The following is a 114,103-nucleotide window of genomic DNA, read 5'->3' as shown; positions in this document are numbered from 1 at the left end:
ATAACCGTAAGCGGCGGTGTAGTAGTCGGCGAAAGATCGCTGGCCACCGGCCTGCTGATAATTGTGCGTGTAGGCGCGGACATTTTCCATCGAGAAGATGCCCTGCTTGGCCTTATCCAGCGAACGCGGATTGATGTCGGTGGCGTAAATAATCGTGCGATCGAGCAGGCCTTCTTCGCGCAGCAGAATCGCCATCGAGTAGACCTCCTCACCCGTGCTGCAACCGGCAATCCAGATTTTGATCGACGGATAAGTCTTGAGCAGCGGCACCACTTCCTTACGGATCGCCAGGAAGTGCGAAGGGTCGCGGAACATCTCGCTGACCGGGATCGTCAGCAGCTGCAGTAACTGCATGAACGCCGTCGGGTCATGAAGGACCTTTTCCTGCAGCGCAGAAATGGTCGCGCACTCGAACTGAATCAACGCGTGACTGACCCGCCGCTTGATCGAGGCACCAGAGTAGTCGCGAAAATCGTAGCTGTATTTGAGGTAAATCGCCTCAATCAACAGCCGCAATTCGATTTCGCTGTTTCGCCCCTCGGAATTGATGCGTTCCACTAAATGCGTTCCATCTTTGGTAACCACACGCGAATCAGCGAGAACAAGCGATCAAGGTCGATAGGCTTGGCCAGGTAATCATTGGAGCCGGCCTGCAGGCAGCGCTCCTGATCGTCTTTCATGGCCTTCGCAGTGACGGCGATGATTGGCAGCTTGCGCCAGCGCGGGTCTTGACGGATCAAGGTCGTTGCCTCGAAACCGTCCATCTCCGGCATCATCACGTCCATCAACACCAGATCGATGTCCTCGACTTCATTCAGCCTTTCAATCGCCTCACGGCCGTTTCGACCAATGACCACAATTGCCCCTTTTTGCTCCAGCGCGCTGGTCAGGGCGAAGATGTTACGCACATCGTCGTCCACCAACAGCACTTTGCGTCCTTCGAACACCTTGTCGCGGCTGCGTGCGGTCTTGAGCATCCGCTGGCGTTCATGGGACAACCGCGATTCTACTTTGTGCAGAAAGAGTGTGACCTCGTCCAGCAAGCGCTCCGGGGAGCGTGCGCCCTTGATGATGATCGAGCGCGAATACTTGCGCAGCTCCGCCTCTTCGTCGCGGGTCAGGTTGCGCCCGGTGTAGACAATGACCGGCGGGAACGAGCAGATGTCCTCGGTCGACATGCGCTTGAGCAGGTCGTTGCCGAGCATGTCCGGCAGCTTGAGGTCGATGATCATGCAGTCGAAAATCGTCGTGCGCAGTTGATCGAGCGCTTCCTGGGCGAAACCAACGGCGGTGATTTCGATGTCATCATCGCCGATCAGACGCGCGATGCTGTCGCGTTGCAAGTCGTCATCTTCCACCAGCAGCACGCGCTTGACCTTCTGGGTCAGCTTGGCTTCGAGGCGCGCAAAGACGTCCTTGAGCTCTTCGCGGGTGGTCGGCTTGACCGCGTAACCGATGGCGCCCATGTGCATCGCCGCTTCAACGCGATCTTCCACCGAGATCACATGTACGGGAATGTGCCGGGTTTCAGCGTGTTCTTTCAGGCGTTGCAACACCGTCAGGCCGGAATGGTCCGGCAGGCGCATGTCCAGCAGGATGGCGTCCGGGATGAACTCCCTGGCCAGGTCATAACCCTCGTCGGCCCCATGCGCCACCAGGCACTGGTAACCCAATTCGTGCGCCAGATCGTAAAGGATGCGCGCAAAGTTCGGCTCGTCTTCCACCACCAGAATGCAGCGAGTGGTAAACGGTGCCTGGCTGCGGTCGTCGTCAAAACGCGGGATATCGACCTCGGCGATCAGCGGCACCAGCGCCGCAGGTTGCGGTTTCTGCGGCGGCGCTACCGGTGCAGTCTTCACCGGCTCGACCGGCTCTTCACCCGGTTCAACATAATGTTGCGGCAGGACCAGGGTGAACACGCTGCCCTGCCCCGGTTCGCTGTTGACACTGATCGAGCCGCCGAGCAACGCCGCCAGATCACGGGAAATCGACAGACCCAGCCCGGTGCCGCCGTAGCGGCGATTGGTGGTGCCGTCCGCCTGGCGGAACGCTTCGAAGATGCTTTCCTGCTGATCGTCGGCGATGCCGATACCGGAATCGCGTACAACAAACGCAATGCCGTTGTCGGGTTGGCTGGCCACGCTGAGGCTGACCGTGCCTTTTTCGGTGAATTTCACCGCGTTCGACAGCAGGTTCTTGACGACTTGCTCCAGGCGCTGGCGATCGGTGTAAATCATCATTGGCGCGCCGGGTTGCAACTCGACCTGGAAATCCAGCTGCTTGTCCGCCGCCAGTGGTTCGAACATGCCGCGCAAACCGTCGACCAAACGGGCGACGCTGGTGTTCTCCGGACGGACATCCAGCTTGCCGGCCTCGACCTTGGAGATGTCGAGGATGTCGTTGATCAGGTTCAACAGGTCGTTGCCCGCCGAATAGATCGACTCGGCAAACTTGACCTGCTCGGCGCTCAGGTTGTCCTGCGGGTTCTCGGCCAGCAGTTTTGCCAGAATCAACGAACTGTTCAGCGGCGTGCGCAGTTCGTGGGACATGTTGGCGAGGAATTCTGACTTGTACTTGCTGGAGCGTTGCAACTCGTCGGCGCGCTCTTCAAGTTGCATCTGCACCTGATTGAGTTCGGTATTTTTTACGTCCATGGCGTCGCGCTGATCGGCAAGGATTTGCGCTTGTTCGGCCAGTTGTTCGTTGGTCTGTTCCAGCTCGACCTGCTGGGTTTCCAGATGCGCCTGGGATTCCTTGAGGATGCGCGACTGCTCTTCCAGCTCTTCGTTGGCAGTCTTGAGTTCTTCCTGCTGTACCTGCAACTCTTCGTTGAGCTGCTGGGTTTCGGCGAGCACTTCCTGCAGGCGCTGGCGATAACGGGCGGCCTCAATAGAGGTACCAATGTTGCCGGCAATCAGTTCCAGCAATTCGACGTCACGTTCGTCCAGCGGACGCAGGAAGCCCAGCTCGATAACGCCATTGACCCGCTTGTCATCGCTGGTCGGCACTACCAGTACGCTGTGCGGGAAGCCGTTGCCGAGGCCTGAACTGACTTTGAAATAATCATTGGGTACGTTATCGAGGCGAATCAGACGGTTATTTTCCGCCACTTGCCCGACAATCCCCTCGCCGCTGAAGATCTGTTGATCGCGTTCTTCCTGCTCCCGCGAAAACCCGTAACTGGCGACGCGCTTGAGGCCGCCGTGCTCTTCACGCACATAGAGCGCCGCCACCGCGGTGTCGAGGTATTGCGCGCAGAACTGCAGAATGTTGCGACCCAGCAGGTTGAGCGACAGTTGCCCCAACACTTGCTCGGCCAGTTCGGTCTGGCCATTGCGCAACCAGGCCTGTTGCTCCAGCCTGCGAGCGCTGGCCTGTTGCGCAGCCAGATTGGTGCTGTAGCTTTGCGAAAGATTGAGCAAATCACGGCGACCGATATAAGCGAGCAAGGCGCTGATGCCGACGATAAACAACACGTAGAGGCCGATGCTCCAGAGCGTGGTACGGCGCACTTCAGCGTTACGCGCGGTACGCAACTGCTGCTCCATGTCGATCACGTCTTCAAACTGCTTACGGATTTCGTCGGTCAGTCGCTTGCCACGCCCTGCCTTGACGGCCCCGCGGTAGTCACCGTTGGTTCGCTGCAGATCGATCAGACTTTGCGCATAGGTGGCCCATTCGGTTTGCAGGGCCTGCAGCCTTTTCAGTCGATCGGTTTGCACCGGGTTGTCCGCAGTCAGTTCGAGCAAGGTATTGAGTGCGACGGTGACCCTTGGCCGAGCGGTTTCATAGGGTTCAAGGAATTTCTCGTCGCCACTGAGCAGAAAGCCGCGCATGCCGGTTTCCAGATCGACGGTCAGCTTGATCGCTTCGTTGGAATTATTGATCACCCGGTCGGTGTGCTCGACCCATTGAATTACCGACAGCAAGTAAGTGATCAGCGAGACAAAGAAAACCGCGCTCAGTACGCCCACGCCCAGTGGCAGGCTGACGTTGCGGCTTAAAAGTTTGCGGAACCGTTGCTCATCAACCGAAGACGCCATGGTCATAACGAAGCCTTGTCGAACTGTTGAAAACCCGGGAGTTTGCCCCAGAACGGCTACATTGATCCAATCTTCTGACGTGTTTTTACTCAAATTCCTACATTCAGCTGCTCTCGGGCACCGTAGGGGTTATCCTTATCGACTCTGGTGCAGCTATTCTTTTTGCAGCGAGTTTGGGAACTTGTCGGGTCACCTCAGTTACTCATGCATGGCCGCGGCACATTAGATTGATCGGCCAACGCACTTTCCATTTTTGAGAGCCTCACTATGTCCACCGAAAAATCCATCATCCTGGTCGTTGAAGACGACAACATCGTGCGCATGCTGATTGTCGATGTGCTCGAGGAGCTGGAATTCCAGGTGCTGGAGGCGGACGGCAGCGAAAAGGCCCTGGAGTTTCTCAACGATGAAGATCAGTACATCGACCTGATGATGACGGACGTCGGCCTGCCCGGCATGGATGGCAAAGAGCTGGCCAAGCAGGCGCGAATGCTTCGCCCCGAACTGCCTATCCTGTTCGCCAGCGGTTACGCGGAAAGCATCGATGTACCGGACGGCATGCAAGTCATCGGCAAACCGTTCTCCATTGATCAACTGCGTGACAAGGTCAAAGGCATGCTCGCCTGACAGCGATTGATGCGGGCTGAGGATCTGCCAGCGGCTGTGGTTTAATTGCGCCCCGCTGTCATCCCGGCCCCGCTTCAAGGAAATGCCCCTCATGAATCAACCCCGCGCAACCAAAGTCCTGATGATTGGTTCCGTCTGGCCTGAACCCCGATCTTCCGCAGCTGGCGGGTATGTCATGCAGTTGCTCGGGACGTTCCTGCGACAAGGCTGGGACGTCACCTTCAGCAGCCCGGCGGGCGCTGGCGAGCATCAGGAAGATCTGACGGCGCTGGGCATTCGTGAAGTACCGATTCAACTGAACAACAGCAGCTTTGACGCCTTTATCAGCGAACTGGCGCCGGACATCGTCGTGTTCGAGCAATTCATGATGGAAGAGCAGTTCGGCTGGCGCGTCGAACAACACTGCCCCGACGCGATACGTGTGTTGGCCACCCAGGACCTGCAAAGCCTGCGGCATGCCCGGCATCAGCGCCTCAAAGACCGTCTGAAAGCCAGCGACGACGGCAACGACTTTAGCGAGTTGTTCGCACCGGCGTTGCCTGAAGAGTTTGCCCTCATGGCCAACACCGATCTGGCCAAGCGCGAGATCGCTGCGATTTATCGCTGTGATTTGAACTTGATGATCTCTGAAGTCGAAATAGAGCTGCTGGTCGAGCAGTTCAACGTGCCGCGCGAGATGCTGCAGTGGTGTCCGTTGATGGTTGATATCCCGACTTCAACGCCGACGCCCTTTGAAGACCGTACGCACTTTCTCAGTATTGGCAACTTCCGCCATGCGCCCAACTGGGACGCCGTACTCTGGATGAAGACCACCCTGTGGCCGATGATTCGTGAACAGTTGCCGACCGCGCAATTGCACATCTATGGCGCTTACACGCCGCCCAAAGCCACGGCATTGCATAACGCGGCGCAGGGGTTCCATGTGATGAACTGGGCAGAGGATGCGTTGCAAGTGATGTCGGCCGCGCGGGTGTGTCTGGCGCCACTGCGTTTTGGCGCCGGCATCAAAGGCAAGATCGTCGAGGCGATGCTCTGTGGCACGCCAAGTATCACCACGCCGATGGGTGCCGAAGGCATGCATGGCGAGGCGCCGTGGCCGGGAGCTGTCGCCAGCACCGCCCGGCAGCTGGCCGATCACGCAGTGCGGCTGTACAGCGACGAGCAGCAGTGGCAGAACGCGCAGTGCCTGGGATTTGCGCTGTTGGGCGAACGTTACCGGCAATCGGTTCATGGTCCGGCGCTGATCGACAGACTGATGCACTGCCAGCAACAGCTTGATCAACTTCGCACAAACAATTTTACCGGGAGCATGTTGCGTCATCATCAGCACAAGAGCACTCAATACATGGCGCAATGGATCGAAGCAAAGAATCGCCCTTAGTAAACAGTCCGCGGTAACCTGAAGGAACCAATCGAGTTGTTGGCAGATACTTCCTGTATCAAGCCGACACTTGGCCACCTTGCCGAGGCTGATTATAAAGTCAGCCGTCGCGCCCGATAACCTTATGGCTCGATACTGATTTAATCACCTCTCTCCAGGACGGAGAGACGTCAGCCACAAAGGAATGCTCATGACTCGCACCCAATCAGATCACCTGAATAAAAAAACCTGGATGAGCAACGTCCTCGACATCGACACGCTCAGACTGACCGATATTGTCTGGCCAAGCGCTCATAACGCCGGCATGGATAAAAAAGCACCCAATTACGAAGTGATCGTCGGCAACTGGACGACCTGTCAAAACGATTCATTTGCCTGGCAACTTGCCAATGGCGCACGAGTGTTCGACATACGCCTCGGTTTTCGCGAAGCCGCCGATCAGTCGATCTTCTATTTTCATCACAATGGTTTTCAGTCGCACCGCGTGCTGGACGACTTGATCGAGGCGCTGGTGGCGTTTCTCGACGCCAACACCAACGAGTTCGTCGTTCTGGATCTTCATCAACTGGGTGATGGCGATAAACCGTTCAACCATCAAAAGCTTGGCGAGATCCTCCTGAACCGGCTCGGGACGCGTTTGATCTCCTGGTTCGACTCGACCAAGACGGTCGGGCAACTCAAGCAGGACAGCTCACGCCGCAGGGTCGTCATCTCTGCGGTTTCCAGGCCCGGCCTGGATGGCGAATACATCTGGCGGAATATTCCACACAAATGGTCTGGCAGCGGCATTACCGATACCGATCAATTGCAGCGACTTATCGTCAAGACACTCGCTGAAACACCGAGTACTCCACTCCTGTGGTCGCTGTCGGCAACCACCTACACCCGGCTCGGCGGGCCTCAACATATTAAAAACCATATCAACGACTGGTTCAGCACTACCGGCGACTGGATCACGCGTTGCAGCATCATCAATACCGACTTTTTCGAAGAGTCCAACCTTGTTCGATATTGCTGGAGCGCCACGAGCATGAAAGCCGTCTACGGTGACAGGCTGCATGCCCGGCCCTGACTCGAGCTGGCTGAGCACTGGCATAAAGCGTCGGGAAAAGGGCATGATCGGGGTGCGATAACAATAAAAGCAGCCCGACATGAACCGAACGGCCAGAGTGACCGACCCCTCCTACGAATTGATGGACGACCACAACGGGTTGTCCATCATCTATCGCCAGCATGGATTCCCGTGCCCGCTGGTGCGCTGGCACTTTCACAAGGAGTACGAGTTGCACTTGATCGTCGCCAGCTCCGGCAAGGTGTTCATTGGTGATTACATCGGCAACTTCTACCCGGATACCTTGTTCCTCACCGGCCCCAACCTGCCGCACAACTGGATCAGCCAGGTAGCCGAGGATGAAGTGGTACCCAAGCGAGACATGCTGGTGAATTTCACCGATGAGTTGTTTGAAGGCGGTCATCAGGTATTTGCCGAATTGAGATCGCTTGCACCTCTGCTGGAGCGCGCCCAATACGGTATTGAATTTCGCTGCAAACATACGATTCGCCAGGCCACCGATTTGATGCAGCGGATCGCCGACTCCAGCGGCGTGACCCGGCTCGGGCACTTCTTTATTTTGCTGGAGCTGCTGGCTGCATCCGACGATTACCAACTGTTGTCGGGCGCGACAACCCCGCAACTGGCAGACGAACACAATATCGATCGCACCAACCGGGCGGTGGATTACATCTTTGCCCACTATGCCCGCGAGCTGCCTCTGGAAGAGGTCGCCGGGCATCTGGGCATGAAGCCGACTTACTTCAGCCGTGTGTTCAAGCAGGCGACCGGCCGCTGCTTTATAGAATTTGTGAATCGGTTGCGAATCAGCAAGTCCTGCGAGTTGTTGGCGGACGGCGACAAGCCGGTGACCGATGTGTGTTTTGAATCGGGCTTCAACAATATTTCCAACTTCAACCGGCGATTCCAGCAGCTCAAAGGCATGACGCCATCGCATTACCGGCGATTGGCCGTGCAGCGGCTGACTGAGCAGAATCAGCACTGAACACCCTTTGTAGCAGCTGCCGAAGGCTGCGTCCGCCTGCGCAGCAGGCGCTTGATCCCACCCGCTATTGACTGCCGGCGAGTGCTTCGCCTCGGACCTTCGGCCGCGGCCCGAGCCTTCGGCTGCTGCGACAGGAGGCATATTAAATCCTGGCCAGATCAGCCCAGTGCATAAAAGTATTGGTTGAAGTGCGATGGATGATTTGTTTCATCCGCTAATCAAGGCTGTAATCAGTGCACATTCTTCCAGCCCTCGGAAGACACAAAAACAATAACTGTCCTTCTGTAACCCACCGGTGCAGAAAAGGAGTGCTCGATGCAACCTTGTGTAAAAACTTTGCTCGCCCTCACCTGCATGACCCTCAGCAGCGTCAGCCTTGGCGCCCAGACTCTGACCATCGCCACCGTCAACAACAGCGACATGATCCGCATGCAAAAACTCTCGAAAACTTTCGAGACCGAGCACCCGGACATCAAGCTCAATTGGGTGGTACTTGAGGAAAACGTGCTGCGTCAGCGCCTGACCACAGACATCGCGACCCAGGGCGGCCAGTTCGACGTGCTGACCATCGGCATGTACGAAGCTGCACTGTGGGGCGCCAAGGGCTGGCTGGAACCGATGAAGGATTTGCCGGCGACCTACGCGCTCGATGACGTCTTCCCTTCGGTTCGCGAAGGCCTGTCAGTCAAGGGTTCGCTGTACGCGCTGCCGTTCTACGCTGAAAGCTCGATCACCTACTACCGCACGGATTTGTTCAAAGAGGCCGGGCTGACCATGCCAGAGCGCCCGACCTGGACGCAAATCAGCGAATTCGCCAGCAAACTGACCAACAAAGACAAAGAGCAGTACGGCATTTGCCTGCGCGGCAAGGCCGGCTGGGGCGAGAACATGGCGCTGATCACCACGGTTGCCAATGCCTATGGTGCGCGCTGGTTCGATGAGCAGTGGAAACCTGAATTCACCGGTCCTGAGTGGAAAAACGCGCTGAATTTCTACGTCGACACCATGAAGAAATCCGGCCCGCCGGGTGCTTCCAGTAACGGCTTCAACGAAAACCTGGCGCTGTTCAACAGCGGCAAGTGCGCGATCTGGGTGGATGCCAGCGTTGCCGGTTCTTTCGTGACCGACAAGACCCAAAGCAAAGTCAGCGAGCATGTCGGCTTTACCTTCGCGCCGCATGAAACCACTGACAAAGGCTCGGCCTGGCTCTATTCCTGGGCACTGGCGATACCCACCAGTTCCAAAGCCAAGGACGCGGCGAAAACCTTCAGCGCCTGGGCGACCTCGAAAGAATACGGCGCACTGGTCGAGGAAAAAGACGGCATTGCGAACGTGCCGCCGGGCACCCGTGCCTCGACCTACAGCGAGGCTTATATGAATGCCGCGCCGTTCGCCAAAGTCACGCTGGAGTCGTTGAAGGCCGCCGACCCAAGCAAGCCTAGCGCCAAACCGGTGCCTTACATCGGCATTCAGTTGGTGACCATTCCGGAGTTTCAGGCTGTCGGCACGCAGGTCGGCAAGTTGTTCTCGGCGGCGTTGATCGGCCAGACCACGGTCGACCAGGCCCTGACTGCAGCACAGCAAACAACCGAGCGCGAGATGAAGCGCGCGGGTTATCCGAAGTAACCTGGGACGCCCCATGCGGGGGTGACGTGTGTGGCGAGGCAGCTTGTGTGGCGAGGGAGCTTGCTCCCGCTCGGCTGCGAAGCAGTCGTCGCTTTCAGGGCCGCTTCGCGACCCAGCGGGAGCAAGCTCCCTCGCCACACAAGCTCGCTCCCACACAAGCCCGCCTCCACATTTGATTTTTTGTTGATCCGTCCTAATCGGTTAATCGCCATGAATACCTCAACTGCCAAAGCTCACATGGACATCCCCCAACCGGTGCGTAAAAGCCGGTTGGCCAATCCCGGCTGGTTTCTGGTCAGCCCCTCGGTGGCGTTGTTGCTGCTGTGGATGATCGTGCCGCTGGGCATGACCGTTTACTTCTCGCTGATCCGCTACAACCTGCTCTACCCCGGTGAAAACGAGTTTGTCGGGCTGGAGAACTTCACCTATTTCCTGACCGATTCGGGCTTCATGCCCGGCGCCACCAACACGCTGCTGCTGGTCGGCAGTGTGCTGTTGATCAGCGTCGTGCTTGGTGTGCTGATCAGTGCGTTGCTCGAAGCCAGTGAATTTCTCGGTCGCGGCATCGTGCGTGTCATGCTGATCTCGCCGTTTTTCATCATGCCCACCGTTGGCGCCTTGATCTGGAAGAACCTGATTTTCCATCCGGTCTCAGGGATTCTTGCCTACGTCTGGAAACTGTTCGGCGCGCAACCGGTGGACTGGCTGGCGCATTACCCGCTGCTGTCGATCATCATCATTGTGTCCTGGCAATGGTTGCCGTTCGCGATCCTGATCCTGATGACCGCCATGCAGTCGCTGGATCAGGAACAGAAAGAAGCCGCGCGCCTCGACGGCGCCGGGCCCGTCGCAATCTTCTGGCACCTGACCCTGCCGCACCTGGCGCGGCCGATCGCAGTGGTGGTGATGATTGAAACCATCTTCCTGCTCTCGGTGTTCGCGGAAATCTTCACCACCACCAACGGTGGCCCGGGATACGCCTCGACCAACCTCGCCTACCTGATCTACAACCAGGCCTTGGTGCAGTTCGATGTCGGCATGGCCTCTGCCGGGGGCCTGATCGCGGTGGTAATTGCCAACATCGCGGCCATCGTGCTGGTGCGAATGATCGGCAAAAACCTGACCGACAAAGCCTGAGGCCTGCCATGACTCTTCAACAATCCCGTCGTTTGCAAAGCCTGTTGCTGGGCACCCTCGCCTGGGCGATTGCGATCCTGATTTTCTTTCCGATTTTCTGGATGCTGCTGACCAGTTTCAAGACCGAGATCGACGCCTTCGCCACGCCGCCGCAGTTCGTCTTCACGCCGACGCTGGAAAACTACCTGCACATCAACGAGCGCAGCGATTACTTCAGTTTTGCCTGGAACTCGGTGGTGATTTCCTTCAGCGCTACCGCCCTGTGCCTACTGATCGCGGTGCCAGCGGCCTACTCGATGGCGTTCTACGAAACCCAGCGCACCAAGGGCACGCTGCTGTGGATGCTCTCGACCAAAATGCTGCCGCCGGTGGGCGTGCTGATGCCGATCTACCTGCTGGCCAAGAGTTTTGGTCTGCTCGATACGCGTATAGCGCTGATCGTGATCTACACGCTGATCAACCTGCCGATCGTGGTCTGGATGATTTACACCTACTTCAAGGACATCCCCAAGGACATCCTCGAAGCGGCGCGGCTGGACGGTGCGACGCTGTGGCAGGAAATGGTCCGCGTGTTGCTACCGATCGCCAAGGGCGGCCTGGCCTCCACGGTGTTGCTGTCGTTGATTCTGTGCTGGAACGAGGCGTTCTGGTCGCTGAACCTGACCTCGTCTAAAGCGGCGCCACTGACCGCGTTGATCGCCTCGTATTCAAGTCCTGAAGGATTGTTCTGGGCCAAGTTGTCGGCGGTGTCGACGCTGGCGTGCGCACCGATTCTGATTTTCGGCTGGATCAGCCAGAAACAGCTGGTGCGCGGGTTGTCGTTTGGTGCGGTGAAATGAATTCCCCCGTACTCCTGACTCAATGCGAATCCCTGTGGGAGCGAGCCTGCTCGCGATAGCGGTGGGTCAGTCGACATCAATAATGAATGTCAGGCCGTCATCGCGAGCAGGCTCGCTCCCACAGGTTCAACCGAATAACAGCATGCGGAGGCCCACAATCATGGCCAACCTGAAAATCAAGAATCTGCAAAAAGGCTTCGAAGGCTTTTCCATCATCAAAGGCATCGACCTGGAAGTGAACGACAAGGAATTCGTGGTCTTCGTCGGTCCTTCTGGCTGCGGCAAATCCACCCTGCTGCGCCTGATCGCCGGGCTTGAAGAAGTCAGCGGCGGCACCATTGAGCTCGATGGCCGCGACATCACCGAAGTCAGCCCGGCCAAGCGCGATCTGGCGATGGTGTTCCAGACCTACGCCCTGTACCCGCACATGAGCGTGCGCAAAAACATGTCGTTCGCGCTCGATCTGGCTGGCGTGCCCAAAGCCGAGGTTGAGAAAAAAGTCAGCGAAGCCGCGCGCATCCTCGAACTCGGACCGATGCTGGAACGCAAGCCGAAACAGCTGTCCGGCGGCCAGCGTCAGCGCGTGGCAATTGGTCGGGCCATCGTGCGTAATCCGAAAATCTTTCTGTTCGATGAACCGCTGTCCAACCTCGACGCAGCGTTGCGCGTGCAAATGCGCCTGGAGCTGTTGCGCCTGCACAAAGACCTGCAGGCGACCATGATTTACGTGACCCACGATCAGGTCGAAGCCATGACCATGGCCGACAAAGTAGTGGTCTTGAACGGCGGCAAAATCGAGCAGGTCGGCTCGCCGCTCGACCTCTATCACCAACCGGCCAACCTGTTCGTCGCGGGTTTCCTCGGCACGCCGAAGATGGGCTTCCTTAAAGGCACACTCACCCGCGTCGACAGCCAGCACTGCGAAGTCCTGTTGGACGCCGGCACACGCATCACCCTGCCGTTGAGCGGTGCCTCGCTCAGTGTCGGCGGCGCCGTGACATTGGGTATCCGGCCGGAACATCTGCAACTGGCGCAAGCCGGCGACTGCACGCTGCAAGTCACTGCTGACGTCAGCGAACGCCTGGGCAGCGACACCTTCTGCCACGTCATCACCTCTGCCGGTGAAGCGTTGACGATGCGCGTTCGCGGCGACCTCCCCAGCCGTTACGGGGAAACCCTGAGCCTGCACCTGGACGCCGAACACTGTCATTTATTCGATGCCGACGGCGTGGCACTGACCCGTCCGCTGCGCGTTGCTGCCTGATTTCAGAGAGCCTGTGATGAAACTCAATAAACTGAACCTGCACCACCTCGCGCCTGAAGTGATGCTGCCCGCCTACGCCCTCGGCGATACCCGCCAAGGCATCGCGCACATCGGCGTCGGCGGTTTCCACCGCGCCCATCAGGCTTATTACACCGACGCCTTGATGAACACCGGCGAAGGCCTCGACTGGGCAATCTGCGGGATTGGCCTGCGCGCCGAAGACCGCCGAGCCCGCGACGATTTGCGCGAGCAGGATTACCTGTTCACCCTGTTCGAGCTGGGCGACAGCGACCACACCGAAGTCCGCGTCATCGGCGCCATTCGCGACATGCTCCTGGCCGAGGACGGTGCGCAGGCGCTGATCGACAAACTCGCCAGTCCCGAGATCCGCATTGTCTCGCTGACCATCACCGAAGGCGGTTATTGCATCGACGACAGCAACGGCGAATTCATGGCGCACTTGCCGCAGATCCAGCACGATCTGGCCCACCCGGACCAACCGAAAACAGTGTTCGGTTTCCTTTGCGCGGCCTTGGCCAAACGCCGCGCCGCCGGCACGCCAGCGTTTACGCTGATGTCCTGCGATAATCTGCCGCACAACGGCGCCGTTACGCGCAAGGCACTGCTGGCCTTCGCAGCCCTGCGCGATCCGGCATTACGCGACTGGATCGACAACCATGTCAGTTTTCCGAATGCGATGGTCGACCGCATCACGCCGATGACCAGCACCCAACATCGCCTGCAGCTGGCCGACAAACACGCGGTCGACGATGCCTGGCCGGTGGTCTGCGAGCCGTTTGTGCAGTGGGTGCTGGAAGACAAGTTCGTCAACGGGCGTCCAGCCTGGGAAAAGGTCGGCGTGCAGTTCACCGACGATGTCACGCCGTACGAAGAAATGAAGATCAAACTGCTCAACGGCAGCCATCTGGCGTTGACGTACCTGGGGTTTTTGAAGGGCTATCGATTCGTCCACGAGACCATGAACGACCCATTGTTTGTGCGCTACATGCGCGCGTACATGGACCTGGACGTGACGCCGCAATTGTCGCCTGTGCCGGGAATCGACCTAACGGAATACAAGAACACCCTGGTGGCGCGTTTCTCCAATCAGGCGATTGCCGATCAGCTGGAGCGCGTGTGCTCGGACGGCTCATCGAAGTTTCCCAAATTTACCGTACCGACGATCAACCGGCTGATTGCCGATGGCCGTGAGACCCGGCGCGCCGCGTTGGTGGTGGCGGCGTGGGCGCTTTATTTGAAGGGCGTGGATGAGAATGGCGTTACCTACACCGTCCCGGATCCACGCGCAGCATTTTGCCAGGCGATGGTGGCCGATGATGCGTTGATTACCCAACGATTGCTGGGGGTTGAGGAGATTTTCGGCACGGCCATTCCACAATCAGCAGAATTCGTCGCGGCTTTTGAGTGGTGCTGTGACAGCTTGCGTGAGGTTGGGGTGACACGGACGCTGGAGCGGGTGCTGGCTTAGCGTTATCGCGAGCAGGCTCGCTTCCACATGGGATCGAAGTCGTACCCGAAGTCCGTGTCCACCGAAAATCCAATGTGGGAGTGAGCCTGCTCGTGATTGGCTTCACCCGGATTGACCTGACACTCCAAGGATCCACCATGGCAAAGCAACAACTATTCCTCGGCATCGACTGCGGCACTCAAGGCACCAAAGCCATGGTCCTGGATGCCCGCAGCGGGCAGGTTCTGGGCCAGGGTGCCGCCGCGCACACGTTGATCATCGGCGCCAACGGCTGCCGCGAGCAGGACACTTCGCAATGGCTTGAGGCGTTCACATTGGCGACTCGCGATGCATTGCTGACAGCGAGCGTCGACGGCCAGCAGATTCTCGGCATTGGCGTCTCGGGCCAACAACACGGCCTGGTGTTGCTCGATGACCAAGGGCAGCCCCTACGCCCGGCCAAACTGTGGTGCGACACCGAATCCACTGCGGAAAACGATCGGTTGCTCACGTACCTCGGCGGCGAACAGGGCTCGCTGGACCGTCTCGGCGTAGTGATCGCGCCGGGCTACACCGTCTCCAAACTGCTGTGGACCAAAGAGAACCATCCCGATCTTTTCCCCCGCATCGCCCGCATTCTGCTGCCACACGACTACCTGAATTTCTGGCTCACCGGCCGCGCCTGCAGCGAATACGGCGATGCCTCCGGCACCGGTTACTTCAACGTGCGCAACCGCCAGTGGGATCTTGAACTGTTGCGTCACATCGATCCCGGCGGACGTCTGCAGGCCGCGCTGCCGGAGCTGATCGACGCGCAGCAAGCGGTTGGCACGATCCTGCCTGACATCGCCGCGCATCTGGGGATCAACCCGCGGGCGCGGGTGTCCAGCGGCGGCGGCGACAACATGATGGGCGCGATCGGCACCGGCAATATCCGCCCCGGCGCAATCACCATGAGCCTGGGTTCCTCGGGCACGGTGTACGCCTACGCCGACCAGCCGACCGTCAGCCCCGACGCCTCGGTAGCGACGTTCTGTTCATCCAGCGGCGGCTGGCTGCCGCTGATCTGCACGATGAACCTGACCAACGCCACCGGCGTGATTCGCGAACTGTTCGACCTCGATATCGACACGTTCAACGATCGAGTCGCGCAAGCACCCATCGGTGCCGAGGGCGTGTGCATGCTGCCGTTTTTCAACGGTGAACGCGTCCCCGCCCTACCCCACGCCACGGGCAGCCTGCACGGTTTGACCATGACCAACCTGACCCAGGCCAACTTGTGTCGCGCCGTGGTCGAAGGCACGACCTTCGGTTTGCGCTACGGGCTGGACCTGTTGCGGCACAATGGATTACAAAGCCGCAGCATCTGCCTGATCGGCGGCGGCTCGAAAAGCGCTGCCTGGCGACAAATCGTCGCTGACATAATGAATACCCCGGTCATCTGCACCGAGCAAAGTGAAGCCGCCGCCCTCGGCGCGGCGATTCAGGCCGCGTGGTGCGTGTCCCGGGAAGATGGCCGGGAAGAAAATCTCGCGCAGTTGTGCGAGCGCTGCGTAAAACTCGATCCGGCCAGCGAAACCCGGCCGATCCCGGACAATGTCGCGGCCTGCCAGCAGGCCTATGAACGCTATCAACAGCATGTCGCAACCCTTTAAAGAGCGAGCAATTATGTATCTGGTGTGTGGCGAAACGCTGTTCGATTTTTTCAGTGAAGACGACGCCAGCGGGCGGGCTTCAAACGTCACTTTCAAGGCGATTGCCGGTGGCTCGCCGTTCAACGTGGCGGTCGGTTTGCGCCGCCTGGGCGTGGACGCGGCGCTGTTTGCCGGGCTGTCTACGGACTACCTGGGCCGGCGCTTGCAGCAAGTGTTGCAGGAAGAAGGCGTGCGTCCGGATTACCTCATCGACTTCGCAGCGCCCACTACTCTGGCGATGGTTGCAGTCGGCGCCAATGGCTCGCCGCACTACAGTTTCCGTGGCGAAGGCTGCGCGGATCGGCAGTTGAAACCTGAACATCTGCCGTCACTAGGACCGGAAGTGCGAGGCCTGCATATCGGCTCGTTTTCGCTGGTGGTGCAACCGATCGCCGACACCTTGCTGGCCCTGGTGCAACGCGAAAGCGGCAAGCGCCTGATCAGCCTCGACCCGAATGTGCGGCTCAATCCCGAACCGAACATCGAGGTTTGGCGTTCGCGCGTGGCCACATTGGTGGCCCTCGCAGACTTGATCAAAGTCAGCGATGAGGATTTGAGCCTGTTGTATCCCGAGCAGGATCCTCAGCGGGTTATCGAAGGCTGGCTGCAGCAGCGCTGTCAGTTGGTGTTTCTGACCCGCGGTGGCGAAGGCGCGACGGTGTTCAGCCGTCAGCACGGTTCATGGTCGGTGCCGGCGTGCGCCGTGAAGATGGCTGACACCGTGGGCGCCGGCGATACGTTTCAGGCAGCGCTGATTACCTGGCTGACCGAGCATGAGCTGGATTCGATTGAGGGCGTGGGTCAGTTGAGCCGCGAGCAAATCGACGCGATGCTGCAGTTTGCCGTGCAGGCGGCGGCGCTGACCTGCAGCAAGACTGGCCCGGATTTACCGTATCGGCAGCAGCTGGATCTTCGCTGAGGCGGAGGGCTTCTTCGCTCCAACTCTGGATTTCGGCGAACAGGTTCAGCGTTCGAGTCGATCCACTGTGGGAGCGAGCCTGCTCGCGATGGCTTAGTGCCGGGCACTGCATTTTCTTCGGCAAGGACGCTGACTCGATGACGGTGTTGATTGCAGTTCCCATGAAGCAAAACCTCCCTATCCATTGGCCAAAACACGCCCCATCAGGGATTTCCCTATGCCGCACGGGCGTTTCACCTACGTCATTTGCGCCTTGAACCAGTCGCTTTAATCCTGCACCATCCGTCCCAGCTTATCCAAAGGACGGAATTCAAGGCATGCTGGACGCGAACGCAACCCATATTTCCCTTACGCTGGAAGGCGTTTCCGTTGACCTTCAAGTGCTCAGTTTCGTCGGTCGCGAAGCCCTCAATCAGCCGTTCTGTTTTGACATCGAACTGGTCAGCGCTCGCCCCGATCTGAAACTCGAAGAGTTACTGCACAAGCGCGGCTGCCTGACCTTCGGCGCCACCGGCAAAGGCCTGATCCACGGCCTGGTCTATCGCATCGAGCAAGGCGACTCCGGCAAAAGCCTGACCCGCTACAGCATCAGTCTGGTCCCGCAACTCGCCTACCTGCGGCACAACCATGATCAGCAGATCTTCCAGCATTTGACCGTACCGAAGATCATCGCCCAGGTGCTGGAGGCGCGCGGCATTCTGGCCGACGCCTACAGCTTCCAGCTCGGCGCGATCTACCCGGAACGCGTGTACTGCGTGCAGTACGATGAGTCCGACCTGCATTTCATCCAGCGTCTGTGCGAAGAAGAAGGCATTCATTTCCACTTCCAGCACAGCGCTGGCGGCCACACTCTGGTATTCGGCGACGACCAGACCGTATTCCGCAAACTCGCCGCCGTGGCCTACCAGCAAGACTCCGGCATGGCCGCCGAAAAACCGGTGATCAAACGTTTCAACCTGCGCCTGGAAACCCGCACCTCCCGCGTCAGCCGTCGCGACTACGACTTCGAAAAGCCGCGCATCCTGCCCGAAGGCGCCGCAAAAAGCACGTTCGCCCCGGACCTAGAGGACTACGACTACCCCGGCCGCTTCACCGACCGCGCCCGTGGCAAACAACTGGCCACTCGCGCCCTCGAACGCCATCGCAGCGACTACAAACTGGCGGAAGGCAAAAGCGACGACCCGACGCTGGTCAGCGGCCACTTCATGGCCCTGAGCGAACACCCGCGCAGCGAATGGAACGACCTCTGGCTCCTGCTGGAAGTGGTCCATGAAGGCAAGCAACCGCAAGTGCTCGGCGCGAATGTCACCAGCGACGTGACCCAGAACAAAGACGATTTCCATCAGGGCTACCGCAACCGCTTTCTCGCGACCCCGTGGGACGCGCACTACCGCCCTGCCCTCGAACACCCGAAGCCGCAAGTGCTTGGCAGCCAGACCGCCATCGTCACCGGCCCGCCGGGTGAAGAAATCCACTGCGACGAATACGGCCGCGTCAAAGTGCAGTTCCACTGGGACCGCGATGGCCAAAGCAACGACGCCACCAGTTGCTGGCTGCGCGTCGCCACCGGCTGGGCCGGCAGCGCCTACGGCGGCATCGCCATCCCGCGCGTCGGCATGGAAGTGCTCGTCACCTTCCTCGAAGGCGACCCCGACCAACCACTGATTACCGGCTGCCTGCACCACAAGGAAAACGTCGTCCCCTACGACCTGCCGGCCAACAAAACCCGCAGCACCTTCAAAACCCTCAGCTCACCGGGCGGCCAGGGCTACAACGAATTCCGCATCGAAGACAAGAAAGGCGCCGAGCAGATCTACCTGCACGCCCAGCGCGACTGGGATGAAAACATCGAGCACGACCAGAAAATCCGCATCGGTAACGAGCGGCACGACACGGTCGAGGCCAATGTTTACAGTGAATTCAAAGTCGAAGAACACCGCATCACTCACCTCGATCGCAAAACGGAAGCGCGGGCGGATGATCATCTGACCGTGGCGGTGACCCAGCATGTGAAGGTTGGCACGGCGCAGTTCGTCGAGGCTGGGCAGGAGCTTCATTACAACGCTGGCGAAAAGGTCGTGATCGAGGCAGGCATGGAGCTCACGGCCAAGGCTGGCGGGAGTTTTGTGAAGGTGGATGCGGGGGGTGTGACGATTAGTGGTGCTGAGGTGAAGGTCAACTCCGGCGGTGGACCGGGCTCGGGTACACCCGCCGCGCCATTGTTACCAGGCCCCATGAAGGCAGCAGACGCCGACGTGGCCGGCAAAGCGCCGCTCCCGAGCCGCCTCAACGAGTCAGGCATCACGCCGCTGTGCGGCAAACAAAGCAACGGCGCCTGCAGCCGTAAGGATTGCACATGCATGTAAGCGCATTGAACGCCCTGCTCGCCGAGCCTCGTTACGAATTCGATTCGCTACCCAGAGAACAATCGAGCCAGGCCCTGTGTTTCATCATCGACCGCACTCGCCAACCCGAAGCCATGAGCCGCCTCTACCGCATCGGCGAACCGATGAACGCCCAAGGCTTGTTCATCAGCACCGATTTCGCCGAACTCGCCGCCGATGGCCCGCTGTGGCTGGTGGCACCGTTTGGCAGTCAATTGGCAGCCGAAGCTGCGCGGTTGTGTGAGGAGAACTATTCCGGAATTGCGCTGGTAGCAGAAGACGCGACCGCAGCACTGGCGCACGCGCGCTGGTTACTGCGCGCGAACGACGGGTCTGGCGGGCAGAGTCTGTTGAGTTTTCACAAACCGAGTTTGTGGGCTGCGTTGGTGTATACGGCGGGAGAGGCTTCGCAGCAACTTTTTGGTCCTTGGCGGGGTGTTTTCTCGCCTGGGCCGGTTCACTTTGGTGGAGAGCGTGGTGGGTGGTTGTCCTGGACGTCCGGGCCGGAATCGAAGTGGCGCGGGGATGGACCGACTTTCAATCTTCCTGAAAAAGCAGCAACGGTCCAGAAGCGTCTGGGATGGTTGTATTGGATCGATGAGCAATATGCAGCGTTCGGTAAGCCTGCTGACGATCAAATCAATCTGATGGCGGAGAATCTGGACGTCTTATTGAAAAATAACATTTATGAAGGTGACCACTTGCTGACGCTGGCCACCGTCGTCAATGGGCCGCTACTGGAAACAAGGCCGGAGGCAATGGCCATTCTGCAATCCACGGAAGAGTCGTTCATCAAGGTTGAACAGCTGATGCAAACCGCATCAGCCGATCCCCGATGAACCCGACGCACCAACAGAACGGAAGCACCATGGAAAATACCAACGACTCAGTCAAAGCCGCACCAACTGCAACAGCCGTCTCCCCAACTGCGCCCAATGCGGAAAGCGCTGCGGCAGTCGGCCCCGCGCCCATTGATCTCGGACCAAAGAAAGACTTCACGGAATCATGTGCGCCCGCGTTCAAGGATCAACCGAAGCCCTGCTCTAACACTTACGGCACGGCAATTTACGCGACGGAAGAAGAGGAATTCTGGTTATTGCCGGAGCGCGCTGCGTCGTCAATGAAAGAAGCGATGCACAAGCTGGAAAGCCAGATTGCACCGAGCAAATCCCGCGAAGCTCGCCTCAAGGGCCTCGACGACAGCGGGCTGCTCAACTACTTCCTGGAGCCGAAACTGAGCAACTTCCTCGAAGGCGAACAGCGTCAGCGCATGCAGGCGATTGAAGCTCAGGAACCGAATATCGAGATGGACCCGGGTATGGTCCTGCGCAGTCGCAAGGAAGTGAAACGCGCAAAGGAAACAGACGCGCCTAAAGCCGAAGCGCCGCACACCGACACTGCGCACTCACGACTGGATCAACTTCAAGCGGATATTGATACCCAGAACCGCATCAGGGATGACTACAGCGAGCTTCACAAGTTACGTAGTGAATGGCTGGAGTTAAAGAAAATCGCCATCGCAGCCGCTGTCGCCAGAGGGCACACCTACGAGAACGGCTCAGTGTTCGCGCCTGAAGCTATCGAAGCGCGTTCGCGGGTCCAGAATTACCTGGAAAAGCGTAATGCCTTGATCAGCGGCGACGGTATAAAGCCGCAGGCACAGGAAGATGTCGCGAAGCTGCTTGAAACCGACAAGAAAAAACGCGATGAACTGCAGAAATGCCTTTATACCTGCGAAGGCGATACCTACGCCTACTTGGCATGGAAGCACGGTGAGGCCAAGTCGTTCGCATATCATGAATACACCGACGCGATCATTAAAGTATCGGAGTACGGCATAGCCCTGCCCGAGTATGCGTTGATCAGTGGCGGTGACATTACAACGGGTATCGAGCAGTTCAAGTTGTACCTCGATACTGAAAAGAAGCAGTCGGAAATAAACGATCGACTGCGTGAAAAGTACAAGAACTGGATCGACGCAACTGGCCAGAATGCACAGGCCCCTGCCGGGCTGGTTCAGGCTGAACGCGCCGAGTGGGACCGTTTGCAACTGGTGAAGCAGGGACTACGAGAAAAAGCTCAACAAAACGTTGCCGCTGACGACATTCGTCGTCATCTGTTATGGGAGCCTGAGCAGTTCCAACCCCAACCAGTAAATCGCCTGGTCAAGGAAGGATTTCCGCTTCGGGAAGTCAGCACACTGGCGGCCAGCGGCACACCGTTGAAATGGTTCAGTTTGCTCAACCTCAAAGGTGCGCCGACACTGCTTGAAGAAGACCTGAAAAAGGCAGGTAAAAGCGCCAGCAAAGTTCTTGAAGGCATCCCTAAAAATGGGGACGGGGGTGCCGTCAAGAACAGTGCGCAAAAGGTCTTCGCCCAATGGTTGCAAAGCCAGGGCGCGTTCAAAATTGGTGACCAGGCCGGCGATTGGTTTGACGCCAATGGCTGGTTCAACGTCGACAAGTTCTACAGTCATCTGCAATCCAACGGCTATAAAGTGACTCAGCTGGAGGACGCCGGCGCACGCAGCGAATGGGGCGAGCACCTTAAGCAAGTTGTCTTCAAAAAGAGTGTTCGCGGTGAAGTGAGGCTTTTTGATAACAGCCCACAAGCGCAATTTGTCCGCTGCCTCGCGCCGCCGCAGAAGAAAGTGCATGGCGAGGTAAAACTCGAAGGTCCTGACTTCACGGCCGCAGAAGGTTTCCAGGCGTCCGCCAGTGCATCCCTGAGTTTCGACCTTGCGCGCGGCGAAGTGGAAATAATGAAAGTCGACATGCCAAAGCGTGAGGACGCCAAGGATGTGACCATCGATTATTACCTCGAAGGCAATCCTCAACTGCAAACACTGAACCTCGGCCGCTTGTCCTTCCACTTCGGAGCGCGAGCTTGGGGCTACGCGGGTGCATCGCTGATGCTGGCCGGCAGCATCGAACTGTCCCCTCTAAACGGCAATACCAAATACGGTGCGACACTGAGTCCGGTTAAACCCGCCCAGCGCGACGACGCCGAAGCCAAAGCTGAAAGGAAAGCCCACGAAGAGACCATTGCAGCCAAAGCCGCCAATAATGACACCAGCCCTACCCCGGAACTCGAACATAAGTCCAAGGCATTGACCGTTGTCGACACCAAGTCCAGCAGCAAAGTCTTGTCCGGCCGGGCCGCGAATGTACAAATCGAAAACGGCATGAAGGCCAACTTCAATTTGTTCGCTGGCGTCCAGGCTGGCATCGAACTGACCGGCGCCGTGAACTGGGCCCCGCCCAAAGCACTGGCGGCTTTAAGAGCAGGACCTTCCACAGGCATCAACAACAGCAAGGAAGCCACAAGCGCCAGCCAATGGCTGACGCTCGCCAACCTCACCGGTGGCCTCGGCGTAGCCTTCGGCGGAGGGTTGAAAGCTGATGCCGGTGTTTCGCTGGACAAAGGAAAATTCATCCTCAACCTCAAAGCTTCCGTGGTTCTGGGTCCTGGTGCGTCAGGCAGCTTCAAGTTTGAAGTGGGTTATGAAGCCGTTGTGGAGCTGATCAATATCTATCGACGGGAGTTGTACAAGGCCAAGGGAGCGTCGATTAGTTGGATCACACCGGAAGCGGCGGAACAGGCTTCGAGTTTGAATGCGCTGGGCGCGGTTGGGCTGGATGTCTCGATGATGTACATGATGGGCGTGGACGCGATCATGAGTCTTTATGAGGCGATGACTTCCAGCGGAAAAGGCGGACCCATTGCCCACACGATAATGACTTATCACAACCAAGAAGAACTGCAAGATTGGTTTACTGAAGCCACCCCCGCAGCACTAGGCCCGATATTAACAACACTAATCTCCGAGCCAGTGGCCTTTTCCGTCGTTAATATGTCGCGAGACAGAGCAGTGACCGCCGATGAAACGCAAAACTATCAGGAAGATGAGGCTCATCTGCTACAACAACTCGCAATTAGCAGCATAATAAACTGGATGAGTACCAACGCCACTTCATCTAATACCCTCGCAGAGGCACAACAGCAATTCGAAAATGCTTGTAAATGTATGAATAAGTTCGGCGAAATCGGCGAAAATCCAGGACAGAGCTACTGTGAAAATCGACACAGAATTGACAACTTTATGTCAGATCCCGTACTTAGATTTACTCGCAAAGACGGTGTTCAAGCTCGAGCATCTTACACGCGCGATAGTAAACGTTTAGGGCAGCGACTCGATTCATCTTGCGTGATTCACCTTCATCAAAATAGCTACGTACCGCGCAGTACAGTAAAATATATCGGCCCATAATTTCGGAAAAGACCAGAATGCCTGTCATCAAAAACTACTTTTTTGCGCTGCTAAGCCTTTTAACGTTACTTCAACCGGCTCACGCGTCCACACCAATTGAAGACAAAGAAAAAGGCATAATTCTTTACAACCAGTATAAAACCAACTTAGCACTACCTTTTTTAAAAAACGCTGCAAATTCCGGAGATGCTGAAGCTCAATATTTTTTGGGCCAAGCATTGCGAAACATTCATCAATACATAACAACTGAAGCTCAGAACGCCTATGAAGCATCTGCGCTTCAAGGCAACATATATTCAATGATCAGACTCGCCGGTTTGAAAGAAGACAATTGCATTCACTTGGGAAGTTGCCCGACAAACATAAAAAGTCCAGCCGAATGGAGAAAAGCGGCTCTAAATGCCGCAAAAGCAGGCGCAGCCAGTGGCAATGCGGAAACAATGTATTTACTGTTCCGGCTTACGGGCGACGATACATGGTTAAAAAAATCAGCCGAGAATGGATACGCGTTTGCTCAATACTTTTTAGGAACCGGATATCGTGATGGAAACGGTTTTTTTGCTCTTCCCTCCAGTAGAGCAGATAAGGTGGAAAGTCTAATGAAAGCTTCTGCGGAAGGCGGCTACCCCCCTGGAATGATGGCGTACGTGGAAGTTCTTGCCACCAAAAACGATTTTGAAGCAGCAAGATATTGGTATGTGAAGGCTGCCGAAGCAGGCTACGCACATGCTGTGTTCGGATACGGTTCTTCTCTATCCGAAAATCAGTCAGAGCTAGGATTTCCTTATGAGCCAGTTAAAGCATATGCGTTAATTTCCACGCTATTAGAACTTGATGGTGGCGGCGGGCTGATAAGATTCTCCAAGGAAATTTTGGCTGAATTAGCCCCTACCCTAACTACTAATCAGCTAGAACAAGCAGCTAAATTATCTAAAGAATGGAAAAACTCCCACCCTCCTCTTTCTTTCTTTCCCGATAAATTATGAAACTGTTACCTAAAAGCGAAGCCATCTTCGGTTTTATACTATTATGCATTTCGTCCTACTCGTCGGCGGAACTTTCACCAGACCAACGCATTGCCAAAGTGACTGGGATCACGCTCTACAATCAGTTTAAAGCAATTTCGGCAACACCATTTTTGAGGATTGCTGCAGACGCAGGTGATCCCGAAGCGCAATACTACTTAGGAGAGTCAATTCGTAAAAACAAGCGGTACATAACTTCTGAAGCCTACAGTGCCTATGAAGCTGCCGCACTCCAGGGTGATATTTACGCCATGATAAGATTGGCACAAGAAAAAAGTGATCTATGCGTAGCAATGAACAACTGCCCGAAAGGTCGAAAAAAGGCAGGCGAATGGGGGAGGATGGCGTTAGACGCAGCGACAGTCAAGGCTTCTGAGGGTGACGCAGAAGCGATGTATTTGCGATATGTAGTCACCGGCGATAAAAAATGGCTTGATAAGGCTGCTGAAAGCGGATTTGCATATGCTCAATATTTTTCAGGAGTAATGTATCGTCAGAGCCGAGGTTTTTTCATTACACCTTCAAAGCGGGCCGAAACTATCGAGAAGCTGATGAAAAGTTCTGCCGAAGGCGGTTATCCTCAAGGCATGCTGGAATACGGCGCGATATTGGCGGAAAAAAAAGATCTTCAGGGATATAGATTTTGGAATGAGAAAGCAGCAGCAACTGGATATGTTACGGCAGTCTTTTCCCATGGATGGAATTTAGGTAAAGAGCCTTCAGAGTTTGGATACACGTATGATTCAGTCAAATCTTACGCATTACTCAATGTATTACTTGAATTAGACGGTGGAGGAGGAATGCCCGATTATGTCAACTACATATTGCCAGGAATTTCGGCCAAAATGACCCAGCAACAGATAGAAGAAGCGAAGAACCTTTCAAAGCAATGGAAAGAAACGCATCCCCCGCTCTCGTTCTTTCCCGAAAAATTATGAGTAATCTACATTGCTTGTCGATGTAAATTTCTCGGTGTGTGATCAGACCAAACCTCACACCATATAAAATGGCACTGGACTTACCCCGTGCCGACGGAAAATATTCATGTTCCGAGATAAGATAAAGTTTATTGGTTGTTAACCAAGAGCACTAACCGTGAATAATGCAAACCAGAGACTGGTCTTCGCCCTTTTCGCCATTTTTTTAAGCTCCAATGTTTATGCGATTTCATCACAGCAGGTAGGTGAAGAAAAACAAAAAGGGATTGTCTTTTACAATCAATTCAAAATTTCTTCTGCGATAACTCATTTGAGTTTGGCTGCAGGAGCAGGAGACTCAGATGCTCAGTATTATTTGGGCGAATCTCTGCGAAGGAAAAAAAGATTTATCACGCTGGAAGCTCAAAAAGCTTATGAAGCATCAGCAATGCAAGGTAATGTTTACGCGATGATCAGACTTTCGCAAAGGGACAATGATCTCTGTAACACCATGAAAAACTGTCCAACAAGTCTGAAAGAACCACGCGAATGGCGTAAATTGGCTACGACTTCCACTGAAAAAAGGGCCGAGAATGGGGACGCAGATGCCATGTATTTGATGTTCTATATGACTGGCGAGAGTAAATGGCTCGAGTTATCTGCGGAGCACGGATACCCCTTCTCTCAATACTATTTGGCGACCGAATACCTTAGTGGAAAAGGATTGTTTATACTCCCATCCAAAAGAGCTGAAGCCGTCGAGCGCTACATGAAAGCTTCGGCTGAAGGAGGCTATCCATTAGGTATGATGGCTTACGCAGAGATACTCGCAAATAAAAAGGACTACGACGGTCTCAGGTCGTGGAATATCAAAGCTGCGGAAGCAGGATATGCAAGTGCAGTGTTTGGCTATGGTTCGTACTTATCCGAGAAGCCTTCACAATATGGATTTGAATATGACCCAATCAAATCATACGCCCTGATCTTCACATTACTCGAACTCGATGGCGGGGGCGGAATGAAAGACTACGCAAATGACATACTTCCTGGAATTGCAGCAAAATTGACTTCCGAACAAATTGAACAAGCAAAGCAGATGTCGAAAGAATGGAAAGCTAATCACCCTCCTCTTTCATATTTTCCAGACAAATTATGAAAAATCTTCGCAAAAAAGCGACGCAACTCGGAATAATGCTCCTGCCAGTTTCTCCGCACACCCCGGCTCAATTATCAGCGGAGCAAGAAGCTGCTAAATTGAACGGAATAGCTCTTTACAATCAACACAAAGCCATCAGTGCAATGCCCTTTCTCAGAACTGCAGCTGAGGGTGGAGACGCTGAGGCGAGGTACTATCTGGCCGAAGCCATTCGAAAAAACAAGCGATACATAGACGCGGCGGCCAAGGAAGCCTATGAGGCTTCCGCCGAGCAAGGAAATATCTACGCCATGATTCGACTGGGTGAGATGGACTCTGATCTGTGTGTGGCGATGAACAACTGCTCCAAAAGCCGAAGGACGCCTCAAGAGTGGATAGCAACCGCAAAATCGACGGCATTGGCACAGGCCTCCGAACACAATGCAGAATCGATATATTTGCTTTACGAATTGACTGGCGAGAAAACATGGCTTGAGCAATCAGCTGAAAACGGATTTGCACTGTCGCAATATCTTCTAGCGACTGAGTACCGTGAAGGTAATGGTTTTTTCATCACCCCCTCACGCAGGGCGGATGCTGTCGAACGCTGGATGAAAGCTTCTGCAGAAGGAGGGTATCCGAGAGCGATGACCAGTCTTACAGCAGTTTTGTTTGAGAAAAATGACTTGGAAGGCGCGAGAAATTGGAGCGAGCGGGCCGCATCGACAGGATATGTCGAGGCTGTGTTTAACTACGCCTATTACTTATCGGGCGAAAATACTGATTTCGGTTTTCCCGTGAACCTCGTGCGATCCCATGCGCTGCTCTCGCTATTCTCTGAGCTCGATGGTGGAGGCGGCGCGAAGGAAGACGCAGACTATCTCATAGCCAAATTTAGAAGCTCGATGAGTCCGGCGCAGTTGGATGAGGCAGGCAAGATGGCGTCGCAGTGGAAAGAAAATCACCCGGCGCTTTCTTATTTTCCGTTTAAATTGAGTCGTTAAGCGAGCGCTCGTCGATACTGATTACCGAATACTAGAAACGGTGGAGTCATGATTAGATTATCCAGGTAAGCTATGAAAATATTGCCTCAGAGCGCTGTAATTTTTGGATTGATTTGCTTAATAGTTTCGCCATCTACTTTGGCCGGGCTTACCCCAGATCAAGAAATTGCTAAGACAACTGGAATCGCTCTCTTTAACCAGTACAAAGCGATTTCCGCGGTTCCTCACCTCAAGATCGCTGCCCACGCGGGTGACCATGAAGCGCAATACTACCTTGGGGAGGCGATTCGGAATAACAAGAGATACATGACTACGGAAGCACAGACCGCGTATGAGGCTTCTGCCGCAATTGGTGACGTATATTCGATGATCAGGCTTGGTCAAGCATCCGACGACCTGTGCGTCAAGATGAATAACTGTCCCAAAGCACAGAGAACTCCGAAACAATGGATGGACCTGGCCAATAAAACCGCAAATCAAGGAGTCGAGCGAGGGAATGCAGAATCCATGTATTTGATGTACAAGATAACTGGCGATGATGAATGGATCGAAAAATCAGCGGAGAATGGATTCGCGCTTGCTCAGTTCCGCTTAGCTACAAAGTATCAGGAAGGTGGTGGGGTTTTCCTGCTTCGTGGCCAGCGCGCTGACGCTATCGAGCGCTGGATGAAAGCCTCTGCAGAAAATGGGTATCCACCTGGCATGATGGGACTTGCCGCAATATACATTGAAAATAAAGATCTCAAGAATTTCAGACTATGGAACGAAAAGGCTGCCAATACTGGCTATGTCGAAGCAGTCTTCGGCTATGGATCTTATTTGGGAGATGACCAATCCGCGTTTGGATTTGTACAAAATCTAGTTAAATCCTATGCATTGCTTTCACTACTGTATGAGCTTGATGGCGGAGGCAACGTGCGAAGGGACGTTGATGACGTACTACCCGAAATTGCCAAGAAGATGGCACCAGCACAAATAGATGAAGCGAAGTCATTGTCCATGCATTGGAAACAAACTCACCCCCCACTGTCCTTCTTTCCCGACAAGCTATAACTGCAAATTTGCGTTTCAACCGACTCAATCACCCGCACCACAAACAACATCCCGTCCGTTAACCACAGCTTAACCTCCCGGCCCAAAAATCCCTTGGACCGCACGCCACAGAGCTGTCTGACGCCCAGTGCGGCACACCCGACTCACCGTCGAGGTGACTCATTGTCCGCAATGGAGAACGTTCATGAACATGCGCGCTTTGCTCATCCCCGCCGCGCTCGCCTGCGCCTTGGCCGTAGGTGCGGCAAACGCTGCAGAAGACGTCTCGCCCAGCGCAGCGTCGTATCGATACGGAATGCCGTTGCAGGTGGCCAGGGTCATTTCCCTGACCGAGACGTCCACGGTGGAATGTGAAGTGGTGTCGGCCAATATGAAATACATCGATTCCGCCGGCCGACCTGCGGAGATCACTTATCGCAAACTGTCCGAAGCATGCCGGCTGCAAAACTGACTGAGATGCAGCGTCAGCGTGCAGTTACAGCGCGCGCCTGCTCGGGTGCAGAAGCTGAGCGTTCGTCTGACGCAGCAAGTCGGTGCGCAGCCCAGCAATGAGTTCGCTGATCGCGCGGCTGCTGGTCAGCGTGCTGGCATCGATACCGGTGACCAAGAGGTCGACCTGTTCAGTTCGCATGTCTGCAAACACTTTGACCGTCATCTGCTGGTCGGGTGACAACGTGCATTGGCAGCGTTTCGGTAAAAAACCGGTTTCAACAATGTTGCGAATTTCCAAGGCAGACAGAAACATGGCAGTACTCTCCTAAATGTGAGATAGCCAATTAATGATCAATGCTGGCTCTGTATAAATCCGGTCAGCTTCAACAGACATCTACAGCATAAAACATGCCTCAATTCCTGCGCTGCAGCTCATCGGCGAATCAAGGACTTAGCGAAATCACCCATCGAGTGCCTCATGCAATTTGCAAGATAGGCTTCGATTCTCATGCATTTTGCAAACCCGTCACTCTCGTTTGCATTGGCAGCAAACGGCAGTGAGAATGCAGTCTGTCAGTTCAGTATCCGCTGACCTCACTTACATGCAAGGAGGCAACATGGGTTCACTGACCTGTGTCACTACCGTTGGGCTGATCGCTACGGCGCTGTCCTCATTCGCTGACGCCGCGCCGCTTGAAAAATTTGCTCCATTCCCCAAGCCTGAGGATGGCTTCACCCGCCAGGTCATTCATCTCGCTCCACAAACCCGGGAAGACAGTTTTCAGGTCGAGATCCTTGCCGGCAAAACGCTTACCGTAGATTGCAACCGACAGCGCCTGGGCGGCATGCTTGAGGAAAAGAATCTCGAGGGTTGGGGTTATCCGTTCTACCGGTTGGAAACGGTTATCGGGCCGATGAGCACTCAAATGGCCTGTCCCGATGGCGAACGTAAGCAAGACTTCGTGCCGGTAGTGGGTGACGGCTTTATGTTGCGCTACAACAGCAAGTTGCCGATTGTTGTTTATGCACCCAAGGACGTCGAGGTTCGTTACCGAATTTGGTCGGCTTCGGAAACAGTCGAGAAAGCCGTTCAGGAATAATCTAAGGGTGCGCTCGATTTGATTACCTGCCATGTCAAATATGTGATCGACCCCTATCAACTGCCGGAATTCGAGGCCTACGCAAAAGCGTGGCTGCGTATTGTGGAGCGTCTCGGCGGCACGCATCACGGATACTTCTTGCCCTCCGAAGGAGCGAGCAATATTGCTTACTGCCTGTTCAGTTTTCCTTCTCTGGCGGACTATGAAAGTTACCGGCACATCACGATGACTGACACGGAAAGTACCGCGTTGGTGGCGTTGTTAGTCGAGAAGAAGTTTATCGTCAGTTATGAACGCACTTTTCTACGGCCGTTGATAGCCTGACATGGAACTGCAAATCCATTTAAACCAAGGAAGGTCATCATGAAATCTGTCGCCCTGCCCCTGCTCGCTTTGATCGCATTCTCTGGTTATACCCTTTCGGTAATGCTTCAGGCGGAGCAGTCGCTGATTGATTTTGGCATTAGCTTGATGTCGCGGCCTGATACTGCGCAGGTGGTGATCGATCTGTATTTGCTGGCGACTCTGGCGGGGATCTGGATGTACAGGGATGCGCGCAAGCGTGGGCACTCGGGTTGGTCTGTGTTGCCTTATCTGTTGATCACGGCTGTTTTTGTGTCAGTTGGGCCGTTGCTGTATCTGGTGGTTCGGGGCTGGCGGGAGCGGGAGTTGCGCGGGTGATTTAACTTGGATTGACGGCTGCTGGGCAGCCGGACGCAGGCTGCGCCAGCTGCTACAGAGGATCGCGTGTTGGTGCTATTTCAGGCCGACTTTGAGTAGCTCGCCGTCGTCATCATCGGTCAGCACGTACAAATAACCATCCGGCCCCAGGCGCACGTCGCGGATGCGTTTGTTGAGTTCCCCCATCAAGCGTTCCTCGTGCACTACGCGGTCGCCATCGAACTGCAAACGGATCAGCTCCTGGGTGACCAGCGCTCCGATGAATACGTTGTGCTGCCATGGCTTGAAGCGGTCGGCGTCGTAGAATGCCATGCCGCTCAGGCCGGGAGATTTTTCCCAAACGTGATGCGGGGCGACGGTGCCCTCGGCCGTTTTGCCACTGGCTTCGGGTATCGGCTGGCCGGAATAGTTGATGCCGTGGGTTGCCGTCGGCCAGCCATAGTTCTTGCCGCGTTCGATGATGTTGATTTCGTCACCGCCACGAGGGCCATGCTCGTTTTCCCAGAGCACTCCGGTCCATGGATTAAGCGCGGCGCCTTGCGGATTGCGCTGGCCGTATGACCAGATTTCCGGGCGTATGCCGTTCTGACCGACGAAAGGATTGTCGTCGGGCACCTTGCCGTCCGGGTAAATGCGCACCACTTTGCCTTGCAGCTTGTCGAGGTCCTGCGCCGTCGGCCGGTCGTTGTTTTCACCCAGGACGATAAACAGATAGCTATCGCGGTCAAACACCAGCCGTGACCCGAAATGATTGCCGACCGAGAGCTTGGGCTCCTGGCGGAAGATCACTTTGAAGTTCTTCAGCGTCTTCAAGTCTTCAGACAATTGCCCGCGACCGACCGCTGTGCCGGCCTTGTCGCCAGCACCGCCACCTTCGGCATAAGACAGATACACCGTGCGGTCCTGCTTGAAGTCCGGTGAAAGAACCACGTCGAGCAAACCGCCCTGCCCCTTGGCCCAGACTTTCGGCACGCCTTCCAGTGGCGCAGAGAGCTTGCCATCTGCGCTGACCACGCGCAGGTTGCCGGGACGCTCAGTAATCAGCATGCCCTGTTGATCGGGCAAAAACGCCAAGGCCCACGGGTGATCGAGGCCCTTGGCAATTTGGGTAACTTCGAGCGTCCCCTGTTCGCTTTTCAATTCCTGGGTCGACGCCGCAAGAACCGGCGCTGCAGTGGTGATCAGTGCGCTGGCGCAGAATGTGGCCAGAAGGGTTTTACGCAACATGCACGATTCCTTTTGTCGTCAAAATGGCTAACAAAGCTTTATGCCCTGGGATCAACGGTTGCCGGTGGGTGCATCTCGGTGCGGTGGATTGGAAATGAATTTCGGCGGGCTGACGGGCGCCGAGCGGTCTTGCGGGTAGCGATTTCCGATGCCGCCATTGTCGAGCGTTGGCGGTCGCGGCACGGGCACGGTGTTCGGCCCGCGAATCACCGGCGCGCTCGGTTGAGTGCCTTGCATGCTGTTGGGATTGGCCCGACGAATCGGGCTGTTGTACGGATTGCCGGCATTGCCCGTCGGGCTTTGCGCCAATAACAGGGGCGACGTGGCGACCTCAGCCTGCGCGGAATGACTCAGCACGCCACTCAACGTCAACACGCCAAGGCCAAGCATTATTCGATTCATGGCAACCTCTCTGTAGGCTCACATCAACAGCATGCCTTTCGATAGCACGCTACGCCGAGGGTTCGGATTTGTTAACCCAAACCTGTCCAGCAAGATGTAACACCCTTTGACCGTACCGCTGATCCGCCCGTATAGCTTGGGGTAAAGCCGCTGAAACTTTTTCCCGCGAGCGCCGGTCACCTGATCATCACTTGCGAGTAGACGACGATGCCACGTGCAATCTGGAAAGGCGCAATCAGTTTCGGACTGGTCCATATCCCTGTGGCGCTGGTTTCAGCGACGTCATCTCAGGGGGTGGATTTTGACTGGCTCGATGGCCGCAGCATGGACCCGGTGGGCTATAAAAGGGTGAACAAGGTCACGGGCAAGGAAATCGACAAGGAGAACATCGTCAAGGGCGTCCAGTATGAGAAAGGTCGCTACGTGGTGCTCAGTGAAGATGAGATCAAATCGGCGCACCCGCTATCCACCCAAACCATCGACATTTTCTCGTTCGTCGACAGCGAACAGATCCCGTTACAAAACATCGAAAAACCTTATTATCTGGCCCCGGACAAGCGCGGTGGCAAGGTGTACGCCCTGCTGCGTGAAACCCTGAAACAAACCAATAAGGTCGCCCTCGCCAATGTAGTGATACATACAAAGCAGCATTTGGCGGCATTGATGCCGCTGGAAGACTCGATGGTGTTGGTAATGCTGCGCTGGCCGGAGGAAGTGCGAAGCCTCGACACGCTGGAACTGGGCAGCGACGTCAAGGACGTGAAACTGGCCAAGGGTGAGCTGGAGATGGCCAAGCGGCTAGTGGATGACATGGCCGGCGACTGGAGCCCTGAAGATTACCGGGACAGCTTCGGAGACAAGATCATGGCGTTGGTGGAGAAAAAGGCCAACGAAGGCAAAATCGAGGATGTGGAGACCGTGTCGGGCCAGGAGGAGCGCAAGACGGCGGATGTTATCGATTTGACCGAGCTGCTTAAACGCAGCCTTGGGGGCAAGGCACCGGCCAAACCGGCGGCGAAGGGTAAAGCGGCGGCGAAGACGACTGAGAAAGCGGCTCCGGCGAAGAAGGCTTCGAAGCGCTCCAGTGGTTGATGAGTTGTTGGATGGCCGCGGGTTTTGAGGTGAATCTCGGGGCCTCTTCGCGAGCAGGCTCGCTCCCACATTGGCTCTGTATGCGCCGCGAGTTCTTTGTTGGAGCGGGTTTGCGCTGTGCGGCATTCCGAATACGGCGTCACTAACGCAGTAGGCCAATTAGATCCAGACAAAAATCGCCAACAACCCGGCAAAGATCGCCCACTTCTCCAGGTAATACAGTTTGCGATTACGCTTCTTCAGCGCTTTGCCACGCAGACGGATCTTGTAGATTTTCGCGAACAGGCGATTCAGTCCGCCAGTCTTGTCGCCGACATCGTTCGGTGCGCCGGCTGCCGACATCACATTCCGGCTGAACCAACGATTGAACGCCGCCGCCCAGCGGTATTTCATCGGCCGCTCAATGTCGCAAAACAGGATGATCCGGTTTTGCTGGGTGGCGTTTTCCGCGTAATGAATGAAGGTCTCGTCGAAGATCACCGCTTCACCGTCACGCCAGTGATAATTTTCACCGTCAACGTTGATGTAGCAACCCGCGTCGTTGGGCGTGTCCAGGCCTAAGTGATAGCGATAGGAGCCCGCGTACGGATCGCGGTGGCGCACCAGTTTCGAGCCCGGCGGCAATTCGGCAAACATTGCGGCCTTGATCGAACCGATGCTCTGGACCAGTTCGGTGGTGCGCGGGCACAGCTTCATCGCCGAAGGATGGCTGTCGCCGTACCACTTCAGATAAAAACGCTTCCAGCCGGTTTTGAAGAAGGAGTTGAAGCCGACGTCATCGTATTGATTCGAGCGCTTGATCTCGCCCGCCTGCAGCAGGTTCTGCCCTTCTGCGCGGATCTCTTCCCAGTGGATTTGCAATGGGCTGAGGTCCGGAAAATCGGCCGGGTCGAGGTAAGGCCGGTTGGGAATTTTCGAGCACAGATACAGGAAGCAATTGATCGGCGCGAGGAACGTCGAGTGATCACTCAGCTGTCGGCCCAGCTTGTGGCGCACGCGACCGCGCAGATGGACGTAAGCGATCGAAACAACATAAATAGCAGCGATGATCAGTTTCAAGGAAATCGTCACACGTCAGAAGTGAACAAACTGCGCCTCTTCCGGCCATTCGCCCGAGGCTTGAGCAGCGTCTGAATCGATCCAGCGTTCCTGAAGCGCGTCCTTGAGCTATGCCGACCACCGGCATCAGGGGAAAGATGGCATTTTAGTCACAATCTGTAACCTATGGTTAACCTTCAAATGTGAAAATCTGTCCACTCATGCCGCCAATGCTCACGTGCGGCCTTAACGCCCTATCGTTTAAAGAGCCAGACCAGTACAATCGCCGCCAAACATTATGCGCCTCCCTTGGTTGATGACGGTTTGAAACGTCTTCAGCGCACTTTGACTCGGGCCAAGCGCACCTCATGCTGCTGTCCACTTATTGCCAGATGGACCTTCCGCTTCTGACCGGGATGCATTTCCCGTGGTCCGGAAAGCGGACACGGGTACTGAATCGGTACTGCCGCAACCCGATACTCTGAATGCTTCACAGGAAAAACCTTTGATCTCTACAGCTAACATCACGATGCAATTCGGCGCCAAGCCGCTCTTCGAAAACGTTTCGGTAAAATTCGGCGCGGGCAACCGCTACGGTTTGATCGGCGCGAACGGTTGCGGCAAGTCGACGTTCATGAAAATCCTCGGTGGCGACCTCGAGCCGTCCGGCGGCCAGGTCATGCTCGAGCCGAACGTGCGTCTGGGTAAATTGCGTCAGGACCAGTTCGCTTACGAAGAATTCACCGTGATCGACACCGTGATCATGGGTCACGAAGAGCTGTGGAAGGTCAAAGCCGAGCGCGACCGTATCTACTCGCTGCCGGAAATGACCGAAGAAGACGGCATGGCCGTCGCGGAACTGGAAACCGAGTTCGCCGAGATGGACGGCTACACCGCCGAGTCCCGTGCCGGTGAATTGTTGCTGGGCCTGGGTATCGGCATCGAGCAGCACTTCGGCCCGATGAGCGAAGTGTCGCCGGGCTGGAAACTGCGCGTATTGCTCGCGCAGGCTCTGTTCTCCGATCCGGAAGTGCTGTTGCTCGATGAACCGACCAACCACCTGGACATCAACACCATTCGCTGGCTGGAAAACATCCTGACCCAGCGCTCCAGCCTGATGATCATCATCTCTCACGACCGTCACTTCCTGAACAGCGTGTGCACCCACATGGCTGACCTGGATTACGGCGAGCTGCGCCTGTTCCCGGGCAACTACGACGAGTACATGACCGTGGCGACCCAGTCCCGCGAGCAGCTGCTGTCGGACAACGCCAAAAAGAAAGCGCAGATTTCCGAACTGCAATCGTTCGTCAGCCGCTTCTCGGCCAACGCCTCGAAAGCCAAACAGGCCACTTCCCGTGCCAAGGCGATCGACAAGATCCAGCTGGCCGAGGTCAAGCCTTCGAGCCGCGTGAGCCCGTTCATCCGTTTCGAACAAACCAAGAAGCTGCACCGCCAGGCGGTCATCGTTGATCGTATGGCCAAAGGTTTCGACGGCAAGACGTTGTTCAAGGATTTCAGCTTCCAGGTTGAAGCGGGCGAGCGTGTGGCGATCATCGGCCCGAACGGTATCGGCAAAACCACCCTGCTGCGCACCCTGGTCAACGAACTGACCCCGGATGCCGGCACCGTCAAGTGGACCGACGCCGCGGAACTGGGTTATTACGCTCAGGACCACGCCCACGATTTCGAAGACGACTGCAACCTGTTCGACTGGATGGGCCAGTGGACTCAGGGCGGCGAACAAATCGTTCGCGGCACCTTGGGCCGCATGCTGTTCTCCAACGACGAGATCCTCAAGTCGGTCAAGGTCATCTCCGGTGGTGAACAGGGTCGCATGCTGTTCGGCAAACTGATCCTGCAGAAGCCGAACGTGCTGATCATGGACGAACCGACCAACCACTTGGACATGGAATCCATCGAGGCGCTGAACCTGGCGCTGGAGAACTACCCGGGCACGCTGATCTTCGTCAGCCATGACCGTGAGTTCGTATCGTCGTTGGCGACCCGCATCATCGAGTTGAGCCCTAGCGGCGTGATCGACTTCAGCGGTACGTATGACGATTACCTGCGTAGCCAGGGTGTGGTGTTCTAAGATCAGCTTTTCGTTTCAAGCTGAAAGCTGCAAGTCAAAGCCCTGTCCTGGTGACAGGGCTTTTTGCGTTTGATGGCCAAGGAATGCGTTGGTGCAGGAACCTTCGCGAGCAAGCCCGCTCCCACATTTGGAATGCGCTCCCGTGTGGGAGCGGGCTTGCTCGCGAAGAGGCCCTCAATAACCCCGTAGAATTCGAAGCCCGGCGCCAGGCAGCAACCAATATAGTTAGCCTGCTTTCCTTTATCTCCCTCCCACGCCATGATGCTGTTCTCCCACCGCCGCCCGCGAAAGAGCCCTCATGTCCGTGCAGCAACTGCCTACGCCGAGTTCCATGGCGATCACTCTGCAGATCGTCTCCATCGTCTTCTATACCTTTATTGCTTTCATCTGCATCGGACTGCCGATTGCGGTGTTGCCGGGGTATGTCCACGAACAACTCGGATTCAGCGCAGTTGTTGCCGGATTGACGATTGGCTCGCAGTACCTGGCGACTCTGCTCAGTCGACCGATGGCCGGGCGGATGTCGGACAGCCTCGGCACCAAGCGTGCGATTGTTTACGGCTTGTCGGGGATTGTACTGAGTGGCGTGTTGACGCTGTTGTCGGTGATGCTGCAAAGCCTTCCGCTGCTGAGCCTGCTGATTCTGATCGCCGGCCGTTTGTTGCTGGGAATTGCGCAGGGTTTGATCGGGGTCGGCACTATCAGTTGGTGCATGGGCCAGGTCGGGGTCGAACACACGGCGCGCTCCATTTCATGGAACGGCATTGCCGCCTATGGCGCGATTGCAATCGGAGCGCCGCTGGGCGTGGTGATGGTCGGGGAATTGGGCTTCATGAGCCTGGGCATCGCTCTGTCGCTACTGGCCCTGTTCGCACTACTACTGATCCGTAACAAACCCTCGGTGCCGGTGGTTCGCGGCGAGCGGCTGCCCTTCTGGGCGGTGTTCGGCCGCATCGCGCCGTTTGGCGCCGGCTTGAGCCTGGCGTCGATCGGCTACGGCACCCTGACCACTTTCATCACGTTGTATTACTTGAGTCGTGGCTGGACGGGGGCCGCGTATTGCCTGACGGTGTTCGGCATCTGTTTCATTCTGGCGCGGCTGCTGTTCATCTCGAGCATCAGCCGTTTCGGCGGCTTCACCACAGCGATAGCCTGCATGAGCATCGAAACCGTCGGCCTGGTGCTGCTGTGGCTGGCGCCCTCAACCGGGTTCGCTCTGATAGGTGCGGGCCTCGCCGGTTTTGGCTTGTCGCTGGTGTACCCGGCGCTTGGGGTCGAGGCGATCAAGCAAGTCCCTACCTCCAGCCGTGGCGCGGGGCTGAGCGCCTATGCGGTGTTCTTCGATCTGGCACTGGCGATTGCCGGTCCGCTGATGGGCGCCGTAGCGTTGAATATGGGCTATTCGTGGATTTTCTTCAGCGCGGCGTTATTGTCGGTGACAGGGTTGGGCTTGACCTTGGTACTGAAACGCCGCGCGATGGCCTGATCGACACGCAATCTGTAGGAGCCGGCTTGCTGGCGATAGCGCCTTCGAGCACGCCATCGCCAGCAAGCCGGCTTCTACAGGGCTCAGGCAGGCCGAGATATCGCGATCTATTGATCAGCAGTTTGCAGACCGGCTCGGTTGGGTTTGCCGAGCGCATGAGCAAAAAACCGCCCAGCCTCGGTAATCATCGTCCGGTGAATGTCCTTTCGATCAACGCCATCCGCATCGGTGCATAGCGCCGGCATCGCGGCAATCTGCTCTTCATTGCACGGCGCCATGAACACAAAGTGCCCTGCCCCCGCGAGCAATTTGAAATCCGGGGCGATCGGCAGTTTGCGCGCCAGCGCTGCGGCGTTCTTGTCGAAGGCCACCAACTTGTCGCCGTCGCCGCTATACAACAGCACCGGCACGTGCACATCGGCCAGGGTATGCCGGCCGAACTTGAGGCTCAGCGGCGCCATCAACAGTAGAGCGCGAACGCGCGGATCCGCCACCGGTTGCAGGTCATCGCGATCGGCAATCAGCTCACCCTGAGTGTTACAGGCATCCTGATCGTCTGGACGCTCCCTGCAATACTGGCGCAGACGCTCCAGATCAGGCGTCGCGCCCGACAGAATCAACGCCGTCTCGCCGCCCGCCGAATAACCAATGACACCGACCTGATCGGCATTGACAAATGGTGCGAGCATGCGGTCACCCAGCGTTGCGGTGATCGCTTCAGATATCTGGATGGGCCGACCGTAAAGATTGCTCAAAGTACCGAGGCGGCTGTGGTCTTGGGAGTTATCGCCCGGATGAATCACTGCTACCACGACAAATCCCTTGCGCGCGAGTGAGGTAGCCAGGTCGTGCAGTGCCAGCGGCGTTCCAGTGTTGCCATGGGACAACATCAGCAGCGGGAAACGGCCGATGGCGACCCGCACGTCTTCGCCCGCCTCCACTTCGTAACCCTCAAGCCTGCTGACGTGTTCGCGGGCGCTGGAAGGATAGAACGCGATGGCACGCATCGGTTGCAAATCCAGCGGATCGAGCACACTCATCTCATGGAAACCGACGCTCCAGTGATGCCCAGCTGGCGCGGCGCGCACAGAATTAACGCTGCCGAGCAGGCACATCAGCAGAACCGCACAAATACGCAGCATCGATGCAACACCCCGTTACCTGACCGAAGACCTTGGTTCCGGACTGCATACCCCGCGCCAGCACCAGTAATGGCCAGAAACAAAAAACTCCGCATCTGCCACTTGCGTGACCAGAGTACAGAGTTTTTTGGGTGTGGCTTGGGTGTGCAGTACCAAGCTCAGGCCTTACGCAGCGGCGAACAGTTGCTCGCTGATTTGCGCCTGCGCGTCACTCATCGCTTTGGTGCGGACTTCGTCACCGTAGGCCAGGCCATGAGCACGGACGAACTCAATGTCGGTGATGCCCAAGAAGCCGAACATCACTTTCAGGTATTCCTCGTGTGCCACGCCGGTGGCCTGACCGACATGCAAGCCGCCGGAGGTCGAAACGATCACAACTTTCTTGTTGCCACACAGGCCTTCAGGGCCGGCTTCGGTGTAGCGGAAGGTTTGACCGGCCACCGCGATGCGGTCGATCCACGCTTTGAGCTGGGTCGGAATAGTGAAGTTGTACATCGGCGCGGCAATCACAACAGCGTCGGCGGCAAGGAATTCGGCCAGGGTCGAAGCGCTGAGATCCGCTTCGTGTTGCTGGGCAGCATCGCGCAATTCTGCGGTGGTGCCGGCGGCAACCAGAGTATTTGCGGAGAAATGGCTGATAGCATCGGCAGCGAGATCACGGTAAGTCACGGCAACGTTGGACTCAGCAGCCTGCCAGGCATTGACCACTTCGCGGCTCAAAAGACGGGAGGCCGAGTTGTCGCCAAGAATGCTCGAATCGATGTGCAATAGTTTCATGTGGGATCTCCGAGTGAGGACCGCCACTGGGCGATCTGATGCAACCATCCTACAGACGAAACCAATCGCTGATTAGGCGGCAATAATGCGTTAGTTTGTCCCACTGATAGAACAATCGAGCCTCCCAATGCAAGATCTCAATGACCTGTATTACTTCGCCAAAGTGGTCGAAGCCGGTGGATTCGCGGCGGCCGGCCGCCTGATCGGCATTCCGAAATCACGGTTATCGCGACGCATTGCCGAGCTGGAAGAACGTCTGGGCGCACGCCTGCTGCAACGCACCACTCGACAACTCAAACTGACCGCCGTGGGCGAGCGCTATTTGCGGCACTGCCAGGCGATGCTGCTGGAAGCCGAGATGGCTGACGAAACGGTGGCCAGCATGTCCAGTGAACCGCGCGGACGGTTGCGGGTGTCCTGCCCGGTGGGCCTGGCGCACGAGATATTGCCGGAGATTATCGCGGGATTCCTCGAGAAATATCCGCTGGTTCAGCTGGAAGTGATGCTGCTGAATCGCCGCGTCGACCTGGTCACCGAAGGCGTCGACGTCGCCTTGCGCGTGCGCGAGTTGGGTGATGAAGACCCTTTGCTGGTCACTCGCCGCTTGCGTCAGGCGCAAATGCTGCTGGTCGCCAGCCCGGCGTTTTTGCACGGCCAAGTGATCAATCAGCCCGATGACCTGAAGAAACTGCCGGTGCTCGGCGCCCTGGAAGCGGATCGCATGGTGCACATCCGCATGCTCGATCAGGACGATAAACGAGTGGACCTGAGCCTCGAAGCCCGGCTGGGCATTGATGACTTCATCGTGCGCAAAGCCTGCACGCTTGCCGGCCAAGGCTTTACGATGCTGCCGATGATGTACTGCGAACAAGAATTGAAGGACGGCACGCTGGTGCAATTACTCCCTCAGTGGTCGCTGCCAGGCGGCTGGCTGCAAGCGGTCTACCCTCATCGGCGCGGAGTGATGCCGGCCGTGCGGGCCTGGATCGACCATATGGTGGAATCATTCGACGCCTGCGGGGAGCGTTTGCTATGAAGGCGGGACTTATGAGCGAAGACGACGTTGCAGCTTTCTGCCTGTCACTGCCCGGTGCGCGGGAGGATTACAAATGGGGCGGCGTGCGGGTATTTTCAATTGCCGGGAACAAGATGTTTGCCTTGCAGAACCTGCGCGGTGATTCGCTCGCGTTCAAAGTCGACAAGGATGTGTTTCTGGGCCATTGCGACCGCCCGGGCATTCACCCGGCGCCTTATCTGGCGAGGGCGCAGTGGATTATCATGCAGACGCCCTACCCGCTGGGCGCCGCAGAACTGAAAGACTTGCTTCAACGTTCACATCAGTTGGTGGTGAGCAGATTACCGAAGCGCACCCAGGTCGGCCTGCTGCTCTAGAACAGTGCCAGCAGATTAGCGCCGAGAAACAGCTGATCTATCCAGAACACCTGATGCAGCAGCACGATGGCCCAGAACAGTATTTGGAACGAGACCTTGCGGGTTTTGTGCCGAAACACTTGCTGGGCCAGCAACGCGCCCGGCCAGCCACCGGCAAACTCGACAGCGTGCAGAACGTTTTCCGGCGTACGCCAGCGATCAGTGCGCGCCTTGCGTTTGTCGCCCCAATACAGGAAGAACGCCAGCAGGCTGACGATGCCGTAAGCCGCGAGGGGCACCAGCGAAATCCCGCGCAGCCACATCGTCACTGAACCCGACAACGGCAGCGCGCACACGATCGCGAACACCAGCAGCTTCAGCCGTGGGTTCTGGATACCACCCTTGGCAGGATTGCGCGCGCTGGCGTTATTCATGGCTGGACGGCGGTCCAGTCGACCCAACCGAACTGCCACGTCGCCAGAATCACCAGCCCAAACGCGATCCGGTACCAGGCGAACGCGGCATAGCTGTGGCTGGCGATGAACTTGAGCAAGCCGCGCACGGCGATCATCGCGAAGATGAACGCGGTGACAAAACCGATGGCGAACACCGGAAAATCTGCCGGCACGAACAGGTCGCGGTATTTGTAGCCCGAATAAACCGCCGCAGCGACCATGGTCGGCATCGCCAGAAAGAACGAGAACTCGGTGGCGGTTTTGCGCGACAAGCCGAACAGCAAACCGCCGATGATCGTCGAGCCGGAGCGCGAGGTGCCGGGAATCATCGCCAGGCACTGAGCGAAGCCGACTTTCAGCGCGTCCTGCCAGGTAATCTCATCGACTGTTTCAGCGTGCACCTCATGCTGACGCTGCTCGGCCCACAACATCACGATCCCGCCAACCACCAACGCCGCTGCAACGGTAATCGGGTTGAACAGGTATTCATGAATGAGATCGGAGAACAGCACGCCCAGAACCACGGCGGGCATGAAGGCGATCAACAGGTTGGCGGTGAAGCGTCGGGCCCCGGGCTGAGTAGGCAGGCCGGTGACCACATCGAGTATCTTGCGGCGGAACTCCCAGACCACCGCCAGAATGGCGCCCAGCTGGATAATGATGTTGAACGCAATGGCGCGTTCTCCGCCGAAGTCGAGCAAGTCCGCGACAATAATCTGGTGCCCGGTACTGGAAATCGGCAAAAACTCCGTCAGCCCTTCTACAACCCCAAGTATCAATGCCTGCACGGCGGTCCAAAGGTCCATCAATCCCCCAGGAGGCGATGCGCTGCGGCATGCCCCGATAATAATTTTAAAACGTTCACTGCGGTCAACGTGTCTGCCCCGCGCGCTGCAGCCAGGCGAAGCCGAAAAGCATCGGCTGAAGTTCGTTCTGGATTCAGGTTTTCCCGCGCGGGGCCGAAATCCTATCAGACAAGCCTGATTAACGCTGCCACGTTATAAGACTTGCGTCGGACACGTCCGGAGAGCAAAGCGTGCAGGGATGCTGGCGATCATTTATGACCAGAACAAGAAACAGGAGTGACAGCGGTATGAACAGCTTGCGAACCATGTCGATCAGCCGCCGTTTGTGGCTCATTCTGATTGTGGCGGTAGTGATGCTTTTGACCTTGGGCGTGCTGATGCTCAAGCAGATTCATGAGGATCTTTATGACGCCAAGGTGGAAAAAACCCAACACGTGGTGCAGACGGCCAGCGGCATTCTGACGTATTTCCATGGCCTGGAAACCGCCGGCACCCTGACCCGCGACGCTGCGCAAAAGCAGGCGCTGACCGCCGTACGCGGCCTGCGCTACGACCAAACCGATTACTTCTGGATCAACGATCTCACGCCGGTCATGGTCATGCACCCGGCCAACCCGAAACTCGATGGGCAGAACCTCGCGGCGATCCGCGATCCCGACGGCTTTGCGCTGTTCAATGAAATGGTCGCGGTGGCCAAGAGCAAAGGCGCCGGCATTGTCGATTACCGCTGGCCAAAACCGGGTGCCGACGCACCGGTGGAAAAAACCTCCTACGTGAAACTGTTCGAACCCTGGGGCTGGATCATTGGTTCGGGCGTGTATATCGATGACATGCAAGCCGAATTCGCCTCCCAAGTGTGGAAGGCTACATTCGTTGGGCTGGTGATTGCCACGATCATGGCGCTGCTGGTGATTCTGATTGCCCGCAGCATCGTTCGCCCTCTTCAGGAAACCGTGAGCGCGATGGCCAACATTGCCAGTGGGGAAAGCGACCTGACTCGCACCCTCGACACCCATGGCCACGATGAAGTGACGCAACTGGCGCAGCATTTCAATGCGTTCACCGCCAAGCTGCGCCTGGTGATCGGCGAGCTGCAAATCTCCGCCAGCGCACTCGGCCAGTCCTCCAGTGATCTGGGTAACGATGCGGCCCAGGCGCAAGAGCGCAGCCAACAGCAATCGCAGCAAATGGAGCTGGTGGCCACGGCGATCAACGAGGTGACCTACGGCGTGCAGGACGTGGCAAAAAACGCCGAGCACGCGGCGAGTGAAATGCGCGATGCCGAGTCGCAGGCGCAGCAGGGTCAGGTCAACATTGACGGGAGCCTGCAGCAGATCGACAAATTGTCTTCGACGATCAATCAGGCCGTGGAAGTGATTCGCACCCTGGCAGCCGAAAGCACGCAGATCGGCAGCGTTCTGGAAGTGATTCGCTCCATCGCTGAACAGACCAACCTGCTGGCGCTCAACGCCGCGATCGAGGCGGCCCGAGCCGGCGAGCAGGGACGCGGATTTGCCGTTGTAGCCGATGAAGTCCGGTTGCTGGCGCAGCGCACGCAGAAGTCGACGGCCGAGATTCAGTCGATGATCGAGCGTCTGCAAAATCATTCGGAAGCGGCGGTGAAGGTGATCGGAGACAGCAGCCGCGCCTCGCAACTGACCATCGAACAGGCTGGCCTTGCCGGTGCGAGCCTGAATGCGATCGGCCAGGCACTGCGCAATCTTAACGGGTTGAACGCGTCGATTGCCAGCGCGACCTTGCAACAGGCTCAAGTGGTTGAGGACATCAACCAGAACGTCACCCAAGCGGCCGGTTTGTCCCACAGCACCGCAATGGCGGCGGAGCAATCGAGCGTGGCCAGCGTGCGGCTCAAGGAACTGAGCGAACAACTGAACGGGTTGCTCAGGCAGTTCCGCGTTTAACCGCGCGGCATGATCTTGTAGCAACTGCCGAGGCTGCGTCCGGCTGCGCAGGCTCGGCAGCTGCTACGAGGCTGGTGTCGGTCCTGGAGGTTCTCCTTTGCCTGCGCCTGCCGTTACAATCGCCACCCTTCGCGACTTCCCCAAGGAAACTCCATGTCCGGGCTTGAACTGTTTGCCGCCGCCCTCGGTGTCATTGCCGTCTGGCTGACCGTCAAACAGAACCCGTGGTGCTGGCCTGTCGGGCTGGTCATGGTGCTGCTCTACAGCTGGATTTTTTTTGAAGTAAAGCTCTATTCGGACATGCTGCTGCAAGTGATTTACGCGGGTTTGCAGCTCTATGGCTGGTGGCAGTGGACGCGGGCGGGCGACGCGCATCAAGGCCGGCAGGTCAGTCGTCTTGGCAGGCAAGCCGTGGTGTTCAGCCTGACCATCGGAGCCATCGGCAGCCTGTTGCTCGGCGCCGCGATGGCCCATTGGACGGACGCTGCGCAGCCGTGGCTGGATGCAGCGCTGACCGGTTTCAGCCTGGTCGCACAATTATGGATGGCGCAAAAGCGCGTGCAGTGCTGGCCGCTGTGGATTGTCGTCGATGTGATTTTCGTCGGCCTGTTTGTCTATAAAGGGCTGTACCTGACTGCTGCGCTCTACGGGCTGTTCACTCTGCTGGCGGTGCAAGGCTGGCGCGAGTGGCGTGCCGATCCGGTCTTGCGCACATGAAAGTCCTGGTGCTGACCGGCCCCGAATCCAGCGGTAAAAGCTGGCTGGCGGCAGAATTGCAGGCGCAGTTCGGCGGCCTGCTGGTCGATGAATACGTGCGTTGGTTCATCGAGCAAAATCCCCGCGAGACGACGCTGGCCGACATACCCGCCATCGCTCGCGGCCAGCTTGCATGGGAGGACGCGGCCCGCACGCAGCAACCGCCGCTGCTGATTCTCGATACCCACCTGCTGAGCAATGTCCTCTGGAGCCAGACCCTTTTTGGTGACTGTCCGGCATGGATCGAACAGGCCCTGCTCTCGCGCCAATACGACCTGCACTTGCTGTTGTCTCCCGAACAGGTTGAATGGACCGACGATGGCCAGCGATGCCAACCCGAACTCAGCGCACGCCGGGCATTTTTCGAGCAGACACTGGCCTGGCTGGAGGAGCATCGACAACCGCTGCAAATCTTGCGGGGCGACTGGGTCGAACGTCGGCGCCAGGCATTCGAAGCAGTCAAACACCTGCTGGGCCCGTAACCGCAGCGGGCCTTTTCGTTTCAACCGCCCTAGCGGATCTGATGCTTGTGCAGCAAACGGTAGAAAGTAGGCCGCGACACACCCAGCACGCGGGCGGCGACGCTGAGGTTGTCGCTGTGACGATTCAACACATCGCACAACGCCTGGCGTTCGGCGCGAGTCTTGTAATCCTCAAGGGTGCCCATCGGCGCGGAGACGGCATGTTGACTGATCAAACCAAGGTCGCGAGCTTCGATCTGTCGTCCTTCAGCCAATACCAGACCACGTCGTACGCGGTTAGCCAGCTCGCGAACGTTGCCCGGCCAGTCGTGTTTGCCCATGGCAATCAGCGCGTCTTCGCTGAAACTACGCGGCCGCCGCCCGGTTTCATGGCTGTAGAAATGCGAAAAGTGGTTGGCCAGCATCGACAGGTCGCCATGCCTCTCACGCAGCGGGGCAGTCACCACCTGCAGAACGTTGAGGCGGTAATACAGGTCTTCGCGAAAGCGCTTCTTCTCGATGGCCGCTTCGAGGTCAACGTGAGTCGCCGCCAGAACCCGCACATCCACCGCAATTGGCTGACTGCCGCCGACCCGCTCAATGTGTTTGTCCTGCAGGAAGCGCAGCAGATTCGCTTGAAGTTCGAGGGGCAGATCACCGATTTCATCGAGAAACAAAGTGCCGCCGTTGGCCGCTTCGATGCGCCCGACCTTGCGCTGATGCGCTCCGGTGAACGCGCCCTGTTCGTGGCCAAACAATTCGGACTGGATCAAGTGTTCGGGGATGGCACTGCAATTGATCGCGACAAAGGGTTTGCTGTGCCGTTGCGATTGCCGGTGCAGGGTGCGCGCGACCAGCTCCTTGCCGGTGCCGTTTTCGCCACGGATCAATACCGGCGACTCGGTCGGTGCGAGTTTGTTGAGCAATTTGCGCAGTTCACGAATCGGTTTGCTGTCGCCCAGCAGCTCGTGCTCAGGCTGATTGATATGAACCGTGCCCTGCCCGCGCAGCCGTGCCATGCCATACGCACGGCCCAGAGTCACCTGTACCCTCGACACGTCGAACGGCAGTGTGTGGAAATCGAAAAACCATTCACAGACAAAATCGCCGACGTTCTGCCGCCGCAGGACGTCCTGATTGAGCACGGCAATCCACTCCGTGCCACTGCGACTGATCAGCTCCTTGACCGCTTCCGGTTGGTCCAGATGAAAAGGTTGCAAGCGCAGAAGTCCGACATCGCAAGTCCGATCAACAGCATCTTCGAGCGTGCAGCTGTCGACGTCCCACCCTATTGATCGCAAGCCCGGAAGCAGACGATGACAATCATCACAGGGATCCACTACCAATAATCGTCTTGGAGCAGGCGCTTCGATCATGACTGTTCCTTGGCGTCAAATATAAGAAATAACATTAAAAACAGTCGTTTGGCGGACCTGGCTGTAACATTAGCAAGAATTTGACGGCGCCTTGTACCGATTGACTATAGCGTTTGTATAAAATCAGTTATAAGCACAATGCACTGTTAGCTACCTAACAAAGTTGCATCTTTCATTGTGCTTTCGCCAGTCAACCAACCATTGACCGAATGAAAGAAAGTTGAAATTTCTTTTGCTCAAGTGTGACCCGGACCCAGAGTTCGGACATCAGTACAAGTAACCAGCCGCACGGTACGCCCAACCGACGGCACATCACTTGATTGGGCATAGAGAGAGACAATCCCATGACCGCCCCGCTCCGTATCAACGAAGCTCTTTTGATTGCCGACCGCGCATTCCAACCTTTCCAATGCGTGGCCTGGGCCCCACAGGACGGTAACGGCGAGCTCAGCTTGACTGTCATCGATCGCACAAGCACCCGCATCGGTCGCAAACAGATTCCCAGCAGCGCCTACACCGACCCGGCGCAACTTGAACACGTGCTGGAACAGGCGCGTGAAGAATTGAGCCGTGAAGGCTACACGTTGCAATCGTGGTCGATGCCGCACTGATATCGGCGCGGATTACTGCAAAGGTAATCCGCGCTTTTTTTGAATGGAGTTTTGCCCGGCGCGATGTTTGGGAACGTACGGATGGAACTGCGGTTACTTGTCTGGCTTTGAACTGGGTCGTAAAGCCATTGTTCTGGCACACAACGACCCTCCATCTGTTGTTTTTGTCAGTTGTGTACCAACGTGTTCAGCGGTTGAATACCTCTCCTATATAAGTCGCCTTCCAATCCCTGGACCAGGACGACTCGCAAGGAGAAGCGTGCATGTCCGGCCAGAACGATCCCGCACTCACTCCAGAGCTATCTGACGCTGGAACACTCGACAAGACTTTCGCTGCCGCCGGCAAAACCCATGTGTACTTCCCCGGTAGCGTTTCCAGCATGGCCAACGGCGTTGCCATTGATGGCAGTGGCCGATTGTTGGTGGCGGCGAAGGTCGGCACTCCGGGCGGCAGCCGTTTTGGTCTGGCGCGATTACTCCAGGACGGATCGGCCGATTTGACGTTCGCTCATCAGGGCAGCGTGGTCGGGCAGTTTCAACACGGCTTTGAGGCCATGGCCGGGCAAGTTCGTGTCCTGCCCAGCGGCCATATCCTGGTGGCCGGCCTGCATTACGAAAATGCCCATCGCACACTGCCTGCGCTCGCACTGTTTGATCAAAACGGCAAACCGGTGCAAGCGTTTGGCGACAACGGCAGCTGTGTCGTGCGTCTACCGGGCAACCTTTCCCTGGGGGTACGCGATACATGGTTGCCACCTGGCATCCCCGGTGCCGAGGCGTGCGCCATTGGCGTGCAGGACGACGGTCGAATCGTGCTGGTGGCCAATCATCATTTCGAGCTGGCGGACCAGGCGGCGATGCTGATTCGGCTGAATAGTGACGGGTCGCTGGACAAGTCCTTCAATGGCCGTGGCTTTGTGATGGTCCGGCATTTGCTGATGAACTCCAGGCTCGGCAGCTTGCTGGTACAGGCCGATGGAAGAATTCTGGTCGGCGGATCGATGAATTTCCCTGAAGAAGGCTTGCTGGCACGCTATCTCCCCGACGGTCGGCTGGACGAGTGTTTCGCGGTTGACGGGTTTATGAGTTTGACCGCAAGGGGGCGCAGTGTTCAGGTCAGCCAGCTTGTCCAACTGACCGACGCAGACGTGCTGTGTTTTGGCAGCAGCCGCGACCCGATGCATTGCATGGCGTTGAAAATTCACAGCAACGGTCGTCCGGACCAGCATTGCAACGGCGGCCTGGCGCAATTGCTGGAAATCGGCCAGTACGGTTGCCAATGGACCGCCGCGCAAGCGCAGGCGGATGGCAGTGTGGTGTGCGCTGGCGCTACGATTGGCGGTGTCGAAGCTGATTTTATTCTGGCCCGTTATCGGCCGGACGGTCAGCTGGATGAGTGCTTTGGCAACGGCGCTGGCTGGGTACGCACGCGTCTGGGGCGCAGCCTGGATACCGCCACATCGGTGGAGGTACAGCAAGATGGCAATATCGTTGTCGGCGGCTATTCACTGGACGGCAACTACCGGGCGGTCGTCGCACGCTACTTGGGATAACCCTGAATTACTTGGCGGCCATCAGCCGATTGACTTCACTGCGCACCATGTTCGCGAACTCCGGGGGCGACATGCCATCGAGCTCCGAACGGACCCACTCGGCCCACTTACCCTTGCGCTTGGCGCGCTCACCAAACAAACGTGCGGCCTCGCCTTTGGCTTTGCCCAGATTGCTTTGCCACAAATCGAACAGGCGGGATTTTTCATCTTCGAGCGCCGCACGCTCGGCATGGGGTTTGTCGGCCAGATTGAAGCTCATGGGATTTTCCTGCTGCGTAAATAGGCGACATCTTACACCGTAGGGCGAAAAGTCCGGCGCTGGATTTTTTTCCATGGTCAGACGAATGCGTTCAACCTGTGCAACTTTTCAGGCGCTGGGGGACTCCATTGTTCACTGATCATTCAACTGCAAGGAGTAACCTCAATGGCTCGGAAAACTGCCGGACAAACCGCCGAAGAACAGATCAAGGATCAGGCTTTCAGCGAGCTTCATTCGCTGATCGAAGAGTCAGAAAAGCTGCTGAGGAGCAGCGCTTCGCTGGTCGGCGAAGAAGCGGAAACACTGCGCGGCCAGATCGCCCAGAAGTTGCAGCAGGCACGGGACTCGGTCGGCAACGTGCGCGACCGTACGCTGCCAGCGGTTCAGGCGACAGAAACCTACATCGGTGGCCATCCTTGGCAAACCGTAGCGATCTCCGCCGGTTTTGGTCTGGTCGTTGGTCTGCTACTGGGTCGTCGTTAAGCGCCAATGACTGAGTAACGCCCGGCGGGGATCAATCACCCGCCGGTCTGCAACCCGCTACCTACGTTCAAAGCCCCGCCAATCCCCGCAAATGCTCCAGCGTTTCATTGTCCAGTCTGATGCCCTCCTCCGCGGATCTCGCCCGCTGAGAATGACGCCGATCACCCGGCAAGCGCTTCAATCCCACCCCATGCATCTGCCGCACCAGCTCCTGGCTGCGCTCTGCGAAGCTTTGCCCCGCTGCCTTGCTCGGATCAATGACGATCAACAGCTGCCCGGTCCATGGAGTCTTGGCGCCCGGATGATTTGACCAGTCAAATTCGAACGAGAAATTGCCGCCTGTCAGCGCCGCTGCCAACAGCTCCACCATCATCGACAGCGCTGAGCCCTTGTGCCCGCCGAACGGCAACAATGCGCCGCCCTCAAGAATCGCTTTCGGGTCCTGAGTCGGCTGGCCCAGGCTGTTGACGCCCATGCCTTCAGGCAAACGCTCACCCTTGCGCGCGGCAATCTGCACGTCGCCGTGGGCAATCGCGCTGGTCGCCAGGTCGAACACAATCGGCTCGCCATCGGCACGCGGGGCGGCGAAGGCAATCGGATTGGTGCCAAATAACGGCCGGTCAGCCCCATGCGGCACCACGCAGGTCATGCTGTTGACCACGCTCAGCGCCACCAGCCCTTCATAGGCAAACGGCTCGACATCTGGCCACAGCGCGGCGAAGTGATGGGAGTTACGAATCGCCAGGACCGCGATTCCGGCACTGCGCGCTTTTTCTACCAATAACGAACGAGCAGCTGCGAGGGCCGGCTGGGCGAAACCATTGCCGGCATCAACGCGGACAAACCCCGATGCCACATCTTCGACCACCGGCACGGCCTGACCATCTACCCAGCCGCTCTTCAGGGTCGACACATAGCCGGGGATGCGAAACACGCCGTGACTGTGGGCGCCATCCCGTTCAGCACCGGCGCAGTTGAGCGCGAGGGTGCGGGCGACATCGGCAGAGGTGCCGTGGCGCAGAAAAATCTGCTCGAGCAATACAACGAGCGCGTCGAATTCAAGCGTATGCACGGGTGCACTGACGGCTACTTCGGGCGTTGCGGTCATCTGAAGCTCCAGTTTTGTTATTGAATACGGGCGACAGGCTCAGGCGAAGGATGCAGGGCATTCCACAACCAGGACCGATTAAGCGCTGTTTCACCAGCGTGCTGTCAAGTCTCGGCAGCGCAGTGGCGCCCAGCAATATGTACCGCACTCGTACATTGGCCTGCCCCTAACCTGCTTCCTCGATTCAACGCCTTGCGATCAGCGTCGGTCGCAACCTCCGAGGAAACACCCATGACAATATCCCCACTGCCGTATTTTTTTGACGAGGCAACCACCGCCTCCAGGTCCAAACAACCACGCGATCGTGAAAAGGCCCTCAACTTCAGTATCGAAGACCTCAAGTGGCTGCAGAACGTGTATCTGGCCACGCAGGCAGCGCGCGTAGCCCATAAAGAGCCAATGCTTGCGAACCGGCTCCTGTTAACGGGCACCGGCATCGCAAGTACACCACTGGCAGGCGCGTTTGCGTTGAGCCGGTCCAACGGCAAAGAAGTGATGCTCTACACGCCCTGGAAGGGCTTGATCAAATTCGCAGACATGGACGATCTGAAAAGCAAACTGAAGGAGTGGCTGGCGCTGGACGACGGCAAGCGCGAGTTGTTGCGCTTTCTGTCCATCGAGCAGCGCAGCGTCTGGGCGGATACCGCGGTCGCGGACATTTCTACCGAAGAGATTGACGGTGCGGTGTTCGAGGACCAGGAAGCACTCCTTGAACTGAATCAGCAACACAACCTGCAGTTGATGAGCACCGAGCTGCTCAAAACACCGACCCTGCAATCGATGCTCGACGAATCCCTGAAGAATGCGCTGCGTAAACCGTTCCCCGCGCTAGACCAGCGCCTGACCCGCTTAACCACTTACCTCAAGACCATTTCTGCATTTGATGGCAGTGACTACCTTCACACGCATTCTTCGCTCTCGCTGAGCGATGCACTGATGTATTTCTACTTGCACAATCAGTGGCCTGCGGGCAGTTCCAGAGTTTTCAGCAACCCGCGCCACAGCGTGAGCACTGACGCCGACAATCAGGCGTGGGAATCCGCCGTCAAAGAGATTGCGCAAAGTTTCACACCGCATCTGCAAAGCCTGATCGAGACATTCTGGAATTCACCGATGGGTACCGGGAAATCCCGTCTGGCATTTTTTGGCGACGCAATCCGAGACACCTATTACACAAAAATCCTGTTGCAGCGCCAGTCGGGCGTTCTCAAGGCTGACGAGTATGTGCGACTACGAACTGTCGGCGAGGCTGCCGATGCGGATGCGCTCCTCAGCATCGAAAAAGTGCGAGTGACGGCGCCCCTCAAACATTACGCAGAGCTTGCCTCAACGTTGACGATCGGCAGAGAAAATACACTCGGTTTTCTCTACACCCAGTCCAGGGGACTCGAAGCGACCGACGACCTGGCCGCTGCCGAATCTGTCGTATTGGACATGTTGAAAAGCGAAGGTCATGAGGACACGCTGCTCAACTTCATGTCGCTGGAAGAGCGCGGCACCTTTCTCGCGTTGCCGGCGAACGAGCGCGAGATCAAAGGTGTGCCCGTCAACGGCGCAGTGTTTGAACAACTGATGAGCGACATCCTCGGCAAGCAGCAGGACAACCTGTCCTACGCACTCAACCGGTTCCGGGAAAGTGAAGGCGCGCTCGACCCTGGCGCCCTGTGTGACAGTGCGCTGGACGTTCGCGGCCTGATAGATGACCGGCTCCTGACCACCGAAACTGGCGGGCGCTGGAGCATCCGCGTCGACCAGCGCTGGAGCTCGCGTCCAGCCACCGTGCGTGCCGAGTCGGCCAAAGAGCAGCTGACCGTGCTGACCACTTTCGAGCAGGCGCTGGAAAAACGTCTGGAAGAACGTCCCGCCATCGCGCCGACCACCAAGACGCTGGCCGAGGCCGAGCTTTTGATCAATTCATCGCTACCGGGCCTGCAGGCGGACGTCACGCACGTGATGACGGCGGCTTTGCGCAGTGAACTCAAATTGCGCGCCATCGACCGCTCACTGGACGCCTCGGAACAGGCAATTATTAAAACGCTGCTGGACAGCCCCGTCCGTTCGCAGCGCGCGGCATTAAACGGCTTTTTCCCCGACGTGTATGCGCTGACGCTCAAACCAGAGCCCGCCGCCGACTCACTCCAGCTTGCGAGCTGTTTTGTCGTCACCGAACGGGGCGGCCTGGACGCCAGACATTCAGGCAAAGCGATACTGTGGACTCCGGCGCAGGGTTTTGAAACTTTTCCGAGCGTGCAACCTTTGCTGGACGAGCTGAATCGTCGCCTCAAGGACGAAGACCTTCGCACCTTCCTGCTGGAGAACCTCGGACGCAGCGAGCGACTGCCCGCCAAGGCGTACGTCTTGGCACCGCTGCAGCGGATCGATGAGCATTTTGTTGAATACCTGCAAAAGCCCAACGTCCAGCTGGACAAGGCCAGCGTCACCGCTGCGTTGGCCACCAAACTGTCCGCGAAGACAAAAACCAACCTGCTGAACCTGGTCGCACTTCGCGAACCACAAACGGGGCTGCACCGCGCCAGCAGTGTTGCCGATTACCTGGCAACGCCGGAGAAACTCCCGGCATGGCTGGCCAGAGCATCCATAGAAGATCAGGTACTGCACGCGGAACTGGCCCAGCAATACCTCGATAACGTCAGCAGTGACCAGGATTTCCTCAGCGGGATGGACACGCTGGCACGCACGACGCATCGGGAACTGCGCAAACAACTCAAGGCTGACACTTTCGATCTTGACCCGGACAAGGTGCAAATCAATCCGCGCCTGATGTCTGCCGCCAGCGAGCAAACCCTAACGCAGTTCGCCCTCACTCATTTGCACGATCTGGAACAGGCGCGGTTCACCGTCAAGTCGCTGGACGCCAGCACAATTCCGCCCGGGCTGACCGAGAGTTACATCAAAACCCTGATTAAAAAGCTGAAACCCGGTGAACATCTGCAGAAAGCGTTAACCGCCGCGTTCGCCGACACAGACACCGGCGCCACCGATCGCAAAAAGCGCTTTGCCGCGCAGTTACCCTGGCAGCTCATGCTGCACGCCCACGCGGAAAAGCTGCAGGAGCGGCTGAGTCTGGCCGGTTTTGACCTCATCTGCCAGATCATGGACATGCCCGACGCCACGGCACGCAAGGCTGTGGAAGGCACGAACGCAATCATCCGCCCGCTGGAACTCAGCGGCATCAAAAGCGGGGCCACGATCAAGGTGCCAGGCATGTGGCTGATTGGCCCCGAACAATCGGCCTCGGGACGCCAGATCCTCATCGCGCCGCACAGCCCGACGCACAGCGTGAAAGAATACGAAGACGAAAATCAGCTACTGACCGAGCTAAAAAACAAAGGGCCATTGCAGGATTGGACGCTAAACAGTTTGCCCCCCGCCGACCGCACGTCGTGCAAGGCGCACTGGGCTGAGCAGGCGAAAAAACCGTCTGCGACCCTTGCCTCCACGCCGATCAAAGGCGGACTGTTCAAACAATTACTCGACGATAACGTTGCCTTGCTCGGTCGCCTGCTCGGCTGCCAAGGCGATACCGACTCCCGGGAAGAGTGGGCAGCGATCAAACAGGTCTTTAGTGAAGACATCAACGTCGCCAGCACCTTTGTCATGGGCAAACTCGCCTTCCCCATCACGGTCTGGCGCAGCTTTCGCAATATCAAACAGTCCGCTGAAGATTTGCAGACGCACAAGTGGGGCGCTGCCTTCAAGGAGTTCATCGGTGCCATCGCACAGTTAGTGATGTTGCGCAGATCGGTGGAAGGCCCGGCGGACAGTGTCTCGACTGCCGACGTAGCGACGCCCGAGGCAGCCACGCTTGCGCCTTGGCGAGACGTTGACCTGACCGCTCCCGATCGCACGCACTTGCAGAAACTGGCAAGGACTGACATTGACCTGAGCGCTCTGGCGCACGACGTCGCTCAGGGCCTGTACACCGACAACACTACGAAGACGACTTACGCACCTATTGCCGGAAAAGTCTTCCCCGTGCAAAAAAACGGCAAGCAGTGGCGCATAAACGGAGGCAAAGTCCGCGGCCCCAAGGTGCTTCAAAACCTGAAAAAAAACTGGATGTTCAGCAGGTCGGCTTCGCCCGCCCGCTACAGCCTTCTGAAACGCCTGGATACTGCGGCCGCTGTCTACGGGGACATGAACGTTGAAGCTCGGGGGATGGAGAGTATTCGTCTGCTGTACCCGATCAAGGCACGCCAGATTAATCAAGCGCTGGACCAGGCCACGAGCTATGCCTGGAACAGCATGCGCAACCTGCAATTGCTCAGGGCCACGGACGGCAAGATCACCCCGGCGCATCAATTGATCATGGATTTCCTTGATGTGAAAGTCGTTCACAGCACCTATGTGGACAAGCTCGAGAAAACCATCGGAGACATCTTTGCCGCTCTGCTGGAGCCCACACTCAGAAAGGCGAAATCGAAGCGTTTCGTGGTCGGCCGACTGTTGGAAGATGGCGAGTACACGTTCGCCTTTACGGTGCCGACCGATGACAACAACAAAATTTACCTGGCCGAAAGATTCTTCAGGCCCCAATACGATTACTACCGCCGCTACTTGACCGACACTTCTTTCGCGATCAAATCACATGCCCGGGCCGTGACGCTGATCCATGAGCTCTCGCACCTGGTCGGTGAAACCGAAGATATTTGTTACCTCGAAGCTTCCAGGCCATTTCCCGATCTGATCGAAGAATCCACAGCGATGGGCAAAGAACTCAAGACGGCGCTGGCCGACACACAGAAAACTGCACTGTCGCGCCATACGCCCTACACGCAATTATTCATGTACCAGCATCCGGACACAGGCGATTGGGAAGACTTGGGCGATACCTACCCTGAACAAACCTTTCTGGCGAAGAACATCATCCTCAAGTTGACCGGCGCAGAAAACCTGGCCGGAGCACGGGAGAAGTTCAAGAAAGATCCGCTGATCAGGCTGTCGGTGCAGCTTGCCAATGCTGACAGCGTCGCCTGGCTGATCTCTCATCTGGGTCGCGAATTGCACGTCAGCACGCCATGACCGGAAAATAACCTGGTGTTTGATGGGCAATTGCCATGACGGTTGTTCTCCAAGCATTCGTCTCAGGGTTAGAATGCGGGAAATCAGGATGAGTCAATGACCGACACTTCTCTCTCGCAAGCCCAACATGACGCCATCACCGATGCCGCAGCGCACTGGTGCATGCGTCTGCACGCCGGCGACTGCACTGCGCAGGAACGGCAGGCATTCGAGCACTGGTTCAATGCCGATCCGCTGCATGCGATCGAGTACGAGGCCATGCTCGAAATCTGGAATGTTGCGGGGGATTTACCAGGACTGGCCCAGGTTGCGCCCGCCGCTCGCAGCAAACCGGCCACACCCTGGCGCACTTTGGGCATCGCCGCCGCCATCTGCGCGGTGGCATTGCCATTGGCGGCCTTTACCGGGTGGAACTTCGGGCTGTTGCCCAATTCCTGGGAGCGTTTCGAAGCGACCAATGCGGTGCGTCAGGTCACCCTGAGCGATGGCAGTCAGGTCGAGCTGAATCTTGGCACGCAAATGACGTTCAGCAATTACAAGGATCAGCGCCGGCTGACCCTGGAGAAAGGCGAAGCGTTCTTCAGGGTCAGCCACGACGCCACACACCCGTTCATCGTCAAGGCTGCGGATGGCCGGATTCGAGTGACTGGCACCCAATTCAATGTCTGGATGTATGAAGATCAGGTGCGCGTAAACCTGATTGAAGGTTCGGTACTGGTCAGCAGCAACGATGACCTGCCGGGCGATGGTCTGCGTCTGAGCCCGTCAATGCAGGCGCGCTATAAACGAGGCGACTACACGCCTCGCATCAGCCAGACAAACGTCGGCGACAACTCCCTTGCCTGGCGTCACGGCAAACTGGTGCTCGACAATCTGGCGCTGTCCGAAGCCTTGCCGTTGATCAATCGTTATCTGGGCAAACCGGTGATGCTCGCCGACAGCGGTACCGGTGCGATTCGTCTCGGCGGCATCTACAACATCAAGGAGCTGGACAGCCTGTTGGGCTCCCTGCCCAAGGTCCTGCCGGTGTACGTGACTCGAAACAAGCACGGCAATCCGGTGCTTAATTCCATTCCGCAGCAACCGCCAAAAAGCTGAAGGCCGCGACCCTTACGGGTGCGGCCTTCTTTTTTGCCTCAAACTTTTACTGTCTGGCCACCTTCCCGGCCTTTTCGTCCTGCTCGCGAATCGTCAACACCTGGTACTGAGGGTCTGCGGTGATCTGCTGTTCGGTGAACGGCAACACGCTCAACTGTTTTTTCGAGAAGGCCAGCGTTTGATCACTGGCGTGTTTCGAGACCGGGTCGCTGGACAACGACATCGCCAGCAGCCCGCGCGCCTGCGGACCTTTGTCATCGAAGGTCACTACCTGCAGGTAGCTAGTGCCACTGACAACTTCGCGCTTGCCGTCAGACCTCGGCACGCTCTGGATGGCGTTATACACCCCCAGCGTGCCCGGCCCGCCGTGTATCGGTGTCTGCTGGTTGCCACTGCTGACCACCTGTATATCGCCCCATTGCGTCGCCGCATCGACTCCCGCTCTGTTGAGCATTTCCACAGAGCCCAGCATTGCATCGCGGATTGCCTTGGCCACCTCTGATCGGTCTATTGCCAGGCCACGCGGTGTGTGCTGCGGATCTTTCGGATCGAACGCGACTTGCCACACATCAGGTAATTCCTCTAATGCGTGCATGACATTCTGGAAATGCAGCAGACCCAGACCGCTGTCCAGATTCGCACCGCGGTCCCATGATTTGAGGCTGGCACACACCGGCGCCAGGGTTGGCGCATCAGCGTCGAGACGCGCGCACAAGGTGAGCAAGTCGGGCATCACCAGCGCCGCCTGATAGACCTGATCGTCCATCACCATGCTTTCCAGATCCTTCGTTGAGACCTTGCCGGCCTTGTTCAACGTCGCCAGACGGTCAAGCGCAAACCTCGAACGCAACCCCAGTGGCTGACCCTCCTGGCTGATCAAAGGCGAAAAACCCGTCAGCGGTTGCGACGGGTTGGCCATCCACGCCGAATCGTTGGAATGCTGAACAAAATCCCGACGGTTCAGTTGCGGCAATTTATCGGCCCCGTAGATACCGGTTTGGGCTGCTGCGGGGTCGTTGTCCCAAGCGCAGCCGCTGTTGGAACCGTCGAGCACGATCATGCTCAGCCCCGCGCGCGGATCACTGCAGCTGGCCAGTTTGTCGGCACTGACGTTGGGCACCACCGACAGGTTCATGTACAGCGTCTGACCTCGATCGTCGGTAGCGAGTGTGTTGACCCACGGGATGCCCTGAATCTTGTGAACCGAGGCTTGCAACTCGGCAAGGCTGGCGGCGCGGTTCATGGCGTACCACTGCTGCAGCACACGGTCGTTGTCCAGATTGGCGTCGCGCAGGCTGTACGCAAACTGCTTGTCCCAGTCGAGTTTCCCGGGCCACTGCACCACCGGACCGAACGGCGAACTGTAGATCACTCGGGAAACCGCTTTGACCTGGCCATCCGCCTGGTTCACCTTGATCGTCACGGTCTGCTGCGTCATGGGCGTGGACTTGCCATCGAGCATGAAACGGGTCGGATCCTTGGGATCGAGTTGCAGACGGTACAAGGTGAAATGCTTGGACGAATCGACGGTGTGGGTCCAGGCCAGGTGTTGGTTGAAACCGATATTGATCATCGGCAAACCGGGCAACGCAGCGCCCATCACATCCAGCTTGCCCGGAATGGTCAGGTGCATTTGATAGAACCGCATGCCGCCGACCCACGGAAAATGCGGATTAGCCAGCAGCATGCCGCGACCGTTGAACGAGCGCTCACTGCCCACCGCGACCGCGTTGCTGCCACGCTCCAGGGCAAAGCGTTGCAGACGCGAATCGGCGACCTGAAACGCCGCCGCATCACGAAGCGACGCAGTGGCCGCGTTGGGTGGCGTGGCACCGGCGAGCGCTTCGGCGAACTGCCCGACTCCGCCTTCGACCAGCAGACGACGGGTCAGCTTGACCATGTCGAGCGCGGTGATATCGCGGACCCATTCGCCCTGGCATTGTTGCGGCAAACCTTGAGCCCGGCGTTCTGACAATGCTCGGTTGTAACCGGCTGCGTAGCCGCCAATCAGGTCGCGAACCTCGGCCGTCTGCGCTTTCCAGAAAGCATCGACCGCTTCAGGCGTGTTCAGCCAGGTGAAAAACAGGTCACTGACTTGATTGGGGCGCTCCTCGACCGTCAGCTGATCAGGCCCGAAATACCGCGAGCGTTCACCATTGACCGTGGTGATTTCGTTGGCCAGCAAACACAGATTGTCCTGCGCGTAGGCATAGCCAATCCCGTAACCGAGGCCACGTTCGTTCTCGGCGCGTATATGCGGCACACCGAACGTAGTGCGCCGGATGTCCACCGTCACTTGCTCCGGCTGGCTGCGTGCACTGGCCGCAAGACTCAAGCCCAGCATGACACCTGCAAGGCTCAGCCTCGTTAATTGCCTGGAAATAATCACGCTCGCTCCTGATCGAAAATCTAAGGTCACACCCTGCGCGTCGACACGCAATGAGCCTTATTCAGAAACGATTGTGGCAATAAAAATTTACCGCGCAGAAGCGCATTTTTGCGGGGCTTTGAGGCGTTGCGACGCGATGGAGACAAATTTTCTACATGCGGGTCTTCATGATTTGGCTTTCTCGTACGTCTTATTGAGTAAGAGCACCCATCACATTTTCCGGTTCAGGCTCTGAGAAGGAGTTTTTGCATGTACAACTCGCAACTGCCAACGGACGGTAGCAAGGCGCCAGTGGGAACATCCATGGGCTCAAACCTGTTCAATCACACCACCGAGCGTCGCGGCAACGAGCGGATTCGCGTGCTGCTCAAGAGCTTCGGCCTGCGTACCAGCCTAATCCGCCTCAAGGTCATCGACGCCCTGCTCACTGCGGCCGACGGCGAACGCAGCCTGGGCGTGCGCGGTGTGCACAGTCACCTGCTGGACCTCGACATTCCGCTGTCGTTTCTCAGTGTGCGCGAGGTTTTGAAACGCTTGTGCAGCGAAGGGGTGATCACGTTGAACGCGGATAAAAGCTACAGCCTGCACCCGCAAGCTGCCGCTGTGCTGCACGGCGAATAATCGCGCGTGAAGGCGTCGTTCAGGGTTTGACCTTGCGGCGCATCACGCCATTGATCACCACCACGATCACCGCCACGCCAATGGCAATGTACTGAAACAGCTTCTCGCTGATCACGCCGGTGTTCTGCAGATACGACAAGCCAAACATGATTCCCAGTACCACCAGGGAAATCAGAATCGAGTACTTCAAACGTTGCGACTGGGTCATTGCCATTTCCTGAAGCTGGGGTTGCGGTGTGTAGTCAGTTGCCGGCCGGGCCTCGCCGGATTCGACCGACGGGCCTGCGGATCGGCGCTCATGTTAGCGCCGATGAAGCGATTTGGCTTCCCTGCCGCGTTATCGCCGCTCAATTCCTGACTTCACACCGGATCAACACCCCGGCTTCACGCTCTGGCCGAAAGGTTCTGGTCGGTAGGGACCGAGGTGCCGTTGCCCTTGCCGTAGTTGGCCAGGTTCTGCAGTACGTAGATAGCCTTCTTGTATTCAGGGATCAAGTAGTTGGCATACTTGTTACCTTTCAAGTTATTGTTCTGAATGGTGTCCAGTTGCGTGGCAAAGTATTCAAGCGCATTAAACGGCGCTTCAGAATCTTGCGGCACGCCGAAGCGGTCGAACTTGTCACCGGCATTACTCAATGTCACAGCTGTTACATCGCCAATCAGACCTTGCGCTTTAAGGAAGGCAGTCAGGTTGCCAAGTGACCTGGCCGAAACGTTTTCCGGGTTAAAGCCTTTTATTTGCTTGTGAATCTTCAGCTTGTCCATCTTCGCGATATCGAGCGCGTTGGGGTCGTTGCCGACCAGGGCCAGCATTTGCTTGACTTTGAAGCTGTGGGAAACGGGCTTGGCGCTGCTGCCGGTAGCTTTCACGAGCAATCCGGCTTTGGAGGTCCAGGCGCCGGTATATCCAATCGTCATGGCCTAATTCCTTGTAAGGCAATCATTGAATTGTATGAAACAAGAAGACAGGCGCAGAAGTATCGGGACAAGTATTAACCCATGCCATTAAAATTTCAGGCGCTTACAGTTTTCGTACATTTGCTGCATGCTTTTGAAGTAAATGGACTACAGACTTTTCTTCTAATTGATTTCATTCAACGCATAGCTTTGGACGTTTTGGATAGTTAAGCAATCGACGAAAGCATCAGCATCTGCTTCACCGCCCGTCACTGACCGCTCAACTTGCACGCTTGTACCTCAAGCTGGGCGCTGCCGGGCCGATAGCCAAGTGACTTGCACGATCCCGTCAAACAAGACTGCTGCACCAAAAGGACCCGACTTCATGCCCGCATTCCGAACCATTCAGGCTCGCTACACGCTGTTTCTGGTCCTTTTCATGCTGTTACTGTCCGTGTTGACCGTAGTGGGCATCAGCCAACTGGTCGCGCCCAAGCTGCGCCAGACCGAAGAGCAAGTAGCGCTTAACCGAATCGCCGAGGTCGCCGAGCAGATTCAAGGCGAACTGAACAAAGTTCAGGCCCAGCAACGCAGCATTACCCAAACCATCCCATTGCTCGACAGCGCCGCTATCGACACGGTGCTGCCAGGCTTGGTTGATCAGTACGGCGAGTTGAAAGTTTTCGGCGGCGGCATTTGGCCGTTGCCGGGGCAGCGTGAAGCCGGGCGCAACAAGTTCAGCACCTTCTGGCACCGCGATGGCTCCGGCAAGCTGGCGGTGAATACGTTCTGGAACAGCGACGCCGCTCCCAATTACTACGACCAGACCTGGTACAAGGGCGGCATGCAAACCCCGCGCGGCCAATGTGCCTGGGCAGCGGCATACAAAGATGACGCGAGTGCCGAACCGCGCACCAACTGCGCCATGGCAATTACAAAGAACGGTAGCGCCTGGGGCGTATCGACAATCGACGTGACCCTCGGTTTTTTCAACGAACTGGTGGCGCGCAAGGAAAAAGACCTCGGCGCAGAAATGCTGATCGTCGAAGCCGACGGCAAGATAATCAGCAACAGCTCGCGCATCAGCGGGCCGATCGTGTTGAAGAACATCAATGAACTGGCCGGAACCTCACCGTTCGCCAATCAGGTGAAAGCGGGCTTGCAAGGCAGGGATCAGGCCCAGCGGGCCGAGTTCGATAACAACGGCGAAGCCAGCACCTTCTTCATGCGCCCCATCGAGGGCTCGCCGTGGTTCCTTGCCACTGCCCTGCCGACGCGTTTGATCACTGCTCAGCGTGACGATGTCCTCAACACTCTGAGCATGTTGCAAATCCCGATGGTGATTCTGCTGCTGCTGTTGCAGGTTTACGCCATCCGTAAGCTGATCCAGCGCATGAAAGCCCTCAAGGCCAACATCGACGCCCTGTCCGCTGGCGACGCTGACTTGACCAAACGCATTACCATTCGTGCTGAAGATGAACTCGGCGCCATCGGTCACTCGATCAATGCATTCATCGCCTACTTGCAGAGCATGATCGGTGAAGTCACCCAGGCCACCGGGGCCATGGCATCCGGCCTGGACAACCTGCAGCGCTCATCCGCCCACACCAGTCAGATTCTGATCCGCCACGCCTCAGAAACTGATCAGACCGTTACTGCGATTACGGAGATGAGTTCGACCGCCGAAAGTGTTGCGCAGAATGCTGCCGAAACCGCAGCGTTCACACAGCGCGCCAACGAAAACGCCGATCGCTCGCGGGTGGTGGTTGGTGAAGCGTCCAGCAGCGTAGTGGCGTTGATCGATGAAGTGGCGAGCGCGACGCGCAAAGTCGAAAGCATGCAGCAGGACGCTCAGCGCATCACCGAAATTCTCGGTGTAATTGGCGCAATCGCTGGCCAGACCAACCTGCTGGCGCTCAACGCGGCCATCGAAGCGGCGCGAGCCGGTGAACAAGGTCGTGGTTTTGCAGTGGTCGCCGATGAAGTCCGTGCACTGGCCGCCCGCACCCAGGCGAGCACCTCGGAAATCAATGAAATGCTGGCGCGCCTGACCCAAGGTGTCAGCTCATCGGTCAACGCCATGGAAAACACTCAGGTCAGTTGCCAATCCGCCGCCGACGCGACTTCGAGGGTAAACACCGGACTGGACGAAATGGCGGGTTCCGTCAGCCATATCAACAGCCTCAGCACACAGATCGCGACCGCCGCCGAACAGCAAAGCGCGGTGACCGAAGAGATCAACCGCAGCATGGTGCAGATCCGCCACATGGTGGATGAACTGGTGAAAAGCGGTGAGGCGAGTGAACTCAATACCCGGCAATTGCTGGAAGCCAACAGCCGCGTGAGTGCGATCATGGGCCGCTTTAAAGTTAGTTGAGTGAACCTGCAACCCTGTAGCAGCCTTCGGCAGCTGCTACAGGGATTGGGATCCTCACACTCTGAAACACTCTCTTGGCTCATGGTTGGCTAAAATGTTCAGAATGCATTTTTGCCCGCACACCGAGACGAGATCCCCCATGCGAAATCACCTGCGTCTGGCCGCCCTGAGCGCCCTGTTTGTTTCCTCCCTCGCCCAGGCGGCCGACCTCATCCCGATTGAAGTCCACCGCGACGCCAACTGCGGCTGCTGCAAAAAATGGATCAGTCACCTGGAAGCCAACGGCTTCAAGGTCGCCGATCACGTCGAAAGCAACATGAGCGAATTCAAGAAACAGCACGGCGTGCCTCCCCGTCTGGGCTCCTGTCACACCGGTTTGATCAACGGTAAATTTGTCGAAGGACACGTGCCGGCCGAGCAGGTCCTGGCGCTGGGCAAACGCGACGATCTGCTGGGCGTTGCCGCGCCCGGCATGCCGATGGGCTCGCCGGGCATGGAAATGGATGGCATGAGCGACGCCTACCAGGTGATCGGTCTGAAAAAAGACGGCACTGATGTGGTCGTGGCGGACTACCCTGCCCATTGATCTTCGGTGCCTACATCGGGCTGTTCTTCGCGGCATTCGGCGCAGCGACGCTGTTGCCTCTGCAGTCCGAAGCGTTGCTGGTGGGACTGTTGCTCAGCGACCAATACTGGCTGTGGTTGCTGTTGACGGTAGCGACGCTGGGCAATGTCCTCGGCTCGCTGGTCAACTGGTGGCTCGGCCGGCGTGTCGAGCGTTTCCGCGAGCGGCGCTGGTTTCCGGTCAGCCCCGCCAACCTCGACAGGGCCCGCGTTCAGTATCAGCGCTACGGTCACTGGTCGTTGCTGCTCAGCTGGCTGCCCATCATCGGCGATCCGCTGACCCTGATCGCTGGCGTGATGCGCGAGCCGCTTGGCCGCTTCCTGCTGATCGTTACCGTTGCCAAAGGCGCCCGCTACGGCGTGCTGACGCTCATCACGATGGGCTGGTTGGGATGAACGATCTGCCCGCTCGATTGCCTGTGTTTAATGTCGCCCTAATCATGCCGATCCACGATCGGCGGATTTCCTACGGAGTTTCTCTATGTCCTTGACACTTTCCCGTTGGTTACCCGGTCTGCTCCTGACCGCCGCCCTGCCCGCCCTGGCAGCTGAAGGTCCGGAATACGGACCGGAGCTGCAAGGTTTCGAGTATCCGTACACGGTCAAGCATTTCGCCTTCGAATCGCAAGGCCAATCCCTGCAGATGGGCTACATGGACGTCGCCGCCAACGGCAAGGCGAACGGGCGCAGCGTCGTGTTGATGCACGGCAAGAATTTTTGCGGTGCCACCTGGGACACCTCGATCAAGGCCCTGAGCGACGCCGGTTACCGCGTCATCGCGCCGGACCAGATCGGTTTCTGCACCTCGAGCAAACCGGCGCATTATCAGTACAGTTTCCAGCAACTGGCGACCAACACCCAGCAACTGCTCAAAGCCCTCGGCATCCAGAAAGCCAGCCTGCTCGGACACTCCACCGGCGGCATGCTCGCCACCCGCTATGCGCTGCAATTTCCCGATCAGGTCGAACAACTGGCCATGGTCAACCCCATTGGCCTGGAAGACTGGAAAGCCCTCGGCGTACCGTATCGCACCGTGGATCAATGGTATGAACGCGAACTGAAAGTCACCGCCCAAGGCATTCGCGACTATGAGCGCAACACCTATTACGACGGCCGCTGGAAACCCGAATTCGATCGCTGGGTGGACATGCTCGCCGGTTTGAGCAAGGGCCCCGGCAAGACGCAGGTCGCCTGGAACTCGGCGCTGATCTACGACATGATCTTCACTCAACCGGTGTACTACGAGTTCAAGGACCTGAAAGTCCCGACGCTGTTGCTGATCGGCACGTCCGACACCACCGCCATCGGCAAGGACATCGCGCCGCCGGAAGTGAAGGCGAAAATCGGCCATTACGAAGTGCTCGGCAAGCAAGTGGCCAAGCTGATTCCGCAATCGACGCTGATCGAATTCCCCGGCATGGGCCACGCGCCGCAGATGGAAGAACCGGCGAAATTCCACGCCGCTTTGCTCGACTGGCTGAACAAAACCAATCCGGTAAATTGAGTTGATGAGGCCAGGCCCATGACGGTGCAGATTGCTGTGATTGATGATTGGCAGAATGTAGCGCGGGACGTCGTAGACTGGTCGGCGTTAAGCGACGTCGGCGAGGTGCATTTCCTCCACGAATACCCTGCCGACAACGCCACCCTCGTCGGGCGTTTGCGCGAGTTTGAAGTGATCTGCGTGATGCGCGAGCGCACGCGGTTCGATGAAGACCTGCTGCGTCAATTGCCAAAGCTGAAATTGCTGGTCACCGGCGGTATGCGTAACGCGGCGCTGGACCTGAAGGCCGCTGCTGCACTGGGTATTCAGGTCAGCGGCACCGACAGCTACAAACATGCCGCGCCGGAGCTGACCTGGGCGCTGATCATGGCCGCCACACGCAACCTCGTTGCCGAAGCCAACGCCCTGCGCGCGGGTGAGTGGCAACAAGGCCTGGGCGGCGACCTGCATGGCAAGACACTGGCGATTCTCGGTCTGGGCAGCATCGGCCAGCGCGTGGCGCAGTTCGGTCAGGTGTTCGGCATGCGCGTGATCGCCTGGAGCGAGAACCTAACCGCAGAGCGGGCTGCCGCCGCCGGCGTGACTTATGTCAGCAAGCAGGAGCTGTTTGAACAGGCCGACGTACTGTCGGTGCATCTGGTGCTCAGCGAGCGCAGCCGGGGGTTGGTCGATGCGCAGGCGTTGGCCTGGATGAAACCTGCAGCGCTGCTGGTCAACACCGCGCGCGGGCCGATTGTCGATGAAGCAGCGTTGATCAAGGCGTTGCAGAAGAAGCAACTGGCCGGCGCGGCGCTCGACGTGTTCGAGCAGGAGCCCTTGCCGGCTCAACACCCTTTCAGAACGCTGGAGAATGTGCTGGCCACGCCGCATGTCGGCTATGTCAGCCGGCAGAATTATCAGCAGTTTTATTCGCCGATGATTGAGGATATCCAGGCTTGGGCGGCCGGGGCGCCGGTTCGGCTGTTGGGCTGATAAGGGCTCAACGAATGGCCGCCGCCTCCGATTCGACCGGACTGTTCACATCCGTTCGACCTTCCTGACCATGGCGATGTCCCAACAGTGATCACCCCGGATTGTGCATCAGCGCAGTCGGGGCATGATTCGACTGTAATGCAACACTGCGTGGAGCATCCGTCATGAACATTCGTTTCGCTATATTCGGCACGCCACTTCTGCTGGCCGTCGCACTTTCAAGCTCTATGGCGCTCGCTACCAGCGACAAACAGAAAGAAGAGCCGGAAAAAGCCAATTGCCCGAAAGGCCAGGTCTGGGACAGTAAATCCCAGCGCTGCCTGATGCAAAACAGCAGTCTGGTCTCGCACCTGTCTCGCACGATATAGGCCCGCCACTGCCGTTGTAGCAGCTGCCGAGCAGCGCGAGGCTGCGTCTGAAATTTGTGACTGGCCCGGTTTATGGGGGAGCTCAACTTTTGGAACTGCCGCGCGGCCGACGCAGCCTCGCGGTGCTCGGCAGCTGCTACGGGGATTTGCGTCGGGCGGAGGTCGGTATTCAGAAACGTCAGGCGGGGGTGGGAAGCCACAGACGGAAGCGTGCGCCCCCCAAGGGAGACGGTTCGACGGTCAGTGTTCCGTTTTGCGCTTCGAGGGCGCGGCGGCTGATGGCGAGGCCCAGGCCGAATCCGCCCGTGGCGCGATCACGGCTGCGATCCAGCCGATAAAACGGCTCGAAGATGCGCTCACGCTCATCCTCCGGTATGCCGATCCCGTCGTCATCGACCCAGATCTCGCACCCCTTCCCGCTGACTTGCACGCTGATCTGGATGCGAGTTTCGCAATAGCGCATCGCGTTGCGCAGCAGGTTCTGGATCGCCCGCGCCGTCAGACGTGGGTCGAGGCTGAAGCGCGCAAGCTGACCGTTCAACAACACATCGATCACGATGTCCGGCGAACTCAGCTCCTCGTCAACGCTGCCAAGAATGCTGTCGACAAATTCGTCCAGCGAAACCTCGACCTGTTCAGGCACCCACGCCGGATTTTGCAAACGGCTGTACGACAGCAATTCGAGCACCAGCTCGTCGAGTTCGCGGATATGCGCCACCAGCCCCTGCAGACGTTCGCGACTTGTGGCCGGCAAATCGTCCGACAGTGCCAGAGCCAAGCCGAAATCCAGACGGGTCAGCGGTGTGCGCAGTTCGTGGGAAACCGCATTCAGCAGGTCGCGCTGCTGGTTGAGCAGGTGTTCGATGTCGCTGGCCATGGTGTCGAACACATGCGCCAGACTGCCAATGTTGGAATGCGCAGAGATCTGCGTTCGCTCGCTTAAGTGACCTTTGCCGAAGCGCTCTGCAGTGCCTTTGAGCTTTTCCAGATCACGCCAGTGCGGGCGCAACCACAGCAACAGACAGGCGAGCAACGTGGCGCCGATCAGCACATTGATGCTCCAGTACAACAGGTCCACATCCATCGGGTCCGGTGGAACCACCATTTGCACCACGGTCTGCTCGTTCAACGGCGTGACCGCCAGCGTCCGCCAGCCCCAGTCTCCGATTCGCACCACATTTTCGCCGCGGCGCAAACGCTGCTGTTCCACCGGGGTGAATTGCTCGTCGTCAGTACCTGCCAGAACGATGTGCAGGGGCTGAAATTCTTTGTCCATTTGCGCTGCCAGCGCCGGCCACTGCGCCTGCGGCACCGCGTGGAACTGCTTGACGATGAGCGTTTGCAGCCCTCGCGAATAGTCGAGGTTGTAGGTAACAAAACGCTCATGGAAGAGTTTGATCACCACCTCGGGCACCAGGTAAATCGCGGCGCTATAGGAAACGATCGTCACCAGGTACAGGCGAAACAGCAGTCTGAACATGGGCTCAGCATTCCCATTCAGAGCGGCTGAACAAATACCCTTTGCCCCACACCGTTTTGATCTTGCGCGCTTCACCGGCGTGGTCGTCGAACTTGCGTCGCAGCTTGGAAATCGCCACGTCCACCGAGCGGTCGGTGCCGTTGAATTCAATGCCGCGCAGGCGTTGCAGAATCTGGTCGCGGCTGAGCACCTCACCCGCGTGCCGGGCCAACACCACCAGCAAGTTGTATTCGCCACTGGACAGTTCGACCGGTTGCTGGCGCCAGGTCACGGTGCGCTCGGACAGGTCGATGCACAGGTTGCCCATCAGAATGCGGTCGTTGGCGCTCTGCGGTTCGCTGAGGCTGCTGCGACGCAGCAAAGTGCGCACCCTGGCCAGCAAAACCCGCGGTTCGCACGGTTTGCTGACGTAGTCATCGGCGCCCATTTCCAGCCCCAGCACCTGATCGTGGCTGTCGTCGCGGGCGGTGAGCATCAGGATTGGCAGCGCTGCCGAATCGGCGCGCAGCAAGCGGCACACTTGCAGACCGTCCAGCCCCGGCAGCATCAGGTCGAGGATCACCAGGTCCGGAGGATTGGCCCGCGCTCGCTCGCGCACCTGATCGCCACGGCTGATCACGCTGACGCTATAGCCGTTGCGCTCCAGATAACTGGCAATCAGCTCGGAGAGCGCGGAGTCGTCTTCGACCAGGAGGATGTTGGGCATGGGGTGTTTCCAGAAGGTGCGGTGGCGTTTGTGCCGCCGCTTTCGCGGGCAAGCCCGCTCCCACATGGATTGGCGATGTTCCGGCAATAGTTGACACACCGGAGATCAAATGTGGGAGCGGGCTTGCTCGCGAAAGCGGCCGCACAGGCGCAAAAATTTCACGACCTGAAGGATATACGCCCTCCTGCCTTCCTGCGTAAAACCCTTACACAATTTCACACAGCAACTACAAAGCTTCACCGCTACTCTCGTCGCCTCCCCGTAGGATGCCGGGGATCATTATTGGGGTAATTCATGTCGAAGAATCTGCTCGCCAGGCTCAGCCTGATTGCATTGGCGTTGACGCTGGGCGCGTGTGACAAGGCAACGACCGCCGAGGAAGCGGCGCCGTTGGTCAGCGTGCGCATCGAAACCTTGTCGGCCCGCCCGCTGTCGATCAGCAGTGAATTGAGCGGGCGCATTGCCGCGCCGCGTATTGCCGAAGTGCGGGCGCGGGTGGCGGGCGTGGTATTGCAGCGTGTCTTCCGTGAAGGCAGCGACGTGAAAAAAGGCGAAGTATTGTTCCGCATCGACCCGGCGCCGTTCAAAGCGGACCTCGACAGCGCCGAAGCGGACCTGCGCAAAGCCGAGGCCAATGCCTTTCAGGCGCGCTTGCAAGAGCAGCGGTACGCACAACTGGTCGAAGGCAACGCCATCAGCGGTCAGGATTACGACAACGCCCGTGCCGCCGTTCGGCAAACGGCCGCTGAAGTCGCCGCCAACAAGGCCGCCGTCGACCGGGCGAAACTCAACCTCGGCTATGCCACCGTCACCGCGCCGATTGCCGGACGCATCGGGCGTGCACTGGTGACCGAAGGGGCGCTGGTCGGGCAAAACGAAACCACGCCACTGGCGCTGATTCAGCAGCTCGACCCGATTCACGCCGACCTCACTCAATCCACCCGTGAACTCAACGACCTGCGCCGCGCGTTCCGTTCCGGCCAGTTGAAGGAAGTCGGTCGGGGTGAAGCCAAGGCCACGCTGATACAGGACGATGGCAGTCTCTATCCGCTGCCGGGCAAGCTGCTGTTTACCGACATCACGGTCGATCCCGGCACTGGCCAGATCATCCTGCGTAGCGAATTTCCCAACCCTGACCTTGACCTGCTGCCGGGCAGTTTCGTGCGTGTGCGGCTGGAGCAAGCGGTCGATCAGCACGGCATCAGCGTGCCGCAACGAGCCATCCAGCGGGACAGCGCCGGCATCGCGCAAGTGCTGCTGCTGGATGCAGATCAACGCGTCGGCCTGCAGCCCGTTGAACTGGGCGCCGTGCAGAACGATCGCTGGATCGTCACCGGTGGGCTGAAGCCCGGCGACCGCATCGTCACCGAAGGCCTGCAACACGCCAAGCCCGGCGAGAAAGTGCAGATCGACGACACCCCTCTTCCACTTGCCCAGGCTTCTGGTCAGTAAGCAGGACGCTTTTTATGCCGCAGTTCTTTATCGACCGCCCGGTGTTCGCCTGGGTGGTTGCCCTGTTCATCCTGCTGGCCGGCGCGCTGGCCATTCCGCAGTTGCCGGTGGCGCAGTACCCCGACGTTGCGCCGCCGCAGATCGAAATCTATGCCGTGTATCCCGGTGCATCGGCGCAGACCGTGGATGAGAGCGTGGTCAGCCTGATCGAGGAAGAGCTCAACGGCGCCGATCATCTGCTGTATTTCGAATCCCAGAGCAGCCTTGGCAGCGCGACGATCAAGGCGACGTTTCAGCCGGGCACCAACCCGGAAATGGCCCAGGTCGATGTGCAGAACCGCTTGAAAGTGGTTGAGTCACGGCTGCCGCAAGCAGTGAACCAGCAAGGTTTGCAGGTGGAAAAAGTCTCCGCCGGTTTTCTGTTGCTGATCACGCTGACCTCCAGTGACGGCAAACTCGACGACGTCGCGCTCAGTGATTATCTGGCGCGCAACGTGATGAACGAGATCAAGCGTCTGGACGGCGTCGGCAAGGCGCAGTTGTACGGCGCCGAGCGGGCCATGCGCATCTGGATCGATCCGCAGAAGCTGCTCGGTTTCAACCTGACCCCGGCCGACGTGAATGCCGCCATCGTCGCCCAGAACGCGCAGGTTTCGGCGGGCAGCATCGGCGATCTACCGACGCGCAGTACTCAGGAAATCACCGCGACCATCCTGGTCAAAGGGCAGCTATCGACCCCGGAAGAATTTGCCGACATCGTGCTTAAGGCCTACCCCGACGGCTCCACCGTGCGCATTGGCGACGTGGCGCGGGTCGAAATCGGCAGTCAGGATTATCAGTTCGGCACACGTCTGAACGGTAAGCCTTCAACCGCCGTCGGCGTGCAACTGTCACCGGGCGCCAATGCCCTGAGCACAGCTACGCTTGTGCGGGCAAAGATGGATGATCTGGCGCGCTATTTCCCGGCCAACGTCGAATACAAGATCCCTTACGACACCTCACCCTTCGTCAAAGTCTCGATCACCAAGGTGGTTTACACCCTGCTCGAGGCCATGGTGCTGGTATTCGCGGTGATGTTTCTGTTTTTGCAAAACATCCGCTACACGCTGATTCCAACGCTGGTCGTGCCAGTCGCTTTGATGGGCACCTTCGCTACCATGCTGGCTCTGGGCTTCTCGGTGAATGTGCTGACCATGTTCGGCATGGTGCTGGCGATCGGCATTCTGGTGGACGACGCCATTGTGGTGGTGGAAAACGTCGAACGGATCATGGTCACCGAAGGCCTCTCGCCCAAGGAAGCGACGCGCAAGGCCATGAAGCAGATCACCGGGGCGATCATCGGCATCACTTTGGTGCTGGTCGCAGTGTTTATCCCGATGGCATTCATGCAGGGCTCGGTCGGCGTGATCTACCGCCAGTTCTCGTTGTCGATGGCAACGTCGATTCTGTTCTCGGCGTTCCTTGCCCTCACCCTGACCCCGGCGCTGTGCGCAACCTTGCTCAAGCCGATTGCCAAGGGTGAGCATCACGCCAAGGGCGGTTTTTTCGGCTGGTTCAACCGGCGTTTCGAGCAACTGACCGAGCGTTACTCGGGATGGGTAGCCTATGCGCTTAAACGCAGCGGTCGCTATCTGCTGATCTATGGCGTGTTGTTGATTGCGCTAGGCTGGTGCTTCAGTCGCCTGCCGTCTTCGTTTCTGCCGGTGGAGGATCAGGGTTACACGATCACCGACATTCAACTGCCGCCGGGTGCGAGCCAGAACCGCACGGTGCAGGTGGTCAAGCAGATCGAGGCGCACAACGCGACCGAACCCGGTGTCGGTGACAGCACGGTCATCCTTGGTTTCAGCTTCTCCGGCAGCGGGCAGAACGCGGCATTGGCCTTTACTACATTGAAAGACTGGTCAGATCGCGACAGCGACGACTCGGCCAGCTCGATCGCAGACCGCGCCAATATCGCCTTCAGTCAGATCAAGGATGCCGCGGCGTTCTCGGTCCTGCCGCCACCGGTGGACGGCCTCGGGACCTCCAGCGGTTTCGAGTTTCGCCTGCAAGACCGTGGCGGCCTTGGACATGCGACATTGATGAAGGCCCGAAGCGAATTGCTCGAAGCCGCCGAGAACAGCCCTATCCTGATGAACGTGCGCGAGAGCGCCTTGGCCGAAGCGCCGCAAGTGCAGCTGGAAGTCGACCGCAAACAGGCGAATGCTCTGGGTGTGTCGTTCGCCGACATCGGTAATGTGCTGTCCACAGCGGTCGGGTCTGCTTACATCAACGACTTTCCCAATCAGGGACGGATGCAACGGGTGGTGGTACAGGCTGAAGGCGATCAACGCAGTCAGGTTGCTGACCTGTTGAAGATCAACGTGCGCAACGATGCCGGAAAGATGGTGCCGCTGTCCGCTTTCGTTGAGGCGAAATGGACTCAGGGGCCGGCGCAACTGACCCGTTACAACGGCTACCCGGCGATCAGCATTTCCGGCGAGCCGAAACCGGGTTACAGCACCGGTGAAGCCATGGCGGAAATCGAGCGACTGGTCGCACTGGGGCCGGCAGGTCTGGGTCAGGAATGGACCGGGCTGTCTTTGCAGGAGCGCTTGTCCGGCAGTCAGGCACCGATCCTGCTCGGCTTGTCGTTGCTGATCGTGTTTTTGTGCCTGGCGGCGCTGTACGAGAGTTGGTCGATCCCGACCTCGGTGTTGCTGGTGGTGCCGCTGGGTGTGCTCGGTGCGGTGTTGGCCGTGAGTTTGCGCGGCATGCCCAACGACGTGTTCTTCAAGGTCGGGCTGATCACCATCATCGGGTTGTCGGCGAAGAACGCGATCCTGATCATCGAGTTCGCCAAGAGCCTGTACGACGAAGGGCACGACCTGATCGACGCCACGTTACAAGCGGCGCGCTTACGTCTGCGGCCAATTGTCATGACGTCTCTGGCGTTCATTCTGGGCGTCGTGCCGCTGGCGATTGCAACGGGCGCGAGTTCGGCAAGTCAGCAAGCCATCGGCACCGGGGTGATCGGCGGGATGATCACGGCGACCTTGGCCGTGGTGTTTGTGCCGGTGTTTTTTGTGGTGGTGATGAAACTGGTGCGTAAGCGCCACACACAGCCCTGACCCATCGGTATGGGATAAATCCCCTCCGTAGGAGCTGACGAGTGAAACGAGGCTGCGATCTTTTGATCTTGCTTCTGCGACCCCAAGTTCAAAAGATCGCAGCCTCGTTTCACTCGACAGCTCCTACACAGCTCATACACAGCCGCTACGCAAAGCCCAGTGGCGTGCGCTATGGTGCACAGACCCGCCGCCATAGTGAGTCCCCATGCCCCACCTCGCCCGCACCCACCCTCGCCTGTCCGCTGCCGCCACACTCGGTGTCGCGGTGGGGATTCTTACCCCAACCGATTCAATCATCAGCAAAATCCTCTTCGGCTGGAATGCCGGCGTATGGACCTACCTGCTGTTGATGTTCTGGCTCAGCGCACGAGCCAAGGCGCCGGACGTTAAACGGATCGCCGAGGTCGAGGATGAAAACGCCGGGCTGGTGCTGTTCGTGGTGTGCTTCGCGGCGATCGCCAGCCTGGCGACCATCACCTTCGAACTGGCGGGCAGCAAAGACCTGGAAAGCACCAGCAAACTGCTGCATTACGGATTTACCGCCTTCACCGTGATCGGCTCGTGGCTTCTGATCGGGGTGATCTTCAGCGTGCATTACGCCCGTCTTTTTTACACGTGGGGTGGCAAAGACCCAGCGTTGCGTTTCGCCGAGGGCCTGCAAACGCCCAACTATTGGGACTTTCTGTATTTTTCGTTCACCATCAGCGCAGCCGTGCAAACCTCCGATGTCGGGGTGGCTACCCGGGATCTGCGCAAGATTGTGCTGGCGCAATCGCTGATCGGATTTCTCTTCAACACCGCGATTCTCGGGTTCTCGATCAATATCGCTGCCGGGCTGTTCAACTGACGCCTGCACAAATGTTCTAGGCAGGCGCTGGCTACCAGCGTTAACTGTCCCGGATCTCCGTCCCACAGGTGCACCATGACGACTCATAACTGGATCGAACTCGCCCAGGACGCCGACACCGGCATTGAGACGTTGCGCGCGCATTTCGAAGGTCACGCTTACGACCCGCACTGGCATGACAGTTTTCTGGTGGGTGTCACCGAGCAAGGGGTTCAGCAATTCAATTGTCGTCGGGCCAAACACCAGAGCACACCGGGCGAAGTGTTCCTGCTTGAGCCAGGCGAGATCCACGATGGGGAAGCGCCGACGGAAGATGGCTTCACTTACCGAATGTTGTACTTCGATCCACAGTGGTTGCAGCGCGAACTGAGCGCTGTATTCGACAGCGCACCCGACAACACTCAACTGAGTTTTGCCCACACACTGACCAGCGACGTGCGTCTGGCCCATGCCACCCACCAGGCGTTTCAGACACTGCACCGCGGCGAACTGAAAATTGTGCGCCAGACCGCCCTGGATGGCTTGCTCGAGCGCCTGACTGCCCACGTACATTGGCGCGCTCGATACGGCGAAGACCCGCGTCTGCCACGCGTGGCGCAACAGGCCCGCGCGTTTTTGCATGCGCACTTCCAGGAAGACATCGGGCTGGATCATCTGAGCGTTGCGACCGGCGTCGACCGCTATCGGCTGACTCGGGCGTTCAAGGCTGCTTTTGGCATCGCGCCCCACGCTTATCTGGTGCAATTGCGCCTGGCCAAGGCACGTCGCCAGTTGGCTCGTGGTGAACAGCCAGCAGCAGTGGCGATGGCTCTGGGTTTTGCCGATCAGAGCCATCTGGGCCGCTGGTTCGTGCGGGCCTACGGCTTGACGCCGGCGCTGTATCGCAGGCGCTGCTCAAATCTTCCAGACGCGTGACAGCGGGACAGCGAAGATAAGCGATCTTCTCTGGAGTTGCCCACCATGTCATCCAGCTTACCGACGTTACTGCCCTTCGCGCTGTTCGCCTTCGTAGCCTCGATCACGCCCGGCCCGACCAACGTTCTGGTGTTGAGCAATAGCGCTCGCTACGGCTTGACTGCCACCCTGCCAATTATTTTTGGTGCCTGTGCCAGTGCAGCGATACTGGTGCTGCTGGTGGGTGCCGGCGCCGGTTCGACACTGACATCCTCGCCGATGCTGCAGACGACAATGCAGTGGATTGGCGTGCTGTGGCTGAGTTACCTGGCATGGCAGATTTTCACTGCGCCAGCTGAAGCGCTCGCCCCCGGTGACACGCAGGCACGGCTGGGATTGGTGGGGGCCGCCAGCCTGCAACTGATCAACCCGAAAACCTGGATGATGGCGCTGGCCGTGGTCAGTGTATTTGCAAGTAGCGGTGAGCAGCGTTTCAACCATGTGTTGATTTTGTCAGTGGCGTTTTTTCTGATCTCCCTGCCGTGCCTGGGTGGATGGGCGCTGCTGGGCGCCGGGTCGGCGCGGTGGCTGCGTTCGCCCAAGGCGATGCGACGCTTCAACCGGTGCATGGCGCTGTTGCTGCTGATTTCGGCGTGGTCGACCGTGGGAATATGAGAGCCATCCGTCGGCTTGAGGCGTTTGCAATTTCACCTGAGGGTTGACGCAAGGTACGTTTCTGGTGTCTTCTGAAACCGGTTTCAGTGCAACGCACCAAACCTTATAAATCCAATAAGAAGGTTTCAGCCTGTGAACGATTTCTCCGCCGCCCAGCGCAGCCGCGTGACCATGCTTGACGTGGCCGAACACGCCAAGGTCTCCAAGGCCAGCGTGTCGAGATTCATCGGCGATGATAGAGCCCTGTTGTCCGACGCGATTGCCTTGCGCATCGAGCAGTCGATTGCCGAACTCGGCTACCGCCCCAACCAGATGGCTCGTGGTCTGAAACGTGGCAGAACCCGCCTGATCGGCATGCTGGTCGCTGACATCCGCAATCCCTATTCGATCGCCGTGATGCACGGGGTGGAAACCGCCTGCCGTCAGCACGGTTACAGCCTGGTGGTGTGCAACACCGACCGTGATGACGAACAGGAGCGCCAGCACCTCGCCCTGCTGCGCTCATACAATATCGAAGGGCTGATCGTGAACACCCTCGGGCACCATCGCGATGAATTGCAGGAACTGCAACGGGAGATGCCCTTGGTGCTGGTGGACCGCAAGGTCGAGCAGTTCGACAGTGACATGGTCGGGCTGGACAACCCGGCGGCCATCGCCATCGCACTCGACCACCTCGAAGAACGTGGCTATCGCGATGTGATGCTGGTGACTGAGCCCTTCGACGGCACGAGTTCACGCATCGAGCGGGTCAGCAGTTTTAATCAGCAAATCGCGCAGCGTTCTACCCTGCGCGGCGCCATCGTCGAGACCGGCAGCGAACTGACCGCGAACCTCAATACGTTTCTAAAATCTCCCGGCCCTGGTCAGAAAGCACTGTTCTGCGCGAACGGTATCGCGGCGCTGGCCAGCACTCATGCCCTGCGCGAGCTGGGGTGCAAGCTGTTTGACGATGTCGGGCTGATCGCTCTGGATGACCTGGATTGGTACCCGTTGGTGGGCAGTGGCATCACCGCACTGGCGCAGCCGACAGCCGAGATCGGCGCGCGTGCGTTTGAGTGTTTGCTTAAGCGCTTGCGCGGGGATGACGGGCCGGTGCGGACTCTGGATTTTGCGGCGCGGTTGGTTGTCAGGGGTTCGACCCTTGGGAATCTCCGGTGAATGTGATGGCCCGCGAAACACACGAATCTATTTTTTTGAACAAAAATGAAACCGGTTTCAGAGGTCGATAACAAATGAAAAAACCACCTGTCTCCATCAGCCTGTCGAGCTACGGCGCCGACCTTGTCCGCCAACGCGGCCAAGGCTCGTTCATCGAAACGCTGGCGAGCGCCGGCGCCACCCGCATCGAATGGCGCGAAGAATTGCTGACGGTCGAAGATCCCGCTCAGCTCGCGAAAGCCACCGAGGGCCAGAATCTGCAAAGCGTGTTTTCGTCGCCGCTGGAGCTGTGGCTGGCCGGTCAAACCAGACCCAATCCCGAACTGATCAACGCACTGCAACGCGCCGAGGCTTTCGGGTCCAGATGGCTTAAGGTCTCGCTCGGGTACTTCACGGATAACAGCGACCTTCAAACCTTGAGCCAGGTACTCAGCAAAAGCCCGGTGCAACTGCTGGTGGAAAACGACCAGACCTTGCACGGCGGTCGCATCGAACCGTTCCAGCGCTTTTTCGCCGAAGTCGAGCAGCACGGTTTGCCGATCAAAATGACCTTCGACATCGGCAACTGGCACTGGCAGGACCAACCGGCCGCCAGCGCCGCGCGCCTGTTGGGTCGTCACGTCGGCTACGTGCACTGTAAAGCCGTTCAGCGCCGCGCCGACGGCAAACTGGTCGCCACACCGCCCGCTGTGAGCGATCTGCATGAGTGGGAACAACTGCTGCGCCACATGCCTCAGGGCGTGATGCGTGCAGCTGAGTATCCGCTGCAGGGCGACGACCTTGTACAACTCACGACTGAGCATGTCGCCACCCTCGCCCGCCTTGGCCAAACCCGACTGGAGAGTGCTGATGCCTGAGATCGATATCCTCTCGTTCGGCGAAACCATGGCGATGTTCGTTGCTGACTACAACGGCGACCTGGCCCACGTCGACCACTTCCACAAGCGCATTGCCGGAGCGGACAGCAACGTCGCGATCGGCCTCTCGCGGTTGGGTTTCAACGTGACGTGGTTGAGTCGGGTCGGTGATGATTCTCTCGGCCGTTTTGTGATCGATACGCTGCAAAAGGAAGGCGTGGATTGCAGCTATGTCGCCATCGACCCGACACACCCGACTGGTTTCCAGATGAAATCCCGCGCCGACGATGGCAGCGATCCGCTGGTTGAATATTTCCGCCGCGGGTCGGCGGCGAGCCATTTGTCAGCGCAGTCGATCATGCCCGAGCTGCTCAAGGCTCGGCATTTGCACGCCACCGGCATTCCACCGGCGCTGTCTGCGACGGCTCGGGAAATGTCTTTTGAATTGATGACGCGCATGCGTGAGGCCGGGCGCAGCGTGTCTTTCGACCCCAACCTGCGCCCGAACCTGTGGGCCAGTACGCAGCAAATGATCACCGAGATAAACCGGCTTGCGGCCCTCGCCCACTGGGTGTTGCCAGGGTTGAGCGAAGGACAACTGCTCACCGGTTTGGACGACCCCGCTGACATCGCCGCGTTTTATCTGGACAAGGGCGCTGAGGCCGTGGCGATCAAGCTCGGCCCGCACGGTGCTTATTACCGGACTCATCTGCACGCTGGTTTTGTGGCCGCCGTAGCGGTGGAAAAGGTAGTGGACACTGTAGGTGCCGGTGATGGTTTTGCGGTAGGGATGATCAGCGCACTGCTGGAAAACCTCAGCTTTGCCGACGCCGTGGAGCGTGCCAACTGGATTGGCAGCCGCGCGGTGCAGAGTCGTGGGGACATGGAGGGGTTGCCGAGCCGGTCGCAGATGTCCGTCGAATTCGAGGCCGCCATCGCGAGCAGGCTCGCTCCCACAGGAGATTTGCGGTGTTCACACAGCCCATGTCCTACAGCGGATCTGCAGAGCTTAGACAATCCCTGTGGGAGCGAGCCTGCTCGCGATGAGGCCAGCACGAGCACTGCAAAAGCTTGAACCCGACGCGTACCTGCTGCGACAAAAACAACAAGCTCAGGAGCACCCTCATGAAAACTGCAACACTCGCCGCCCGCCGCTGGTGGTACATCATGCCCATCGTGTTCATCACCTACAGCCTGGCGTATCTGGATCGCGCCAACTACGGGTTCGCCGCCGCCTCCGGCATGGCCGACGACCTGATGATCACACCCGGGATGTCTTCTTTGCTCGGCGCGCTGTTCTTCCTTGGCTACTTTTTCTTCCAGGTGCCGGGCGCGATCTATGCGCAAAGGCACAGCGTGAAGAAGCTGATTTTCGTCAGCCTGATTCTCTGGGGCGGCCTCGCGACATTGACCGGGGTGGTCTCCAGCGCCTACTGGCTGATCGTCATCCGCTTCATGCTCGGCGTGGTCGAAGCCGCGGTCATGCCGGCGATGCTGGTCTACCTCTGCCACTGGTTCACCCGTGCCGAACGCTCGCGGGCCAACACCTTCCTGATCCTCGGCAACCCGGTGACCATGCTCTGGATGTCAGTGGTGTCTGGCTATCTGGTGCAGCATTACAGCTGGCGCTGGATGTTCATCATCGAAGGTTTGCCGGCGGTATTCTGGGCGTTCATCTGGTGGCGCCTCGCGGATGATCGACCGTCCCAAGCGAAGTGGCTGAGCGATGAGGAAAAGCATGACCTGGAAAGCGCCCTCGCCGCCGAACAGGTTGGTATGAAAGCGGTAAAGAACTACGCCGAAGCGTTTCGCTCGCCGAAGGTGATTATTCTGGCGCTGCAGTTTTTCTGCTGGAGCATCGGTGTTTATGGTTTTGTGCTGTGGTTGCCATCGATCCTCAAGGCTGGCGCGCAGATGGACATGGTTGAAGCGGGTTGGCTCTCGGCATTGCCTTACCTGGCCGCAGTGATCGCCATGCTGCTGGTCTCTTGGGGCTCGGACAAACTGCAGAAACGTAAACGCTTTGTCTGGCCGCCATTGCTGATTGCTTCTATAGCTTTTTACGGTTCCTACGCCCTCGGTGCCGAACATTTCTGGTGGTCGTACACCTTGCTGGTGATTGCCGGTGCTTGCATGTACGCGCCTTACGGGCCGTTCTTCGCGATTGTGCCGGAGATTCTTCCAGCCAACGTTGCGGGGGGCGCGATGGCGCTAATCAACAGCATGGGCGCACTCGGTTCGTTTGGCGGTTCGTATCTGGTCGGCTATTTGAACAGCTCCACCGGTTCGCCCGGAGCATCCTATCTGTTAATGAGCGGCGCGCTGATGCTGTCCGTGGTGCTGACGATTTTCCTCAAGCCCGGCGCCAGTGACCGGGTCGTTGCCAAACCGGTTGGGCAACAGCCGATGGCAACTCATTCCTGAATTGAAGTTGAGATGACGACGATGAAAAAGCACGTTGTGTTGTACAAAAAACTCTCGCCGCCGCTGATGGCTCGATTGCAGCAGCAGGCCGAGGTCACGCTGATCGAGAGCCTCGACGCCGCCGGCCTGGCGCAACTACACGACGCCCTGCCCCGTGCTCACGGGTTACTCGGGGCCAGCCTCAAACTCGACGCCGCGCTGCTGGATCTGGCGCCGCATCTGCAAGCGATTGCCAGCGTTTCGGTAGGCGTCGACAACTACGACATCGACTACCTGACCGAGCGCCGGATCCTGCTCAGCAACACGCCGGACGTACTCACTGAAACCACCGCCGACACCGGTTTTGCGCTGATCCTGACGACAGCCCGGCGGGTGGTGGAACTGGCCAACATAGTTCGCGTCGGCGAATGGACGCGTAATGTCGGCCCGGCGCACTTCGGCACCGACGTGCACGGCAAAACCCTCGGCATCATCGGCATGGGGCGTATCGGTGAGGCTTTGGCTCAGCGTGGGCATTTCGGGTTTGGCATGCCGATCATCTATCACAGCCACTCGCCAAAACCGGCGGTGGAACAGCGGTTCGATGCGCAATACCGCAGCTTGGCGGCGTTGTTGCAAGAAGCGGATTTTGTCTGCCTGACATTACCGCTGACCGCTGAAACCGAACGGCTGATCGGCGCAGAACAATTTGCGCAGATGCGCCCGGAGACGATTTTCATCAATATCTCTCGAGGCAAAGTGGTGGACGAAGCGGCGATGGTCGATGCGTTGCGTGCGGGGCAAATTCGCGCGGCGGGGCTGGATGTGTTCGAGCGTGAACCGCTTGGCTCTGACTCGCCATTGCTGCAAATGCACAACGTGGTAGCGACACCACATATCGGCTCGGCGACCCATGAGACTCGGGAGGCGATGGCAGCGTGTGCGGTGGACAATCTGCTGGCGGCGCTGGCGGGTGAACGGCCACAGAATCTGGTGAATACAGACGCGTGGCAAGGCTAAGGAATTCAGCGCCTGTCAGCCAGTCTTCGCGGGCAGGCCGCGCTCCCACAGGGTCTTGGCGTTGAACACATATATTGTGAACACCGCAAAACCCTCTGTAGGATCAAGCTTGCTCGCGATGAAGCCAACACACACACCATAAAATCTTCAGGCGCGCCGCCCTTCGATAAGATCCCCTGCGCACAACGCAATCCGCCGGCAGGCGTCGGCCAGTTTCAATTGGCTCACCACCAAACCAATACGGATATGCCCCGCCGCGCTCGGGCCGAAGGCTTCGCCCGCCAGCACCGAGACGCCATATCCGTCCAGCAAACGTTCGGCGAATCGCTGCGCACAGAGCCCGGTCTGGCGAATATCAACCATCACGAACATCCCGCCATCAGGCCGAATCGGTCGAATGCCCGGGCAGCGGCTCAGGCTCGCGCACACCAGGTCACGCCTCTGACGATACTCATCGCGCATCAGCGCCACTTCCGGCAGATCACTTTCCAGCGCCGCCTGTGCCGCTTTTTGGACAAATTCCGGGATGCCGAACAACATGCACAGCGACAGGTGCTCCAGATGGTCGATCAACGTTTTCGGCCCCAGCACCCAGCCCACCCGCCAACCGCTCATGGCGTGGGATTTGGACAGGCTGTTGATGGTCGCCGTGCGCTCGGCCATGCCGGGCAAACTGGCCGGACTGATGTGGTGGCCCTCGTACAAAAGCTCGCTGTAAACCTCGTCACTGATCAGCCACAAGTCGTGATGAATGCACAGCGCTGCCAACTGCTGCCAGATCATCAAGGACAAACTCGCACCAGAAGGATTATTCGGACTGTTGAGCACGATGACGCGAGTTTTGGCAGTGATCTGCGCCGCGACGTCTGCCGGATCGATGCGAAAGCCATTCTCCGGACGCACCGCCACGGGCACCACTTTCGCCCCGATGGCGCCGAACACGCCTTCATACGTCACGTACATCGGCTCGGCGACGATGACTTCATCACCTGGATTCAACAGGCATTGCGCGACCGAATAGACGCCGCACTGAGCGCCGGGTACGACGATCACCTGATCGGCCTCCAGCACCTGGCCGCAGTGCCGTCGATAGCGGTTGACGATGCTGTCGCGCAATCCGCGAATCCCGCGCACGTCAGGATAATGCGTGTCACCCGCCAGCAGGCTGTCGACGCAGGCCTGGACGATGGGTCGGGGGGTGTCGAAATCCGGATCACCCACCGACAGCAACAGCACGTCGACGCCCTGCTCGCGCAATTCCAGCGCTCGATAATGAATCTGCCAGGCCGCCGCTCCGTCACCGGCGATTCGTTGGGTCAAGGCTGAATAGCGCATGTGCTTCTCCTGTCGCGCGGGATCCAGTCTCAACCCTATCTCAAATCACGAATCGCGCCACCATCGCGTTCAAATCAACAGCCAGGCGCGACAGTTCATGCGTGGCTGCGCTGGTCTGGTTGGCGCCAGCGGCGGACTGCGTGGCCAGGTCGCGGATATTCACCAGATTGCGGTCGACTTCACGGGATACTTGCGCCTGTTCTTCCGAAGCGCTGGCGATCACCAGGTTGCGCTCATTGATCAGCTGGATCGATTGAGTGATCTGATCCAGGGCCACGCCAGCGGCACGGGCCATCTCCAAAGTACTCTGAGTGCGATGATTGCTTTGCTGCATCGAGGAGACCGCTTCACCGGTACCGTTCTGGATGCCGGCGACCATCTTCTCGATTTCCTGAGTCGATTGTGCTGTCCGATGGGCCAACGCCCGCACCTCGTCCGCCACCACGGCAAAACCACGACCGGCTTCCCCGGCACGCGCCGCTTCGATGGCAGCGTTGAGGGCCAACAGGTTGGTCTGCTCGGCGATGGCGCGGATCACGTCCAGCACTTTGCCGATATCGCGCCCCTGAGCAGCCAGGCCTTCGATCATCAGGGAGGTGTTCTGCACGTCATGGGTCATGGTCTGAATAGCGTCGACGGTTTCCACCACTCGATCACGTCCATCACGTGCCACCTGGGTCGAATGGTTCGAGGCTTGCGAAGTCGAAACCGCATTGCGCGCGACCTCTTCCACGGCCGCCGTCATCTCGTTGACGGCGGTCGCGGCCTGTTCGATCTCGTTATTCTGTTGTTGCAGCCCGCGGGATGCTTCTTCGGTCACCGCGCTGAGTTCCTCGGCTGCGGCCCCCAACTGAGTGGCGGAACCGGCGATTTGTTCGATGGTCTTGCGCAAGTTGTCCTGCATGGCGGACAAGGCGCCAAGCAAACGCGCCGGTTCATCCTTGCCGTCGACCTCGATGACTTTACTCAGATTGCCGCTCGCGATGGTTTGCGCGGCTGTCAGCGCGCGATTCAATGGCGTGACGATGCTTCGAGTCAGCAACCAGGCCAACAATACGGTCATCAATGCGGCAACAACAGACACGACAATGATGCCGGTAATGGCGTTGCGGTATTCTTCGCCCGCCTGCGCCAGGGCGCCCTTCGCGTAAAGCGTATTGAGTGCCACCAGTTTGTTGAGCTGCTCGCCCATCTGGTCGGTGCCGTCCTTGATCCGCGTATTGATCAGGCTGCGCATTTCATCGAGATTGCCCTGCCGCGACAACTCTATCATTTGCGTTTGCGCTTGCATGTAGCTGTCGAGGGTCGCGGTGAATGTCTTGTACAGCGCGATCTCTTCCGGCTGAGCCGGCAGCGCCGCGTAACTGGCCTGCGCACTGCGGAGCTTGTCGACGAGAACGGCAATTCGTGCCTTAGCTTCCTGCAACGCGGCCGGATCCCGGTTGACCAGCACCCGGAACGAAAGAATGCGCATACGCAGGACGTTTTCGGTCATGTTGCCGAGGAATCCGACGCTGGGCAGCTGTGTCGTGCCCATGTCCATGGAAGCCTTGTGGATGATCGTCAGACGGCTCGCAGCGAACATGCCCAGGACGACCACCAGCAAAGCAATAAAGGCGAAACCCAGAAATGCTCGGGGCGCGATGTTCAGATTACGCAGGGACATAGGACGATACTCGGATGATGAAACGGCGAGCGTCCTTGCCGAGGTGACTGAATGGCCGGGTTTGCGGCACCCGGTTCAGTTTGGCGGCACTGATGTAAGAAGGTGGGTGCGCCTGTTAGCTGTATCGGCTGGCGTTAAGAATTCCCGCGTGCATCAGCGAAAATATATTTGACTCTGTAGCAGCTGCGGCCTGATCTGTAGCAGCTGCCGAGCCTGCGAGGCTGCGTCCGCTGCTACGCTCTCCCCCATCGTTGCGGGCGTATCGCTCCCATCCACTCAAATTTGATCAGGTGTTGCGCGTGGCCAGCCGCCAGACCCGGGCGATATCGGTGGCTCGCTCTCGCAACAACCGTGGCGCCTCGGCGCACGCTTGCTCCAGCGTCATCGGCCCGCTGGCCAGCGCGAATGCGGCGTCGATGCCATGCTTATAGAGAGCCTGATAATTCTCGCCCAGCGTGCCAGCGAGGACGATGACCGGCACCCGCTGGTGCCGGGCAATCCGCGCAACACCGAAGGGCGTTTTGCCGCGCAAGGTCTGGGCGTCGAAACGACCTTCGCCGGTGATGACCAGATCAGCCTCTATCACCGCTTCAGCGAGGCCAACCAGATCAGCCACCACCTCGACCCCGGCCTTGAACTGCGCCCCCAGAAACGCTTTGGCCGCAAACCCCAGACCGCCGGCAGCGCCGCTGCCCGGTTCGTCGCGCACGTCTTTGCCCAGGACGGCGGCACAGTGTTGGGCGAAGTGTCCGAGGGCGCGGTCCAATTGCTCGACCTGCTGCGGCGTGGCGCCTTTCTGCGGTCCGAAGATCGCTGAGGCACCGTGGCGGCCGCACAGTGGATTGTCGACGTCAGCGGCAATGTCGAAGCGTACCTGCGCGAGGCGCGGATCAAGTTCACTCAGATCGATCCGCGCCAATTGCGCCAACGCCAGGCCGCCCGGTGGCAATTCCTGATCCTGAGCATCTCGCAGTTTCACCCCCAGGGCTTGCATTGCACCCGCGCCACCGTCATTGGTGGCGCTGCCGCCAATCGCCAGGATCACCCGTTGCGCTCCAGCATCCATCGCCTGACGAATCAGTTCGCCGGTGCCGAACGTAGTGCTGACGCACGCATCCCGCTGCCCTGTCGGGACCAGTTGCAGCCCGCTGGCCTCGGCCATTTCGATGATGGCCGTGTGGCTGTCGGGCAACCAGCCCCAAGCGGCATCCACCGCAGCCCCCAACGGCCCGCGAACGCTGGCCCGACGCAATTGGCCTGAGCAGGCCGCCAGCACCGACTCGATCGTGCCTTCGCCACCATCGGCCATCGGACACTTGATCAACTGCGCATCGGGCCAGACGTCCGCCAGCCCCAACGCGATGGCGTCGGCCACCGCCTGGGCACTCAGGCTGTCCTTGAACGAATCGGGGGCGATGACGATTTTCATGGGAATTCTCCGCTGGGCAATGCCTTCATGCTGCCAGCTGCCCCGGACAATAACGCCGGTCGGCTGCACAAGCGGCAGAGAGGATTATTGTTCATTCTGACAAACCCGCTGCCCGGACGCAGCCTCGCAAGCTCGACAGCTGCTACAAATACGCCTCGCGGCCTCCCGGCCTCCCGGCCTCCCGGCCTCGCTACCTGCTACAGCGCCGGGACTTCGTGGTGCGGGAGCAGCTGAACGCCCAGGTACAGCGCGAGCATGCCGTCGAGCCGCAGCGGTTCGACGCCGCTCAACTCGGCGATGCGCTCCATGCGATAGCGCAAACTGTTGCGATGAATGCCCAGCGCATCGGCGCAAGCCTGGCTCTGGCCATCGTGATCGCACCAGCTGCGCAACGTCGCGAGCAACTGGCCGTTACCGTCTCTGGCGATGACTTTGCGCAAAGGGCTAAGCAGCTCGTCCAGCGCATCATCAGCGCGGTGCCGCCATAGCAACACGGGTAGCTGATGGCGGCTCAGCGTCAACAATCGTGATGCGGGCAAAACGTCGCGCCCATACGCCAGCAGATCTGCCACCTGCCGATAACAACGGCGCAACCCCGCCAGGCCCTCGGCCTGCCCGCCCACGGCAATGCGCAGAATATTCCAGCCAAGGCCTTCCAGCTTTTCCAGCAACTGTTCGTTTTCAATCGTCTGGCTGGCCGGTCGGCACCAGAGCAATGAAGATTTCGCGGAACTGACGCACCAACTGTCCGGATAACGGCTGGTCAGCCAGGCGCCAAGAGCGTCAACGGTTTGCCCCGGTCCGTGTTCCATGCCCAGCTCGAACAGACAAGGCACCCGGTTAAGCTGCGGCTTGAGGCCGAGCTGTTGCGCTTCATCGATCAGCCGCGGCGAATCGCCGGCCTCAGTCATCAGCAATGCCAGCAGATCAGCGCAACGCTGGCGCCGCCATTGCTGCTCGCCTTGCTGGTTGCGTTGGCCCACCAGCATTTCCGCGGTCATGCGAACCAGCTCGGCATAAGTGCGCAATTGCTCGGGGTCGCCGGTAATGCCAAGCACGCCGATCAAACGCTGATCAAGCAGCAGCGGCAGATTGATCCCCGGCTGAACACCTTTGAGATGGATCGCGGTCTGCGCGTCGATTTCCACCACTCTCCCGTTGGCCAGCACCAGCTGCGCGCCTTCGTGGCGCGTGTTGACTCTGTCCGGTTCACCACTGCCCAGAATCAGGCCCTGGCTGTCCATGACATTGACGTTGTACGGCAGGATGGCCATTGCCCGGTCGACGATATCCTGGGCCAGGTCGTGATCGAGTTCGAACATAGGGTTGATCCTTGGCAGCGTGACGAATTGGCGGTTGTTCACTTGCACAGAGCAGATCGGCAAACCCCGCGCGCAGACACAACGAATGCGGTCCACTGGTGTGGCCGCAAAACGCTCAGAGCGATCAACGTTACCCTTAGCCTCGCAAAAAATCATGATAAAGAGAGAGCCTCCTTATCACCAAGGTGCCGCAGGCTGCGATCTTTTTCATTTGCCTCGCCAGACTGTTGTGGTATCTGATTGAGCCTTTCCCACTGGCAAAAGGATTTCGTCATGAGCTACCGCACGCTGGGTCATTCGGGTTTGCAGGTGTCCACCCTGACCCTGGGCACCATGATGTTTGGCGAACAGACCAGCACCGAAGATTCACTGCGAATCATCGACAAGGCCTGGGACCAGGGCATCAATTTCATCGACACTGCTGACGTGTATACCAATGGCCGCTCGGAAGAAATCGTCGGCGAAGCCATCGCCGGGAATCGCCACGAATGGGTGCTGGCGACCAAAGTGGGATTCGGCCCCGTCGACGGTGTGCCGAACCGCAGCGGCCTGAGTCGCAAGCACATTTTCAACGGCATCGACGCCAGTTTGACTCGCCTGGGCACCGACTACCTCGATATCTACTACCTGCACCGCGAAGATCACAAAACGCCACTGGAAGTGACGGTGTCGGCCATCGGCGACCTGATCCGCGTGGGCAAGATTCGTTACTGGGGCCTGTCGAACTACCGAGGCTGGCGCATCGCCGAGGTGATTCGCGTGGCCGACAAGCTGGGCATCGACCGACCGGTGATCAGTCAGCCGCTGTACAACATCGTCAACCGCCAGGCAGAGTCGGAACAGATCACCGCGGCCCGGAATTATGGTCTGGGCGTGGTGCCATATAGCCCGCTGGCGCGCGGCGTGTTGAGCGGCAAATATGCGCCGAATGCGCAACCGGATGCCAACAGTCGCGCCGGCCGCGCCGATAAACGCATTCTGGAAACAGAATGGCGCGTTGAATCGCTGCGCATTGCCCAACAGATTCAGCAATACACGCAAGGTCGTGGCGTGGGCATTGTCGAGTTCGCGATCGCCTGGGTACTGAACAACAGCGCTGTGACCTCGGCCATTGTCGGCCCGCGTACCGAAGCCCAGTGGGACGCCTACACTAAAGCGCAAACGGTGAAGATAACGGCCGACGATGAAGCGTTTATCGATTCCCTGGTGACCCCGGGGCATGCGTCGACACCGGGTTTCAATGATGTGAGCCATTTTGTGTCGGGCAGACAACCACGCCAGAACTGAGGAACACACACAGTTTTTCGTATTGATCACTGGTCAATACTGTTGGCAAAAACCACGTATCCTCCGCCCCCCTGTTTCACCCTCAACTTCGCGAGGACAGTTTGTCTAAAGGTATCGCTCTCTCGGTGTCAGCCTCGGTGTTGTTTGCCGTCATGTATTACTACACGTCTCTGCTCACGCCGCTGAGCGGTGTAGAAATTTTCGGCTGGCGAATGCTCTTGACCGTGCCCTGCATGACCGCGTTCATGCTGGTGTCCGGGGAATGGAAACGGGTGGTCGAGATCGTCAGGCATGTGCGTGCCAAGCCAAAACTGATTGCCGGCCTGGTCGCCTCTTCTGCCCTGCTCGGTGTGCAACTCTGGCTGTTCATGTGGGCGCCGCTCAACGGCTATAGCCTTGATGTGTCGCTGGGCTATTTTCTGTTGCCGCTGACCATGGTCCTGACCGGACGTTTGGCTTACGGCGAACGCCTGTCGTATCTGCAGAAAGTTGCAGTATTTTTGGCCTGCCTTGGGGTGCTCAACGAGATCTACCAGGTCGGTGGTTTTTCGTGGGCGACGTTGCTGGTGTGCGTTGGCTACCCGACGTATTTCATCCTGCGCAAGCGGCTGGCGACAGACAATCTGGGCGGCTTGTGGCTGGACATGGCCTTGACGCTGCCCGTCGCGTTCTGGTTCGTGCAGACCGGCGAGCAAGGTTTTGCGGTGTTCGATCAATACCCATGGCTGTCACTGCTGATCCCGCTGCTGGGTGTCATCAGTGCCTCGGCGCTGGTGATCTACATCATCGCCAGCCGGCTGCTGCCGTTCAGCCTGTTTGGCTTGCTCAGTTATGTCGAACCGGTGCTGTTGCTCTGCGTTGCGCTACTGCTGGGGGAAAGCATCAAGGCCGGCGAATGGCTGACGTACATTCCGATCTGGCTGGCGGTGGTGGTATTGGTGTTTGAGGGGTTCAAGCATCTGATGCGACAGCGACGGCCATAAGCTGCGATTGTTTGATCCAAAAAAAACCGGTCAGCGACCGGTTTTTTTATGCGACAGGTTTAGTCAGTGGACAACACACCCCGACGAACCTGGTCCCGCTCGATCGATTCGAACAGTGCCTTGAAATTGCCTTCACCGAACCCGTCATCGCCTTTGCGCTGGATGAATTCGAAGAACACCGGCCCCATCAGGGTTTCCGAGAAGATCTGCAGCAACAAACGACGGTCGCCCGATTCCGAAGAACCGTCCAGCAGAATGCCGCGCGATTGCAGTTCATCAACCGGCTCGCCGTGATTCGGCAGACGGCCTTCAAGCATTTCGTAGTAAGTTTCTGGCGGCGCGGTCATGAAGCGCATACCGATGCTCTTCAGGTGATCCCAGGTTTTGACCAGGTCATCCGCCAGGAAAGCCACGTGCTGGATGCCCTCGCCGTTGAACTGCATCAGGAACTCTTCGATCTGCCCCGCGCCTTTGGACGACTCTTCGTTCAACGGGATGCGGATCATACCGTCCGGCGCGGTCATCGCTTTGGACGTGAGACCGGTGTACTCGCCTTTGATGTCGAAGTAGCGGATCTCACGGAAGTTGAACAGCTTCTCGTAGAAGTTCGCCCAGTAGGCCATGCGCCCGCGATAAACATTGTGGGTCAGGTGGTCAATGATTTTCAAACCAGCGCCAACCGGGTTGCGGTCCACACCTTCGAGGTACACGAAGTCTATGTCGTAGATCGAGCTGCCTTCGCCAAAACGGTCGATCAGGTACAGCGGCGCGCCGCCAATGCCTTTGATCGCCGGCAGGTTCAGCTCCATCGGACCGGTTTCGATATGGATCGGTTGCGCGCCCAGTTCCAGCGCACGTTTATAGGCCTGTTGCGAATCCTTGACGCGAAACGCCATGCCGCACACCGACGGGCCATGCTCGGCCGCGAAGTATGAGGCGACGCTGTTAGGTTCGTTGTTGAGGATCAGATTAATCGCGCCCTGACGATACAGGTGCACGGCTTTGGAACGGTGGGTCGCGACTTTGGTGAAGCCCATGATCTCGAAGATCGGCTCCAGCGTGTTCGGAGTTGGCGATGCGAATTCGATGAATTCAAAGCCCATCAGGCCCATCGGGTTTTCGTATAAATCTGCCATGGTTTGGCGCCTCATCATTTTTCTTGTCAATTAACGAATCGTTACTAACGAGTAATGCTGAGACCGGCGGGTGGCGCGCAGGAGATGCCCCGCACGCTGCGGGCGAGGAAGTCACCGTAGATCAATTGAAACCCGAAACTCTTCATTGACGACCCAGGGCTGATACGAGCGAGGCTTCTGCTGCCAGAAGACGATTATTCTTATATGCGTAACCGGATTCTACACAGCGTAAATAGGTTTGTCCGTCTTCTGTATGAAATCCTCCTTTGCGCGGCCGGCGCAAGGCCCCGTCACACACGAAAATTGCCCACGCAAGCAGCACAAGCCGTCAAGGCCAACTATCATGGCCTGCTGATCGAACTCTTTTTGGGAGGCCGTTGACCTGCCAGCATTTGATAGCCCTTTATTCGTCACAGGTTTCGCAAATGCCACTGAGCGTAAAATCCCGACGCAACCGCAGCGCCCGCATCGCTGTCACTGTGTTGAGCGGCTTGATCCCGATGGCACTCGGGGTCGCCATTCTTTACATGCAAGCCCAGCGTACTCTTCAACAGAGCACCGAGCACATCGCCGAAGAGGCCGTTCGTCAATTTGAATTGATGCTCGATAACACTGCCCAAGCGGCGCGGGAACTACTGCCGCTGGCGGGTCAACGTTGCGAAGAGGTCAAACTCGCGCTGCGTGAGCAGGTCACTCGCCGCCCGTTCGTGCGCTCGACCAATCTGGTGTGGGACAACGATCTTTATTGCAGTTCGTTGTTCGGCGACTTTCAAGAGCAGGTCAACCCGGGTGATTACACCGACGGAAAGTTGTGGCTGATGAACGGCAATCCGGTCACGCCCAATACGTCTCTGTTGGTGTATCGGCTCAGCGAAGGCAAACAGGGTGCGTTGACCACGCTGGACGGCTATCACCTGAGCAATGTGCTCCGTTTGATCGGCCGTAAAACCTCCCTGCTCTTGCAGGTCGGCCCAAACTGGCTGTCTGCCGACGGCAAGGTGCACCGCGACGCCCTTCCCGATCTGCCGGTCGCCGAAAGCAAACTCAGCTCCAGCCGCTATGCGTTCACTGTGGCTGCCGGTTTCCCCGAAGGTGAAACCTGGCGCTACATGAGCAGCGAGTATCCCCCACTGTTCAGCTTGCTGATTTTCTTTGGCATCGTCTCGGGTGCGATCGGGCACATCCTGCAGAAGCGCGCGACCTCACCCAGCCACGAAATGCAGCGCGCCCTGGAAGCGGCGGAGTTCATTCCGTACTTTCAACCCGTCGTGCATGGCGACAATAAAAAGTGGTCCGGCGCCGAGGTGTTGATGCGCTGGAATCATCCGAGGGAAGGCCTGGTGAGACCGGACTTGTTCATTCCGTTTGCCGAGCACTCCGGACTGATCGTACCGATGACGCGCTCATTGATGCAGCAGACGGCGCGCATACTCGCGCCTGTGCAGGCTTCATTCAACGGACCGTTTCATGTGGGCATAAACATCACCGCCAGCCACTGTAAAGATCTGGAACTGGTCAACGATTGCCGTGCGTTTCTCGATGCATTCGCGCCCGGTGCGGTCAACCTGGTGCTGGAGCTGACCGAACGCGAACTCATCGAGCCGACCGCCATCACCCATCAACTGTTCGAACGGCTTCACGAACTGGGTGTGATGATTGCCATTGATGACTTCGGCACCGGGCATTCAAGCCTGGGCTATTTGCGGCAATTCAACGTCGATTTTCTGAAAATCGATCAAAGTTTCGTGGCCATGATCGGCGCCGACGCGCTCTCTGGACACATTCTGGAGACCATTATCGAACTCTCGGCCAAGCTCGACCTGGGCATCGTTGCCGAAGGCGTGGAGACAGAAGAGCAAAGTGAATACCTCACTGCCCACGGCGTCAACTTTCTGCAAGGTTATCTGTATGGACGACCGATGTCCGGTGCTGATTTCATTAGCGCATTAAGTAATCATTAACTCGAATTAATTTATGGCAAGACAACGAGTTAACGCACCAAATTGAATCAGAACATTACACTTGTTACATGCAGACAAGGTCAAGATTTACTCTTTGCTGATTAACTACTACAATTTTTTGGTACCTGCCCTAGATGGGCGGATGAGCCTCTTATCACCGAGTCGCTTCAAGGCTCTTGGCTTGTAGCTTTGTTTGCGGTTGGTATCAGCCAAACCCATTATTGGAGTAAAGATATTGTCCAGACTCGCTGAATTCCGTGCAGCTGAAAAGGCTCTTCAAGAACAGCTCAAGCAGCTGGAATCCCTGAAGAACGACGCCGGGCTCAAGAAAGAAATCGAATTCGAAGAAAAGCTCCAGGGACTGATGAAAACCTATGGCAAGAGTTTGCGCGACATCGTTGCCATTCTCGATCCGAATCCGGCGAAATCAGGCCTGCAACAGTCTGCCGCACCGAAAACCCGCCGCGCGCGCGTGGTCAAGGTGTATCAGAATCCACACACTGGCGAATTGATTGAAACAAAAGGCGGCAATCATCGCGGCCTGAAAGCGTGGAAGGAAAAGTACGGCGCGTCCACCGTCGATTCCTGGTTGCGCGGTTGAGTACAACAGTCACTCGCAGTAGCCCTGTACGTGCAGGGCCTTTCATGAACTTCTTCTAAAGGCGACGAGCTGACCAGGATTTTTTTCGAATCGGGGGACAACTTTATTCTAATTTTCTAAGCAGTTATCTACGCGAACAAAACCACCCGAAAAATGACTGTCATTAAAGTTTTAGACTGTTACGTGCAGCCTCTATCTCGACCTGGCTCGCCTTGTAAGCTTCAGCCTGACCTGCATACGACAAAACATAGGCCTTGTCAGCATCCACTGCCGCGACCAATGTCTGCGAGAGTACATGCCGCCCGTTCTGCGTAATGGTGCAGGTAGTTTCCAGTGCTGTCAGTCGGCTCAGGGTGGCCGGGTGAATCTTGTTGCAAACACTCTGATAACCGCTCTGAAAGAAATCCTTCTGCACCGACTTGCGCATCTCCAGCAACACCCCTTGGAGATTGACCTGATGGTCGCTCGCGACTGGCGTCATGGTCAGCTCCATCACGACCACCGGCGTGCCTCCCGCATCGTTTTTGACCGCCCGTTGGCGGGACACCTTGGGTGAGGCGTCATCTTGCGGCACTGCCTCGACTTCCCAGCCGTTCGGCCAACTGATCAACGGTGTGTCGGCGAGCGCAGCCGTGCCCCCGGACAATAGGCAAATCAGCACAAACAGAGTTTGATGGAATCGAATCATCGCGGAAAGACACTCGTGAATTGACCGTCAAAGTCTGAGCCTCACGCGACGGACAGGCAATAGCTGGCGGTTTGCGTTTGGTGATGCAGGCGCCCTTGCGTATCATTGACGCATCGACAGCCCCAACTATTTTCCGGAGGGCCCATGAGCCTGCAAGAACTGAACAACGTCCCGGGCGTCACCGCCCAACCCGACACCGCGACCCAGAAATTCGTGTTCAACCACACCATGCTGCGGGTCAAGGACATCACCAGGTCGCTGGACTTCTACACCCGCGTACTCGGTTTTTCGCTGGTGGAGAAACGTGATTTCCCGGAAGCGGAATTCAGCCTGTATTTCCTCGCACTGGTCGACAAAAACCAGATCCCGGCCGACGCGGCTGCTCGCACCGAATGGATGAAGTCGATCCCCGGCATTCTCGAACTGACGCATAACCACGGCACCGAAAACGACGCGGATTTTGCCTACCATAACGGCAATACCGACCCACGCGGCTTCGGCCACATCTGCATCTCGGTTCCAGACATTGTGGCCGCGTGCGAGCGCTTCGAAGCGCTGGGCTGCGACTTCCAGAAGCGCCTCAACGATGGCCGCATGAAAAGCCTGGCCTTCATCAAGGACCCGGATGCTTACTGGGTCGAGATCATTCAGCCTGCAGCGATGTAATTCCTGGCGTGAAACAAAATACCCCATGATCGCTCATGGGGTTTTGTGTTTTCAGCGTCGGGGTGTTTACGCCGGGGCTGACGACCGGATCAGGTGATCGAATGCGCTCAGGGAAGCCTTCGCGCCCTCGCCCACCGCAATCACGATCTGCTTGTACGGCACGGTGGTCACGTCACCGGCAGCAAATATGCCAGGCATCGAAGTTTCACCGCGGGCATCCACAATGATCTCGCCGCGAGGTGACAGCTCGATGGTGCCTTTGAGCCAGTCAGTGTTGGGCAGCAAACCGATCTGTACGAAGATGCCTTCCAGGTTGATCGTAGTGAACTCACCCGAATCGCGGTCTTTGTAAACCAGACCGTTGACCTTCTGGCCATCGCCCTTCACTTCACTGGTCAACGCACTGGTGATCACATCCACGTTGGGCAGACTGAACAGCTTGCGCTGCAGCACAGCATCCGCACGCAACTTGCTGTCGAACTCCAGCAACGTGACGTGGCTGACAATACCGGCCAGATCGATCGCCGCTTCAACGCCGGAGTTACCGCCGCCAATCACCGCAACGCGCTTGCCTTTGAACAGCGGACCATCGCAATGCGGGCAGAAGCATACGCCTTTGGCTTTGTATTCCTGCTCCCCCGGAACCCCCATTTCACGCCAGCGAGCGCCGGTCGCCAGAATCAGCGCCTTGGTTTTTAGCGTCGCGCCGCTTTCGAAGCGCACTTCGTGCAGTTCGCCGGGATTTTTCGCCGGGATCAGCGCAGTGGCACGCTGCAGATTCATGATATCGACGTCGTACTGCTTGACGTGTTCTTCCAGCGCGCTGGCCAGTTTCGGCCCTTCGGTTTCCTGCACGGAGATGAAGTTTTCGATGGCCATGGTGTCCAACACCTGCCCGCCAAAACGCTCAGCCGCAACGCCGGTGCGAATGCCTTTACGCGCAGCGTAGATTGCCGCCGAGGCACCTGCCGGGCCACCGCCAACCACGAGCACATCAAAAGCGTCCTTGGCGCTGATCTTCTCCGCCTGACGTTCGATGCCGGTGGTGTCGAGCTTGGCGAGGATTTCTTCCAGACCCATGCGACCCTGACCGAAGTTGACACCATTGAGGTAGACACTCGGCACCGCCATGACCTGACGCTCATCGACCTCGGCCTGGAACAACGCACCGTCGATAGCGACGTGATGAATGTTCGGGTTCAGCACGGCCATCAGGTTCAGCGCCTGGACCACGTCCGGGCAGTTCTGGCAGGACAGCGAGAAGTAGGTCTCGAAGCTGAACTCGCCTTTGAGCGAACGAATCTGTTCGATGACTTCAGCACTGGCTTTCGATGGGTGGCCGCCGACCTGCAGCAAGGCCAGCACCAGCGAAGTGAATTCGTGGCCCATCGGGATGCCGGCGAAACGCAGGTTGATATCGGCACCGGGGCGATTGATCGAGAACGATGGCTTACGGTTATCGTCACCGTTATCGAGCAGAGTAATTTGAGTGGAAAGACTGGAAACGTCTTTCAGCATTTCGAGCATTTCCCGGGATTTCGCACCGTCGTCGAGGGAAGCAACGATCTCGATCGGTTGGGTGACCCGTTCCAGGTACGATTTCAACTGGGCTTTAAGAGTGGCGTCCAACATACGGGCGATTTCCTTTTGACATAGACATAAAAAAACGCCCGAGCGAATCTCGCCCGGGCGTTTTTTGAGGGCGGTGCAGCTTACTTAGTAGGTGCGGAGTTCCGCCCTGATGGTGCGCGTCACAGACTTAGATCTTGCCGACCAGGTCCAGGGACGGAGCCAGAGTGGCCTCGCCTTCTTTCCACTTGGCTGGGCAAACCTGGCCTGGGTGAGCAGCAACATACTGAGCAGCCTTGATTTTGCGCAGCAGCTCGGAAGCGTCACGGCCAACGCCGCCATCGTTCAGTTCAACGATTTTGACCTGACCTTCAGGGTTGATCACGAAGGTGCCACGGTCAGCCAGACCAGCTTCTTCGATCAGTACGTCGAAGTTGCGAGAGATGACGTGGGTCGGGTCGCCGATCATGGTGTACTGGATTTTGCCGATGGCTGGCGAAGTGTTGTGCCAGGCAGCGTGGGCAAAGTGGGTGTCGGTAGAAACGCTGTAAATTTCGACGCCCAGTTTTTCGAACTCGGCGTAGTTGTCAGCCAGGTCTTCCAGTTCAGTCGGGCAAACGAAAGTGAAGTCGGCTGGGTAGAAGAATACGACAGACCATTTGCCTTTCAGGTCAGCGTCCGACACTTTCACGAAGTCGCCATTTTTGAAGGCGTCTGCTTTGAACGGTTTAACTTGGCTGTTGATGATAGGCATCAGTGACTCTCCGTCAGGGGTTAAGAACTTGATGGAGTGAACTCTACCGACTCGATGGACGGATGGCTCATTGGCAAACTTGATGCTGTTGATGGGTTTTCGCTATTAGCCGAGGCTATTAATAGAAGAAAAGCGTCTCTAGCCTGGCATGACCTTTTCCTCAAGCCGCGCCATGCCAAGGAACGGACTCGCTTCGATGTAGCGCATCGCCGACTTCATGTCTTTCCAGCCGACGTAGCTCATCAAGGATTTAAGGTCCCAGCCGCTTTGATGCGCCCAACTGGCGAATCCCCGTCGCAAGGAGTGGCTGGTGTAATGCTCGGCGGCGATACCGGCACGCTGAAGTGCGTTTCGTAATAGCGGGATGACGCTGTTGGCGTGCAGCCCCTCCTCGCTCAAATTGCCCCAGCGATCGATACCGCGAAACACCGGACCGCGGACCAACGCTGCTTCGGTAATCCACGCGCTATACGCCTGCACCGGACATAACCGTTGCAGCGCCGGGGTCTGGTAAGTCTTGCCGAGGTTTTCGCGATCACTTTTGCTGCGCGGAAGGTACAGCGTGATGCCTGAGCCATCGACTGCGCGCACATGCTCGATGTGCACGCGGCATAACTCGTCGCTGCGGAAACCGCGCCAAAAGCCCAACAGGATCAGGGCCGTGTCACGCCGGGCGCGCAGGAGTGAAGGCTGGTCGTGTTCTGACCTTGCAACCTCGGCTTCCAGTTCCAACGCGGCTACCACTTGCTCCAGATGCTGAAGCTGCAATGGCTCGGCCTGCTTTTCCTGCGCCGGATGCAGCGCCCTGATGCCTTTGAACACCTTGCGCACCACGGGCGCCTTGGTAGGGTCGGCGAAGCCCTGGCTGTTGTGCCATTGGCCCAGCGCCGACAAGCGCAACTTCAAGGTATTGATCGACAACTCACCGGCATAGGCGACCAGGTAACGCGCAACGCTGTCCGCCGTGGCCGGGAGGAAACCGCCCCAGGTCACCTCGAAATGTTCAACGGCCGCGCGGTAACTGCGCCGCGTGTTATCGCGTGTGGCAGCTTCCAGGTATCGATCCAGATCGCTCATGAAATTAGCCTTTTGGATTCCCGTGTACATCGATCGTGGCATTTGCAGGCGATTAACGGCCTCACCTTGGGTAATACCAGTATATCCCGTATTAGAAACTTACAGTTCTTCTCTTTAACGTAGTCATGGTACATTGCGTTATAGGTGGTACGTACCACAGTACGAAATCGTAGGAGAGCACATGGCTCGCGGCGGCATTAACAAAGCAGTGGTTCAAACAGCACGGTTGGCGATTCTGGCTCGGGGCGAACACCCCAGCATCGACGCTGTAAGAATCGAGATGGGTAACACCGGTTCAAAAACCACTATTCATCGTTACTTGAAGGAGCTGGACGACGGCGTAGAACCCGACGCGCCCTCCTCCGAACCCATCGACGACGAGCTGGCTGCGCTTGTTGCGCGCCTTGCACAGCGCCTCAAAGAGCAAGCCCAGGAACCTATTGATCAGGCGCGCGCACAGTTCGAGCAGCAACGCCAACAGCTGGCCAGCGAGCTGACAGATGCACAGGAAGCAAATGACGAGTTGCAGCAGCAATACGAGGTGCAAACCCTGGCGCTGACTCAGGAATCGGACACGCTGCAAAACACCCTCTCATTGCTGCAAAGCGAGCAGACGCGCAACGCCGGGTTGAACCAGGCGCTGGCCGATTTCGAATTACGCTTACAGGACAAAGAAGAGCAAATCCGCTCGCTGGAAGAAAAACACCTGCACGCGCGTGGTGCACTGGAGCACTATCGCAACGCGGTCAAAGAACAGCGAGAGCAGGAGCAACGCCGCCACGAAGGTCAGGTGCAGCAGATTCAGATGGAGTTGCGTCAGGCCCAGCAAAGCGCGCTGATCAAGCAGGACGAGATCACCCAGCTGCACCGCGACAACGAGCGCCTGCTGACCGAGAACCGCGGCACATTGCGCGAACTGAGCCTGATGCAGGAGCAGCTGAAACAAACGCACACCCGGCAGGATCAATTGCTGGAACAGGTCAACCGCATCGACAGCGAACGCACCCTCCTTCAGGAACGTTTGCGCGCCGCGATGCTGGAGAGCCAGTCGCTGAAGCAGAACGTCGAGGAGCAGTCGCAGATCAACAAAACGCTGGAAGTCACGTTACTCAAGACTCAGGCGAGCCTTGATGAAAGCGCGCGCCTGGCCGCTGTCGTTGCAACAGCGGCAGACGCCGACAAGGACGATTAACCGGCGACGGGCGTACGCATCGTCACGAACTCTTCGGCCGCCGTCGGGTGCACGCCGATGGTGTCGTCGAAGTCGCGCTTGGTCGCCCCCGCCTTCAGAGCGATCGCCAGACCCTGAACGATTTCGCCGGCATCCGGCCCGACCATGTGACAGCCCAGAACCTTGTCGCTCTTGCCGTCGACCACGAGCTTCATCAGCGTGCGTTCCTGGCAATCGGTCAGGGTCAGTTTCATCGGGCGGAAGCGGCTTTCGAAGACCACTACGTCATGGCCGGCTTCACGCGCCTCCTCTTCGGTCAGGCCGACGGTGCCGATGTTCGGCAGACTGAACACTGCAGTCGCGATCATCTTGTAATCGACCGGTCGATATTGCTCAGGCTTGAACAAGCGACGCGCCACGGCCATGCCTTCAGCCAGTGCAACAGGCGTGAGCTGCACGCGACCGATCACATCGCCCAAGGCCAGGATCGACGGCTCGGCGGTCTGATACTGCTCGTCAACTTCGATGAAGCCTTTCTTGTCGAGCTTGACGCCAGTATTTTCCAGCCCGAGGTTATCCAGCATCGGACGCCGCCCGGTGGCGTAGAACACGCAATCAGCTTCCAGCGCACGACCGTCCTTCAGCGTCGCCTTCAGGCTGCCATCAGCGAGTTTTTCAATGCGTTCGATGTCGGCGTTGAATTGCAGGTCCATGCCACGCTTCGTGAGTTCTTCGTGCAAATGCTTGCGCACGGCCCCGTCGAAGCCACGCAGGAACAGGTCGCCGCGATAGAGCAAGGTCGTCTCGGCGCCAAGGCCGTGGAAAATCCCGGCGAACTCAACAGCGATGTAACCACCACCAACGACCAGTACACGCTTGGGCAGCTCTTTGAGAAAGAACGCCTGATTGGAACTGATCGCGTGTTCGTGCCCGGGAAACTCCGGAATCTGCGGCCAGCCGCCGACGGCGACCAGAATGTGCTTGGCGCTGTGGCGCTCGCCATTGATCTCGACCGTATGCGGATCAACGATCTTGGCGTGGCCTTCGTGCAGCGTGACGCCACTGTTGACCAGCAGATTGCGGTAGATGCCGTTTAGGCGATTGATCTCGCGATCCTTGTTGGCGATCAGTGTCGCCCAATCAAATTGCGCTTCACCCAACGTCCAGCCAAAGCCGGCAGACTGCTCGAAGTCCTCGGCGAAATGCGCGCCGTAAACCAGCAATTTTTTCGGCACGCAGCCGACATTCACACAAGTGCCGCCCAGATAACGGCTCTCGGCCACCGCCACTTTCGCGCCGAACCCCGCCGCAAACCGCGCAGCCCGCACACCACCGGAACCGGCACCAATCACATAAAGGTCAAAATCGTAGGCCATTTTCAATCTCCTCAGCAGGCCAACAGCATACCTGTAGCCATTGGTTGGGCAAGCGCTGCGAGTTATGTGGGGACGGAAAATGAAAAAGCCACCCGAAGGTGGCTTTTTAGTACAAACAGGTCAAACGCTATCAGTAAGCCTTGCCAGTCTTGTAGAAGTTCTCGAAGCAGAAGTTGGTTGCTTCGATGTAGCCTTCAGCGCCACCGCAGTCAAAGCGCTTGCCTTTGAATTTGTAGGCAATCACGCAACCGTTTTTAGCCTGCTTCATCAGGGCGTCGGTGATCTGGATCTCGCCGCCTTTGCCTGGCTCGGTTTGTTTGATCAGGTCAAAAATGTCCGGGGTGAGGATGTAGCGACCGATGATCGCCAGGTTCGACGGGGCATCTTCCGGGGCCGGCTTTTCAACCATGTTGCGCACGCGGTACAGATCATCGGCAATCAGCTCGCCGGCGATCACGCCGTACTTGTTGGTTTCCTGCGGATCCACTTCCTGAATCGCGACGATGGTGCAGCGGTACTGTTCGTACAGCTTGACCATCTGGGTCAGCACGCCGTCGCCTTCCAGGTTGACGCACAAGTCGTCCGCCAGCACGACCGCAAACGGTTCGTCGCCGATCAGCGGGCGACCGGTCAGGATTGCGTGGCCCAGGCCTTTCATTTCGGTTTGACGGGTGTAGGAGAACGAGCACTCATCCAGCAGCTTGCGGATGCCGACCAGGTACTTTTCCTTGTCGGTGCCTTTGATCTGGTTTTCAAGCTCGTAGCTGATGTCGAAATGGTCTTCCAGGGCACGCTTGCCACGACCGGTGACGATGGAAATCTCGGTCAGGCCGGCGTCCAGTGCTTCTTCAACCCCGTACTGGATCAGTGGCTTGTTTACCACCGGCAGCATTTCTTTGGGCATGGCTTTAGTCGCTGGCAGGAAGCGAGTACCGTAACCGGCTGCTGGGAACAAGCATTTCTTGATCATATGAGTCCTTGAAAGGGCTGTGTGTACGAGTTTCGGCGCAGTCTAATCAGGCGGCGTGCACCTTACAATGCCCCGCGCTGGCTAACCGATGCCATCATAGAGAAATATTCAGGCTGATAGTTCCGCATATAGTTCCGCATCACTTCGCCGCCCTTTATAGATAGCAGAGATTCCAACCTACACGGGCGGTTTCAAGACATCGCATCCGGACCACCATACGCGCATCAGCACCGGTTACGTGCATTTGGCGCTATCATTGCGCAATTGAACCAGCCAACGAGGCAGATGATGTCGGAAGCAAAAAGCGTCAACGGGTTCCTGATCAATCAGGCAAAAGATGGGCAGTGGTGGGTGGATGGCGTTGGCGGCGAGAATATCGCCGGGCCGTTCCCGACCGAAGCAATGGCTATTGAGGTAGCCTCCGTACTGGAGCTTGAGCACCCGGCCCCCAAACGCCGCGGCAAGGACAAGACCTGATTCCGCACGCCCCTGCACGACCAAGCCCTGCCAAGCGCAGGGCTTTTTTACGAAATCCTGAAGCGAAGTGGCCTTTCGCTATAACCTTTTGACACCAGCGCTGTCACAGGCTTAGCCCATCAACATTGACGATGACCACGACATGACTAAATTTTTGCCACTGTTCGCAATACTGGCCCTGAGCGGCTGCGCAACTTCTGAAAAAACTTACCTCGACAACGGCCAGACCGGCCTGACCATCGACTGCTCCGGCGAAGCCAATTCCTGGGCCGCCTGCTATGAGAAAGCCGATGCATCGTGCGCCGGCACTGGCTATCGCATCGTCGGCACCGATGGAACGCCATCCTCGAAGGAAAGCGATAAGACCCTCGGTGTCGATGTCGGCAACTACAAGAACCGCAGTGTCGTGGTGGTCTGCAAGTAGGGCGCCCTGCCCTACATGTGAATTTCGGCGAATTTGATTCCGAGGCCGCGCACCGTCTCGATCAAATCGTCGAGACGGCCGAAGGATTCGACCTCATCGTTGTCATCGACCAGAAAAAAACTGCGGCCTGCGCTCTTCTTGAAAAATACGATCCATTCCTCCGGCGTTGCCGGATTCTGGATCACATGAGTTGCGCAAACGTGTCCTTGCGCATGCTGCTCTCGTACCTGTTCCCGCTTCATGCCCTACTCCAGAAATGACAATGCCGTCAAAGCATGGCTTAGACGGCATTTATTTTTATCACGAGCAGTTTATCAGCCGGAGATGCACTCAGTCGCTGCGTTGGGTACATCCTTGGGCCGAAACGGCACATTGGAGATGCGCTCGTGCAGCTTGATGCCACTGCCACCGGAACGCTCTTCGATATCGAACACCGCAGCAGGGTCCGACGAAAATTTCTGCGGCACGATGACACGCACTCCGTCCTTGTGCGACTCAACCTGCAGAGCGCCGCGGCTGCTGGCCAGTTTTTCGCTCAGGCATTGCGCGTACTCATGAGGCTTCTTGCCAGAAATCACGCTCATGGTCGGCAGCGTCTCGTTGATCTCGGTGACGCTCGCGCAGCCACTTATCAATGTCGCTACCGGCAAGGCCCAGGCCGCCCACTTCATAGATAACCTCCGATAAACACCCTCCGACAGCACCAACGCTGGTTTTCTCCGAGGCTCACTGCTTTTATCGCTCATAGAATTCCGAATATCTGTTTTAAATTGTCAAAGCGGGGCTCGACGACCCGATAATAACCTGTTCGGGCTGATAAACTGCGCCAATCGCCCATGCTATCGTTTTGATTTTGTAGAAAAAGCCCTTCTGGAGGCGCCTCATGAAATTTATTCACCAGCGCGAGCACCTCAACGAGGACGACATCGTCGTCATTCAATGCTCGCAAATGTGCAACATCCGCTTGATGAACGACGCCAACTTCCGCAGTTTCAAAAACGGCGGCCGCCATACTTACCACGGCGGAGCGTTCGACACCTTCCCGGCGCGAATTACTGCACCGAGTACCGGTTTCTGGAACATCACCATCGACACGGTCAATCGCCGCCCGATCAGCGTGACCCGCAAACCGACGCTGACTCACTCGATCAAGATCATCCGCCGCTCAACTACCAAACTGAGCTGAGTGATATCCGATGCCAACGCAAGCAGGAATGACCGTGGCCCAGACGACCAAATACGTCATCAAATACAAGCTCAACGGTGAACGCCGGTTCGAATTCGCCCAGCTGGAAAACGGCACTGAAGAAGAAGCCAAAGCCGCGCTGGCCAAGATTCATGGTGAGAGCGAGGACGTCATCAGCGAGATCAGCGTGAGCAAAGCGCTGTAACCGACACGCTTACCAATGGACAGGATGTCCCGCGCTCCCCATGAGTTTGACCGCAAGTGCCGGGGTTCAATTACCGCTTCAACATCCCAGACTGACGACTTGATCCAAAGGATTCAGGAGTCGGTAAATGTATGACGCGCGTTCGCTTGAAGCAATCGACTGGGCGGGAGTGGAACAGCATCTCGAGCAGGACGGCTGCGCCATTATCAGGTCGTTGCTGAGCACTGAGGAATGCAGTGCGGTCAGCGCGCTCTATTCGCAACCGGCTCTCTTCCGCTCGCGCGTGATCATGGCCCGGCATGGATTTGGTCGCGGCGAGTATCAATATTTCAGCTATCCGTTACCGCAATGGGTCGCCGGATTGCGCCGCTCGCTTTACCCTCGGCTGGTGCCCATCGCCAACCGCTGGCACGAGCACATGAATCTGCCGGGCCGTTTTCCTGAAGCTCACGAGGCATTTATTGAGCGCTGCCATGCCGCCGGTCAGGAACGACCCACGCCGCTGTTGCTGCAATACGGTCCGCAGGATTACAACTGCCTGCACCAGGATGTGTACGGCGAGCAGGTGTTTCCGTTGCAGGTGGCGATTCTCCTTTCAGAACCGGATGAAGACTTTACCGGCGGAGAATTTGTCCTCACCGAACAACGGCCGCGCATGCAGTCGCGCCCTCAAGTGATCAGCCTGAAGCGTGGCGACGCCTTGATCTTCGCCGTTAATCAGCGACCTATTCAGGGTGTTCGTGGCTACTATCGAGTGACGATGAGGCATGGCGTCAGTCGCCTAAACAGTGGTAACCGCCATACCCTGGGAATTATTTTTCACGATGCGTTATGAGCCATGACACCTACCACTTTCGACCTGTTTGCCGACGCCGAGCCCGAACAACCGCCACGGCATGAAAAAATTGGCGAACAGTCCTACGTTTTGCGCGGGTTTGCCCTGCCGTGGCTGGAACGACTTCTGCCTGCGCTGGAGACAGTTCTGACCTCGGCACCCTTCCGCCAAATGATCACGCCCGGCGGTTTCACGATGTCCGCGGCCATGAGCAGCTGCGGCACCTGGGGCTGGACCACCGACCGCAGTGGCTATCGTTATTCCCGTGAAGATCCGCAGACGGGACGATCCTGGCCGCCCATGCCGGAGGCGTTCATGCAGCTGGCGCAGGCCGCGGCACGGGAAGCCGGTTTCAGCGATTTCCTGCCGGATGCCTGCCTGATCAATCGTTATATTCCTGGAGCAAAGATGTCATTGCATCAGGACAAAGACGAAACTTCCTACGCAGCGCCGATCGTTTCTGTCTCACTAGGGCTGCCGGCGATGTTCCTGTTCGGCGGGTTCGAGCGCAGCGATAAAAGCCAGCGGGTGCCGTTGTTGCATGGCGACATCGTGGTCTGGGGCGGTGTCGATCGCTTGCGCTATCACGGCGTATTGCCGATCAAGGAAGGTCATCATCCTCGCTTGGGCGAGCAACGTATCAACTTCACATTTCGCACGGCGCGATGATTGATGAGTTTGACCGCAAGAGTTGGAGTGCGGCGAGCTGGCCGGCTGATTAATCTGGATCAAACAGGTCAACGGACATGAAGCCATGACACGCCAAACCACACCCATCGCCACTGAAACCGATCCACGCTGGGCCGCCGTGGTCGCCCGCGATCCCCGTGCGGACGACCAGTTCGTGTACGCAGTGAAAACCACCGGTGTCTACTGTCGCCCCAGCAGCCTGGCCCGCTTGCCGAATCCGCAAAACGTGGAGTTTTTCGATACGCCTGAGCAAGCGCAGGCAGCGGGTTATCGTCCGAGCAAACGAGCGGCAAAGGATCAGAGCGAGATTGCGTTGCAGCATGTCACGACCGTCGCGGCCGCCTGTCGCCAGATCGAACAGGCCGAGTATCTGCCGACCCTCACTGAACTGGCGGCTGCTGCGGGTTTAAGCAGTTTTCATTTTCATCGGGTATTCAAGGCTACGACGGGATTGACGCCCAAGGGCTACGCCACAGCGCATCGCTCGCGCAAGGTGCGCGAACATTTGAGTGAAGGCGGTTCGATCACCGACGCCTTGTACGACGCCGGTTTTAATTCCAACAGCCGGTTCTATGAAGCAGCGGAGCAAATGCTGGGCATGAAGCCGGGCGATTACCGTGCCGAAGGTCAGAACAATGAAATTCGTTTCGCCGTCGGCCAGTGTTCATTAGGCGCCATTCTGGTCGCGCAAAGTGCTCGCGGGATTTGCGCGATCTTGCTGGGCGATGACCCGCAACAACTGGTGTGCGATCTGCAGGACAAGTTTCGCCGGGCCACACTGGTGGGCGCCGATCATGATTTCGAGCAGTTGATCGCTCGAGTTGTCGGCTTTATCGAGGCGCCGGCCATCGGTCTCGATTTGCCGCTGGACGTGCGCGGCACGGCGTTTCAAGAGCGTGTCTGGCAGGCGCTACGGGAAATTCCGCCGGGCAGCACCGCCAGCTACGCCGACATCGCCTTGCGCATCGGATCGCCGAAAGCGGTGCGCGCGGTGGCACAAGCCTGCGGGGCGAACAGCCTGGCCGTGGCGATCCCTTGTCACCGCGTGGTTCGCAGCGACGGCAACCTTTCGGGATACCGCTGGGGTGTCGAACGTAAACGGCAGTTGCTCGATCGCGAGTCGCACTGATCCAAAGGAAGCGCTCGCCCAACGACCGCCCCATGTAGCAGCTGCCGAAGGCTGCGTCCGGCTATGCAGCTGTCGCAAAACCTACCAAGCCAGACGCAGCCTTCGGCAGCTGCTACAGGTGTGCGTCTAAATCCGCGTTCCTTTCTGGAAATTTTCGCTATATATTCCGCTATACAGCGAACCACTCATTTTCAGATTCGGAGCCGCTTCATGACCTCGCGCGCTACACGCTTCGCCCCACTATGCCTGGCAGGTCTGATTGCTGCTTCCGTGAGCGGCACTGCTAGTGCAGACGAAGTCCAGGTCGCCGTCGCGGCGAATTTCACCGCGCCGATCCAGGCCATCGCTGCAGACTTCGAAAAAGACACCGGGCACAAACTGGTCACCTCCTTTGGCGCTACCGGTCAGTTCTACACCCAGATCAAGAACGGCGCGCCGTTCGAAGTATTTCTCGCCGCCGACAAAAGTACTCCGCAAAAACTCGAAACCGAAGGCGACACGGTCAAGGGATCACGTTTCACCTACGCCACCGGCGCCCTGGCCTTGTGGTCGGCCAAGGACAATTACGTCGATGCCAATGGCAAAGTCCTGAGCGACAACCAGTACCAGCACCTCTCCATCGCTAATCCGAAAACCGCGCCTTATGGTTTGGCCGCCAAGCAGGTACTGGCCAAACTGGACCTGACCGACAAGGTCAAAACCAAGCTGGTCGAAGGCCAAAGCATCTCTCAGACTTATCAGTTTGTTTCCACCGGCAACGCGGAACTGGGCTTTGTTGCCTTGTCGCAGATCTTCAAAGACGGCAAAGTCACTGGCGGCTCAGCATGGATGGTTCCGGCCGATATGCACGACCCAATCAAGCAAGATGCGGTGATCCTCAACAAAGGCAAAGACAACCCGGCCGCCAAAGCGTTGGTGGATTACCTCAAGGGCCCAAAAGCCGCGGCGGTTATCAAGTCCTACGGTTACCAACTCTAAATGACGTTATCGAGTGCCGATTTCTCCGCGATCTGGTTGACCTTTAAACTGGCCTCCCTGACGACGGTCATCCTGCTGATCATCGGCACGCCGATTGCCCTGTGGCTCTCGCGCACCCGGTCCTGGCTGCGCGGCCCGGTCGGCGCGATTGTTGCCCTTCCCTTGGTATTGCCTCCGACGGTGATCGGCTTTTATCTGTTACTTGCACTGGGCCCGAACGGGTTCGTCGGTCAGTTCACGCAGGCGCTGGGCCTGGGCACGCTGACCTTCAGTTTTACCGGGCTGGTGATTGGTTCGGTGATCTACTCGATGCCCTTCGTGGTCCAGCCTTTGCAAAACGCCTTTTCCGCCATCGGCACTCGGCCTTTGGAAGTGGCAGCAACGCTGCGCGCCAATCCTTGGGATACGTTTTTCAGCGTGATCCTGCCACTCGCACGGCCGGGATTTATCACCGCCGCCATCCTCGGCTTCGCGCATACCGTGGGTGAATTCGGCGTGGTGCTGATGATCGGCGGCAACATTCCCGACAAAACCCGAGTGGTGTCGGTGCAGATCTACGACCACGTCGAAGCCATGGAATATGCCCAGGCCCATTGGCTGGCCGGCGCAATGCTGGTGTTTTCGTTTGTGGTGCTGCTGGCGCTCTATTCCAGCCGTAAAACCAAAGCAGGCTGGAGCTGATCAATGATCCATATGCGCCTTGCTGTGAACTATTCCTCATTCGCCCTGAACGTCGACCTGCAAGTGCCAGGCCGTGGGGTGACGGCGCTTTACGGCCATTCCGGCTCCGGCAAAACCACCTGTCTGCGCTGCATTGCCGGACTCGAACGTGCCGAACGTGCATTCATTCAGGTCAATGGCGACGTCTGGCAGGACAGTGACAACCATGTTTTCGTCCCTCCACACAAGCGCGCTGTGGGCTATGTGTTCCAGGAAGCGAGTCTGTTTGCGCATCTTTGCGTGCAGGCCAATCTGGAGTTCGGTTTTAAACGGGTTCCCAAGCAACAACGCCGGGTGAACATGGCGCATGCCACCGAATTGTTGGGGATCGGCCACTTGCTGCACCGACACCCGCACAATCTCTCGGGCGGTGAGCGCCAGCGGATCGGCATGGCCCGCGCGCTGCTCACCAGCCCTGAACTGCTGTTGATGGATGAACCGTTGGCCGCGCTGGATGCTCAGCGCAAAAGTGAAATCCTGCCGTACTTGCAACGCCTGCACGACGAACTCGACATCCCGGTGCTGTACGTCAGCCATTCCCAGGATGAAGTCGCGAGACTCGCCGACCACATTGTGTTGCTGAGCGACGGAAAAGCGCTGGCCAGCGGCCCTATCGGCGAAACCTTGGCACGACTGGACTTGCCGTTGGCGATGGGTGATGACGCGGGTGTGGTCATCGAGGGCCACGTCAGTGAATACGACGCCGATTACCAGTTGCTGACGTTGCAACTGCCCGGCACGGCGTTGAACATTCGCGTCGCGCACACGCCGATGCACATTGGGCAGACGCTGCGCTGCAAGGTCCAGGCGCGTGATATCAGCCTAAGCCTGCAAAGTATCGAGCACAGCAGCATTCTCAATCGCCTGCCGGTGACGGTGATCAGCGAACTGGCGGCCGACAATACCGCTCACGTGCTGATTCGCCTGGATGCGGCCGGCACGCCGCTGCTGGCGCGCATCACCCGTTACTCTCGAGATCAATTGAATGTGCACCCCGGCCAGCAACTCTGGGCACAGATCAAAGCCGTGGCGGTGCTGGCGTAAATTCGCTGGCACGACTGCAAGGGCGTGCGGTCAATGGCTTATCGGCCCTTTGATCTTCGCCAAGGATTACCGCCATGCCCGATTCCGCACTACTCGACGGGCTCCCGCCCGACCTGCACTACGTTGACGACACGCTGCCCGGCATCACACGCAAGAAATTGCGCGGCAAGTTCTGCTATTTCGACCCAAGCGGTCAACGCATAGCTGACCCCGATGAAGTGAAACGCATCAATGCCCTCGCTGTCCCTCCCGCCTATACCGATGTGTGGATCTGCGCCGACCCTCGCGGGCATCTGCAAGCGACGGGGCGCGATGCCCGTGGACGCAAGCAATACCGTTATCACACACGCTGGCGCGAAGTCCGCGATGCCGACAAATACTCGCGCCTGTACCAGTTCGGCCTGGCGCTGCCGAAATTGCGCAAGCAGCTCGAGGCCTTGCTGGAGGCACCGGGGTTCAGCCGCGACAAGGTCATGGCCACAGTGATTACCTTGCTTGATGCGACGCTGATCCGTGTCGGCAACACGCAGTACGCTCGGGACAATCGGTCCTATGGGCTGACCACGCTGCGCAACCGTCACGTTGAAATCAACGGCAGCGCGATCCGCTTCCAGTTCCGCGGCAAGAGCGGCGTCGAGCATGAAATCACGGTGAAGGACCGGCGTCTGGCGCGGATTGTCAAACGCTGCCAGGAGATTCCGGGGCAGAATCTTTTTCAGTACCTGGATGAAAATGGCGAACGCCACACGGTCAGTTCTTCCGACGTTAATGCCTACCTGCAGACTTTGACCGGGGCAGATTTTACCGCCAAGGATTACCGCACCTGGGCCGGCAGTGCACTGGCTTTGTCGGTATTACGCAAGTTGCAGTGGCAGCCGGAAACGGACGCCAAGCGTCACGTAGTGGAAATGGTGAAGAGCGTTTCGCAGCAGCTGGGCAATACGCCCGCCGTGTGCCGCAAATGTTATATCCACCCTGCCGTGATGGACGGTTTCCTCGCGGGTGCACTTGAGCAGTTGCCGCGGCCGAGAGTGCGCAAAGGACTTAAGGCCGAAGAAGTGGCCCTGGCGATGTTCCTGGAGAAGGCCATGGAATCGGCAGACGCAGTACAAGTCCTACGCTCCGCTGCCGAACCGACGAGTTGATCCGTACATTCTTTGCAGGAAGACGAATGGCTTCTATAGTTGGGGGGGACACAAATCAGCTTCGGTGAGGCCATGGAAGACATTTTCGTCGTGAAGCGGTGTAACAAAATTATTATTCATGGTCGCCGAGCCGGAGAAGCCAGTCACTCGCCACCTGAAGCCGAAGTCTGGTATCGCATTGTCGATACTCGCACCATGGGCTTCATTGGCGACGGATTCGACACCGAAAAAGCCGCCGAGCGTGAGTGTAAGCAATTGAATGCCCGGTCGCTGGTATCCGTCCTGCAGGGCTGATCCCGCGGTCTATACTGACGGGTAGCTCAAGGACTGGCGCTTCATCAGCAGAACGCTCGCTCACGGCGGGCTTATGTTGCCATTCCACGATTTCTTCAACGGAGGTGTTCCCCATGTCCGAAAAAGAGTCCATCACCACCCTGCTCACCTTGCTTGATACCCGCCAGGCGCGCCTTGCAGCCGCGTGCAAGGAAATCGCCGACTGGGTCGACCATCAAGGTGGCCACCCGACAGCGCTGAGAATTCGTGATCGTCTCAACGAAGTAGAGAGAGACGCGCCACTGATTCGCAACACATTGTCGTCGCTCAAACCGGTCGACCGGCCATTGCCGCGGTTTAGATGAGCGACGTTTTTAATCCGCGGTACTGGAAAGTTCAGGACGCATGAGCGGCGACCATTGTGTCACCGGGTGCGTCCTTGCCTGAGAGGCCAACCGCCTCACGTCACCCAGCCGAGCGCTGGGATTTTTTTGACTTGGATTTCACACGGCATTCACAACTGAAGCAGTACAGTCCACCTACTCCTTCTGATGAACCCCCCTTGGCCCGCCCGCATGCGGGCCATTTTTTTGTCCGCTTTTTATCGTTCAGGCAAGAAAAGCGAAAAAGTCAGAAGCCAGAAACAAACAAGGGCTTGCATCAGCTTTCGCCCGCAAACCCTTGATTTAAAATGGTGCCCGAAGCCGGAATCGAACCGGCACGCCCTTACGAGCGGGGGATTTTAAGTCCCATGCGTCTACCAGTTTCGCCATTCGGGCGGTAGCGCGATCAAACAGTCTTAAGACAGCCCCATAAAACCTGGCAGTCCTGACGCTTGTATTGCAGAGGGGGAAATATATACAACCACCCCCGGTGAAGCAAGTTCGCCGACGACCATTTCAAGACTAAATCTTGCAGGATTGCGGCAATAAAAAAGCTCCGTAAATCATAGATCTACGGAGCTCGTTTAAAGTGGAGGCCGAGGTCGGAATCGAACCGGCGTAGGTGGATTTGCAATCCACTGCATAACCATTTTGCTACTCGGCCTCAAGCATCTGATGTGAAACACAACACCTAACGCGTACAAACTTGGAATTAGATTCAAGATCTAACCCCTTGAAAACATTGAGCTTTTTCAGCGGTCAGTGCTTTCGATGGCGTGAATTATGTACTGAAATCCGAAGGCTGGCAACCCCTTGATTTCAAAAAAAAATCTGTCCGGACAAATACCGGGCAAAAAAAAATCCCGGGCAGCTGATGGACGCCCGGGACTCAAAATGCATAAACCGTGGTGGTGAACGCGGGGCGAATATTACTGAATATTTCACCTCGTAACAAGATGTTATGACTCACTATCCAGTTACTAAAAATCATAACCCCTTAAATATCCACACGTTTTTAAGGGGGACTGCACCTATTGGGCAGCAGGTACGGGCGCTCACTCTGCCTTCGGCTCCTACAAGCAATCGCGCACAGCCTGACGCAACGCGCCAGATTTGGCCCATGGCGGACCTTGGTACAATGAGACGTGGCTACCGCTCTTCGATTTCACAATGTCGAGAATCTCATCCGACGTGATAATGCTCGGGGCGGTGATTCGGTAGCCGTTGGAAATGCCCATCTGGGCCGACTTGGAGACGTGCGACTGCCAGATCGGCAACACGCAGGCGGCGTATTCCTTGGGCGGCTTTTCACTGTACTTGCTGACATTTGGCTCACCCGGTACCAGCGACGCAGGCAACGAACATCCCGACAGCGCTGCCATCACCACTCCCCCAAACAACATCCGCATGATGCTTCCTTTAACCTAAAACGGGAAATGTAGCGCGTCATTGCGCAGACATCCAATCATTGAGCTGTTTATTGCGGTGCATTCTGATCGCCGGAGTCCGGGTACGACCTTGCGTTCAAATAGGTCGTCCACCTTTCGTAGGCTTCATGCTGCCATTTGGATACCCGCTCCCATTCCGCCCCGTTCAGTTGATGAGCGCAAATCAGCTTCATCATTTCAGTGGTGGCTGCGTCGAGGTCGACGATCAGTTCATGCGCGTGGAATCGAAAATCATCGGTGGTCGTCATTTTGAAGAGGCCTCAAGCGCCTGCGAGAATTAACTACCTTCAATACGACATCCGATCCAGACGATCACGTGCACCGTCCCGACAAAAGGTGCTACCGCCTGTTCACAAAGGCCAGGCGAGCAATTTATTGACCCGATCCCAAAAAAACCCCGGCAAACCGGGGTTTCAATAGTGTTACTTATCGGCCTTTTGACTCACCGGAGTCTTGGCTCGCGATCGGTAGCCCGGCAGCGACGCCGCGAACGCCAGTGCCTCCTCCCTACTGGCGAAAGAACCGAGCCGATCGCCTTTAGTGCATACCCGCCAGGGCCCATTATTCACGCTGAGTACGTCATAACCGTTCATGTGCATCTTATTCAGCATCGGAACGCTCATAAGTCACCTCCATTTTCGGTACTGATATCCAGAACTGACGAGCCTACCTTACACCTGCGCACGAGAAATTGGCCGACCAGACGTCGTGATGTCCTCGGGATCGAACGCACGATTGCAACAATCCAGTACTCAAATCAATGAGATCTCGACACTCCACCTCGCGCCCGTACATAGCATTTACATGACACTTTTGTGACGCCGGGCGGTCAGGTAATACATGAAAATACGCGCAACCGTTATTTGTGAACAAGACCGACATATCCTTCTGGTGCGCAAGCCAAGAAGTCGCTGGGCCTTGCCCGGTGGAAAGGTCGAGCGAGGTGAAACCACGGCGGGTGCCGCGAGGCGCGAGTTGCAGGAAGAAACCGGTCTGGGTGTCGATGGCCTGCTGTACCTGATGGAATTGCATTCGCGCAGCACCGAGCATCATGTCTACGAAGCGTCGGTGCTGAATTGCGATGAAGCGCGGCCGCAGAACGAGATCTTCGATTGCATCTGGTACCCGCTGGATGCCGTGCAAAATCTCGACACCAGTGACGCCACGCGCAGGATCGTCCGGGCATTTCAGCGTCGCTTGT

Annotated in this window: 107 protein-coding genes and 2 tRNA genes (2 of these 109 running past the window's edge); 73 read left to right on the top strand and 36 right to left on the bottom strand. The window is 57.8% G+C overall.

What is annotated here, in order from left to right:
* A protein-coding gene (locus ACYZTS_RS19165; RefSeq protein ID WP_461991275.1) for a CheR family methyltransferase crosses the window boundary here: on the bottom strand, positions 1-558 show its 5' portion. 276 nt of this gene lie to the left of the window's left edge; 558 of the gene's 834 nt are visible here — the first part of the coding sequence; the start codon lies at positions 556-558; the stop codon falls past the left edge of the window.
* Positions 558-4,049 (bottom strand): response regulator, encoded by a 3,492-nt coding sequence (locus ACYZTS_RS19160; protein WP_461991273.1) that lies wholly within the window; start codon positions 4,047-4,049, stop codon positions 558-560. The genes ACYZTS_RS19165 and ACYZTS_RS19160 overlap by 1 nt, the downstream gene beginning before the upstream one ends.
* 261 nt (positions 4,050-4,310) lie before the next feature.
* On the opposite strand from ACYZTS_RS19160, the gene ACYZTS_RS19155 reads away from it, so the two are divergent.
* From ACYZTS_RS19155 to ACYZTS_RS19060, 20 genes are all read left to right on the top strand, one after another.
* Positions 4,311-4,670 carry a response regulator gene (locus ACYZTS_RS19155; protein WP_461991271.1) on the top strand — a complete coding sequence of 120 codons (360 nt, stop codon included), beginning with the start codon at positions 4,311-4,313 and terminating at the stop codon, positions 4,668-4,670.
* A gap of 91 nt (positions 4,671-4,761) precedes the next feature.
* Positions 4,762-6,051, top strand: a complete 1,290-nt coding sequence (locus ACYZTS_RS19150; protein WP_461991269.1) for a glycosyltransferase — start codon at positions 4,762-4,764, stop codon at positions 6,049-6,051.
* A 190-nt stretch (positions 6,052-6,241) separates the two neighbouring features.
* Positions 6,242-7,123 (top strand): phosphatidylinositol-specific phospholipase C domain-containing protein, encoded by an 882-nt coding sequence (locus tag ACYZTS_RS19145; RefSeq protein ID WP_461996482.1) that lies wholly within the window; start codon positions 6,242-6,244, stop codon positions 7,121-7,123.
* A gap of 79 nt (positions 7,124-7,202) precedes the next feature.
* Positions 7,203-8,108 carry a helix-turn-helix domain-containing protein gene (locus tag ACYZTS_RS19140; RefSeq protein WP_461991267.1) on the top strand — a complete coding sequence of 302 codons (906 nt, stop codon included), beginning with the start codon at positions 7,203-7,205 and terminating at the stop codon, positions 8,106-8,108.
* A gap of 315 nt (positions 8,109-8,423) precedes the next feature.
* Positions 8,424-9,734, top strand: a complete 1,311-nt coding sequence (locus ACYZTS_RS19135; protein WP_461991265.1) for an ABC transporter substrate-binding protein — start codon at positions 8,424-8,426, stop codon at positions 9,732-9,734.
* A gap of 210 nt (positions 9,735-9,944) precedes the next feature.
* Positions 9,945-10,871: a carbohydrate ABC transporter permease gene (locus ACYZTS_RS19130; protein ID WP_028620115.1), complete on the top strand. Its 927-nt coding sequence runs from the start codon at positions 9,945-9,947 to the stop codon at positions 10,869-10,871.
* Between the two features lie 8 nt (positions 10,872-10,879).
* Positions 10,880-11,710 carry a carbohydrate ABC transporter permease gene (locus ACYZTS_RS19125; RefSeq protein WP_461991263.1) on the top strand — a complete coding sequence of 277 codons (831 nt, stop codon included), beginning with the start codon at positions 10,880-10,882 and terminating at the stop codon, positions 11,708-11,710.
* Positions 11,711-11,870: 160 nt separating this feature from the next.
* Entirely contained in the window at positions 11,871-12,974 is a 1,104-nt protein-coding gene (locus ACYZTS_RS19120; protein WP_461991261.1) for an ABC transporter ATP-binding protein, read from the top strand.
* A 16-nt stretch (positions 12,975-12,990) separates the two neighbouring features.
* Entirely contained in the window at positions 12,991-14,463 is a 1,473-nt protein-coding gene (locus ACYZTS_RS19115; RefSeq protein WP_461991259.1) for a mannitol dehydrogenase family protein, read from the top strand.
* Positions 14,464-14,600: 137 nt separating this feature from the next.
* Positions 14,601-16,097: a xylulokinase gene (xylB, locus tag ACYZTS_RS19110; RefSeq protein ID WP_461991257.1), complete on the top strand. Its 1,497-nt coding sequence runs from the start codon at positions 14,601-14,603 to the stop codon at positions 16,095-16,097.
* Between the two features lie 13 nt (positions 16,098-16,110).
* On the top strand, positions 16,111-17,055 hold the full coding sequence (locus tag ACYZTS_RS19105; RefSeq protein ID WP_461996480.1) for a carbohydrate kinase family protein: 945 nt from the start codon (positions 16,111-16,113) through the stop codon (positions 17,053-17,055).
* 317 nt (positions 17,056-17,372) lie between these two features.
* Complete coding sequence (locus ACYZTS_RS19100; protein ID WP_461991255.1) at positions 17,373-19,421, top strand: type VI secretion system Vgr family protein; 2,049 nt, start codon at positions 17,373-17,375, stop codon at positions 19,419-19,421.
* A complete protein-coding gene (locus tag ACYZTS_RS19095; protein ID WP_461991253.1) occupies positions 19,412-20,278 on the top strand; it encodes a DUF4123 domain-containing protein in 867 nt (288 codons plus the stop codon). Before ACYZTS_RS19100 ends, ACYZTS_RS19095 begins: the two co-directional genes overlap by 10 nt.
* A gap of 29 nt (positions 20,279-20,307) precedes the next feature.
* Positions 20,308-23,709: a LysM peptidoglycan-binding domain-containing protein gene (locus ACYZTS_RS19090; protein WP_461991251.1), complete on the top strand. Its 3,402-nt coding sequence runs from the start codon at positions 20,308-20,310 to the stop codon at positions 23,707-23,709.
* A 17-nt stretch (positions 23,710-23,726) separates the two neighbouring features.
* A complete protein-coding gene (locus ACYZTS_RS19085) occupies positions 23,727-24,695 on the top strand; it encodes a tetratricopeptide repeat protein (protein WP_461991249.1) in 969 nt (322 codons plus the stop codon).
* A complete protein-coding gene (locus ACYZTS_RS19080) occupies positions 24,692-25,672 on the top strand; it encodes an SEL1-like repeat protein (protein WP_461991247.1) in 981 nt (326 codons plus the stop codon). The genes ACYZTS_RS19085 and ACYZTS_RS19080 overlap by 4 nt, the downstream gene beginning before the upstream one ends.
* Before the next feature lie 157 nt (positions 25,673-25,829).
* Positions 25,830-26,807, top strand: a complete 978-nt coding sequence (locus tag ACYZTS_RS19075) for a tetratricopeptide repeat protein (RefSeq protein WP_461991245.1) — start codon at positions 25,830-25,832, stop codon at positions 26,805-26,807.
* Positions 26,804-27,790, top strand: a complete 987-nt coding sequence (locus ACYZTS_RS19070) for a tetratricopeptide repeat protein (protein ID WP_461991244.1) — start codon at positions 26,804-26,806, stop codon at positions 27,788-27,790. The genes ACYZTS_RS19075 and ACYZTS_RS19070 overlap by 4 nt, the downstream gene beginning before the upstream one ends.
* Before the next feature lie 72 nt (positions 27,791-27,862).
* Positions 27,863-28,843, top strand: a complete 981-nt coding sequence (locus ACYZTS_RS19065; RefSeq protein ID WP_461991242.1) for a tetratricopeptide repeat protein — start codon at positions 27,863-27,865, stop codon at positions 28,841-28,843.
* A 184-nt stretch (positions 28,844-29,027) separates the two neighbouring features.
* Positions 29,028-29,294 (top strand): DUF2790 domain-containing protein, encoded by a 267-nt coding sequence (locus ACYZTS_RS19060; RefSeq protein ID WP_461991240.1) that lies wholly within the window; start codon positions 29,028-29,030, stop codon positions 29,292-29,294.
* A 24-nt stretch (positions 29,295-29,318) separates the two neighbouring features.
* Here ACYZTS_RS19060 and ACYZTS_RS19055 read toward each other — a convergent pair whose 3' ends face one another.
* Complete coding sequence (locus ACYZTS_RS19055; protein WP_461991238.1) at positions 29,319-29,588, bottom strand: DUF1652 domain-containing protein; 270 nt, start codon at positions 29,586-29,588, stop codon at positions 29,319-29,321.
* 304 nt (positions 29,589-29,892) lie between these two features.
* Between ACYZTS_RS19055 and eco the strand changes: the two genes are divergently transcribed.
* From eco to ACYZTS_RS19040, 3 genes are read left to right on the top strand one after another with little or no spacing between them, the layout of a single operon-like run.
* Positions 29,893-30,375, top strand: coding sequence for a serine protease inhibitor ecotin (gene eco, locus ACYZTS_RS19050; RefSeq protein ID WP_461991236.1), 483 nt, complete (start codon positions 29,893-29,895; stop codon positions 30,373-30,375).
* Between the two features lie 18 nt (positions 30,376-30,393).
* Complete coding sequence (locus ACYZTS_RS19045) at positions 30,394-30,699, top strand: NIPSNAP family protein (protein ID WP_461991234.1); 306 nt, start codon at positions 30,394-30,396, stop codon at positions 30,697-30,699.
* A gap of 39 nt (positions 30,700-30,738) precedes the next feature.
* Positions 30,739-31,056, top strand: coding sequence for a DUF2834 domain-containing protein (locus tag ACYZTS_RS19040; protein ID WP_461991233.1), 318 nt, complete (start codon positions 30,739-30,741; stop codon positions 31,054-31,056).
* A 75-nt stretch (positions 31,057-31,131) separates the two neighbouring features.
* Here ACYZTS_RS19040 and ACYZTS_RS19035 read toward each other — a convergent pair whose 3' ends face one another.
* Positions 31,132-32,283 (bottom strand): PQQ-dependent sugar dehydrogenase, encoded by a 1,152-nt coding sequence (locus ACYZTS_RS19035; RefSeq protein WP_461991231.1) that lies wholly within the window; start codon positions 32,281-32,283, stop codon positions 31,132-31,134.
* A 51-nt stretch (positions 32,284-32,334) separates the two neighbouring features.
* The gene (locus ACYZTS_RS19030; protein ID WP_461991229.1) at positions 32,335-32,685 is read right to left on the bottom strand and encodes a hypothetical protein; all 351 of its coding nucleotides are present in this window, start codon (positions 32,683-32,685) and stop codon (positions 32,335-32,337) included.
* A gap of 207 nt (positions 32,686-32,892) precedes the next feature.
* Between ACYZTS_RS19030 and ku the strand changes: the two genes are divergently transcribed.
* On the top strand, positions 32,893-33,777 hold the full coding sequence (gene ku / locus ACYZTS_RS19025; protein WP_461991227.1) for a non-homologous end joining protein Ku: 885 nt from the start codon (positions 32,893-32,895) through the stop codon (positions 33,775-33,777).
* A 159-nt stretch (positions 33,778-33,936) separates the two neighbouring features.
* Here the strand turns inward: ku and lpxO are convergent, their stop codons facing one another.
* Complete coding sequence (lpxO, locus tag ACYZTS_RS19020) at positions 33,937-34,836, bottom strand: lipid A hydroxylase LpxO (RefSeq protein ID WP_461991225.1); 900 nt, start codon at positions 34,834-34,836, stop codon at positions 33,937-33,939.
* Between the two features lie 484 nt (positions 34,837-35,320).
* Between lpxO and ACYZTS_RS19015 the strand changes: the two genes are divergently transcribed.
* Positions 35,321-36,910 carry an ABC-F family ATPase gene (locus tag ACYZTS_RS19015; RefSeq protein ID WP_028620095.1) on the top strand — a complete coding sequence of 530 codons (1,590 nt, stop codon included), beginning with the start codon at positions 35,321-35,323 and terminating at the stop codon, positions 36,908-36,910.
* Between the two features lie 298 nt (positions 36,911-37,208).
* Complete coding sequence (locus ACYZTS_RS19010; protein WP_461991223.1) at positions 37,209-38,396, top strand: MFS transporter; 1,188 nt, start codon at positions 37,209-37,211, stop codon at positions 38,394-38,396.
* A 107-nt stretch (positions 38,397-38,503) separates the two neighbouring features.
* Here the strand turns inward: ACYZTS_RS19010 and ACYZTS_RS19005 are convergent, their stop codons facing one another.
* Both ACYZTS_RS19005 and ACYZTS_RS19000 read right to left on the bottom strand, forming a co-directional pair.
* Complete coding sequence (locus tag ACYZTS_RS19005) at positions 38,504-39,538, bottom strand: alpha/beta hydrolase family protein (RefSeq protein WP_461991221.1); 1,035 nt, start codon at positions 39,536-39,538, stop codon at positions 38,504-38,506.
* A gap of 165 nt (positions 39,539-39,703) precedes the next feature.
* The gene (locus tag ACYZTS_RS19000) at positions 39,704-40,315 is read right to left on the bottom strand and encodes an FMN-dependent NADH-azoreductase (protein WP_461991219.1); all 612 of its coding nucleotides are present in this window, start codon (positions 40,313-40,315) and stop codon (positions 39,704-39,706) included.
* Positions 40,316-40,442: 127 nt separating this feature from the next.
* Between ACYZTS_RS19000 and ACYZTS_RS18995 the strand changes: the two genes are divergently transcribed.
* Both ACYZTS_RS18995 and ACYZTS_RS18990 read left to right on the top strand, forming a co-directional pair.
* Positions 40,443-41,351: a LysR substrate-binding domain-containing protein gene (locus tag ACYZTS_RS18995; protein WP_461991217.1), complete on the top strand. Its 909-nt coding sequence runs from the start codon at positions 40,443-40,445 to the stop codon at positions 41,349-41,351.
* Entirely contained in the window at positions 41,348-41,707 is a 360-nt protein-coding gene (locus ACYZTS_RS18990) for an MmcQ/YjbR family DNA-binding protein (RefSeq protein ID WP_028620090.1), read from the top strand. The genes ACYZTS_RS18995 and ACYZTS_RS18990 overlap by 4 nt, the downstream gene beginning before the upstream one ends.
* Here ACYZTS_RS18990 and ACYZTS_RS18985 read toward each other — a convergent pair.
* The gene (locus ACYZTS_RS18985; RefSeq protein ID WP_461991214.1) at positions 41,704-42,120 is read right to left on the bottom strand and encodes a DUF1294 domain-containing protein; all 417 of its coding nucleotides are present in this window, start codon (positions 42,118-42,120) and stop codon (positions 41,704-41,706) included. The genes ACYZTS_RS18990 and ACYZTS_RS18985 overlap by 4 nt on opposite strands.
* Positions 42,117-42,947 carry an undecaprenyl-diphosphate phosphatase gene (locus ACYZTS_RS18980; protein ID WP_028620088.1) on the bottom strand — a complete coding sequence of 277 codons (831 nt, stop codon included), beginning with the start codon at positions 42,945-42,947 and terminating at the stop codon, positions 42,117-42,119. Before ACYZTS_RS18980 ends, ACYZTS_RS18985 begins: the two co-directional genes overlap by 4 nt.
* A gap of 287 nt (positions 42,948-43,234) precedes the next feature.
* On the opposite strand from ACYZTS_RS18980, the gene ACYZTS_RS18975 reads away from it, so the two are divergent.
* The 3 genes from ACYZTS_RS18975 to ACYZTS_RS18965 all read left to right on the top strand — a co-directional run bounded on the left by ACYZTS_RS18975 (position 43,235) and on the right by ACYZTS_RS18965 (position 46,107).
* The gene (locus ACYZTS_RS18975; RefSeq protein ID WP_461991212.1) at positions 43,235-44,869 is read left to right on the top strand and encodes a methyl-accepting chemotaxis protein; all 1,635 of its coding nucleotides are present in this window, start codon (positions 43,235-43,237) and stop codon (positions 44,867-44,869) included.
* A 153-nt stretch (positions 44,870-45,022) separates the two neighbouring features.
* Positions 45,023-45,586: a nicotinamide riboside transporter PnuC gene (gene pnuC, locus ACYZTS_RS18970; RefSeq protein ID WP_461991210.1), complete on the top strand. Its 564-nt coding sequence runs from the start codon at positions 45,023-45,025 to the stop codon at positions 45,584-45,586.
* Complete coding sequence (locus ACYZTS_RS18965) at positions 45,583-46,107, top strand: AAA family ATPase (protein WP_461991208.1); 525 nt, start codon at positions 45,583-45,585, stop codon at positions 46,105-46,107. Before pnuC ends, ACYZTS_RS18965 begins: the two co-directional genes overlap by 4 nt.
* A gap of 29 nt (positions 46,108-46,136) precedes the next feature.
* Here ACYZTS_RS18965 and ACYZTS_RS18960 read toward each other — a convergent pair whose 3' ends face one another.
* The gene (locus tag ACYZTS_RS18960; RefSeq protein ID WP_461991206.1) at positions 46,137-47,462 is read right to left on the bottom strand and encodes a sigma-54 dependent transcriptional regulator; all 1,326 of its coding nucleotides are present in this window, start codon (positions 47,460-47,462) and stop codon (positions 46,137-46,139) included.
* 344 nt (positions 47,463-47,806) lie between these two features.
* Between ACYZTS_RS18960 and ACYZTS_RS18955 the strand changes: the two genes are divergently transcribed.
* Together ACYZTS_RS18955 and ACYZTS_RS18950 are read left to right on the top strand one after the other, a co-directional pair.
* Complete coding sequence (locus ACYZTS_RS18955; RefSeq protein WP_461991204.1) at positions 47,807-48,073, top strand: hypothetical protein; 267 nt, start codon at positions 47,807-47,809, stop codon at positions 48,071-48,073.
* Between the two features lie 263 nt (positions 48,074-48,336).
* Positions 48,337-49,626 (top strand): hypothetical protein, encoded by a 1,290-nt coding sequence (locus ACYZTS_RS18950; RefSeq protein ID WP_461991202.1) that lies wholly within the window; start codon positions 48,337-48,339, stop codon positions 49,624-49,626.
* A gap of 7 nt (positions 49,627-49,633) precedes the next feature.
* Here the strand turns inward: ACYZTS_RS18950 and ACYZTS_RS18945 are convergent, their stop codons facing one another.
* Positions 49,634-49,885, bottom strand: a complete 252-nt coding sequence (locus ACYZTS_RS18945; RefSeq protein WP_028620081.1) for a hypothetical protein — start codon at positions 49,883-49,885, stop codon at positions 49,634-49,636.
* A 165-nt stretch (positions 49,886-50,050) separates the two neighbouring features.
* Here ACYZTS_RS18945 and ACYZTS_RS18940 point away from each other — a divergent pair, with 165 nt between their 5' ends.
* Positions 50,051-50,368, top strand: a complete 318-nt coding sequence (locus ACYZTS_RS18940) for an ElaB/YgaM/YqjD family protein (RefSeq protein ID WP_461991200.1) — start codon at positions 50,051-50,053, stop codon at positions 50,366-50,368.
* Between the two features lie 67 nt (positions 50,369-50,435).
* Here the strand turns inward: ACYZTS_RS18940 and ACYZTS_RS18935 are convergent, their stop codons facing one another.
* The gene (locus tag ACYZTS_RS18935) at positions 50,436-51,476 is read right to left on the bottom strand and encodes an Ldh family oxidoreductase (RefSeq protein ID WP_461991198.1); all 1,041 of its coding nucleotides are present in this window, start codon (positions 51,474-51,476) and stop codon (positions 50,436-50,438) included.
* Positions 51,477-51,707: 231 nt separating this feature from the next.
* Here ACYZTS_RS18935 and ACYZTS_RS18930 point away from each other — a divergent pair, with 231 nt between their 5' ends.
* Together ACYZTS_RS18930 and ACYZTS_RS18925 are read left to right on the top strand one after the other, a co-directional pair.
* Positions 51,708-56,519, top strand: a complete 4,812-nt coding sequence (locus ACYZTS_RS18930; protein ID WP_461991196.1) for a dermonecrotic toxin domain-containing protein — start codon at positions 51,708-51,710, stop codon at positions 56,517-56,519.
* A gap of 96 nt (positions 56,520-56,615) precedes the next feature.
* On the top strand, positions 56,616-57,617 hold the full coding sequence (locus tag ACYZTS_RS18925) for a FecR family protein (RefSeq protein WP_461991194.1): 1,002 nt from the start codon (positions 56,616-56,618) through the stop codon (positions 57,615-57,617).
* Positions 57,618-57,663: 46 nt separating this feature from the next.
* On the opposite strand, the gene pvdQ is transcribed toward ACYZTS_RS18925, so the two are convergent.
* Positions 57,664-60,006, bottom strand: coding sequence for a bifunctional acylase PvdQ (gene pvdQ, locus ACYZTS_RS18920; RefSeq protein WP_461991192.1), 2,343 nt, complete (start codon positions 60,004-60,006; stop codon positions 57,664-57,666).
* A gap of 249 nt (positions 60,007-60,255) precedes the next feature.
* Here pvdQ and ACYZTS_RS18915 point away from each other — a divergent pair, with 249 nt between their 5' ends.
* Positions 60,256-60,627, top strand: a complete 372-nt coding sequence (locus tag ACYZTS_RS18915) for a fe2+ zn2+ uptake regulation protein (protein ID WP_028620075.1) — start codon at positions 60,256-60,258, stop codon at positions 60,625-60,627.
* Positions 60,628-60,646: 19 nt separating this feature from the next.
* Here ACYZTS_RS18915 and ACYZTS_RS18910 read toward each other — a convergent pair whose 3' ends face one another.
* Positions 60,647-60,835 carry a hypothetical protein gene (locus tag ACYZTS_RS18910; RefSeq protein WP_028620074.1) on the bottom strand — a complete coding sequence of 63 codons (189 nt, stop codon included), beginning with the start codon at positions 60,833-60,835 and terminating at the stop codon, positions 60,647-60,649.
* A gap of 176 nt (positions 60,836-61,011) precedes the next feature.
* Positions 61,012-61,545 carry a hypothetical protein gene (locus ACYZTS_RS18905; RefSeq protein ID WP_461991190.1) on the bottom strand — a complete coding sequence of 178 codons (534 nt, stop codon included), beginning with the start codon at positions 61,543-61,545 and terminating at the stop codon, positions 61,012-61,014.
* A 364-nt stretch (positions 61,546-61,909) separates the two neighbouring features.
* Here ACYZTS_RS18905 and ACYZTS_RS18900 point away from each other — a divergent pair, with 364 nt between their 5' ends.
* From ACYZTS_RS18900 to ACYZTS_RS18875, 6 genes are all read left to right on the top strand, one after another.
* Positions 61,910-63,901: a methyl-accepting chemotaxis protein gene (locus tag ACYZTS_RS18900; RefSeq protein WP_461991188.1), complete on the top strand. Its 1,992-nt coding sequence runs from the start codon at positions 61,910-61,912 to the stop codon at positions 63,899-63,901.
* Between the two features lie 139 nt (positions 63,902-64,040).
* Positions 64,041-64,487, top strand: coding sequence for a DUF411 domain-containing protein (locus tag ACYZTS_RS18895; protein ID WP_028620071.1), 447 nt, complete (start codon positions 64,041-64,043; stop codon positions 64,485-64,487).
* A complete protein-coding gene (locus ACYZTS_RS18890) occupies positions 64,487-64,921 on the top strand; it encodes a YqaA family protein (protein ID WP_028620070.1) in 435 nt (144 codons plus the stop codon). The genes ACYZTS_RS18895 and ACYZTS_RS18890 overlap by 1 nt, the downstream gene beginning before the upstream one ends.
* An 85-nt stretch (positions 64,922-65,006) precedes the next feature.
* Entirely contained in the window at positions 65,007-66,029 is a 1,023-nt protein-coding gene (locus ACYZTS_RS18885; protein ID WP_461991186.1) for an alpha/beta fold hydrolase, read from the top strand.
* 18 nt (positions 66,030-66,047) lie between these two features.
* The gene (locus ACYZTS_RS18880) at positions 66,048-67,001 is read left to right on the top strand and encodes a D-2-hydroxyacid dehydrogenase family protein (RefSeq protein ID WP_461991184.1); all 954 of its coding nucleotides are present in this window, start codon (positions 66,048-66,050) and stop codon (positions 66,999-67,001) included.
* Positions 67,002-67,165: 164 nt separating this feature from the next.
* Entirely contained in the window at positions 67,166-67,369 is a 204-nt protein-coding gene (locus ACYZTS_RS18875) for a hypothetical protein (RefSeq protein ID WP_236645560.1), read from the top strand.
* Positions 67,370-67,547: 178 nt separating this feature from the next.
* Here ACYZTS_RS18875 and ACYZTS_RS18870 read toward each other — a convergent pair whose 3' ends face one another.
* Positions 67,548-68,849, bottom strand: coding sequence for an ATP-binding protein (locus ACYZTS_RS18870; protein ID WP_461991181.1), 1,302 nt, complete (start codon positions 68,847-68,849; stop codon positions 67,548-67,550).
* 4 nt (positions 68,850-68,853) lie between these two features.
* Positions 68,854-69,555, bottom strand: a complete 702-nt coding sequence (locus ACYZTS_RS18865; RefSeq protein WP_028620066.1) for a response regulator — start codon at positions 69,553-69,555, stop codon at positions 68,854-68,856.
* A 294-nt stretch (positions 69,556-69,849) separates the two neighbouring features.
* Here ACYZTS_RS18865 and ACYZTS_RS18860 point away from each other — a divergent pair, with 294 nt between their 5' ends.
* From ACYZTS_RS18860 to ACYZTS_RS18815, 10 genes are all read left to right on the top strand, one after another.
* Positions 69,850-71,007 (top strand): efflux RND transporter periplasmic adaptor subunit, encoded by a 1,158-nt coding sequence (locus ACYZTS_RS18860; protein ID WP_461991179.1) that lies wholly within the window; start codon positions 69,850-69,852, stop codon positions 71,005-71,007.
* Positions 71,008-71,021: 14 nt separating this feature from the next.
* On the top strand, positions 71,022-74,120 hold the full coding sequence (locus tag ACYZTS_RS18855) for a multidrug efflux RND transporter permease subunit (RefSeq protein WP_461991177.1): 3,099 nt from the start codon (positions 71,022-71,024) through the stop codon (positions 74,118-74,120).
* A 205-nt stretch (positions 74,121-74,325) separates the two neighbouring features.
* Positions 74,326-74,967 carry a DUF1345 domain-containing protein gene (locus tag ACYZTS_RS18850; protein ID WP_461991175.1) on the top strand — a complete coding sequence of 214 codons (642 nt, stop codon included), beginning with the start codon at positions 74,326-74,328 and terminating at the stop codon, positions 74,965-74,967.
* A 75-nt stretch (positions 74,968-75,042) separates the two neighbouring features.
* Entirely contained in the window at positions 75,043-75,882 is an 840-nt protein-coding gene (locus tag ACYZTS_RS18845) for an AraC family ligand binding domain-containing protein (protein ID WP_461991173.1), read from the top strand.
* Positions 75,883-75,927: 45 nt separating this feature from the next.
* On the top strand, positions 75,928-76,536 hold the full coding sequence (locus ACYZTS_RS18840) for a LysE family translocator (RefSeq protein ID WP_461991171.1): 609 nt from the start codon (positions 75,928-75,930) through the stop codon (positions 76,534-76,536).
* Between the two features lie 132 nt (positions 76,537-76,668).
* Positions 76,669-77,694, top strand: coding sequence for a LacI family DNA-binding transcriptional regulator (locus ACYZTS_RS18835; RefSeq protein WP_461991169.1), 1,026 nt, complete (start codon positions 76,669-76,671; stop codon positions 77,692-77,694).
* Between the two features lie 74 nt (positions 77,695-77,768).
* Positions 77,769-78,551, top strand: a complete 783-nt coding sequence (locus ACYZTS_RS18830) for a sugar phosphate isomerase/epimerase family protein (RefSeq protein ID WP_461991167.1) — start codon at positions 77,769-77,771, stop codon at positions 78,549-78,551.
* A complete protein-coding gene (locus ACYZTS_RS18825; RefSeq protein WP_461991165.1) occupies positions 78,544-79,626 on the top strand; it encodes a sugar kinase in 1,083 nt (360 codons plus the stop codon). Before ACYZTS_RS18830 ends, ACYZTS_RS18825 begins: the two co-directional genes overlap by 8 nt.
* A 50-nt stretch (positions 79,627-79,676) precedes the next feature.
* Complete coding sequence (locus ACYZTS_RS18820) at positions 79,677-80,975, top strand: MFS transporter (protein WP_461991163.1); 1,299 nt, start codon at positions 79,677-79,679, stop codon at positions 80,973-80,975.
* 21 nt (positions 80,976-80,996) lie between these two features.
* Positions 80,997-81,974 carry an NAD(P)-dependent oxidoreductase gene (locus ACYZTS_RS18815; protein WP_461991161.1) on the top strand — a complete coding sequence of 326 codons (978 nt, stop codon included), beginning with the start codon at positions 80,997-80,999 and terminating at the stop codon, positions 81,972-81,974.
* Positions 81,975-82,121: 147 nt separating this feature from the next.
* Here ACYZTS_RS18815 and ACYZTS_RS18810 read toward each other — a convergent pair whose 3' ends face one another.
* The 4 genes from ACYZTS_RS18810 to ACYZTS_RS18795 form a co-directional block, all read right to left on the bottom strand.
* Positions 82,122-83,309, bottom strand: coding sequence for a pyridoxal phosphate-dependent aminotransferase (locus tag ACYZTS_RS18810; RefSeq protein WP_028620055.1), 1,188 nt, complete (start codon positions 83,307-83,309; stop codon positions 82,122-82,124).
* A gap of 40 nt (positions 83,310-83,349) precedes the next feature.
* The gene (locus ACYZTS_RS18805) at positions 83,350-84,975 is read right to left on the bottom strand and encodes a methyl-accepting chemotaxis protein (protein WP_461991159.1); all 1,626 of its coding nucleotides are present in this window, start codon (positions 84,973-84,975) and stop codon (positions 83,350-83,352) included.
* Between the two features lie 286 nt (positions 84,976-85,261).
* The gene (locus ACYZTS_RS18800; protein ID WP_461991157.1) at positions 85,262-86,404 is read right to left on the bottom strand and encodes a glycerate kinase; all 1,143 of its coding nucleotides are present in this window, start codon (positions 86,402-86,404) and stop codon (positions 85,262-85,264) included.
* 197 nt (positions 86,405-86,601) lie between these two features.
* On the bottom strand, positions 86,602-87,726 hold the full coding sequence (locus tag ACYZTS_RS18795) for a sugar diacid recognition domain-containing protein (RefSeq protein WP_461991155.1): 1,125 nt from the start codon (positions 87,724-87,726) through the stop codon (positions 86,602-86,604).
* Between the two features lie 273 nt (positions 87,727-87,999).
* Between ACYZTS_RS18795 and ACYZTS_RS18790 the strand changes: the two genes are divergently transcribed.
* Both ACYZTS_RS18790 and rarD read left to right on the top strand, forming a co-directional pair.
* Positions 88,000-89,013, top strand: a complete 1,014-nt coding sequence (locus tag ACYZTS_RS18790) for an aldo/keto reductase (protein WP_461991153.1) — start codon at positions 88,000-88,002, stop codon at positions 89,011-89,013.
* A 101-nt stretch (positions 89,014-89,114) separates the two neighbouring features.
* On the top strand, positions 89,115-89,996 hold the full coding sequence (gene rarD / locus ACYZTS_RS18785; protein WP_461991152.1) for an EamA family transporter RarD: 882 nt from the start codon (positions 89,115-89,117) through the stop codon (positions 89,994-89,996).
* 59 nt (positions 89,997-90,055) lie between these two features.
* Here the strand turns inward: rarD and hppD are convergent, their stop codons facing one another.
* Positions 90,056-91,132, bottom strand: a complete 1,077-nt coding sequence (gene hppD, locus ACYZTS_RS18780; protein ID WP_028620049.1) for a 4-hydroxyphenylpyruvate dioxygenase — start codon at positions 91,130-91,132, stop codon at positions 90,056-90,058.
* 425 nt (positions 91,133-91,557) lie between these two features.
* On the opposite strand from hppD, the gene ACYZTS_RS18775 reads away from it, so the two are divergent.
* Complete coding sequence (locus ACYZTS_RS18775; RefSeq protein ID WP_461991149.1) at positions 91,558-93,093, top strand: EAL domain-containing protein; 1,536 nt, start codon at positions 91,558-91,560, stop codon at positions 93,091-93,093.
* Positions 93,094-93,328: 235 nt separating this feature from the next.
* Entirely contained in the window at positions 93,329-93,694 is a 366-nt protein-coding gene (locus tag ACYZTS_RS18770; RefSeq protein WP_028620047.1) for a histone-like nucleoid-structuring protein, MvaT/MvaU family, read from the top strand.
* A gap of 163 nt (positions 93,695-93,857) precedes the next feature.
* Here the strand turns inward: ACYZTS_RS18770 and ACYZTS_RS18765 are convergent, their stop codons facing one another.
* Positions 93,858-94,382, bottom strand: a complete 525-nt coding sequence (locus ACYZTS_RS18765) for a DUF4946 domain-containing protein (RefSeq protein WP_461991147.1) — start codon at positions 94,380-94,382, stop codon at positions 93,858-93,860.
* A 144-nt stretch (positions 94,383-94,526) separates the two neighbouring features.
* On the opposite strand from ACYZTS_RS18765, the gene gloA reads away from it, so the two are divergent.
* Entirely contained in the window at positions 94,527-95,048 is a 522-nt protein-coding gene (gloA, locus tag ACYZTS_RS18760) for a lactoylglutathione lyase (RefSeq protein WP_028620045.1), read from the top strand.
* 66 nt (positions 95,049-95,114) lie between these two features.
* Here the strand turns inward: gloA and ahpF are convergent, their stop codons facing one another.
* The 3 genes from ahpF to ACYZTS_RS18745 form a co-directional block, all read right to left on the bottom strand.
* Positions 95,115-96,680, bottom strand: coding sequence for an alkyl hydroperoxide reductase subunit F (gene ahpF / locus ACYZTS_RS18755; protein ID WP_461991145.1), 1,566 nt, complete (start codon positions 96,678-96,680; stop codon positions 95,115-95,117).
* A 127-nt stretch (positions 96,681-96,807) separates the two neighbouring features.
* On the bottom strand, positions 96,808-97,371 hold the full coding sequence (ahpC, locus tag ACYZTS_RS18750) for an alkyl hydroperoxide reductase subunit C (protein WP_028620043.1): 564 nt from the start codon (positions 97,369-97,371) through the stop codon (positions 96,808-96,810).
* 138 nt (positions 97,372-97,509) lie between these two features.
* On the bottom strand, positions 97,510-98,448 hold the full coding sequence (locus ACYZTS_RS18745) for a site-specific integrase (RefSeq protein ID WP_461991143.1): 939 nt from the start codon (positions 98,446-98,448) through the stop codon (positions 97,510-97,512).
* Positions 98,449-98,629: 181 nt separating this feature from the next.
* On the opposite strand from ACYZTS_RS18745, the gene ACYZTS_RS18740 reads away from it, so the two are divergent.
* On the top strand, positions 98,630-99,640 hold the full coding sequence (locus tag ACYZTS_RS18740) for a DNA-binding protein (protein WP_461991141.1): 1,011 nt from the start codon (positions 98,630-98,632) through the stop codon (positions 99,638-99,640).
* On the opposite strand, the gene gorA is transcribed toward ACYZTS_RS18740, so the two are convergent.
* Together gorA and galU are read right to left on the bottom strand one after the other, a co-directional pair.
* Positions 99,637-100,995 (bottom strand): glutathione-disulfide reductase, encoded by a 1,359-nt coding sequence (gorA, locus tag ACYZTS_RS18735; protein WP_461991139.1) that lies wholly within the window; start codon positions 100,993-100,995, stop codon positions 99,637-99,639. The genes ACYZTS_RS18740 and gorA overlap by 4 nt on opposite strands.
* 130 nt (positions 100,996-101,125) lie before the next feature.
* Positions 101,126-101,965, bottom strand: a complete 840-nt coding sequence (gene galU / locus ACYZTS_RS18730) for a UTP--glucose-1-phosphate uridylyltransferase GalU (protein ID WP_028620038.1) — start codon at positions 101,963-101,965, stop codon at positions 101,126-101,128.
* Positions 101,966-102,253: 288 nt separating this feature from the next.
* On the opposite strand from galU, the gene ACYZTS_RS18725 reads away from it, so the two are divergent.
* The gene (locus tag ACYZTS_RS18725) at positions 102,254-102,442 is read left to right on the top strand and encodes a hypothetical protein (RefSeq protein WP_028620037.1); all 189 of its coding nucleotides are present in this window, start codon (positions 102,254-102,256) and stop codon (positions 102,440-102,442) included.
* A 142-nt stretch (positions 102,443-102,584) separates the two neighbouring features.
* Positions 102,585-102,866, top strand: a complete 282-nt coding sequence (locus ACYZTS_RS18720; RefSeq protein ID WP_028620036.1) for a hypothetical protein — start codon at positions 102,585-102,587, stop codon at positions 102,864-102,866.
* 11 nt (positions 102,867-102,877) lie between these two features.
* Here ACYZTS_RS18720 and ACYZTS_RS18715 read toward each other — a convergent pair whose 3' ends face one another.
* A complete protein-coding gene (locus tag ACYZTS_RS18715) occupies positions 102,878-103,108 on the bottom strand; it encodes a hypothetical protein (RefSeq protein ID WP_028620035.1) in 231 nt (76 codons plus the stop codon).
* 72 nt (positions 103,109-103,180) lie between these two features.
* Positions 103,181-103,537 (bottom strand): hypothetical protein, encoded by a 357-nt coding sequence (locus tag ACYZTS_RS18710; protein ID WP_461991137.1) that lies wholly within the window; start codon positions 103,535-103,537, stop codon positions 103,181-103,183.
* 212 nt (positions 103,538-103,749) lie between these two features.
* Here ACYZTS_RS18710 and ACYZTS_RS18705 point away from each other — a divergent pair, with 212 nt between their 5' ends.
* The 11 genes from ACYZTS_RS18705 (at position 103,750) to ACYZTS_RS18655 (ending at position 111,436) form a co-directional block, all read left to right on the top strand.
* Positions 103,750-104,052, top strand: a complete 303-nt coding sequence (locus ACYZTS_RS18705) for a DUF1883 domain-containing protein (RefSeq protein WP_028620033.1) — start codon at positions 103,750-103,752, stop codon at positions 104,050-104,052.
* A 34-nt stretch (positions 104,053-104,086) separates the two neighbouring features.
* A complete protein-coding gene (locus ACYZTS_RS18700) occupies positions 104,087-104,257 on the top strand; it encodes a hypothetical protein (RefSeq protein ID WP_162472726.1) in 171 nt (56 codons plus the stop codon).
* A gap of 127 nt (positions 104,258-104,384) precedes the next feature.
* A complete protein-coding gene (locus ACYZTS_RS18695) occupies positions 104,385-105,092 on the top strand; it encodes a 2OG-Fe(II) oxygenase (protein ID WP_461991136.1) in 708 nt (235 codons plus the stop codon).
* A gap of 3 nt (positions 105,093-105,095) precedes the next feature.
* Entirely contained in the window at positions 105,096-105,761 is a 666-nt protein-coding gene (alkB, locus tag ACYZTS_RS18690) for a DNA oxidative demethylase AlkB (RefSeq protein WP_461991134.1), read from the top strand.
* An 85-nt stretch (positions 105,762-105,846) separates the two neighbouring features.
* Positions 105,847-106,911: a bifunctional DNA-binding transcriptional regulator/O6-methylguanine-DNA methyltransferase Ada gene (ada, locus tag ACYZTS_RS18685; RefSeq protein WP_461991133.1), complete on the top strand. Its 1,065-nt coding sequence runs from the start codon at positions 105,847-105,849 to the stop codon at positions 106,909-106,911.
* 210 nt (positions 106,912-107,121) lie between these two features.
* Entirely contained in the window at positions 107,122-107,889 is a 768-nt protein-coding gene (gene modA, locus ACYZTS_RS18680; RefSeq protein ID WP_461991132.1) for a molybdate ABC transporter substrate-binding protein, read from the top strand.
* Complete coding sequence (gene modB / locus ACYZTS_RS18675; RefSeq protein WP_461991130.1) at positions 107,890-108,570, top strand: molybdate ABC transporter permease subunit; 681 nt, start codon at positions 107,890-107,892, stop codon at positions 108,568-108,570.
* Positions 108,571-108,573: 3 nt separating this feature from the next.
* Positions 108,574-109,653: a molybdenum ABC transporter ATP-binding protein gene (gene modC / locus ACYZTS_RS18670; protein WP_461991129.1), complete on the top strand. Its 1,080-nt coding sequence runs from the start codon at positions 108,574-108,576 to the stop codon at positions 109,651-109,653.
* 74 nt (positions 109,654-109,727) lie between these two features.
* Complete coding sequence (locus ACYZTS_RS18665) at positions 109,728-110,798, top strand: DNA topoisomerase IB (RefSeq protein WP_461991127.1); 1,071 nt, start codon at positions 109,728-109,730, stop codon at positions 110,796-110,798.
* 72 nt (positions 110,799-110,870) lie between these two features.
* Positions 110,871-111,092: a hypothetical protein gene (locus ACYZTS_RS18660; RefSeq protein ID WP_028620025.1), complete on the top strand. Its 222-nt coding sequence runs from the start codon at positions 110,871-110,873 to the stop codon at positions 111,090-111,092.
* A 113-nt stretch (positions 111,093-111,205) separates the two neighbouring features.
* Positions 111,206-111,436, top strand: a complete 231-nt coding sequence (locus ACYZTS_RS18655; protein WP_028620024.1) for a hypothetical protein — start codon at positions 111,206-111,208, stop codon at positions 111,434-111,436.
* A 327-nt stretch (positions 111,437-111,763) separates the two neighbouring features.
* Here the strand turns inward: ACYZTS_RS18655 and ACYZTS_RS18650 are convergent.
* The 5 genes from ACYZTS_RS18650 to ACYZTS_RS18630 form a co-directional block, all read right to left on the bottom strand.
* A tRNA-Leu gene (locus tag ACYZTS_RS18650) sits at positions 111,764-111,850 on the bottom strand.
* Between the two features lie 194 nt (positions 111,851-112,044).
* A tRNA-Cys gene (locus tag ACYZTS_RS18645) sits at positions 112,045-112,118 on the bottom strand.
* 409 nt (positions 112,119-112,527) lie between these two features.
* Positions 112,528-112,863 carry a hypothetical protein gene (locus tag ACYZTS_RS18640; RefSeq protein ID WP_028620023.1) on the bottom strand — a complete coding sequence of 112 codons (336 nt, stop codon included), beginning with the start codon at positions 112,861-112,863 and terminating at the stop codon, positions 112,528-112,530.
* 68 nt (positions 112,864-112,931) lie between these two features.
* Complete coding sequence (locus ACYZTS_RS18635) at positions 112,932-113,150, bottom strand: hypothetical protein (protein ID WP_461991125.1); 219 nt, start codon at positions 113,148-113,150, stop codon at positions 112,932-112,934.
* A gap of 174 nt (positions 113,151-113,324) precedes the next feature.
* Positions 113,325-113,525 carry an SPOR domain-containing protein gene (locus tag ACYZTS_RS18630; protein WP_461991123.1) on the bottom strand — a complete coding sequence of 67 codons (201 nt, stop codon included), beginning with the start codon at positions 113,523-113,525 and terminating at the stop codon, positions 113,325-113,327.
* 217 nt (positions 113,526-113,742) lie between these two features.
* On the opposite strand from ACYZTS_RS18630, the gene ACYZTS_RS18625 reads away from it, so the two are divergent.
* Positions 113,743-114,103, top strand: partial view of an NUDIX hydrolase gene (locus ACYZTS_RS18625; RefSeq protein ID WP_461991121.1) — the 5' portion only. It continues 2 nt past the right edge of the window; the window shows 361 of its 363 coding nt (coding positions 1-361); the start codon lies at positions 113,743-113,745; the stop codon is cut by the window's right edge — 1 of its three bases falls inside, at position 114,103.

It is taken from the genome of Pseudomonas sp. TMB3-21 (assembly GCF_054898145.1).
This window is presented reverse-complemented; position numbering and strand designations above follow the sequence as displayed.

Excerpts from the sequence above, each read along its gene's own strand:
- ACYZTS_RS18875 (WP_236645560.1), top strand. The coding sequence starts at position 67,166 with ATGAACATTCGTTTCGCTATATTCGGCACGCCACTTCTGCTGGCCGTC.
- ACYZTS_RS19010 (WP_461991223.1), top strand. The coding sequence starts at position 37,209 with ATGTCCGTGCAGCAACTGCCTACGCCGAGTTCCATGGCGATCACTCTG.
- ACYZTS_RS18765 (WP_461991147.1), bottom strand. The coding sequence starts at position 94,382 with ATGATTCGATTCCATCAAACTCTGTTTGTGCTGATTTGCCTATTGTCC.
- ku (WP_461991227.1), top strand. The coding sequence starts at position 32,893 with ATGCCACGTGCAATCTGGAAAGGCGCAATCAGTTTCGGACTGGTCCAT.
- ahpC (WP_028620043.1), bottom strand. The coding sequence starts at position 97,371 with ATGCCTATCATCAACAGCCAAGTTAAACCGTTCAAAGCAGACGCCTTC.
- ACYZTS_RS18710 (WP_461991137.1), bottom strand. The coding sequence starts at position 103,537 with ATGAAGTGGGCGGCCTGGGCCTTGCCGGTAGCGACATTGATAAGTGGC.
- ACYZTS_RS18795 (WP_461991155.1), bottom strand. The coding sequence starts at position 87,726 with ATGTTCGAACTCGATCACGACCTGGCCCAGGATATCGTCGACCGGGCA.
- ACYZTS_RS19030 (WP_461991229.1), bottom strand. The coding sequence starts at position 32,685 with ATGAATCGAATAATGCTTGGCCTTGGCGTGTTGACGTTGAGTGGCGTG.
- ACYZTS_RS18850 (WP_461991175.1), top strand. The coding sequence starts at position 74,326 with ATGCCCCACCTCGCCCGCACCCACCCTCGCCTGTCCGCTGCCGCCACA.
- ACYZTS_RS18975 (WP_461991212.1), top strand. The coding sequence starts at position 43,235 with ATGAACAGCTTGCGAACCATGTCGATCAGCCGCCGTTTGTGGCTCATT.
- ACYZTS_RS18945 (WP_028620081.1), bottom strand. The coding sequence starts at position 49,885 with ATGAGCTTCAATCTGGCCGACAAACCCCATGCCGAGCGTGCGGCGCTC.
- ACYZTS_RS18635 (WP_461991125.1), bottom strand. The coding sequence starts at position 113,150 with ATGACGACCACCGATGATTTTCGATTCCACGCGCATGAACTGATCGTC.
- ACYZTS_RS19080 (WP_461991247.1), top strand. The coding sequence starts at position 24,692 with ATGAAACTGTTACCTAAAAGCGAAGCCATCTTCGGTTTTATACTATTA.
- ACYZTS_RS18860 (WP_461991179.1), top strand. The coding sequence starts at position 69,850 with ATGTCGAAGAATCTGCTCGCCAGGCTCAGCCTGATTGCATTGGCGTTG.
- ACYZTS_RS19040 (WP_461991233.1), top strand. The coding sequence starts at position 30,739 with ATGAAATCTGTCGCCCTGCCCCTGCTCGCTTTGATCGCATTCTCTGGT.
- ACYZTS_RS19035 (WP_461991231.1), bottom strand. The coding sequence starts at position 32,283 with ATGTTGCGTAAAACCCTTCTGGCCACATTCTGCGCCAGCGCACTGATC.
- ACYZTS_RS19005 (WP_461991221.1), bottom strand. The coding sequence starts at position 39,538 with ATGCTGCGTATTTGTGCGGTTCTGCTGATGTGCCTGCTCGGCAGCGTT.
- ACYZTS_RS18720 (WP_028620036.1), top strand. The coding sequence starts at position 102,585 with ATGACTAAATTTTTGCCACTGTTCGCAATACTGGCCCTGAGCGGCTGC.
- gloA (WP_028620045.1), top strand. The coding sequence starts at position 94,527 with ATGAGCCTGCAAGAACTGAACAACGTCCCGGGCGTCACCGCCCAACCC.
- ACYZTS_RS18800 (WP_461991157.1), bottom strand. The coding sequence starts at position 86,404 with ATGAAAATCGTCATCGCCCCCGATTCGTTCAAGGACAGCCTGAGTGCC.
- ACYZTS_RS18855 (WP_461991177.1), top strand. The coding sequence starts at position 71,022 with ATGCCGCAGTTCTTTATCGACCGCCCGGTGTTCGCCTGGGTGGTTGCC.
- ACYZTS_RS19140 (WP_461991267.1), top strand. The coding sequence starts at position 7,203 with ATGAACCGAACGGCCAGAGTGACCGACCCCTCCTACGAATTGATGGAC.
- ACYZTS_RS18865 (WP_028620066.1), bottom strand. The coding sequence starts at position 69,555 with ATGCCCAACATCCTCCTGGTCGAAGACGACTCCGCGCTCTCCGAGCTG.
- ACYZTS_RS18715 (WP_028620035.1), bottom strand. The coding sequence starts at position 103,108 with ATGAAGCGGGAACAGGTACGAGAGCAGCATGCGCAAGGACACGTTTGC.
- ACYZTS_RS18950 (WP_461991202.1), top strand. The coding sequence starts at position 48,337 with ATGTCCGGCCAGAACGATCCCGCACTCACTCCAGAGCTATCTGACGCT.
- ACYZTS_RS18640 (WP_028620023.1), bottom strand. The coding sequence starts at position 112,863 with ATGCGGATGTTGTTTGGGGGAGTGGTGATGGCAGCGCTGTCGGGATGT.
- ACYZTS_RS19160 (WP_461991273.1), bottom strand. The coding sequence starts at position 4,049 with ATGACCATGGCGTCTTCGGTTGATGAGCAACGGTTCCGCAAACTTTTA.
- ACYZTS_RS18825 (WP_461991165.1), top strand. The coding sequence starts at position 78,544 with ATGCCTGAGATCGATATCCTCTCGTTCGGCGAAACCATGGCGATGTTC.
- ACYZTS_RS19150 (WP_461991269.1), top strand. The coding sequence starts at position 4,762 with ATGAATCAACCCCGCGCAACCAAAGTCCTGATGATTGGTTCCGTCTGG.
- ACYZTS_RS18980 (WP_028620088.1), bottom strand. The coding sequence starts at position 42,947 with ATGGACCTTTGGACCGCCGTGCAGGCATTGATACTTGGGGTTGTAGAA.
- ACYZTS_RS18895 (WP_028620071.1), top strand. The coding sequence starts at position 64,041 with ATGCGAAATCACCTGCGTCTGGCCGCCCTGAGCGCCCTGTTTGTTTCC.
- pnuC (WP_461991210.1), top strand. The coding sequence starts at position 45,023 with ATGTCCGGGCTTGAACTGTTTGCCGCCGCCCTCGGTGTCATTGCCGTC.
- ACYZTS_RS18985 (WP_461991214.1), bottom strand. The coding sequence starts at position 42,120 with ATGAATAACGCCAGCGCGCGCAATCCTGCCAAGGGTGGTATCCAGAAC.
- ACYZTS_RS18910 (WP_028620074.1), bottom strand. The coding sequence starts at position 60,835 with ATGACCCAGTCGCAACGTTTGAAGTACTCGATTCTGATTTCCCTGGTG.
- ACYZTS_RS18935 (WP_461991198.1), bottom strand. The coding sequence starts at position 51,476 with ATGACCGCAACGCCCGAAGTAGCCGTCAGTGCACCCGTGCATACGCTT.
- ACYZTS_RS19125 (WP_461991263.1), top strand. The coding sequence starts at position 10,880 with ATGACTCTTCAACAATCCCGTCGTTTGCAAAGCCTGTTGCTGGGCACC.
- ACYZTS_RS18965 (WP_461991208.1), top strand. The coding sequence starts at position 45,583 with ATGAAAGTCCTGGTGCTGACCGGCCCCGAATCCAGCGGTAAAAGCTGG.
- ACYZTS_RS18885 (WP_461991186.1), top strand. The coding sequence starts at position 65,007 with ATGTCCTTGACACTTTCCCGTTGGTTACCCGGTCTGCTCCTGACCGCC.
- ACYZTS_RS18665 (WP_461991127.1), top strand. The coding sequence starts at position 109,728 with ATGCCCGATTCCGCACTACTCGACGGGCTCCCGCCCGACCTGCACTAC.
- ACYZTS_RS18695 (WP_461991136.1), top strand. The coding sequence starts at position 104,385 with ATGTATGACGCGCGTTCGCTTGAAGCAATCGACTGGGCGGGAGTGGAA.
- ACYZTS_RS19060 (WP_461991240.1), top strand. The coding sequence starts at position 29,028 with ATGAACATGCGCGCTTTGCTCATCCCCGCCGCGCTCGCCTGCGCCTTG.
- ACYZTS_RS18775 (WP_461991149.1), top strand. The coding sequence starts at position 91,558 with ATGCCACTGAGCGTAAAATCCCGACGCAACCGCAGCGCCCGCATCGCT.
- ACYZTS_RS19130 (WP_028620115.1), top strand. The coding sequence starts at position 9,945 with ATGAATACCTCAACTGCCAAAGCTCACATGGACATCCCCCAACCGGTG.
- ACYZTS_RS19120 (WP_461991261.1), top strand. The coding sequence starts at position 11,871 with ATGGCCAACCTGAAAATCAAGAATCTGCAAAAAGGCTTCGAAGGCTTT.
- ACYZTS_RS18740 (WP_461991141.1), top strand. The coding sequence starts at position 98,630 with ATGGCTCGCGGCGGCATTAACAAAGCAGTGGTTCAAACAGCACGGTTG.
- ACYZTS_RS18990 (WP_028620090.1), top strand. The coding sequence starts at position 41,348 with ATGAAGGCGGGACTTATGAGCGAAGACGACGTTGCAGCTTTCTGCCTG.
- ACYZTS_RS18840 (WP_461991171.1), top strand. The coding sequence starts at position 75,928 with ATGTCATCCAGCTTACCGACGTTACTGCCCTTCGCGCTGTTCGCCTTC.
- ACYZTS_RS19100 (WP_461991255.1), top strand. The coding sequence starts at position 17,373 with ATGCTGGACGCGAACGCAACCCATATTTCCCTTACGCTGGAAGGCGTT.
- ACYZTS_RS18745 (WP_461991143.1), bottom strand. The coding sequence starts at position 98,448 with ATGAGCGATCTGGATCGATACCTGGAAGCTGCCACACGCGATAACACG.
- ACYZTS_RS19115 (WP_461991259.1), top strand. The coding sequence starts at position 12,991 with ATGAAACTCAATAAACTGAACCTGCACCACCTCGCGCCTGAAGTGATG.
- ACYZTS_RS18705 (WP_028620033.1), top strand. The coding sequence starts at position 103,750 with ATGAAATTTATTCACCAGCGCGAGCACCTCAACGAGGACGACATCGTC.
- ACYZTS_RS18655 (WP_028620024.1), top strand. The coding sequence starts at position 111,206 with ATGTCCGAAAAAGAGTCCATCACCACCCTGCTCACCTTGCTTGATACC.
- gorA (WP_461991139.1), bottom strand. The coding sequence starts at position 100,995 with ATGGCCTACGATTTTGACCTTTATGTGATTGGTGCCGGTTCCGGTGGT.
- ACYZTS_RS18810 (WP_028620055.1), bottom strand. The coding sequence starts at position 83,309 with ATGCGCTATTCAGCCTTGACCCAACGAATCGCCGGTGACGGAGCGGCG.
- ACYZTS_RS18915 (WP_028620075.1), top strand. The coding sequence starts at position 60,256 with ATGTACAACTCGCAACTGCCAACGGACGGTAGCAAGGCGCCAGTGGGA.
- ACYZTS_RS18995 (WP_461991217.1), top strand. The coding sequence starts at position 40,443 with ATGCAAGATCTCAATGACCTGTATTACTTCGCCAAAGTGGTCGAAGCC.
- ACYZTS_RS18870 (WP_461991181.1), bottom strand. The coding sequence starts at position 68,849 with ATGTTCAGACTGCTGTTTCGCCTGTACCTGGTGACGATCGTTTCCTAT.
- ACYZTS_RS18900 (WP_461991188.1), top strand. The coding sequence starts at position 61,910 with ATGCCCGCATTCCGAACCATTCAGGCTCGCTACACGCTGTTTCTGGTC.
- modC (WP_461991129.1), top strand. The coding sequence starts at position 108,574 with ATGATCCATATGCGCCTTGCTGTGAACTATTCCTCATTCGCCCTGAAC.
- ACYZTS_RS19090 (WP_461991251.1), top strand. The coding sequence starts at position 20,308 with ATGGAAAATACCAACGACTCAGTCAAAGCCGCACCAACTGCAACAGCC.
- ahpF (WP_461991145.1), bottom strand. The coding sequence starts at position 96,680 with ATGTTGGACGCCACTCTTAAAGCCCAGTTGAAATCGTACCTGGAACGG.
- ACYZTS_RS18960 (WP_461991206.1), bottom strand. The coding sequence starts at position 47,462 with ATGATCGAAGCGCCTGCTCCAAGACGATTATTGGTAGTGGATCCCTGT.
- ACYZTS_RS18880 (WP_461991184.1), top strand. The coding sequence starts at position 66,048 with ATGACGGTGCAGATTGCTGTGATTGATGATTGGCAGAATGTAGCGCGG.
- ACYZTS_RS18725 (WP_028620037.1), top strand. The coding sequence starts at position 102,254 with ATGTCGGAAGCAAAAAGCGTCAACGGGTTCCTGATCAATCAGGCAAAA.
- ACYZTS_RS18925 (WP_461991194.1), top strand. The coding sequence starts at position 56,616 with ATGACCGACACTTCTCTCTCGCAAGCCCAACATGACGCCATCACCGAT.
- alkB (WP_461991134.1), top strand. The coding sequence starts at position 105,096 with ATGACACCTACCACTTTCGACCTGTTTGCCGACGCCGAGCCCGAACAA.
- ACYZTS_RS19145 (WP_461996482.1), top strand. The coding sequence starts at position 6,242 with ATGACTCGCACCCAATCAGATCACCTGAATAAAAAAACCTGGATGAGC.
- ACYZTS_RS18905 (WP_461991190.1), bottom strand. The coding sequence starts at position 61,545 with ATGACGATTGGATATACCGGCGCCTGGACCTCCAAAGCCGGATTGCTC.
- ACYZTS_RS19070 (WP_461991244.1), top strand. The coding sequence starts at position 26,804 with ATGAAAAATCTTCGCAAAAAAGCGACGCAACTCGGAATAATGCTCCTG.
- ACYZTS_RS18930 (WP_461991196.1), top strand. The coding sequence starts at position 51,708 with ATGACAATATCCCCACTGCCGTATTTTTTTGACGAGGCAACCACCGCC.
- ACYZTS_RS19055 (WP_461991238.1), bottom strand. The coding sequence starts at position 29,588 with ATGTTTCTGTCTGCCTTGGAAATTCGCAACATTGTTGAAACCGGTTTT.
- ACYZTS_RS18660 (WP_028620025.1), top strand. The coding sequence starts at position 110,871 with ATGGAAGACATTTTCGTCGTGAAGCGGTGTAACAAAATTATTATTCAT.
- ACYZTS_RS19135 (WP_461991265.1), top strand. The coding sequence starts at position 8,424 with ATGCAACCTTGTGTAAAAACTTTGCTCGCCCTCACCTGCATGACCCTC.
- galU (WP_028620038.1), bottom strand. The coding sequence starts at position 101,965 with ATGATCAAGAAATGCTTGTTCCCAGCAGCCGGTTACGGTACTCGCTTC.
- ACYZTS_RS18940 (WP_461991200.1), top strand. The coding sequence starts at position 50,051 with ATGGCTCGGAAAACTGCCGGACAAACCGCCGAAGAACAGATCAAGGAT.
- ACYZTS_RS18790 (WP_461991153.1), top strand. The coding sequence starts at position 88,000 with ATGAGCTACCGCACGCTGGGTCATTCGGGTTTGCAGGTGTCCACCCTG.
- ACYZTS_RS19155 (WP_461991271.1), top strand. The coding sequence starts at position 4,311 with ATGTCCACCGAAAAATCCATCATCCTGGTCGTTGAAGACGACAACATC.
- modB (WP_461991130.1), top strand. The coding sequence starts at position 107,890 with ATGACGTTATCGAGTGCCGATTTCTCCGCGATCTGGTTGACCTTTAAA.
- ACYZTS_RS18955 (WP_461991204.1), top strand. The coding sequence starts at position 47,807 with ATGACCGCCCCGCTCCGTATCAACGAAGCTCTTTTGATTGCCGACCGC.
- ACYZTS_RS19105 (WP_461996480.1), top strand. The coding sequence starts at position 16,111 with ATGTATCTGGTGTGTGGCGAAACGCTGTTCGATTTTTTCAGTGAAGAC.
- ACYZTS_RS19085 (WP_461991249.1), top strand. The coding sequence starts at position 23,727 with ATGCCTGTCATCAAAAACTACTTTTTTGCGCTGCTAAGCCTTTTAACG.
- ACYZTS_RS18830 (WP_461991167.1), top strand. The coding sequence starts at position 77,769 with ATGAAAAAACCACCTGTCTCCATCAGCCTGTCGAGCTACGGCGCCGAC.
- ada (WP_461991133.1), top strand. The coding sequence starts at position 105,847 with ATGACACGCCAAACCACACCCATCGCCACTGAAACCGATCCACGCTGG.
- xylB (WP_461991257.1), top strand. The coding sequence starts at position 14,601 with ATGGCAAAGCAACAACTATTCCTCGGCATCGACTGCGGCACTCAAGGC.
- modA (WP_461991132.1), top strand. The coding sequence starts at position 107,122 with ATGACCTCGCGCGCTACACGCTTCGCCCCACTATGCCTGGCAGGTCTG.
- ACYZTS_RS18630 (WP_461991123.1), bottom strand. The coding sequence starts at position 113,525 with ATGAGCGTTCCGATGCTGAATAAGATGCACATGAACGGTTATGACGTA.
- ACYZTS_RS19095 (WP_461991253.1), top strand. The coding sequence starts at position 19,412 with ATGCATGTAAGCGCATTGAACGCCCTGCTCGCCGAGCCTCGTTACGAA.
- ACYZTS_RS19065 (WP_461991242.1), top strand. The coding sequence starts at position 27,863 with ATGAAAATATTGCCTCAGAGCGCTGTAATTTTTGGATTGATTTGCTTA.
- ACYZTS_RS18805 (WP_461991159.1), bottom strand. The coding sequence starts at position 84,975 with ATGTCCCTGCGTAATCTGAACATCGCGCCCCGAGCATTTCTGGGTTTC.
- hppD (WP_028620049.1), bottom strand. The coding sequence starts at position 91,132 with ATGGCAGATTTATACGAAAACCCGATGGGCCTGATGGGCTTTGAATTC.
- ACYZTS_RS18815 (WP_461991161.1), top strand. The coding sequence starts at position 80,997 with ATGAAAAAGCACGTTGTGTTGTACAAAAAACTCTCGCCGCCGCTGATG.
- eco (WP_461991236.1), top strand. The coding sequence starts at position 29,893 with ATGGGTTCACTGACCTGTGTCACTACCGTTGGGCTGATCGCTACGGCG.
- ACYZTS_RS18820 (WP_461991163.1), top strand. The coding sequence starts at position 79,677 with ATGAAAACTGCAACACTCGCCGCCCGCCGCTGGTGGTACATCATGCCC.
- ACYZTS_RS18845 (WP_461991173.1), top strand. The coding sequence starts at position 75,043 with ATGACGACTCATAACTGGATCGAACTCGCCCAGGACGCCGACACCGGC.
- ACYZTS_RS19000 (WP_461991219.1), bottom strand. The coding sequence starts at position 40,315 with ATGAAACTATTGCACATCGATTCGAGCATTCTTGGCGACAACTCGGCC.